General features: G+C 44.0%; 82 protein-coding genes and 1 tRNA gene (2 of these 83 cut by a window edge). 26 read left to right on the top strand and 57 right to left on the bottom strand.

Going from position 1 to position 115,343, the window contains the following annotated elements:
- A protein-coding gene (locus ACESPU_RS16750) for a GSCFA domain-containing protein (protein ID WP_122143870.1) crosses the window boundary here: on the top strand, window positions 1–627 show its 3' portion. Its footprint begins 369 nt before the window's first position; the window shows 627 of its 996 coding nt (coding positions 370–996); its start codon lies beyond the left edge, outside the window; it ends in the stop codon at window positions 625–627.
- A gap of 43 nt (window positions 628–670) precedes the next feature.
- On the opposite strand, the gene ACESPU_RS16745 is transcribed toward ACESPU_RS16750, so the two are convergent.
- From ACESPU_RS16745 to ACESPU_RS16715, 7 genes are read right to left on the bottom strand one after another with little or no spacing between them, the layout of a single operon-like run.
- Window positions 671–3,634: a glycoside hydrolase family 2 TIM barrel-domain containing protein gene (locus tag ACESPU_RS16745; RefSeq protein ID WP_373133538.1), complete on the bottom strand. Its 2,964-nt coding sequence runs from the start codon at window positions 3,632–3,634 to the stop codon at window positions 671–673.
- An 18-nt stretch (window positions 3,635–3,652) separates the two neighbouring features.
- Window positions 3,653–5,215 carry a sodium/sugar symporter gene (locus tag ACESPU_RS16740; RefSeq protein WP_158532713.1) on the bottom strand — a complete coding sequence of 521 codons (1,563 nt, stop codon included), beginning with the start codon at window positions 5,213–5,215 and terminating at the stop codon, window positions 3,653–3,655.
- A 27-nt stretch (window positions 5,216–5,242) separates the two neighbouring features.
- Window positions 5,243–6,115: an SMP-30/gluconolactonase/LRE family protein gene (locus tag ACESPU_RS16735; RefSeq protein ID WP_122143868.1), complete on the bottom strand. Its 873-nt coding sequence runs from the start codon at window positions 6,113–6,115 to the stop codon at window positions 5,243–5,245.
- An 18-nt stretch (window positions 6,116–6,133) separates the two neighbouring features.
- Window positions 6,134–6,928, bottom strand: coding sequence for an SDR family NAD(P)-dependent oxidoreductase (locus tag ACESPU_RS16730; RefSeq protein WP_122143867.1), 795 nt, complete (start codon window positions 6,926–6,928; stop codon window positions 6,134–6,136).
- A gap of 5 nt (window positions 6,929–6,933) precedes the next feature.
- Complete coding sequence (locus tag ACESPU_RS16725; protein WP_122143866.1) at window positions 6,934–8,103, bottom strand: mandelate racemase/muconate lactonizing enzyme family protein; 1,170 nt, start codon at window positions 8,101–8,103, stop codon at window positions 6,934–6,936.
- Window positions 8,104–8,126: 23 nt separating this feature from the next.
- Window positions 8,127–8,819 carry an RraA family protein gene (locus ACESPU_RS16720; RefSeq protein WP_122143930.1) on the bottom strand — a complete coding sequence of 231 codons (693 nt, stop codon included), beginning with the start codon at window positions 8,817–8,819 and terminating at the stop codon, window positions 8,127–8,129.
- A 37-nt stretch (window positions 8,820–8,856) separates the two neighbouring features.
- A complete protein-coding gene (locus ACESPU_RS16715; RefSeq protein ID WP_122143865.1) occupies window positions 8,857–9,714 on the bottom strand; it encodes a helix-turn-helix domain-containing protein in 858 nt (285 codons plus the stop codon).
- Window positions 9,715–10,020: 306 nt separating this feature from the next.
- Between ACESPU_RS16715 and ACESPU_RS16710 the strand changes: the two genes are divergently transcribed.
- Window positions 10,021–11,064, top strand: a complete 1,044-nt coding sequence (locus ACESPU_RS16710; protein WP_122143864.1) for a sugar kinase — start codon at window positions 10,021–10,023, stop codon at window positions 11,062–11,064.
- Window positions 11,065–11,103: 39 nt separating this feature from the next.
- On the top strand, window positions 11,104–11,778 hold the full coding sequence (locus ACESPU_RS16705; protein WP_158532712.1) for a bifunctional 4-hydroxy-2-oxoglutarate aldolase/2-dehydro-3-deoxy-phosphogluconate aldolase: 675 nt from the start codon (window positions 11,104–11,106) through the stop codon (window positions 11,776–11,778).
- A gap of 32 nt (window positions 11,779–11,810) precedes the next feature.
- Here ACESPU_RS16705 and ACESPU_RS16700 read toward each other — a convergent pair whose 3' ends face one another.
- From ACESPU_RS16700 to ACESPU_RS16680, 5 genes are all read right to left on the bottom strand, one after another.
- Complete coding sequence (locus tag ACESPU_RS16700; protein WP_122143862.1) at window positions 11,811–13,412, bottom strand: RagB/SusD family nutrient uptake outer membrane protein; 1,602 nt, start codon at window positions 13,410–13,412, stop codon at window positions 11,811–11,813.
- A 13-nt stretch (window positions 13,413–13,425) separates the two neighbouring features.
- Window positions 13,426–16,503: a TonB-dependent receptor gene (locus ACESPU_RS16695; RefSeq protein ID WP_122143861.1), complete on the bottom strand. Its 3,078-nt coding sequence runs from the start codon at window positions 16,501–16,503 to the stop codon at window positions 13,426–13,428.
- A gap of 162 nt (window positions 16,504–16,665) precedes the next feature.
- Window positions 16,666–18,804 (bottom strand): alpha-L-fucosidase, encoded by a 2,139-nt coding sequence (locus ACESPU_RS16690; protein WP_122143860.1) that lies wholly within the window; start codon window positions 18,802–18,804, stop codon window positions 16,666–16,668.
- Window positions 18,805–18,966: 162 nt separating this feature from the next.
- Window positions 18,967–22,227: a glycoside hydrolase family 2 protein gene (locus ACESPU_RS16685; protein WP_227154464.1), complete on the bottom strand. Its 3,261-nt coding sequence runs from the start codon at window positions 22,225–22,227 to the stop codon at window positions 18,967–18,969.
- A gap of 24 nt (window positions 22,228–22,251) precedes the next feature.
- Window positions 22,252–25,137: a glycoside hydrolase family 2 TIM barrel-domain containing protein gene (locus ACESPU_RS16680; protein ID WP_122143859.1), complete on the bottom strand. Its 2,886-nt coding sequence runs from the start codon at window positions 25,135–25,137 to the stop codon at window positions 22,252–22,254.
- Between the two features lie 259 nt (window positions 25,138–25,396).
- On the opposite strand from ACESPU_RS16680, the gene ACESPU_RS16675 reads away from it, so the two are divergent.
- From ACESPU_RS16675 to ACESPU_RS16665, 3 genes are all read left to right on the top strand, one after another.
- Window positions 25,397–27,862 (top strand): bifunctional UDP-N-acetylmuramoyl-tripeptide:D-alanyl-D-alanine ligase/alanine racemase, encoded by a 2,466-nt coding sequence (locus ACESPU_RS16675; RefSeq protein ID WP_373133533.1) that lies wholly within the window; start codon window positions 25,397–25,399, stop codon window positions 27,860–27,862.
- Window positions 27,863–27,997: 135 nt separating this feature from the next.
- Window positions 27,998–28,855 carry an enoyl-ACP reductase gene (locus ACESPU_RS16670; RefSeq protein WP_005859732.1) on the top strand — a complete coding sequence of 286 codons (858 nt, stop codon included), beginning with the start codon at window positions 27,998–28,000 and terminating at the stop codon, window positions 28,853–28,855.
- Between the two features lies 1 nt (window position 28,856).
- On the top strand, window positions 28,857–29,459 hold the full coding sequence (locus ACESPU_RS16665; RefSeq protein WP_005867379.1) for an L-threonylcarbamoyladenylate synthase: 603 nt from the start codon (window positions 28,857–28,859) through the stop codon (window positions 29,457–29,459).
- On the opposite strand, the gene ACESPU_RS16660 is transcribed toward ACESPU_RS16665, so the two are convergent.
- The 3 genes from ACESPU_RS16660 to ACESPU_RS16650 all read right to left on the bottom strand — a co-directional run bounded on the left by ACESPU_RS16660 (window position 29,438) and on the right by ACESPU_RS16650 (window position 36,891).
- Complete coding sequence (locus tag ACESPU_RS16660) at window positions 29,438–32,071, bottom strand: glycoside hydrolase family 2 TIM barrel-domain containing protein (protein ID WP_259010650.1); 2,634 nt, start codon at window positions 32,069–32,071, stop codon at window positions 29,438–29,440. The genes ACESPU_RS16665 and ACESPU_RS16660 overlap by 22 nt on opposite strands.
- Window positions 32,072–32,184: 113 nt before the next feature.
- Entirely contained in the window at window positions 32,185–33,837 is a 1,653-nt protein-coding gene (locus tag ACESPU_RS16655; RefSeq protein WP_036614774.1) for a SusD/RagB family nutrient-binding outer membrane lipoprotein, read from the bottom strand.
- 18 nt (window positions 33,838–33,855) lie between these two features.
- On the bottom strand, window positions 33,856–36,891 hold the full coding sequence (locus tag ACESPU_RS16650) for a SusC/RagA family TonB-linked outer membrane protein (RefSeq protein ID WP_005867376.1): 3,036 nt from the start codon (window positions 36,889–36,891) through the stop codon (window positions 33,856–33,858).
- Window positions 36,892–37,515: 624 nt separating this feature from the next.
- Here ACESPU_RS16650 and dgt point away from each other — a divergent pair.
- Entirely contained in the window at window positions 37,516–38,841 is a 1,326-nt protein-coding gene (gene dgt, locus ACESPU_RS16645; protein ID WP_211738859.1) for a dGTP triphosphohydrolase, read from the top strand.
- A gap of 15 nt (window positions 38,842–38,856) precedes the next feature.
- Here the strand turns inward: dgt and rsgA are convergent, their stop codons facing one another.
- The 11 genes from rsgA to folP all read right to left on the bottom strand — a co-directional run bounded on the left by rsgA (window position 38,857) and on the right by folP (window position 52,289).
- Window positions 38,857–39,789 carry a ribosome small subunit-dependent GTPase A gene (gene rsgA, locus ACESPU_RS16640; protein ID WP_048927091.1) on the bottom strand — a complete coding sequence of 311 codons (933 nt, stop codon included), beginning with the start codon at window positions 39,787–39,789 and terminating at the stop codon, window positions 38,857–38,859.
- Window positions 39,790–39,884: 95 nt separating this feature from the next.
- Window positions 39,885–40,448 (bottom strand): ribosome recycling factor, encoded by a 564-nt coding sequence (gene frr, locus ACESPU_RS16635; protein WP_005859749.1) that lies wholly within the window; start codon window positions 40,446–40,448, stop codon window positions 39,885–39,887.
- Between the two features lie 127 nt (window positions 40,449–40,575).
- Entirely contained in the window at window positions 40,576–41,742 is a 1,167-nt protein-coding gene (locus ACESPU_RS16630; protein ID WP_036614675.1) for an MFS transporter, read from the bottom strand.
- A 3-nt stretch (window positions 41,743–41,745) separates the two neighbouring features.
- Entirely contained in the window at window positions 41,746–42,618 is an 873-nt protein-coding gene (locus ACESPU_RS16625; RefSeq protein ID WP_005867368.1) for a carbohydrate kinase, read from the bottom strand.
- Between the two features lie 18 nt (window positions 42,619–42,636).
- Complete coding sequence (locus ACESPU_RS16620) at window positions 42,637–44,445, bottom strand: DUF4980 domain-containing protein (RefSeq protein WP_373133530.1); 1,809 nt, start codon at window positions 44,443–44,445, stop codon at window positions 42,637–42,639.
- A gap of 128 nt (window positions 44,446–44,573) precedes the next feature.
- Window positions 44,574–47,237 carry a substrate-binding domain-containing protein gene (locus ACESPU_RS16615; RefSeq protein ID WP_373133529.1) on the bottom strand — a complete coding sequence of 888 codons (2,664 nt, stop codon included), beginning with the start codon at window positions 47,235–47,237 and terminating at the stop codon, window positions 44,574–44,576.
- A 155-nt stretch (window positions 47,238–47,392) separates the two neighbouring features.
- Window positions 47,393–48,103 carry a UMP kinase gene (pyrH, locus tag ACESPU_RS16610; protein ID WP_005867363.1) on the bottom strand — a complete coding sequence of 237 codons (711 nt, stop codon included), beginning with the start codon at window positions 48,101–48,103 and terminating at the stop codon, window positions 47,393–47,395.
- A 157-nt stretch (window positions 48,104–48,260) separates the two neighbouring features.
- Window positions 48,261–49,463 carry an acetate/propionate family kinase gene (locus ACESPU_RS16605; RefSeq protein ID WP_036614670.1) on the bottom strand — a complete coding sequence of 401 codons (1,203 nt, stop codon included), beginning with the start codon at window positions 49,461–49,463 and terminating at the stop codon, window positions 48,261–48,263.
- A gap of 25 nt (window positions 49,464–49,488) precedes the next feature.
- Window positions 49,489–50,502, bottom strand: coding sequence for a phosphate acetyltransferase (gene pta, locus ACESPU_RS16600; protein WP_005867355.1), 1,014 nt, complete (start codon window positions 50,500–50,502; stop codon window positions 49,489–49,491).
- A gap of 127 nt (window positions 50,503–50,629) precedes the next feature.
- A complete protein-coding gene (gene cdaA, locus ACESPU_RS16595) occupies window positions 50,630–51,415 on the bottom strand; it encodes a diadenylate cyclase CdaA (RefSeq protein WP_008779131.1) in 786 nt (261 codons plus the stop codon).
- Between the two features lie 34 nt (window positions 51,416–51,449).
- The gene (gene folP, locus ACESPU_RS16590; RefSeq protein ID WP_195472080.1) at window positions 51,450–52,289 is read right to left on the bottom strand and encodes a dihydropteroate synthase; all 840 of its coding nucleotides are present in this window, start codon (window positions 52,287–52,289) and stop codon (window positions 51,450–51,452) included.
- Between the two features lie 129 nt (window positions 52,290–52,418).
- Between folP and murF the strand changes: the two genes are divergently transcribed.
- On the top strand, window positions 52,419–53,702 hold the full coding sequence (gene murF / locus ACESPU_RS16585; protein ID WP_005867352.1) for a UDP-N-acetylmuramoyl-tripeptide--D-alanyl-D-alanine ligase: 1,284 nt from the start codon (window positions 52,419–52,421) through the stop codon (window positions 53,700–53,702).
- On the opposite strand, the gene ACESPU_RS16580 is transcribed toward murF, so the two are convergent.
- On the bottom strand, window positions 53,697–55,883 hold the full coding sequence (locus ACESPU_RS16580) for a DUF2339 domain-containing protein (RefSeq protein ID WP_122143929.1): 2,187 nt from the start codon (window positions 55,881–55,883) through the stop codon (window positions 53,697–53,699). The two genes, murF and ACESPU_RS16580, sit on opposite strands and share 6 nt — an antisense overlap.
- A gap of 278 nt (window positions 55,884–56,161) precedes the next feature.
- Window positions 56,162–58,996 (bottom strand): DUF6383 domain-containing protein, encoded by a 2,835-nt coding sequence (locus ACESPU_RS16575; protein ID WP_227154253.1) that lies wholly within the window; start codon window positions 58,994–58,996, stop codon window positions 56,162–56,164.
- A 744-nt stretch (window positions 58,997–59,740) separates the two neighbouring features.
- On the opposite strand from ACESPU_RS16575, the gene ACESPU_RS16570 reads away from it, so the two are divergent.
- Window positions 59,741–60,637 carry a PfkB family carbohydrate kinase gene (locus ACESPU_RS16570; protein ID WP_121961588.1) on the top strand — a complete coding sequence of 299 codons (897 nt, stop codon included), beginning with the start codon at window positions 59,741–59,743 and terminating at the stop codon, window positions 60,635–60,637.
- Between the two features lie 63 nt (window positions 60,638–60,700).
- Here the strand turns inward: ACESPU_RS16570 and ACESPU_RS16565 are convergent, their stop codons facing one another.
- On the bottom strand, window positions 60,701–61,939 hold the full coding sequence (locus ACESPU_RS16565; protein ID WP_005867348.1) for an MFS transporter: 1,239 nt from the start codon (window positions 61,937–61,939) through the stop codon (window positions 60,701–60,703).
- A gap of 181 nt (window positions 61,940–62,120) precedes the next feature.
- Here ACESPU_RS16565 and ACESPU_RS16560 point away from each other — a divergent pair, with 181 nt between their 5' ends.
- The gene (locus tag ACESPU_RS16560; RefSeq protein ID WP_121961590.1) at window positions 62,121–64,409 is read left to right on the top strand and encodes an outer membrane beta-barrel protein; all 2,289 of its coding nucleotides are present in this window, start codon (window positions 62,121–62,123) and stop codon (window positions 64,407–64,409) included.
- 16 nt (window positions 64,410–64,425) lie between these two features.
- On the opposite strand, the gene ACESPU_RS16555 is transcribed toward ACESPU_RS16560, so the two are convergent.
- A complete protein-coding gene (locus tag ACESPU_RS16555) occupies window positions 64,426–65,430 on the bottom strand; it encodes an AraC family transcriptional regulator (RefSeq protein WP_057326146.1) in 1,005 nt (334 codons plus the stop codon).
- A gap of 101 nt (window positions 65,431–65,531) precedes the next feature.
- On the opposite strand from ACESPU_RS16555, the gene ACESPU_RS16550 reads away from it, so the two are divergent.
- A complete protein-coding gene (locus tag ACESPU_RS16550) occupies window positions 65,532–66,365 on the top strand; it encodes a class I SAM-dependent methyltransferase (protein WP_141806951.1) in 834 nt (277 codons plus the stop codon).
- A 451-nt stretch (window positions 66,366–66,816) separates the two neighbouring features.
- Here ACESPU_RS16550 and ACESPU_RS16545 read toward each other — a convergent pair whose 3' ends face one another.
- From ACESPU_RS16545 to ACESPU_RS16505, 9 genes are all read right to left on the bottom strand, one after another.
- Window positions 66,817–68,214 (bottom strand): hypothetical protein, encoded by a 1,398-nt coding sequence (locus ACESPU_RS16545; RefSeq protein WP_373133528.1) that lies wholly within the window; start codon window positions 68,212–68,214, stop codon window positions 66,817–66,819.
- A gap of 36 nt (window positions 68,215–68,250) precedes the next feature.
- Window positions 68,251–69,438, bottom strand: coding sequence for a hypothetical protein (locus tag ACESPU_RS16540; RefSeq protein ID WP_373133527.1), 1,188 nt, complete (start codon window positions 69,436–69,438; stop codon window positions 68,251–68,253).
- Window positions 69,439–69,442: 4 nt separating this feature from the next.
- Window positions 69,443–70,684 carry a hypothetical protein gene (locus ACESPU_RS16535; protein ID WP_373133526.1) on the bottom strand — a complete coding sequence of 414 codons (1,242 nt, stop codon included), beginning with the start codon at window positions 70,682–70,684 and terminating at the stop codon, window positions 69,443–69,445.
- Complete coding sequence (locus ACESPU_RS16530; RefSeq protein WP_373133525.1) at window positions 70,665–72,221, bottom strand: hypothetical protein; 1,557 nt, start codon at window positions 72,219–72,221, stop codon at window positions 70,665–70,667. The genes ACESPU_RS16535 and ACESPU_RS16530 overlap by 20 nt, the downstream gene beginning before the upstream one ends.
- 74 nt (window positions 72,222–72,295) lie before the next feature.
- On the bottom strand, window positions 72,296–73,216 hold the full coding sequence (locus ACESPU_RS16525) for a DUF5712 family protein (protein WP_373133524.1): 921 nt from the start codon (window positions 73,214–73,216) through the stop codon (window positions 72,296–72,298).
- Window positions 73,217–73,220: 4 nt separating this feature from the next.
- Window positions 73,221–73,805 carry a BfmA/BtgA family mobilization protein gene (locus tag ACESPU_RS16520; protein WP_373133522.1) on the bottom strand — a complete coding sequence of 195 codons (585 nt, stop codon included), beginning with the start codon at window positions 73,803–73,805 and terminating at the stop codon, window positions 73,221–73,223.
- A 284-nt stretch (window positions 73,806–74,089) separates the two neighbouring features.
- The gene (locus ACESPU_RS16515) at window positions 74,090–74,422 is read right to left on the bottom strand and encodes a helix-turn-helix domain-containing protein (RefSeq protein ID WP_004293690.1); all 333 of its coding nucleotides are present in this window, start codon (window positions 74,420–74,422) and stop codon (window positions 74,090–74,092) included.
- 153 nt (window positions 74,423–74,575) lie between these two features.
- The gene (locus ACESPU_RS16510; RefSeq protein WP_281514281.1) at window positions 74,576–75,217 is read right to left on the bottom strand and encodes an RteC domain-containing protein; all 642 of its coding nucleotides are present in this window, start codon (window positions 75,215–75,217) and stop codon (window positions 74,576–74,578) included.
- A gap of 30 nt (window positions 75,218–75,247) precedes the next feature.
- A complete protein-coding gene (locus ACESPU_RS16505) occupies window positions 75,248–75,739 on the bottom strand; it encodes a hypothetical protein (RefSeq protein WP_009131910.1) in 492 nt (163 codons plus the stop codon).
- 167 nt (window positions 75,740–75,906) lie between these two features.
- Between ACESPU_RS16505 and ACESPU_RS16500 the strand changes: the two genes are divergently transcribed.
- From ACESPU_RS16500 to ACESPU_RS16485, 4 genes are all read left to right on the top strand, one after another.
- Complete coding sequence (locus ACESPU_RS16500; RefSeq protein WP_004293693.1) at window positions 75,907–76,692, top strand: LuxR C-terminal-related transcriptional regulator; 786 nt, start codon at window positions 75,907–75,909, stop codon at window positions 76,690–76,692.
- Window positions 76,693–77,009: 317 nt separating this feature from the next.
- A complete protein-coding gene (locus ACESPU_RS16495; RefSeq protein WP_143259934.1) occupies window positions 77,010–77,324 on the top strand; it encodes a helix-turn-helix domain-containing protein in 315 nt (104 codons plus the stop codon).
- The gene (locus ACESPU_RS16490) at window positions 77,311–77,604 is read left to right on the top strand and encodes a DUF3876 domain-containing protein (RefSeq protein ID WP_004293695.1); all 294 of its coding nucleotides are present in this window, start codon (window positions 77,311–77,313) and stop codon (window positions 77,602–77,604) included. Before ACESPU_RS16495 ends, ACESPU_RS16490 begins: the two co-directional genes overlap by 14 nt.
- 53 nt (window positions 77,605–77,657) lie before the next feature.
- Window positions 77,658–77,951 carry a helix-turn-helix domain-containing protein gene (locus tag ACESPU_RS16485; protein WP_004293696.1) on the top strand — a complete coding sequence of 98 codons (294 nt, stop codon included), beginning with the start codon at window positions 77,658–77,660 and terminating at the stop codon, window positions 77,949–77,951.
- A gap of 281 nt (window positions 77,952–78,232) precedes the next feature.
- On the opposite strand, the gene ACESPU_RS16480 is transcribed toward ACESPU_RS16485, so the two are convergent.
- From ACESPU_RS16480 to ACESPU_RS16470, 3 genes are all read right to left on the bottom strand, one after another.
- The gene (locus ACESPU_RS16480; protein ID WP_281514282.1) at window positions 78,233–79,453 is read right to left on the bottom strand and encodes a site-specific integrase; all 1,221 of its coding nucleotides are present in this window, start codon (window positions 79,451–79,453) and stop codon (window positions 78,233–78,235) included.
- 242 nt (window positions 79,454–79,695) lie between these two features.
- Window positions 79,696–79,768, bottom strand: a tRNA-Lys gene (locus ACESPU_RS16475).
- Window positions 79,769–79,837: 69 nt separating this feature from the next.
- On the bottom strand, window positions 79,838–80,995 hold the full coding sequence (locus tag ACESPU_RS16470) for an AI-2E family transporter (protein ID WP_121772135.1): 1,158 nt from the start codon (window positions 80,993–80,995) through the stop codon (window positions 79,838–79,840).
- Between the two features lie 58 nt (window positions 80,996–81,053).
- Between ACESPU_RS16470 and dacB the strand changes: the two genes are divergently transcribed.
- Window positions 81,054–82,511: a D-alanyl-D-alanine carboxypeptidase/D-alanyl-D-alanine-endopeptidase gene (dacB, locus tag ACESPU_RS16465; RefSeq protein ID WP_158532705.1), complete on the top strand. Its 1,458-nt coding sequence runs from the start codon at window positions 81,054–81,056 to the stop codon at window positions 82,509–82,511.
- Window positions 82,512–82,518: 7 nt separating this feature from the next.
- Here the strand turns inward: dacB and ACESPU_RS16460 are convergent, their stop codons facing one another.
- From ACESPU_RS16460 to ACESPU_RS16405, 12 genes are all read right to left on the bottom strand, one after another.
- Window positions 82,519–83,274, bottom strand: a complete 756-nt coding sequence (locus ACESPU_RS16460) for a LytTR family DNA-binding domain-containing protein (protein ID WP_008772909.1) — start codon at window positions 83,272–83,274, stop codon at window positions 82,519–82,521.
- The gene (locus tag ACESPU_RS16455) at window positions 83,271–84,338 is read right to left on the bottom strand and encodes a sensor histidine kinase (protein WP_122377471.1); all 1,068 of its coding nucleotides are present in this window, start codon (window positions 84,336–84,338) and stop codon (window positions 83,271–83,273) included. The genes ACESPU_RS16460 and ACESPU_RS16455 overlap by 4 nt, the downstream gene beginning before the upstream one ends.
- A gap of 83 nt (window positions 84,339–84,421) precedes the next feature.
- A complete protein-coding gene (locus tag ACESPU_RS16450) occupies window positions 84,422–85,642 on the bottom strand; it encodes an ABC transporter permease (RefSeq protein ID WP_005867338.1) in 1,221 nt (406 codons plus the stop codon).
- 37 nt (window positions 85,643–85,679) lie between these two features.
- Window positions 85,680–86,420 carry an ABC transporter ATP-binding protein gene (locus tag ACESPU_RS16445; RefSeq protein WP_005867337.1) on the bottom strand — a complete coding sequence of 247 codons (741 nt, stop codon included), beginning with the start codon at window positions 86,418–86,420 and terminating at the stop codon, window positions 85,680–85,682.
- An 8-nt stretch (window positions 86,421–86,428) separates the two neighbouring features.
- Complete coding sequence (locus tag ACESPU_RS16440; RefSeq protein ID WP_005867336.1) at window positions 86,429–87,655, bottom strand: efflux RND transporter periplasmic adaptor subunit; 1,227 nt, start codon at window positions 87,653–87,655, stop codon at window positions 86,429–86,431.
- Window positions 87,656–87,772: 117 nt separating this feature from the next.
- Complete coding sequence (locus tag ACESPU_RS16435; protein ID WP_005859798.1) at window positions 87,773–89,089, bottom strand: TolC family protein; 1,317 nt, start codon at window positions 89,087–89,089, stop codon at window positions 87,773–87,775.
- A 695-nt stretch (window positions 89,090–89,784) separates the two neighbouring features.
- Window positions 89,785–90,336 (bottom strand): chromate transporter, encoded by a 552-nt coding sequence (locus ACESPU_RS16430; RefSeq protein WP_005867334.1) that lies wholly within the window; start codon window positions 90,334–90,336, stop codon window positions 89,785–89,787.
- Between the two features lies 1 nt (window position 90,337).
- Entirely contained in the window at window positions 90,338–90,865 is a 528-nt protein-coding gene (locus ACESPU_RS16425; RefSeq protein ID WP_005859800.1) for a chromate transporter, read from the bottom strand.
- 21 nt (window positions 90,866–90,886) lie between these two features.
- Window positions 90,887–92,476 (bottom strand): S41 family peptidase, encoded by a 1,590-nt coding sequence (locus ACESPU_RS16420; RefSeq protein WP_158532717.1) that lies wholly within the window; start codon window positions 92,474–92,476, stop codon window positions 90,887–90,889.
- Between the two features lie 23 nt (window positions 92,477–92,499).
- Window positions 92,500–92,973, bottom strand: coding sequence for a pantetheine-phosphate adenylyltransferase (gene coaD, locus ACESPU_RS16415; protein WP_005859804.1), 474 nt, complete (start codon window positions 92,971–92,973; stop codon window positions 92,500–92,502).
- Window positions 92,960–94,825 carry a DNA topoisomerase IV subunit B gene (locus tag ACESPU_RS16410; RefSeq protein ID WP_005859805.1) on the bottom strand — a complete coding sequence of 622 codons (1,866 nt, stop codon included), beginning with the start codon at window positions 94,823–94,825 and terminating at the stop codon, window positions 92,960–92,962. The genes coaD and ACESPU_RS16410 overlap by 14 nt, the downstream gene beginning before the upstream one ends.
- 5 nt (window positions 94,826–94,830) lie before the next feature.
- Window positions 94,831–95,958 (bottom strand): hypothetical protein, encoded by a 1,128-nt coding sequence (locus tag ACESPU_RS16405; RefSeq protein WP_005859806.1) that lies wholly within the window; start codon window positions 95,956–95,958, stop codon window positions 94,831–94,833.
- 138 nt (window positions 95,959–96,096) lie between these two features.
- On the opposite strand from ACESPU_RS16405, the gene ACESPU_RS16400 reads away from it, so the two are divergent.
- A complete protein-coding gene (locus ACESPU_RS16400) occupies window positions 96,097–97,005 on the top strand; it encodes an SMP-30/gluconolactonase/LRE family protein (RefSeq protein ID WP_373133563.1) in 909 nt (302 codons plus the stop codon).
- Window positions 97,006–97,142: 137 nt separating this feature from the next.
- On the top strand, window positions 97,143–99,326 hold the full coding sequence (rnr, locus tag ACESPU_RS16395) for a ribonuclease R (RefSeq protein WP_373133520.1): 2,184 nt from the start codon (window positions 97,143–97,145) through the stop codon (window positions 99,324–99,326).
- A gap of 103 nt (window positions 99,327–99,429) precedes the next feature.
- On the opposite strand, the gene ACESPU_RS16390 is transcribed toward rnr, so the two are convergent.
- From ACESPU_RS16390 to ACESPU_RS16380, 3 genes are all read right to left on the bottom strand, one after another.
- Complete coding sequence (locus tag ACESPU_RS16390; RefSeq protein WP_005859813.1) at window positions 99,430–99,642, bottom strand: immunity 17 family protein; 213 nt, start codon at window positions 99,640–99,642, stop codon at window positions 99,430–99,432.
- 4 nt (window positions 99,643–99,646) lie between these two features.
- On the bottom strand, window positions 99,647–100,066 hold the full coding sequence (gene tsaE / locus ACESPU_RS16385) for a tRNA (adenosine(37)-N6)-threonylcarbamoyltransferase complex ATPase subunit type 1 TsaE (RefSeq protein ID WP_008772916.1): 420 nt from the start codon (window positions 100,064–100,066) through the stop codon (window positions 99,647–99,649).
- Between the two features lie 75 nt (window positions 100,067–100,141).
- Complete coding sequence (locus tag ACESPU_RS16380) at window positions 100,142–101,692, bottom strand: PglZ domain-containing protein (RefSeq protein WP_373133518.1); 1,551 nt, start codon at window positions 101,690–101,692, stop codon at window positions 100,142–100,144.
- A gap of 863 nt (window positions 101,693–102,555) precedes the next feature.
- Here ACESPU_RS16380 and ACESPU_RS16375 point away from each other — a divergent pair.
- The 8 genes from ACESPU_RS16375 to ACESPU_RS16340 form a co-directional block, all read left to right on the top strand.
- On the top strand, window positions 102,556–103,101 hold the full coding sequence (locus ACESPU_RS16375; RefSeq protein ID WP_009016548.1) for an RNA polymerase sigma-70 factor: 546 nt from the start codon (window positions 102,556–102,558) through the stop codon (window positions 103,099–103,101).
- Window positions 103,102–103,175: 74 nt separating this feature from the next.
- Window positions 103,176–104,105: a FecR family protein gene (locus ACESPU_RS16370; RefSeq protein WP_009275289.1), complete on the top strand. Its 930-nt coding sequence runs from the start codon at window positions 103,176–103,178 to the stop codon at window positions 104,103–104,105.
- 334 nt (window positions 104,106–104,439) lie between these two features.
- The gene (locus tag ACESPU_RS16365) at window positions 104,440–107,655 is read left to right on the top strand and encodes a TonB-dependent receptor (protein ID WP_232299930.1); all 3,216 of its coding nucleotides are present in this window, start codon (window positions 104,440–104,442) and stop codon (window positions 107,653–107,655) included.
- A gap of 19 nt (window positions 107,656–107,674) precedes the next feature.
- On the top strand, window positions 107,675–109,432 hold the full coding sequence (locus ACESPU_RS16360) for a RagB/SusD family nutrient uptake outer membrane protein (RefSeq protein WP_158532704.1): 1,758 nt from the start codon (window positions 107,675–107,677) through the stop codon (window positions 109,430–109,432).
- A gap of 63 nt (window positions 109,433–109,495) precedes the next feature.
- Entirely contained in the window at window positions 109,496–111,841 is a 2,346-nt protein-coding gene (locus ACESPU_RS16355) for an amylo-alpha-1,6-glucosidase (protein WP_122143852.1), read from the top strand.
- A gap of 294 nt (window positions 111,842–112,135) precedes the next feature.
- The gene (locus ACESPU_RS16350) at window positions 112,136–112,681 is read left to right on the top strand and encodes an RNA polymerase sigma-70 factor (protein ID WP_005867296.1); all 546 of its coding nucleotides are present in this window, start codon (window positions 112,136–112,138) and stop codon (window positions 112,679–112,681) included.
- 74 nt (window positions 112,682–112,755) lie between these two features.
- Window positions 112,756–113,685 carry a FecR family protein gene (locus ACESPU_RS16345; RefSeq protein ID WP_008772924.1) on the top strand — a complete coding sequence of 310 codons (930 nt, stop codon included), beginning with the start codon at window positions 112,756–112,758 and terminating at the stop codon, window positions 113,683–113,685.
- A gap of 240 nt (window positions 113,686–113,925) precedes the next feature.
- On the top strand, window positions 113,926–115,343 hold the 5' portion of the coding sequence (locus ACESPU_RS16340) for a SusC/RagA family TonB-linked outer membrane protein (protein WP_373133516.1). 847 nt of this gene lie beyond the right edge of the window; the window shows 1,418 of its 2,265 coding nt (coding positions 1–1,418); the start codon lies at window positions 113,926–113,928; the stop codon falls past the right edge of the window.

Below are 115,343 nucleotides of genomic sequence, written 5' to 3'. Positions count from 1 at the left end.
ACGTTGGGAACCGCTTTCGTCTACCGCCTCAAGAGCGACGGGCGAATCGTGTCGAATTGCCATAAGCTACCGGAAAAGATGTTCGATCGACAACGATTATCCACGCAAGAGATCGTCGAGGACTGGAAACCTCTGTTACTAGCCCTTTGGGAACAAAATCCCGCCTTGAAAATCTTATTTACCGTAAGTCCGATCCGCCACTGGAAAGACGGGGCGCACGAGAACCAACTCAGCAAAGCCACCCTATTGCTAGCCACGGATGCCTTACAGAAAGATTATCCCGACCGAATCGCCTACTTCCCCGCTTATGAGATCCTTATGGACGAGCTCCGGGATTATCGTTTCTATGCGGACGATATGCTCCATCCCTCCCCCTTGGCCATTGATTATATTTGGGGGCGTTTTACCGAAAATTTCTTATCCACAGACACTTCGGCAATCCTTAAAGAATGGGGTGATATCCAAAAAGCTATTAACCATAAGCCCTTTCAACCGGATAGCGAGGCATATAAGCGGTTTATTCTTCAAACTTTGTTAAAAATGGAACGAATTAGCGAGAAAAACCCTTCGTTCGATATAGCGAAAGAGATTGAATACGTGAAGGCAAAAATGAGGATATGCCAGTAGCGGACAATTTATCCGCATTGACATATCCTCACGGGATACAGGTTTACTTCAATCGAAGCTTGATATTTCCATAATTGGGGATTACGTCTAATGCCTTACAATAATCACCCCAAGCAATTTCGGGATAGTCCCAACGAGTATTTACATAGAGTATCAGTTGCTCGCCGGTCGGCTTGTTAAGCCGGCAAGCCAATGATGCTGACGGAGAGACGATATTAAACGCTTCCTGATTCTCTATCAACAATTTGTAACTGTAAATATTCTCTTTCATGCCTTTGGCCATCTGCGTCAGCGGACGGTCACCGATAGCACCCGGATCAGCGAAATAATAATAATTATGGGTATCCAGATTCCACGATTGCTCAGGGTTGGCTCCATAGGCGACTGTTTTCGGGTTATACAAAGCCGCGGCTCCTTTATTCCCGGCGAAACTATTCTCCGGATAATAACTCCAGTATCCTTTACGTGTCCATTCAAGATGCGATACGGCCTCGGGCAGATAGAACTTGATGCCAGATTCCCGGAGCCATCCGTTCGGTTCTCCCTCTGTCTGGTAATAAATATCCAATTCCCCATTCGGCCGCAAGATAAAATTCATCGTCATGCCAATACCCTTATAGGTGCCGGATAAATCCAGGAGGATCGCTCCCTCGGAATCCCGGCGGTATACCAACGATCCTTTTTTCCAATCCGCGTCATCCACTATATAATTCTTCGCTTTCTCGCGCACCTCAGGTCCCGTATTATGGTTCACGTTCAAATCAAGGTTCAAGAACGGTCCTTTCTCGATAACGACCTTACCGCAAGAGGTGGCGTTATGGATCAGGCCGGTCGATTTATCGAAAGGAACCGTAAAGCCATCTCCCTTGATAAGGATCTGATCCGGAGTCTCCTCCAAAGACAGAGCGGACTTCGCCGCAGGGACGACTGCCAGATCCGGGTTCACATTGCCCAACGCAATCTCCTCCGCGTCGATCAACATTCCATCAGACGCATAAAACGACAAAAGGATCGTCTCTCCCGCCGTCCAGTCCTGAGCCGGGATCTTCAACATCCCTTTTCGATGCGGAGAGACAGACGGAGCTTCCAATGTATATTCCTTTCCTTTGTACGTATATCGAATACTCACCTCATCCAGGTTCGTATGGTCAAAGCGGTTATAGACCGGCAGGCTCAAAGGCATGCCGGAGATGGGCTCCTTGACATCCATCTGGAGCAGGCGAATCGGAGAGTACGCTTTCTTCGTCCCCCAATACTCCGGCTTCTCTCTACGCCAAACATCTACGATACCCCATTCACCGTAGCCGACACATTTGCCTTGAAAATCCAACGGCTTGGCGGTACGTGCGAAATCAATCCAGAAAGCCTCGCCTTTTTTAGGCTCGGGAAGCATGAATGTCTCATCAATATACCCCCATATAGCACCTCCAAGTCCTCCTTGCGCATCAAATAAATTACTCCACATCTTATCCAGTGAGGCACCCCAAAACTCACGTATATTAGGATCATCCTGCAAAGTAGTATAGGTATAACAAGGCACATGCGCCCACTCGTCAAAAATCGTAGGCATAGAGGAAACCTGAAAACCAAATGTCTGTACACCCAGTTGATTCATCGTTCCATCCACCCCGGGATAGTGCATGCTCAATATATCATAGCAAGCAGCGTCCTTAGCGACCGAGCCCGGATAACTGAAGATGGCAGGACGTGTAGTATCATTTTTTTTCACCCAATCATATGATTGTTGGAAATTGGTACCGTATACGCTCTCATTGCCGATCGACCAAAACAAGATAGAGGCATGCGTACGCAAGCTGTTCACCATCTCCTTCAACTGTCCCATATAGCGATCCGTGAAAAGGGGATCCTCTTGGCTGGCAGCCGGCCCATAGTTCTTCTGCCGATGCGTATTCACGAAGCAAATAGCCGTCTCACACTCCACATATAACCCCATCTTGTCGCAATAATCCAAGAAACGTTCTGTCGGAGGGTAATGGGATGTACGGACAAAGTTCATATTCGTATGCTTGAATATAGCTGCATCCAAGCTATCCAGCTCAGCCGTAATCGTTCTACCTAATGTCGGATGGATATCATGCCGACATGCCCCGCGAAGCTTTACAGGCTGACCATTCACCAACATCTTATTGCCATCGATCTTGATCTCCCTGAACCCTACATTCCGGCTGATGCGGCAAACCTCTTTACCCGCCTCTTCCAGATGAATATCCAAGGTATACAAATGCGGATGCTCGGCATCCCATTTCAAAGGAGCGGCTACCGCGAAATCATGGTTGACCCGGCCGGCTTTCACCTCCTTTACCGCTACCGGCAGATTCACGTTCTCGCCTTTCGGGTCTCTCAAGGAATAACGAACCCGCGCGTCCCGGGAGATATCGAACGATACCTTCAAAGAAGCATCCGTATACGTATCATCCAGATCCGTTTCTATCATCAAGTCGGATACATTCGTCTGTGGGAGGGCATACACCGTAACATCCCGGAGGATTCCTCCGATCGGGTGATGCGCGTAACCGGACGCATACGAGATATCATCCAGCCGGTCTGTCACCTCCAGCTTTATCTCATTTTTCTTGCCGGGCTTAACCAGTGAAGTAATATCAGCCTCCCAACGACTAAATCCGCCGAAGTGTTCCCGCACATAGGTTCCATTCACCCATAAACGAGCGTAGCTATAAACCCCGTCAAAACGAAGGATGGTACGTTGCCCCTTATAATCGGCGGGAAGCACGAATTGTTTCTTGTACAGCACAGGCTTGTCATGCTCAATGGCATATCCCTGCATGGCCGCCTCGCCCGGTACCTGTATCGGGCTCCATTTAGACTTCGGGCTAAATTGGAACGACCAATCCCCGTTTAATGACATTTGATGCCGCTCTACCCCGGCGACTGTCTTCGGTATAATATACGCCTTTGTCTCGACCGCTTGGGACACGTTCCCCAGCAAGGATAGGCATATACAACCAATCATATAAAGTACTTTCATGATTTATTTAGTATAAAGTTACCACCATAAGAAATAAAAAACAATAAGAATAATCACCACGAACAACGCGGTCCAGTTGAATATACGATCCGTATGGAACAAAGAGCGCGACAGCAATCGATCCGCATCATCCCCTTTCGGGTTCTTTTTCCCCATCAAGACCAGAATGGCACAACAGAGCAAGAATATGATCCCCATGCGATCCAGCCAAGGCAACGATGGGAACAAATACTTAAACACGAACGAGAGGACGAATGAGGCCACCGCCGATACCAACGCGCCGTTGGACGTAGCCCGCTTATAGAAAAAGCCCGCCAAGAAGATACTCAACGCCCCCGGACTGACGAACCCCGTGAACTCCTGGATGTACTGAAACGCCTGATCCAACCCCGATAACAAAGGAGCGATACAAACACCGATCAGCATGGCCACCAAACTCGTCATCTTCCCGACACGCACCAAATGCGAGGCATCCCCCTCCGGGCGGATATAGACCTGGTAGATATCCATCGTGAAAATCGTAGAGATGCTATTCATCATAGAAGCCAAGGAGCTTACAATCGCAGCGGTCAACGCGGCGAAGGCTATGCCTTTCACGCCGACGGGCAGCAAATTGCCCAACAACCACGGATAAGCCTCATCCGGCTTGCTCAAGGGAGCATCCAAGGCAAACGCCGCGATGCCCGGAATAACCACCAGCAAAGGGATAAGCAATTTGATGACGCCCGCGAACGCCATTCCCCATTGCGCCTCCTTTATATTCTTGGCGGCTAACGCTCGTTGAATGATATACTGGTTACATCCCCAATAATACAAGTTGGCCACCCAAAGACCGCCCAGAATCACCGACAAGCCGGGAAGATCCATATAACCGGGATGGGAAGGATCCAAGATCAAGTGAAACTTATCCTCGGTCTTGAGGTAAAGCGTCTCGCAACCTTTCAGCACACCCTCGCCGGCACCTAGCAAATCCAACGCGATATAAGTGGTAATCAATCCGCCACCTACCAAGAAAAATACTTGAATGACATCCGTAAGGGCGACCGCCTTCAATCCCCCGTTTATCGAATAAACCACGGCGAACAAGGCCAGGCCGATCACCCCGTACAATAAAGGAATCCCCATCACGCTCTGTATCGTAAGCGCACCCAGATACAGGATGGAGGTAAGATTCACGAAGACAAACACGATCAACCAAAAGAAGGCCATCACGGTCTTGACCCGCTTGTCGAAACGTTCCTCAAGGAATTGAGGCATCGTGAATATGCCCCGCTTCAAGAATATCGGGAGGAACCACTTCGCCACGATCAAGAGTCCCAACGCCGCGATCCATTCATAAGTAGCCATCGCCAGACCGATCGCATAGCCTGACCCGCTCATTCCCACAAACTGCTCAGCCGATATGTTCGAGGCGATGATCGAAGCACCTATAGCCCACCAAGCCAAACCACGTCCCGCCAAAAAATAGTCGTTCGCATCCTCCACATGCCCCTCTTTCTTCCGGGAGACGTACAAACCTACAAACAAGATCAATACACAATATAAGACAAAAACACTTAGATCTATAGGTGATATATTCATGGTATTACTATTTTTTAGATAACGGAATTAAATACGACGGAAGGGATAATGGTTCTTGCCGGGGCTCATGCCGGTAGAAGCCACGAACAAACTTCCGCTGAGCGGATACGCCTCTCGCTCCCGCATGGACAGCCCATCCATAGCGGTCGTTATATAAAGCAAGCCGTCCCGTCCAAACGTACAAGAGGCGACATTCGGCACAGGTACCTCCACCTTATCCAACAACTCGCCGGAAAGAGGGTTCCATACACAGACACCGAAACCGCCCCAATGCGCGATCCACAGATTTCCATCCGCGTCGATCGTCATGCCATCCGGCACTCCCATATCCTCCGGGATCTCCAACGCAGGTTTCTCATACGATAATTCCCCGCTCCGCATATCGTACCGATATGATTCGACCACGTGGCGACCGGAGTCCACATAATACATACGGGAACCATCCTCGCTCCAAACGATCCCATTCGGGATACATTGCTTATCCAACATCTTATGGATGGACAAATCCGGATCGACCCGGTACAACGCCCCCGTCTCGGAATGATCGGACAAGTGCATCATCCCCAACCACAAGCGTCCTTCCGGAGAAGCCTTCCCGTCGTTCGGCCGCATCATCCCATCCGTGGGGAAAAGCTCCCGTAAAACCTCTTGCTCGCCTGTCCGCAAGTCATAAGCGATCAAACGCCCTTGCAGGGAGAGCAGCAGCCTCCCGTCGGTCATCGGGACAATCGTGGAAACACGAGCCGGCAACCGGACCGCAGCATACGCATCCCCGTCCGGGGAATAAGTATGCAATAAACCGCCGTTAATATCGACCCACAAGAAAAGTCCCAAATCATTCAACCAAGTAGCGGCCTCTCCTATCGAATCCTTACATTCATATAATAATGTAGCTTTCATTCCCTCGTATCTAATAGGTTACACATCGTCTTGCATCAAGGCAGAACGTCCGCCGTCCATCAGAATCGTCGTACCACTGATAAACCGGGCCATGGGAGAGGCCAGATAGACACATAGCGCCCCGACCTCCTCTACCGTCCCGATCCGTTTCACGGGATGCAGATTCTCGGTTCTCTGCCGTTCAGCTGCCGGATCCGGGAAAGAGGCGAACCATGTATCATTCCCTGCCGTATCTATAAACCCAGGTGCGATACCTACGGTACGTATCTCAGGCCCCCACTCAATCGCTAAACTACGAACGAGACCCGTTATAGCCGTTTTTGTCACATTATAAGGGAAACAGCCCGGAATGGAACTAAAGGCATGGTTGGAAGTCATTAACAAAATGGCCCCTTCATCCGCTTTCTCCAGATAGGGCTTGCAATACTTCGCCAACCGCCAATGAGAAGCCAAATTCAAATCTAGGTTATGTCTCCACTGTTCCTCATTACAACCCGCTGCCCCTTCAAACACATTCGCTCCGGCATTAGAAACCACCACGTCCAAACGACCGAAAGTTTGGATAGTAGACTCCACCAAAGCCGCCAATTCATCTGGTTGCGTCACATCCGTCTGCACGTAAAGGGCTTTCACGCCCTCTGATTCTATAGCCGCACAAAACTCCTTAGCACTTGGATCATCCACCGGTTTACGGGCACATCCGGCCACATGGGCACCGGCATGGGCAAACGCACGTGCCGTGCCGTAACCTATACCCGATGACACGCCGGTCACCAATACAACCTTATCCTTAAGATCTATTATAAAACTCATTCGAATCAAATATAAAAATTAACCGGAGCGTTCTCCGTGATACCCGGATGCGCTTCCATTTCCTCCTCAACCAAATCAACGCCCAAACCCGGACGATCGGACAGATGGAGCATACCGTCATATACCATATCCGCTATCGGATGATCGATCACACGGTCACGCCAAGGCACATCATTAAACATGAACTCTTGACGGAAGAAGTTCGGTATAGAAGCACATACGTGCGAAGAAGCCAGCGTAGATAACGGTCCATTCGGATTATGAGGAGCGATCAATACGCTATATGCCTCAGCCATCGTAGCCATACGTTTCATTTCAGACGGACCTCCACAACGGGTTATATCCGGCATGATCACGTCGCAAATATGATTCTCCAAGACAGGACGTATGCCGAAGCGAGTATAATGACGTTCGCCTACGCAAATAGCCACATCCGATGGGATACGTTCCCGCATCGCCCGCAAAGTCTTGGCACTCTCAGGACCTGCCGGTTCCTCATACCATGCGATATCTAGCTTAGACAGGCGTTCGGCCATCTTCACGGCGATACGGTAGTTCAACATAGCATGCGTCTCAATCATGATATCCGTTTCCGGTCCTACCGCCTCGCGTACCGCCTTGGATACATTGAAGGCCAGATCCTGTTGTTCAGCCGTAAGTGTCAAGTTAGAAGCCAAGTCTTCCCCATAGAAATAATTCGTATGGGCGAACGGGTCAAATTTCAAGCCGGTGAATCCAGCCTCACGTACCCTCTTCGCCTGATCGAAATAATCCGCCTCGTTATGTCCGCCTCCCGTAAACCAATAATTCGCATACAATAAGATATCTTTCCGGTAAGCGCCCCCCAACAACTCATAGCAAGGAACACCCAGCACCTTACCTTTCAAGTCGAGCAACGCCATGTCAATACCACTGATGGCGCAAAGGCTGGCACCATACGGGCCAATCCAGTTCAAGTCGCGGTACAACTTCGTCCAGATAAAATCCGTTTTCATGGGATCCAAGCCGATAATACGTTTCCCCACATGCTTAGCCGCCTCATATACGATCGGGCTTCCCGGCCAGTTCGTAGCCTCTCCAACCCCAGTATACCCCTCGTCTGTATAGATTTTCAATAAAGTCCAATTATACTTGATACCTTGTACCAACCATACTTTTACATCCGTAATTTTCATCTCTTCTGTTCTATTTTAAAGTATTACATTATTCCATACTTATCAAACGCCTCACGGGCTTTCATGCCTTCCTTAATTTTCTTCAGCACGACCCGCTCGCCTCTCGCCTTTTCCAGCGCACGTTCGAAGACCTCCTCCTCGATCTCTCTCGGAACGACACAAACACCGTCTATATCGCCGATGATCATATCGCCGTTGTTGATCCTCACGCCCTCCATGTCGATAGGAACACGGTAGTCGATCACCTTGCCGCGAGGCGCCTGATCCTGCGCATAAGGGCCATAAGAGAAACAAGCGAAATCCAGTTCCAAGATCCCCTTCGTATCACGCGAATACCCATTCACCACGGCTCCAGCCGCCTTGCATTGCATGGCCCTTGCACTCATCAGCTCTCCCCATAAGGCATATGCGGGCGATGATCCGGAGCAGATATATACCTCGTCCTCTCTCAAATCGTCCAACGCTTCCAGCATCAATCCGAAGGAGCGTTTCAACAGCGGGTTATTCCCGGCATCCGTCAAGTTATCCAACACATCGGCCTCCAACACGGTCATCGCCCTTCCGGCGATAAACATATCATCCCGCAAGGGCCTTATCCGAGGTGGCAAAAACTGGTGCGTATATCCCATCTTATCCATGATATCGCCGATCACAGCGGTATACAGCTCATTCTTGATTAAAGCCAGTAGCGATTTGTCGTCACTCCATTCTTTCATTTTTTCCTTCATTTATTTAGTTAATAAAATCGTATTCCTATTTCAACAGATCGCTAGGCGACACACCCACCAACTGCTTGAATATACGGGAGAAATATTGAGGTGAGCGGAAGCCACACTCAAAACAGACCTCTTTCACGCTCAACTCCGTAATACGCAACAGCTCTATCGCCTTGTTTATCCGTATCTGATTCAAGTAATCGACAGGCGACAAATTAAGATGCTGGGAGAATATCTTACGCAAGTACCGTTCACCGATACAGGCTTCTTCCGCGACATCCCCTATAGAGATATCATCCTTATAATGTTCCCGGATGTAATTAATCGCCTTTCTCATCGTATTGTTGGAAGACAGCGGAAAATAGGTCTCATCCATGTGTCGATAGATCAAGATGAGCAGCTCTGCGTAATACATCACGACTAAGTGCTCATAGTATTTATTGCGGGTATTCATCTCTGTCACGATACGCTGGATAGCTCTCATGATACGGACATTGTTCACGATCTTGATCAAACGGTTGGCCGATGAGAAGATACTCAAAGGGGTTAGCGAGCGGCCGACATCCAGATAATCCTCGAAATGACCGAATACCTCCGGCAGGAACTCCAGTTGCATCAACGTGCATCCTTCCGAGCCAGCCTGAAAAGAGTGGGGAACATCCGAGCAGATAATCATCAACTCGTTCTCGCGAAAACTTACACTCTCGTTCTCCAACCGAATAATGCAACTTCCCTTTTTCACATAATTAAGCTCCAACCTGTGATGAGCGTGCTGGCCAAAACGTTCCATCGGGAGAAAAGAGACAAAACGGAACACATCCGCCAGTCGCTTTCCCTCCAAGGTACGCATAATTTGACCTATACTACTGAATAAGGTACGATTCTCCTCTTCCATGCTTCTCTATCTTTAAATTACACTTGATTTCCCGCTAGTATCCGGATATTTAATCGATATCACAAAAATAAGATATATCCGCTAAGTATTCTACATATGACACCCATAGGCAAGCATACAAACAGGTACTATTCGTCGAAAAAGTTATCTTATTCGGAACTAGATCTGATAAACTTCCGAAAAAGTCATCATCGGCGATTGTTTATTCCGTATAAGTCAAATCGGAGAAACCTGCGGACAGCCGTCTCGAGAATTCAATACATAACTTTGCCATACATTATTTATCCAATAAAACATTTTCATAAAATGGGAACAAAAATCATAACATTTGGCGAGATCATGCTTCGCCTGTCTACGCCTGGGCACTTACGTTTTTGCCAATCCGACACGTATGCGGCTACCTTTGGTGGTGGAGAAGCCAACGTAGCGGTCTCGTTGGCCAACTTCGGGTTGGAGACGGAATTCATCACACGGCTTCCGAAAAATGACATCGCGAACGCTTGCCTGATGGAGTTGCGTAAACATGGCGTAGGAACCCGGCATATTCTATACGGCGGGGACCGGTTAGGCATTTATTTCCTTGAGACAGGAGCCGTGGCACGTGCCAGCAAAGTGGTTTACGACCGTGCCCACTCAGCTATTTCCGAGATCGAGCCGGGAATGATCGACTGGAAAACCGTATTCAATGGAGCGAGCTGGTTTCACTGGACCGGCATCACGCCAGCCATCTCACAAGGAGCGGCAGAGGTATGCCTAGAGGCGATCAAGGCTGCCAACGAACTGGGTATAACCGTATCATGCGATCTCAATTTCCGCAAGAATCTTTGGAAATACGGTAAATCCGCGGCAGAGGTAATGCCGGAGCTGGTTGCCGGTTGTGACATTATTCTGGGGAACGAGGAGGATTGCGAGAAGGTATTCGGCATCCGACCCGAGAACTTCGATGTCACACATACGAACGGCGAGGTAGACGCTTCCGGCTTCGAGTCGGTTTGCAGGCAAATGAAAAACCGGTTTCCACGGGCCCGGAAGGTTATCATCACATTGCGCGGGGCGATAAACGCCAACCATAACACCTGGGGAGGCGTACTGCTGAGCGACAACCGTCTTTATGAGAGCAAACGCTATGACATAACCCATATCGTAGACCGGGTAGGCGGCGGCGACTCATTCATGGGAGGATTGATCTACGGATTGAATCGGTATCCGGAGGATGACCAAAAAGCACTTGATTTCGCTGTAGCCGCCAGTTGCCTCAAGCACACCATTTATGGGGATTTCAACTTGGTCTCGGTAGAGGAAGTAGAAAAACTCATGGCAGGCGACGCTAGCGGAAGAGTATCCAGATAAACCGATTAAATCATTCAATAATAAGAATCATAAAAACATATGGCTAGATTCAATCTGTTACAAACCATCAATATAGTGGTATCTACCGGAATCGTCCCGGTATTCTATCATAAAGATCCTGAAGTCGCGAAAAACGTGCTGAAATCCTGTTACGAAGGCGGCATACGTGTATTCGAGTTCACGAACCGGGGAGATTTCGCCCATGAGGTATTTTCTGAACTATCCAGATTCGCCGCCACGGAATGCCCGGAATTGGTATTGGGCATCGGATCAGTGGTAGAACCTGCCACAGCTGCCCTTTATATGCAATTAGGAGCAAATTTCGTTGTCGGCCCTTGTTTCAATCCCGACATAGCGAAAACATGTAACCGCCGAGGTGTTCCCTATATACCCGGTTGCGGATCGGTCAGTGAGATCAGCGACGCACAAGAAGCCGGTTGCGTTATATGTAAAATATTCCCCGCCGGAAATGTAGGTGGCCCCTCTTTCGTAAAAAACATCAAGGCCCCATTACCTTGGGCCATGATCATGGCAACCGGAGCGGTAGAGCCTACCGAGGAAAATCTCAAGAAGTGGTTCGAGGCCGGGGTTGTTTGTGTGGGTATGGGAAGCAAGCTCTTTCCGAAGGAAAGCATCCAAGAAAAAAAATGGGATGAGATCAGCCGACTCTGCGCAAACACGCTCTCGATCATCTCTTCCAATTTCACAAAATAAGTAGAGACGGGGCACGCCCCGTCTCTCTCTTATCAGTATCCCTCGTTCTGTACCATATTCTCATTCCGGTCTAGTTCCACTTGAGGGATCGGCAACAGATATTTACGAGCCGGTAAGAATTTACGTTCTTCCAGTATGATATAATTACCATTCCACGTCACCTCGCCAGTAGTAGAGTTCACCGATCCGTCCCGACAACCGATCGCCTGTCCATTCAATAACTCAGGGCCAAGGTCCCAACGTTTCAAGTCGAAATATCTCAATCCCTCGAAGGCAAGCTCCACACGACGTTCGTAACGCACGATTTTCTCTGTCAAACTCGTTACCGCCGGCATTCCGGAACGCTCGCGGATCGCATTGATATAGCGTAATGCTTCCTCTTTTCCCGAACCTGTTTTCAACGCACATTCGGCAAACGTCAAATACATCTCGGCCAAACGGATGACCATCGTGTTCACATCGTAATTGTTGGCATCTTCCACCGACATAGGATAAATATGCTTCTTTACTAACAACCCTCCGCGGGAAGCAGCGGCGTTCACATGATAATCATCATTCGACTGCCCGTTTATCAACTTATCCAATGGGTTATAGATACGTCCGTTGTACTCTTCTCCCGGGCACAAAACAATCTTTTTCAAACGAGGATCACGATCCTTGAAAGGCTTATTGTCATCATAGCCGGAACCTGCCTCATCGATAAACTTACCGTTTCGCATTTGGAAGGCTTCTACGAACGGCCATAAGGCATTCAAGGCAGACCAACCGCCTTCGATCGCAGGAAGATTCAATTGCGGAATCATGTTCTTATACTGATCCTTTATATATTGCACATCCAAAATAGACTCCTTGTTGGATGTTTCCGCCTCAGGATAGAAAAGAGTCTCGTAATCCGGGTACAACTCATAGCAACCCATAGCGATCACCTTAGCCGCATCTGCCTGAGCCTCGGCGTATTTCCCCAGATATAGCTCAAAACGAGCCTTCAACGCCAATACCGCCCCCTTGGTGATATGGCCACCCGACTGAATCTGGTTTTGCTCCGGTAGAGCGTTTTCGATAGCGGCCAGCTCTGTCAACACGAAATCGATCACCTCATTTTGTGGTGTACGAGCCATATTCGCCTCCTCAGCATTCGCGAATACCTTTGTCACCAAGGGTATATCACCATAAAACATAACCTTGTTGTAATAGTCGTAAGCCCTAAGGAAACGTACCTCTGCCTTATAACGTTCTTTCTTTGCCGCATCCATCTCTACGGCATCGATCTTCTCCAAGAAGTTATTGTATTTGCGAATACGGTCGTACGTAAACCATTCTGTAGCGAATTCGTCGATCCAAGGAGACTGATGTCCCGGAGCGGAAGTCGGCAGGATCTGCCCATTTCCTAACGCCTGATAATTATAGTCGAACTGCTCATAACCATTATCGGTAGCGGCATCCAGGAAAACGATATTCGTAGCGCTCTCCCAACCCCGGTAGCAACCGGTCAAGGCTCTATCCGCATCGGTTTCCGATTGCCAGAATGTAGCGTCCGATAACTGATCGGCTGGCGTTACATCCAAAAAACTGTCGCCACAAGAAACCAAGGCAAAAGAGAGCAGCGACATTCCCGTCATATAAAACTTATTCATTTGAGTATTCTATTTAAAATGTAACATCTAAACCTAACGTATAAATAGCGACTTGCGGATAAGAAGATCCCGCAGCACCATTAGGACCTTCCGGATCGAAGTCTTTCGGAAGCCCAGAGATCGTAAATAAATTCTGCCCACTGACATATACACGAGCACGTCCGATTCCCACAGATTTCAATAGAGATTCCGGCAAATTATAACCAACTTGCAAATTCTTCAAGCGCAAATAGCTCGCATTCATCGCCAAAAAAGAACTCATGACACGATTATGCGACTGATTGATCAACAAACGGGGGTAATGGCCTAAGCTAGTCACCTGACCATTCTCCACGATCGTACGGTCAAGATGCTTCTCCTGAGCATTCGCTCCATCGATAAATCCCCACATAGACTCGCGGTCTACCGTACGATATACATCGGCTGCACCTTGGAACGCAGCAGAGAGATCGAATCCCTTGAAACTCATGTTCAAGTTAAGTCCGAAGGTAACATTCGGAATGGTGTTACCTAGTACGACACGGTCTTCCGCATCTATCTTACCGTCTCCATTTTGATCCTTGAACTTCAAGTCGCCTCCCTTGACCAAGGAAGAATGAACCGGACTGCTGGCGGCCTCTTCATCCGACATAAAGATACCTATGCATTCATACCCGTAGAATGAATCCCACGACTCTCCCTCCATCCGGATCTTATCACCCTTGGAAGGATTCAAGTATTTCTCCACCTTATTCTTATTAAACGCCACATATGCGTCTACCCCATATTGGAAATCGCTCACGCTGTTCTGATGTCCGAATGAAAGTTCGACACCCCGGTTCCGCATAGCGCCGGCGTTAGAGACCGGAGCCTCCAATCCATAAATCAAGGTTACGGGAACCTTCGTCAGGATATTATCCGTATATCGATCGTAATAATCGGCGGAGAAAGAGAACAGGCCATTCTTCACGCTCAAGTCAAAACCCAAGTCAAACTCTGTGGTTGTCTCCCAAGAGATATCGGGATTGTTAGCCGCCGTTTGTGCAGCACCGTCAGAGATTGTTCCGTTAAACGGATAATTCTGTCCCAATGCGATCAACGCAATATATTGATAATCATCCATCCGATGATTACCCAACTGACCCCACGATCCTCTGATCTTTAAATTATCCAACCACTCGATCGACTCCATAAAAGCCTCCTCTGAAATACGCCATCCGGCAGAGAATGAAGGGAAATATCCCCAACGATTTCCACTGGCGAACTTAGAAGAACCATCCGCACGGAAATTAGCCTCCAATAAATAACGGCCGGCATAATCATAGTTGATACGTCCGAAATAAGAGCCAATATTCGAGTCGAGCGCTTTTCCCTCGTTGCTCCATCCATCCGTAGAACCGCCGTTCAGTTCATCCAGATCATTACTCGGGAAATTCTTCCGGTACGCCTTCGTTTGATGATAACGATACGACTCGCGAGAGACACCCAGCATACCTTTTATATTATGCGCCCCGATTTGCTTCTCATAATTCAATAAAGCCTGAAGGGTTACCGTCATTTTCCGCTCCCACATATCATTCACGCTATTCGGTCCCTGTACGGTTCCATTTCCATAACGAATCTCTTTGATATGGATTTTCTCTTCTTTCATGTCATAATCCACACCAGCTATCCCTTTCAAGGTAAGGCCCTCGATAATCTTCAATTCCGCAAAAGCACTCCCCAAAGCATGCACGGCTTGGGTAGTACCCTTTCCTCCCGCTTCCAGCCAAGCGATCGGGTTTCCGTCGATATGCCGTCCCCAAGAACCATCCGAGTATTTGTTTACGTACATATTTGGGATACGATTCGCTTGGCGAAAGAACTGTGCCAAATCGTCCGAGTTATTATAAGGAGTGGTAGGTACCGAGATATCCCGATACGACAAACTACTATTCACGCCGAAAGACAGACGATCGTTCACCTTGCTATCCAAATTAATACGGACATTGTAACGGTCATAGTCCGTATTCTTGGTCAGACCCAACTGGTCATAATATCCCAAAGAGACGGCGTAGCGTGTCGCTTCCGTTCCACCGTTCAAACTGATATTATGATTATGCGTGAATCCGCTACCTTGTAATAGCGCATCCATCCAATCCGTATTCGGATAATTGTCCGGATCGGATCCATCCCGGTATTTCTGTATATCTTCCGCAGAATAAGCGGGCGAGGCTCCCTCGTTCCTTAAACCCTCATTGTACAGCTCCGCATATTGTGCTGAGGAAAGATGTTTCTGGCGATTGATGTCTTTCTGGAATCCGACATATCCGTTGTAGGTAATGGAAGGTTTACCCGTCTTACCTCGTTTAGTCGTGATAAGAATCACACCGTTAGCCGCACGGGTTCCGTAAATAGAAGAAGCTGCGGCATCTTTCAATACGCTCACACTCTCAATATCATTCGGGTTGACATCATCCATGGAAGATTCCAATCCATCCACCAAGACCATCGGATCGGAATTATTCATCGTACCGATACCACGTATGCGAATTGAGGTCTTCTCACGTCCCGGCAATCCTGACGATTGAGTAATCGCCACGCCCGGCAACTTACCTTGCAACATACTGGTTACGTTCGTGGCAGGCATCCCCGACAACTTCTCAGAATCCACACTGCTGACAGAACCCGTAAGGTTCACTTTCTTCTGTGCACCAAAACCTACGATAACCACCTCTTCCAAGGCTTGTGAATCCTCTTTCAGTAAGATTGTAACCGAGGTCTTATTTCCCACCTCCACCTCTTGCATCACATAGCCGATATAAGAGATCTGCAAGACCGCATTCTCGGGGACTTGCAAAACAAAACGTCCATCCAAATCTGTTATGCTTCCTTGCGTAGTTCCTTTTATTACGACATTCGCTCCAATAATGGGCTCTCCCTTAGCATCTGTTACAACTCCCGTTAACTCTCTTTCTTGTTGCGAGTGGGTTACGCTCTCAACATCAAAACTCGTCCTTCCCTTTTCTGAGGCTTGCATCGCTCCCGTAGAGAAAGCGAGGGCAATAACAGCCGGCAGAAAATACTTTCCTGCGATCTTACAGGAAATGGCTTTTCCTTTTAATTTGTCCATAAATAAATTATTAGTTGTTCAACCATGCAAAATTCGGTATTTCGAACAACTAATAACTTATATTATAACCCTTTATACTTAAGCATTGCGGAATATATACTTAGGAAACGATGCACTAATCGGAACTCTCCTTTTAGTGGTTTCCCAATAAACCATTCCGGGTTAAAACAGATCGTATTCCATCAACTTCGAGTCGATCTCTCGATTCGCTTCCAAACGTACATACCGGGCCTTTACCGCTTCCGTGAAATGAAAGTTGCGGCGGGTCGGGTCATTCTTCAAATTACCGAACTCAAAAGCTCCGGCTGTTTTCCATGTCTTTCCGTCATCGCTGATCTTCACGGCTCCCTTCACGATCATCTGGACTTCCTTGTCCGATTGTGGCGTATAAGCCAAGCCGGACAATATGCGAGGCGTATCCAACCGGATGGTGACCGAGCGGGAATTATCAGTTTCTACTTTCCAACTCCTCTTGTCATATCCCAAGAGCGACTCACACACCTCACCGGAACGACCATTCAGTATGGCAACCGCTTTCACCTCACCGTTATCCCACACGAAAGGCTCCTTATATTCCGGAGAATTCTCGTCGGGCATCGTACCGTCAGTCGTATAATGGATCTTGAAGCCAGCATTTAAATCGCTAGCCATATCCTGCTCATACGTATTCCATTTGAAATCCTGGCGCAAGGTCTCAACACAAACCGCTCCCACCTCGTTCCTGCGCACGGTCAACCGCGGCGGACGCGACTCGTAATAATAGGCCGCTACCTCACTGATAGCCGGAATCAGACGTGACTCCAATATGCGCACCCTGAATTTGTCGGTTGTCACGTTCGGGAAACGGAGGATCCGTTTATAACCGATGTTAGTCGCCTCCACGATCTCTTTCCACTCGCCATTTACCCAAGCGTCAAGCGCATGTCTCTCCACTCGTTCACCATTGGTAGCGATCGCTTCTTGCAATATAAAGCGGTTCACGGTAACAGGCTTCGCGGTCTCTATGACAACCCCTTCGCCTCCTGCGATCACAGCACGGAAAGTGGTATCATCCTTATCCAACCATTCTTTCGGGCCATCCGCCTGAGCCAGCAGATCCGTACCGTACGTCTGACGGATACGCTTGCCTACCTCTTTCAATACGCTGACATCCTGCGCAGAGAAACGCCCCTCACGGTTGGGGGGGATATTCAACAAGAAAGTAGAGTTTCCACCTACAGCACGCTCATAGATATCGAACACGTCGTCCGCGCTTCTCACACGCTGGCGATCATCATCTCGGTAGAACCAACCCTCACGAATAGACGTATTAGTCTCAGCCTGTTGATAATGCAGATATTTTGCCTTGAGTAATTGTTCGCGGCTACCCAAATCCTCATCCGTCATGTCGGGGAAATAAGAGGTCGTGTCCGGATTTTCCGGGTAAGGGATGATATTCCATTCCGTATCACGAGTCCTTCCAGCCTCATTGCCACACCAACGAATATCCTCGCGGCCAAAGATCACGGCCTCCGGCGCTAACGAATGAATCAAGTCCTTCCAAGCCGAATATTTATATTGCTGGCCTCCCTTGCGCTTCGGGTGTGCCCCATCGAACCAGACCTCATGGATCGGGCCGTATTCGGTCAAGAGTTCGAATAGCTGGTTCATGAAATACTCATTGTAATCATCCAACTCAAACTCGAAAGTAGTCTTGTTTTCAAACGGACGCCCCGGCACCTCATGCGGAATGGTACGCTTGGTATACTTACTCAAATTACCATACAATCCCGTAGGACTTTCAATTTGGAACAAATCCGCCGGAGAAAGGTATACTCCCAGCTTCAAGCCATACTTTTGGCAAGAGGCGGACAAGTCCTTCAATACATCCCCCTTTCCATCCCGGAAACCGGTAGACATGATACCGTGCTTCGTATAACGGCTCTGCCACAAGACAAAACCATCGTGGTGCTTGGCGGTGAATATAACCTTCTTCATTCCCGCCTCTTTCATCGTCTCACACCATTGATCCGTATCCAACTCCTTCAAGTCGAATATACGAGGATCCTCCATACCATTTCCCCACTCCATGCGGGTGAACGTATTAGGCCCGAAATGGATAAAAGCGATAAACTCATCCCGTAAAGCCTCCAACTGATTGTCGGTAGGCACGATATGCGCCGCCTTCTCAATAATCATTTCCGGAGAGTCCGTAGCCTCAACCAGCATCGTTGGACGGCACTCCATGGTCAGTTCCGATTTCGGGTTGTCGGCACAGGCCGAAAGTAATAAGCAACCCAATACTAAATTCAAGTATTTCATTTATCAGTATATTTATTATTCTACTCTTACTAGGATCTCTCCCCCGATCCGTTCTCCTTTCCGAACAGGTTTCCGGTACGGATCGTAATAGGTACTCAGGAATATCTCATTTCCGGCCGTAACAAAGTCGGCAACCAAAAAGCGGATCTTGTCCTTCTCCAATCAAGAACGCCAATGTTGCCGGCCGTTAGAAGGAACGGTTATCTTACTTCCATTCATGCTTCTCAGCCCGGCATACCATATATTCCGACGTGTAGACCGGAAATCATTACTACCCAACTCATTATAATCCATACTCCAAGACCAAGCCGGTTCCGTATGCGGATCGACCTTCTTCGGAAGACCCTCATAAAACAGGCTGGCCTCACCTACCGGACGACTGATATGGTCGGAAGGATAGACACTCCACAACCCGTCACGACGCCAGAATGTTTGATCGAAAGAAACAGGAGCCTCGAAGACCAATCCCCATTGTCTCGGATTCACATCCTCAAGCGCATCAAAGGCATAAACGACCGACAGCTCACCATTCGCATTCACCTTCAAGTCATACGACCCGGCAAACTCCTTATACGCCCCTTTTACCTTTACCACCACATCATTTCCCTCTCGGACAGCATCTACTTTCTCAACTTTCCAATCAGAGCATAAATCATTAAACGCAGGCGTATTCGCATTATGATTCGGATAACACCCCCCACTGGTCAACGGCAACGCCATCAACCACGGCCCGCCATTCAAGACCTCTTTTTTCCCTTTCTTTACCGAAAGTATCTGACCGGAAATACGGCTGATCTCGCAAGTAAAATCCTTTCCGGTAATCATATAACGATCTTTTTTCTCTTTCAAGCGAGTCGGAACAGCCGCTAACACCTGCGACTCATTCTGTATCTGCCTTCCCACCGGAATCAGATACTCATCTGCCGTAAATCCGCGGGGATCCACGAAAGAGAGATAAAGCTCATTGGCCTTTTCCGGATGAACCGGCCGAACACGCAACTGCCCTTTCTCACCAGGTTCAAGATCAACAAAGATACTTCCTTTTTCTTCCCCATAGACCCAATTAACCTGCAATTCATTCAAGTTCGTATACGTGTACCGATTTTCCAGATCAATAACCAGTTCCTTGGCCGGAGATAATGTCTTTGTAGTCACACGAATCGGACTATAAATCTTTTTCATATCCCAATATTCCGGTTTCGGCCGACGCCAGCCATCAATTGGCCCCCAAGCGCCATAACCAACCGCATCACCGTTCGGTAACTGGAAGATGTCATCGATACCAGACCAAATGGAACCACCCAATACACCCGGAGTCTTATACATATTTTCCCATGTAGGAGCCAACGCTAATGCCCAATCGCTCCGGACACCGGGATCCGTCACCAACTCACTCCGATTATATACATTTAAGTGGCAGTATTCACCATAGGTCATCGGACGATCACTCTTCGCCGCTACCTTATACCCATCCGGCCCCGGATAATGAATATTGGAGATAGGAGCCGTGCTCCCCTGATTATTAAAGCCACCATATCCTTGATCGTGAAAGGTGAGCGGACGTGTCGGGTCCGCCTTTTCCATATACACCTGTACCTGCGCAAATTCCTTATTCCAATAAGACTCGTTCGCCATAGACCAGAAGATAATGGAGGGATGATTCCGGTAGAATTGGATCATCTCCATATTGACTTGCAATACATAGGGATAATATTTCTGTTCGCGGTAATCCAATACCTTCCAGTTCTCATTCGCATGATGGCCAAGCCAGCAAACCGGAGCCTCTACCTCGACAAACATCCCCAGCTCGTCGCACACCTCCAACATCTCCTCACAAGGTGGATAATGAGATGTACGGATGAAGTTACAGTTAGCGTCCCGATACAACTCAATATCTTTTCGTGCCAACGCCGGATTCATCACACGGCCTGTCAGCGGATGCATCTCATGACGGCACACACCTTTCAGCTTAACCGCCTTTCCATTTACTAGCATACGATTTCCTTGAATCTGGATCTCTCGGAAACCAAAGCGTTTCTTCACTTGCTCGACAATCTTTTCCGAAGTTCCCAACTCGACTTTCAACGTGTACAAATTAGGATGCTCGCTATCCCACTTTTTCGGAGAGGCAATCTTTCCGGTCAGCCAACCGCTCCAAGTAGATCCAGCCGCTATCTCCGGAATAGCCTGACTCAAAACGACCGGTTCACCCGATACCGAAAGACGAACCGAGAGATTCTTTTGCACATTCGCAGAAGCATTCGTTACCGATACATACACTTTCAATTCCGCATCCTTATATGCATCATCCAAATCCGTTACGATACGCAGATCGGACAAGTGAACCTCCGGAACGGCGAAAAGCGTCACTTTACGCGTAATCCCCCCCAATTGATGCGCCGCATATTGCGTCAAGCTACCCAACATATCAGCCAACGACTCACTACGAACCCGCAAAGCCAATACGTTCTCGCCGCTCCTCAACCCATTCGTCACATCCAGCTCGAAAGCTGTCATACCTCCCATATGGGAACCTATCTCCTTTCCATTCAAATAAACGACCGACTCGCTGGAAACACCATCGAAGCGCAACTTCACCCGTTTCCCGCTCCAATCCGCAGGCAAGGTAAACGTAGTCTGGTACCCCCCAAAAGCCGCGGAATCAACCTGAAAGCCCTGCATAGACCACTGTCCCGGTATCACGATTGGCTTCCACTCCTGCCCCATCTGTTTCCGCTCATAAAAATAAGTAGCGGGCTTCTCATTAAACGACCAAATCCCATTCAATGATAAGACCGGATTATATACGCCGGCTACCAGATGCGGCTTAATCGCATATATAGGCAACACCTTTTCGGCACAAACGGTCGTATCTACCGTATACGCTTGGATATGTACCAGATCCTTTTTCCGATCCCCCTCGAAAGGTTTCAGCGGAGCTGGGTTAGACGAATACAAATTCAGTTCCGAGACAACCGCATTATCGCCATTCAATGCCTCAAATACCAAGACTAACTGTCCATAAGCATAGGCTTTCTTAGGCAGGTCTATCACATATCGTCGCTCCACTCCTTTCTCAAGGACAACGGGGGCTTGTACCTCATTCCCATCGGCAACGACACGTTGCTCGCCGCGCTTATCAGCCAGATAGACAACTTCCATCTGGTAATCGGCCTGTATATCCATCTGGTCGAAAGCATAGATAAGCGTATTGCCAACGTTGATCGTTTTAGCCTCCTTACTCCCCGGAAAAGATTCCGGCAAGATACCATTCTCTCCCTTTATCAGAAAGGGCTGCGCATTATCCACACCGCAATCATTGGTCGCCACTCGTCGCAACCCCTTGTCTTCAGCCTGCAAGACAAAACAAAAGGAAAGTAGAAACCCGGCACAGAATAAAACTCTCTTATATCGATCGTACATACTTTTTATTACTTCATTATTTTATTATTTCAAGACAGAGCGTATAAACAAGAACTCTCCATTCACCCGCTCCCCATACTTCAACGTACGGTAAGCATATTCTATGTGCGGAGAAAGGAAGCCCTCCTTCCCTGCATTATTATAATCCGCAACCAGCATCCTCACCTTTTGCTTATCCTTCCAGCAACGGACCGATTGTGTACCGTCAGAAAGCACCTTCACCGAGATTCCCGATTTACGATCGGCTAACGTAGCCTCGTAAATATGCTCCTTGGTAGAGCGAAACATATTCGATCCCGATGCGGTCTGATCCAAACACCAATCCACGGACGGTTGCTTATCCGGACCGGCCATTCCGCTAATTGCCAACGACTCGTTGAATAACTCGGCCTTGCCCTCCAAGGCCCCTATATGGTTCTCCGGATAAACCGACCAATATCCTTTTCGTTTCCACTCGAGCTGCGTATAAGTAGCGGGAAGCGATAATACGACACCGATCTGGCGAGGCGAAACCTCTTTCAGTACCTTAAAGTCGTAAGCGATGGAAACCTCGCCCGTAGACAAGATCCGATAGCGCCACTCACCTTCCGCCTCCTGATATTGGCCTCTCACGACGATCTCGATCTGGTCCTCTTCCTCTCTCTTCTCAATGGAAGTAGCCACCCAGTTCGTACATACGGGATTATAAGGCTCGAAATCCTGCCCATCGCCCACCATCTGGATACCCCGTCCGGTCGAGTTAAGAGGCAACAACATCAATACCTGCCGGTAATCCTCCAGCAAGCCGTCCCGTTTGGAGACTTTATAAGTACCAGACAAGGAGGTCACCACGATCGCCTCAGCGGTTTCCTCGCATCGTATCGCTTGTCCCGCTTTCGGAGACAACGGACGCAAGCGATCCGGCTGGATCTTGAATTTATACTCATCCACCACAAAGCCCTGCGCCCCGGTAACAACCACCGACAAAAAAGACTCCTTCCGGGCCTTTTCCGGCAGATTGATTTCCAATACACCACTTTCCCGAGCCGCTATATCCGCAGTTACCGTACCAGACAGATTTCCGGCTTTCCATTGAATCTCGCAAGCGGATAAGTTCGTGAAATTATAGCGGTTCTCGACATCAAACATAACCTTTCCGTCCTTGTCCATATTCCCTCGAAGTTCCAGACGTACCGGGCTGTAGGCTTTCTTCATCCCCCAATACTCCGGTTTCTCGCGTCTCCATCCATCCAAGGGTCCCCAAGTGCCATACCCTACGGCTCGGCCTCCCGGAAGGAAAAACGTATCATCGATACCAGCCCATATCGCACCTCCCAGCACGCCCTCACTATGGTACATATCATTCCACATCCGATCCAGCAATTCGCCCCACATGCTCCGGACACCCGGATCTGCGGAAAGCTCGAAACGGTTATAGGCATTCAGATGACAAAATTCATCAAACACGACCGGACGCTTATAATTACGATACTTCTCCGGACCTTTCGGACCCGGGTAATGGTGGTTTGTCACCTCCAATTCTCCCTTATCCGCATCCGGGCCCCATTGGCTGAAAATACGCGGACGCGTAGGATCTATTCGCTTGACCACTTCGGCCGCACGTTTGAAGTATTCCGTATATAAATTAGACTCATTCCCCATCGACCACATAAGCACGGAAGGATGACTGCGGTTCAAGTTCACCATCTCGACATGCTGGTTGACCAATACGGCCTCCATTTTATCCTCCGGCACTTTCGTCTCGTGCGCCCAGCAAAAAGGAGCCTCTACCTCGACAAACATTCCCAGCTCGTCGCATGCCTCCAGCAAGGCCTCGTCGGGCGGATAATGGGAGGTACGAATGTAATTTACGTTGCCAAGACGGAAAAGCTCGACATCCTTTCTCCATAGACCCTCACTGACCGAACGTCCCCGCAGGGGCATCACCTCATGACGGCATACACCTCTCAATTTGATCGGCATGCCATTCACGAACATCCGATTCCCACGCACCTCGATCTGGCGGAAACCCACCTTCCGCGAAGTCTCGTGCAAAAGCTTGCCTCCATCGGTCAGACGGCAGGTAAGCGTGTATAAATAAGGATGCTCCGGATTCCATTTCTCCGGATTCTCAATATCAAAGGACACTTCCTTGCCCACGACCTTCCCCGCTTCGATAACCCCTACCGGATAGTGGTCTTGCGCCAAGCGAACCGTTTTTCCTTGGGCATCCCGCAGATGGAAAGATAAGCTTAACTCATTCCCAGAGGATACCGAAGCCTCATTCGCCAATTCGGTCTCTACCTTCAATACCGCTTTCGTATAAGTAGAGTCGAAAGCCGTAGAAACATGGAACATGGATATATTTCGCTCTGGCAAAGCGAACAAATACAGGTCACGGGTTATTCCTCCCAATGGATGAACCGCATAACGGGAGCCACTGGCCAAAGAATCCGCAACTGTCTCACAGACCACCGCCACATCAATCCGGTTCTCTTGCCCGAATCGAATCAACCCGGTCACGTCCGTCTCAAAAGCAGTAAAACCGCCTATATGATAAGCAGCTTCCTTTCCATTAATATATAAACGGCTCTCACTATAGATAGCATTACATCTAAGCTTGATTCTCTTGCCCTTCCATGCGGCCGGCACGGAAAAAGTCCGGCTATATCCCGCCGTCGCTCCCTTTTCTACCTCAAAGCCTTGCATGACCCATTCTCCGGGTACCTCTATCGGCTTCCAGTCATTGCCTAATGCGCCTCGCAGCCAAAAACGCTCGTCCGGCGACGTGTTAAATAACCACGTACCAGCCAGCCCGACCCGTTCTTTCTCAATACTCGAGGACAACGGGGATAAGCGAGGTACGACTGTCTCTGCCAAGGATAAAAAACGGATGGCAATAAAAAAGACTAAAATACTTAATGATCTCATGGTTTGTTTATTGTTAATTCTTTATGCAAAGATCTTAAAATTAGCATGAAGAACAGAGGATCCGCTTGCGAGAATATTAGCATATACGGAAAAGCCAGGAAAAGTTGTTGCACAAAACGGAACCTAATCATTCTCCGTAATCGATTTAACGTCTGTTCAATATAAGTATTCCTCTTGTTTCATACTTTGTCTGAAAAAATTTATACCTTTGATATTCTAAATGAAATAGGATCAGTAAAGTCTAAACTAAAATAAAAGAATGGAATACGCAATTAAAGAAATAGCAAGAGTTATCGGTGCTAAAACAAACCAATTGCTTGACGATACGGTCAGTTTGTTGTTGACAGATAGCCGTCGTCTCTCCTTCCCGGAACAAAGCCTCTTCTTCGCCTTGAAAACCAAGACGAACGACGGACATAGATATATACAGGAACTCTATAAACTTCGTGTTCGCAACTTCGTGGTAAGCAATATGCTACCGGAGTTCGAGAGCATGAAGGATGCGAACTTCCTGATCGTAAAAGATACGTTACGAGCTTTACAAAAGCTGGCCACCCACCACAGGAAGCAATTCAACATCCCCGTGATCGGTATCACCGGTAGCAACGGAAAGACGATCGTAAAGGAATTCCTCTATCAACTGCTGCATAACGAGTTCAACATCGTACGTTCGCCCCGGAGCTACAACTCCCAGTTGGGGGTTCCTCTCTCGGTATGGCAGATGAGCGAGAAAAATACACTGGGCATCTTCGAGGCCGGTATCTCACAACCGGACGAGATGGAACGCCTGCAACCCATTATCGCCCCCACGATCGGTATCATCACGAATATCGGGGAGGCTCATCAAGAGAATTTCCTCTCCTCCAATCAGAAATGTATGGAGAAGCTGACGCTTTTCAATGATTGCGAAGCCATTATTTATGATGGGGATGATTTATTTATCGCCAATTGTATCGAATCGGCTTGCCTTTCCCATAAAGCGATCGCATGGAGCCGTACGGACTCCGAGGCTCCTTTGTTTATCGAGTCTATCGATAAGAAAGAGTTTGAGACGATCATTCACTGTACTTTACTGGGCTTCAACCGGGTCGTTACCATTCCGTTCACGGACGACGCTTCTATCGAGAACGTGATCCATTGTATGGCGGTTATGCTTTACCTAAAACCCACCAGCGTAAACGACGTAACGAAATTCTTACATCTTGAGCCGGTGGCTATGCGATTGGACGTAAAGCAAGGTATCAACAATTGCCTATTGATAAATGATACCTATAACTCGGATATCAACTCCTTGGATATCGCACTCGATTTCCAACAAAGCCGCCGGGTAGGCAAGCAATTAAAGAGCACTTTAATCCTCTCCGATATCCTTCAATCGGGCACCTTGCCGAAATCTCTATATAAGAAGGTCGCCGATTTGGTTCGCCGTAAGAAGATAGATCGTATCATCGGTATCGGCCGCGACTTAAAGGAATATGCTTCCGTCTTCGAGATCGAGAAGGAGTTTTACACGACCACCGAGGAATTTATCAAGTCTCCTTCCTTCAAGAAATTCAAGGATGAGTTGATCTTGATTAAAGGTTCCCGCCATTTCCATTTCGAGCAGATCTCCGAGTTGTTGGAGAAAAAGGTGCATGAGACGATCCTAGAGGTAAATCTGGACGCGATCGTACATAACTTCAATCAGTATCGTTCCAAGCTAAAGCCGGAGACTAAGATGGTTTGTATGGTAAAAGCTTTCGGCTATGGAGCCGGCTCTTACGAGCTGGCGAAGACCCTTCAAGAACATCGTTGCGACTATCTGGCCGTGGCGGTAGCCGACGAGGGAGCCGAATTGCGTAAAGAAGGTATCTCGATCCCTATTATCGTCATGAATCCGGAATTCAGTAGTTTCAATGTCTTGTTCGAGAACCATCTGGAACCGGAAGTCTATAGCTTCCGCCTATTGGATGCCATGATCCGGGAGACCGAGCGCAGAGGCATTACCTCTTACCCTATCCATATCAAGATCGATACCGGCATGCATCGCCTAGGGTTTCAACCGGAGGATGTCCCGGCGATCTGTGAACGCTTGAGAGCGCAATCCGGGGTTATCGCCCGTTCGGTTTTCTCTCATTTAGCCGGAAGCGACTCGTACGTCTTCGATGATTTTACCCATCAACAATTGGATAAATTCACCAAAGCCGCAGGGGAATTAGAAAATGGGTTAGAGTATAAGGTAATCAAACATATCCTAAACTCCGCGGGAATCGAGCGTTTCGCCGCTTATCAAATGGATATGGTACGTTTAGGTATCGGTTTATATGGAGTAAGCGCATCCGGACAAAAAGGCTTACGGAACGTCAGCACCTTGAAGACGACGATCCTGCAAATACAAAACGTACCCGCGGGGGATTCGATCGGTTATAGCCGTATGAGTTATGTGAAACGTGATTCCCGGATCGCTATCATCCCGATCGGATACGCCGATGGATTGGATCGCCACTTCAGCAACGGAGGCGGGGAAGTCTTGATCAATGGACAACGCTGCCCGATTATCGGCAACATCTGCATGGACGCTTGCATGATCGACGTCACCGACATCCATGCGCAAGAAGGCGACGCCGTAATTATTTTCGGCGACGAACTACCGGTGAGCGAACTTTCGGATAAACTGAAAACAATCCCTTATGAGATATTAACCTCTATCTCGCCTCGGGTAAAGAGGGTTTATTTCCGGGAATAAGAAGTAACCGCCAACAAAGAATGACTCTACCTTGTTTTAATATCAAGGCACATATTCAAATGTCGGGCTATGATATTCATTTGCGTATGTTGCACATTTTGTGTATGTTTGTGCCGTAATTAATAAACAAGAGGTATGAGTCATAATTTATTGAAAGGCAAGAGAGGCATTATCTTCGGTGCGCTGAACGATATGTCTATCGCCTGGAAAGTGGCAGAAAGAGCCGTAGAGGAAGGTGCGACTATCACGTTAAGCAATACGCCTATCGCTGTTCGTATGGGTCAGGTAGATGCTTTGGCGGAGAAGTTGAACGCGCAGGTAATCCCGGCGGACGCAACCAGCGTAGAGGATCTGGAGACCGTATTCGCGAAGTCAGTGGAAATATTAGGTGGTAAAATAGATTTCGTTTTACATTCTATCGGTATGAGCCCGAACGTACGCAAGAAACGTACGTACGATGATCTGGACTATGGAATGCTGGAAAAGACGTTGGATATCTCCGCTATCTCTTTCCACAAGATGCTACAGGTAGCCAAGAAACAAGACGCTATCGCCGAGAATGGTTCCGTAGTGGCATTAAGTTATGTGGCCGCCCAGCGCACGTTCTTCGGATACAACGATATGGCGGACGCTAAGAGCCTGCTGGAATCTATCGCCCGTAGTTTCGGTTACATCTATGGCCGTGAGAAAGGCGTACGTGTGAACACGATCTCCCAATCCCCGACAATGACAACCGCAGGTAGTGGCGTGAAGGGAATGGAACACTTGATGGACTTTTCTAACAAAATGAGTCCACTGGGTAACGCCAACGCCGACGAGTGCGCGGACTATTGCGTAATGATGTTCTCCGACTTTACCCGCAAGGTAACGATGCAGAACCTATACCACGATGGTGGTTTCTCAAGCATGGGTATGAGCCTCCGGGCCATGAACCAATATAGTAAAGGATTAGAGGAATATACAGACGAGAACGGACACATTATCTACGGCTAATATGTTAGTGAGAATCTATCCGGAGAATCCGAATCAAAAAGAAATAGACAAGGTCGTCAAAGTCCTGCAGGACGGCGGCCTTGTCGTTTATCCTACCGACACGGTTTACGCGATCGGTTGCGATGCGTTAAACGTGCGTGCGGTAGAGAAAATATGTCAGATGAAAGGGGTTAATCCACAGAAAAGCAACCTGTCTATCATCTGCTACGACCTGTCTAATCTTAGTGAATACGCCAAGGTAAGCAATGCCGCTTTCAAGCTGATGAAGAAACATCTACCCGGTCCTTTCACCTTTATCTTACCCACCAGCAGCGAGCTTCCAAAGATTTACAAGAACCGGAAAGAAGTCGGAATCCGTGTACCGGATAATAACATTACCCGTACATTGGTACAATCCTTGGGAAATCCAATCCTAACCATGTCCATCCGTGACGAGGATGAGGTGATCGAATATACGACAGATCCGGAATTGATACACGAGAAATACGAGCATCAAGTGGATATCGTAATCGACGGCGGTTTCGGAGGATTGGAAGCCTCTACGGTTATAGATTGCACGACGGATAATTTCGAGATCGTACGTCAAGGCAAAGGAGAATTGTAGCTATCCACCACGATTTGTATTCGCTCCTCCGGCAGATTAGCAGGGAACTCCAAGCTTATTTCTTGTTGGTCACCCGGCATTAGCGTAATATAGTTATCCGAATAATGTACCGGTAAGATTCGTTTGCCTGTCTCCTTATCAAAGACCTTGATACGGTTGAAGAACGAGATCTGCGAATCAGCGCTCAGACGGACTGTACCTACGAAATTCGATCCTTCCTTCTTGATCTCGGTCTTGATTCCCGGTCTTGACTTCGGAAGTTGAGATAAGCTGGTGTAGTCTTTCGGCTCGGTTGTCAGCCAATAAATATTGGGGACATCCGCATTCAAAGCCAGCCGTAAGAAATAAGCGCCTTTGATCCCTTCCGGAACGGGGATATCCAATAATTCCTGTACCGTATTCGCCTTGGCGCTCGCTCTCGTCTCTTTCTCCCAAAGCAGTTTACCTTCCAGATTATAGATACGGGCTACAATCGATAAATCCGTATAATCTTTCAGGGTCGTATTCAACAATCCCGCCTTACGGGTTACCGGGTTATAATAGGCATGTAAGGGCTCACAGCCTTTCCGGGTTCCGTACAAGGAAGCATTTACATCGAGAGACCAATCATACATTTGCCCCCGCAAGGATGTCCATGGATTCTGGGTTTTCCAGATCAAGATACCCGTATACCAATCCCACATATGAGAGGCCCAGCCTTCCATAAAACTACGATATTGGTCATAGTTCACGACTTGGGCATACTTACAATAGGTCTCGATATCCTTCACCTCCCCATATCGCTCCAGATGATCGCCATAGCCCAGATCCTTATGATACCGCCACGTATAATTACGAGTAAAACCTTTCCTTGGGAAACCGGCCAAATCCTGTTCCGTCATCATCTCCCGCATACTCTCGACCTCCGGGGAACCAACCGATCCGGCTTCCGGATTAAACGGATGCGAACGGAAGCTAAAGAACCATTCCGGCTCTTGTATACCGTAAGGACCATCCCCATTATCCCCCAAATAATTCCGGGTAAACAACGTATCTGTAGAGAAACTCACGAAAAGACGCTCCGGATCTAACCGGGGGAAAACCTCCTTTCTCAAACATTGATCGATATCTTTAGCTAAAGGCCATTCATTCGCCCCACACCAGAAACAAAGACTCGGATGGTTACGGATCATTTTCACTTGATCTTCCACGGAGGCGATAAATAAATCATGATTATCGGGATATTCCCAACGACGCTCTCGGGAATCCATCTTGGTCGGGTCCTCCCAAGCGCCATTGCAATCACCACTGCCCCACAGATCTTGAAAGACTAAGATACCGAACTCATCACAGGCGTTATAGAATTCCGGCCGTTCCACCAACGCACCTCCCCATACACGGATCATACGCAGATTCATTTCCGCATGGAAACGTACCTCATCTCGATAACGTTCCGGAGAAAGACGAAGCAGCCAATCGGAATTAATATAGTTACCACCCGTGACGTATATTTTCTGTCCGTTCACGAAGAAACGGCGTCCCCCGTTATCCGGGCATTTATCGGAAGTAATCTCCCGAATACCGTAACGCAACCGTTCACGGTCACTCACTTGATTCCCGATCTCAAAAGAGAAGTTCATATCATATAAAGGCTGCTCACCGATACCGTTAGGCCACCATAAACGAGGATTCTTTACCGCTAAAGGATTCAAGGATACCGTTTTCTTCTCGAATGGCGATAAAGTAACCGGCTGGGTTAAGCGGGTTCCGTTCGTCTCACAAACCAATAGTCCTTTTAAGGAAGTGCTCCCGGTATTCTCTAGCTCGACAGAAGTATTCACAAAAGCCTCCCTTTGAGTTTTCGTTTCCGGATCACGTACGCCGGGTACCTTGGTCACGACATAAGGAGAAGAGAGGCATACCGGCCCGGTTGTCGTAATAGAGACCTCATCCCAAATACCCGTATTCCGGTCACGTACCGGTTGTATCCAGTCCCAGCCCGGCGTATATTGCATCGTATTATTCCGGGCGATCTGCCCATCGCCACCTTGTCCGCCATTCGGATTTCCGGCATGTGTAGGTGGATAAACCAATACCGCTAATACATTGGGGGCATCCGTACGAAGATAAGGGGTTATATTAAAAGTCTTCCTCAAGAACATGCCCTCATGGGTATTTCGATTGATCCGCTTACCATTTAAAAAGATTTCCGCCTTATAATTAATGCCCCGGAAATTTAACCAGACATTACGTCCCTCTGGTAAATTATTGATAGTAAACTGACGAGTAAACCAATAAGTATAGAAATCATTGCCGACCTCATGTATATCGGGTATCAGATTGTTATTCAAGCCGAACTCGGGAGCCGGATACATATGGTTCTCCAAAAGTGTAGTCAATACCGTGCCTGGCACACGGGCTGGTAACCATCCTGTTTTATCCAAAGGCGCTGCGCTCAACCGGTTCCCATCCATTTTCACTTCATTCGCTTTCCGGGCATACCAATCTGAGTGAATCAAGGTTTTCTCTCCCGGCTCAGGAATCGCCAACAAGGCTTGCTCCTCTGCAGATACGGGCTTTAACCAGCAAGCCAGACAAAGCCAACAAAATAAATAAATACATCTGTTCATCATATAATCTTAGATTTATCCTTCTAAAGTACTACAAAATTCAGAAGGGCCTCTTCGCAAACTCGAAGAAGCCCTTTCATTACATATTATTTAACAATAAAACCTATTAATGCCAATTAGAAATTACCTGCACCAGCTTTATCCCACCATACATGAGTACCACCTTTATCACCGGAGATCGAACCCGTATTCTCTTGGTTCAGCAGTTCGATACCTTTTTGATATTCCACGGTATTCGTATTATCCTCATTATCGGAATACAATAAACGACGAACCTGTTCATTCGTATCAATATCCCCATTACTCTTATTCACGCGGTTCGGGAATAATTTCGGATAACCTGTACGACGAAATTCCGCCCAAGCCTCGCAAGACAACGGGAAGTTCGCAATCCATTTCTGTGTAATGATACGTTGTAATTTCTTCTCATTAGTCGCGCTCTCATCCCACTTAACCGTAATATCATTCTGAGCCTTGATGCTGTTTTGACCATTAACCGGGTCGACGAAGTCCTTTTGTGTTGTCGTGCCACTGATATAGGCATCGATCTCTGTTTCTGAAATTGAACTTACTCCGGCCAGACTTCCCTTATAAGCCAACTGATTCTTAATAGAAACACGGATACCTTGCTCATACAGTTCCTTCGCCGTACCTCCCATGTTACTCCAACCACGCAACGCACCTTCCGCACGCAAGAAATAACCTTCGGCTGCCATCATTACCGGTAAAGCTGTTGTATAAGAACAAACGATCTTCGAGAAGTTACCCCATTGATTCGGTTTAGCAGGCAAGTCACAGCCGCCACGAATACCTAAATATTGAGTACCGGATGCAATCGTCTTCCCATCCTCACATTCAACATCAGCTTGGTTCTTCGTCATATACAGCGGTAAGCGAGGATCTTGGAATCCTTCCAGTATCGTGGTTAAGTTAGCGTTCATGCCACTATCTCCCCATTCGAACATACGAGTTTGCTCATTACTCAAACTCTTATTGATCAATACATCCTGCTTTAAGATAGCGCCCTTGGCAGCCTCTTCAGCTTTTTGTTTAGCTAAAGTCGGGTCGGCCTTCACGATACGCAAGGCTGCACGTAGCTTTAATTGATTGGCTACTTGAATCCACATATCCAAATCGCCATTACACCAATAGTCGAATGACTGTCTCTCCTCCAATGTGGATTTCGGACTCTGGAAATCTTGAAGCGCTTTATCTAACAATTCGAAAATGGAGTTATAAATGCTCTGCTGTGTATCATAAGAGAACGAAGCACCATTTGTCGGATCTTCGATGCAAGACGTATAAGCTACCGGGCCGTAAACATCCGTCAACATCTGGACCGCATAAGCCTGAACAACACGCATCATTCCCGCATAGTCTGTCAATCCTTGTTCGTCACAAGAGGCGATCAAACGACGTGTATTATTGAATATGTGCAAATAAACATTCTCGTACATACCTCCACAAAAACTACGATTCAACGCATAATCCACGTTACCGGAACCATTGAAATTATGTGGTGTCATGAAATAACCGCTAAACAAGTCTACGTTCAAACTAAAGCAGTACTGGAACAAGTTCTGTTGCGGAGCATATACATAAGACAGCGGTTCTTTAAACTGCGCAGAGAAAGGAAGAGTGTTCGGGTCTACCTCATACTGATCGGTATTCAATGTCTCAAAATCGTCTGTACAGCTCACGGTTGTTAATCCTGTGCTAAAAGCTAAAGCTGATACAGCCGCATATTTTAGAATTCTATTTAGTTTCATAAGTAATACCTGTAAGATTTAGAAATTAAGTTTTAAGTTCAAACCAAAGCTACGGGTTGTCGGCAACGCAAACATATCGATACCCTGCCAGCCATTACCCGTTCCAGCAGCTACATCCGGATCCATCGGAGCATCCTTATAGAAGAAGAACAAGTTACGTCCAATGATAGAAGCGGTCAAGTTTTTACCTGCGCCAAACAAGTTGCGGAAGGTATAACCAAATGATAACTCACGCAAACGAACATTAGTTGCGTCATATACGTACTGGGAAGTCAAGATATTAGAGTTGTAGCTTGTACCACCGGTAGTTGAATAATACAATTGCGGGTCAAATTGTACTCCATCGACCTCTACAAAACCTGCGTCACGAGCCAAACCAGAACGTTCGGAAACGCCCCAACCATCCATGGTAGCCTCAGTCATCGACAAGACCTTACCGCCAACCTTCGCATCGATTAAGAATGACAACGTGAAATCTTTATAGTGGAAGGTATTTGTCCAACCCATGTTCACTTTCGCATTCATATCGCCCGCATAAACAAGATCTTTATTATCGGATCCAGCTAATACAGGGGCACCGGTATCAGAGACAATAGGCTTTCCGTTATCATCACGTTGTAAGTCGCGAACATAAAGGTCTCCGAAATGCCCACCTTCTTTCAAGAGCACTTTGGCACCTGTACAATAACTTGTCAGGTTCCACTCGGAAAGCTCGTCGGCCAACTCTATAATCTTGTTATTATTGTAAGAGAAGTTAAAGTTCGTGCTCCAGCTGAAATTATCCGTAAATTGATTATACCAACCTAGACTAACCTCGAAACCTTGATTCTGTACGTTACCAGCATTAATATAACGGCTCTTCAAACCAGTTTCCCATGGAGCGGAGATGTCAAAATATTGATTCTTGGTATTTGTCTTATAATAGGTCAAATTTACGTTGAAACGATTCTGGAAGAATGTACCATCAAAGCCGACTTCCAACGAATTTGTCTTTTCTGGTTTCAACGTACGGAAAGATGATTTTTCCGGCGGATTCAACGCTCCTTGATCTCCTAATGTATAACGCTCGTTGGTCACACCGATAGGCACATCGTTACCTACAATAGAATAAGAAGCACGTAACTTGAATAAATCCACGTTCTTGCCGAAATCAATAAATCTATCCAACAAAACACTTGCTCCAACAGACGGATAGAAGAATGAAACACCATCTGTAAACGCCAATGTTGAGGACCAGTCGTTACGGGCACTAACATCGATAAACAGACCTTCCTTATAACCAAATTGGGCAGTAGCAAACACTGAATTCAAACGTTTCTCGGCCAAAGTCTTTGTAGTCTGTAATTTATAATAGTTAGCCGGAGAGAAGATATTAGGATAGTAAGCACCACTTGTAATCACGCCCGCATCGTTAACAGAGAACTGAGAATCACCCCAACCGATCAATTCTAAAGAAGAACTTTTTGTCTTTTGGTAGCTTCCACCTGCAGTTACAGACAAAGAATAAGTATCCTCCCAAGTCTTATTATATTGGGCCAACAAGTCACCATAAGTCTGCTCGCTATTCACGCGTGTGTCTTTCATCGTACCCAGCAAGTTACGGCCTGCCGTACTAGACGCATATTCATTCAAGTTCCATGTCTCATCACCACGTTCATAACGCAGGCGACCTGTAACGGAAAGACCTTCCATTATGTCATACTTGACACTACCGCCAAACTCATAGCGATTACGATAAGAAACCGGTTTTTGGCGATTCAACATCCAGTATGGATTGGAGAACTGCTCTTGAGCGGTATTTGTCCAATTGTGTACATTTATATTTCTTGTACCATCGTATACCTCATAGTTACTCTTATAATAATCCCAGTCCTCTCCTCTTGGAAACAAGTAAGCGCCCAAAGTAGGATTACCTACATAACCGGCAGTCGGCTGGTTCTCAATATGCTGATTATTATAACGAGCAGACACGTCTACATGAAGTTTTGTCCATAGGTTAAAGCCAACCTTCGCTAGCAAGTTATGGCTCATATATGTATTCTCCGGAACGATACCATTAGAAGATACATTCGCATAAGAAAAATAAGATGAGATATTATCATTACCACCAGCCAACGAGATAGAGTTGTTGGTCGTATAGCCAAGATTATAATAATCCTTCGCATAGTTTGGAGAAGAAGAAGCAAGCTTATCGCCCCAGCTAAACGTTCCTTGGTTACTTACGCCATAAGAATTCTGGAACTTCGGTAACACCATCGGAGTCTCAACTGTCGTATTGCTAGATACATTTATAGCGACTTTTCCAGACTGCGATGACTTAGTCGTAACCATGATGGCACCGTTGGCAGCGACCGCACCATACAAAGCAGCGGCGGAAGCACCTTTCAACAAGGTAATCTGAGCGATATCGTCCGGGTTGATAGTAGACATGGCATCACCACCGTCACGACCACCACCATAAGATCCATCAATCTGTGAATCCGAGACATTCATCATCATAGGAACACCATCCACAACGATCAACGGCTGATTATTACCACTAATAGATTTATTACCACGGAACAAGATCTTGGAAGAACCACCCGCACCCGTAGAGTTCGGGGTAATCTGCAAACCAGCGCTCTTTCCTTGTAAAGAGTTGATCATATTCACATTCTTAATCTCGTTCAAGTCCTTACCGCCTACCGTTTGTGCGGAATAGGTCAAAGTCTTTGATTCACGTTTGATACCCATCGCCGTTACGACAACCTCATCCAAAGCCTCTGCGTCTGAAACCATCGTAACATCGATTTTCGTACGGCCATTTACAGGCTCCTCAATCGTTTTCATACTTAAATAAGAGAATACCAAAATAGAGTTTGCGTCAGCCTCCAAGGTATATTTTCCATCAAAGTCAGTAATGGTACCGGTTGTCGTACCTTTTACTAACACGTTCACTCCTGTTAGTGGCTCATTTAGATCCTTGTCAATGACGACACCACTAATCGTTAGTTTCTGTGCATATCCTGTAACACACAGAAAAAACGCCAATAATAAGATAAATGACTTTCTCATGAAAAATCGTTTTTGATTTAAGTGATTCTACATTTGTGCTTTTTTAATTTTCATACTCTTTTTAGAGAGATCGAGCTCTCTTTTCTTTCTTTTTTAGTGCATAGGCATTTACTCTTTTTTGTTTAAAGTTATTATTATGTTCATACAGAAATCTCTTTCTATTTAAAATCAAACGGTTCTATTTTAAATAATAATAACAACATAGTATCATTAGAACTAAGTCGTTTTTCATGTTTTGACAGACAAATATATATATAATAACTATACATACAAGTTAAAACGTAACAAAAATCAGTATACTCCTCACTTTTTCAGGTGTTTGCGATAACACATAGTCAAATTTTCATCATGCCTCAATAAATTAAATATGTTAATTTGATTTAGTTCTAATGAAACTAACAACAAATTTCAATTAACATAATTTTCCTTCATTATCTTCTTCCTCCTATAACATCCAATCACTATCTGACTATCATCTTGGAATAAAATTACAGCTTTATTTACAAGCTTCGAAAACAACTCAGTCAGGAAATTAACCATTAACTCTAATTTCTTCCACAAATATTCAATGATTTGCACAGATTATCTCTACATTTGCGATATATATATATTAATGTATTGACTATGAACTGGACCCAGCTATTATCCGGCAAGCGTTTCGGGATGGAAGAGTATCACGAGCGGAAACATGAGAGAACTGATTTCCAACGTGACTATGACCGTTTGATTTTCTCATCCCCTTTTCGAAGACTACAAAACAAGACACAGGTGTTCCCCCTTCCGGGAAGTATCTTTGTACATAACCGACTTACACATAGTCTGGAAGTATCATGCGTAGGACGTTCATTGGGTAATAACGTAGCGAAAGGACTTATGCAAAAATATCCGGACGGCAGTATCAACTTCCCAGAGATAGGTTCCATCGTATCAGCCGCTTGCCTTGCCCATGATATGGGAAACCCTCCATTCGGGCATTCCGGAGAGAGAGCGATCTCCGCTTACTTCTCCGAAGGGAATGGGCGAAAACTAGAAGAGAAAGTACGGAAGGAACGGGGACGCTGGGAAGACTTCGTCCATTTTGAAGGTAACGCAAACGCCATGCGGTTGCTGACCCATCAGTTCATTGGACGCAGAAAAGGGGGATTTGCCTTAACATATAGCACATTAGCCTCTATCATCAAATATCCTTACGCATCCATCTATTCAGGAAAGAAAGGGAAATTCGGCTTTTTCCAATCGGAGGAGGGAAGTTATCTGCAAATCGCCCAAGAGCTGGGGATCGGGCATAACCCGGAAGCCCCGGACAAATTTCTTCGTTACCCGTTAGTTTACTTAGTAGAGGCGGCAGACGATATCTGCTATCAAATTATGGATATAGAAGATGCTTGCAAACTACATATCCTGACCACCGAAGAGGCCATACAACTATTATTGGGATTTTTCGAAGGAGAGCGGTTGGAGCATATCCGCAAGGTCATGCATATGGTAGACGATACCAATGAGCAAATCGCCTATCTGCGTTCTTGTATTATCGGGCTATTAGTGGATGAATGTTCCCGTGTCTTTTTAGAGAACGAGGAAAGCATCCTCAATGGTACCTACAGCACTCCGTTAATCAGTAACATATGCGATCAAGCCAAACAGGCTTACGCTAATTGCTCGGCTACAGCATACAAGAAAATATATAAGGCAAAAGAAGTGCTCGACATTGAATTAGCCGGTTATCATATTTTCAGCCATCTGATCGACAGCTTGACCGAGGCCGTGATGAACCAAGAGCATGCTTACAGCAAGCTGCTCTTACAACGGATACCGGAGCAATACGACACAAACGCTCCTACTACATATGGCAAGATACAATGCGTACTCGATTATATCTCCGGCATGACCGATGTATATGCGCTCGATCTATACCGGAAAATCACAGGTATGAGCCTGCCGGCCGTTTGATGTTGTAATAAAGTGTTAGAATTCTTCCCGGTACTTGCTTTCCATGCGATCATCCAAGATACTTAGATAGCTTTTATAGCGGGACTCGCTGATTAGCCCATCGTTAACGGCTTGAATGACGGCGCAGCCCGGTTCATGACGGTGCGTGCAGTTATTGAAACGGCATTCTTCCGAGTATTTAAACAACTCCCGGAAATAATGGGAGATCTCAGCGTCCGCCATCTCGATCGTTCCAAATCCTTTGATACCCGGAGTATCGATCAAATAGCCTCCCCCGGGAAGAGAAATCATCTCGGAAAAGGTGGTCGTATGCATTCCTTTGTTATGATATTCGGAGATATCACCGGTACGGAGATTCACCCCCGGCACCAGTTTATTGATAATCGTGGATTTTCCGACACCCGAATGGCCGGACAAAAGCGTAATCTTATCTTTTAGATCCGCTTTCAAGGCATCCAAACCTTCCTCGGTCCGGGCACATAGCGTCGAACAGGGATAGCCAATCGAGGTATACAACTCGATTAAACACTCCAACGCCCTTTGATCCTCATTATTATAACGATCAATCTTATTGAAAACTAATTTAACGGGGACACGATAAGCCTCGGCTGTCGCCAAGAAGCGATCGATAAATATCGTTGTTGTTATAGGATAATTCACTGTAACGATCAGCATCGCCTGATCCAAATTCGCGGCGATAATATGCGATTGCTTCGATAAGTTAGAGGCACGACGGATGATATAATTCTTACGCTCCTCGATCTCTGTAATAAAAGCGGTTCCTTCTTTATTAATATCGATTACGACACGGTCTCCTACCGCAACCGGATTGGTACTCTTTATGTCTTTCAGACGAAAGTTACCCTTGATCTTACTCTCTATATCTCGCCCGTCTTCCGTACGGACCGTATACCAACTACCTGTGTTTTTTATTACCAGTCCCCTCATGAGAATTGAAAATTGAGAATTGAAAATTGAGAATTGGAATAAGGACTCAATGGGGTTCCTTAATTCTCAATTCTCAAGTTTCAACTTTCAATTATTTAAACGGTCATTACTTCTTTTTCTTTAGCGGCGTAAAGCTCATCGATCTTTTTGATAAACTTATCATGGATTTTCTGAACCTCTGCCTCGGCGTCTTTCTCTACGTCCTCGGGAACCCCATCAGACTTGATGCTTTTCTTCAAAGCCTCAATAGCGTCACGACGAGCGTTACGAACGCTGATCTTCGCATTCTCCGCCTCCTGCTTACATTGTTTCACCAATTGACGGCGACGCTCCTCAGTCAACGGAGGAATACCTAAGCGGATCACCTCACCGTTATTCTCCGGCGTGATACCTAACTCAGAATCCAGAATACCTTTCTCAATATCGCGGATGATCTTCTTCTCCCACGGAGTGATCATGATAGTCCGTGCGTCCGGAACCGTCACCGTAGCCACGTTAGTAAGAGGAACAGGCGCCCCATAATACATTACCTTCACACAATCGAGGATTTTCGGATTAGCCTTACCAGCCCGAATGTGAGACAATTGCTCGTCCAGATACTCAATGGCGAACGTCATCTTCTCTTCCCCTGCTTTGATCAATTGTTTCGTATCTATCATAAATATACGTTTTTTGTTTGCGAATCTTTTAATTAACAAAAGTAATAAAGATTTCCAACTTCGCAAACATATAATTAAAATACTCCCTAACAAAAGATTTATAGTACCGTATAAAAGCTTATCACCTTCACTGTTTACTTAACTTAGACGTAAAGAATAGTAAGTAGGCTACACCCACGCACAACACCAGCACCGCCCCTACTTGAGAAGCCAACATATCGGATGCCACGCCCATAAAGATCGGGAAGATCGTGCCGCCAAACAGTCCCATAATCATCAAACCGGACACCTCATTCTGCTTATTCGGCATAGAAAGCAGGGCTTGGGCGAAAATAATGGAGAAGACGTTCGAGTTTCCAAAGCCGATCAAGGCGATACAAGCATAGATGATCTCTTTCGAATGGAAGAACAGCAGACCGATCATCGCCAATAACATCAAGAAAACACTAAAGGCAAAGAATCCTTTCGGAGAGACTTTTCGCAAGATAAAAGCCCCGGAGAAGCATCCCGCCGTACGGAAGATGAAATAGAGGCTCGTGGCGAAGCCTGCGTCGGCCAACGTCATGCCTAGACGTTCCATCAAGATCTTCGGGGCGGTCGTATTCGTCCCTACATCGATCCCCACATGGCACATGATACCGATAAAGCAAAGCAGGATAAAAGGCTTGCCCAGCAAAGCCAGACATTCGCCAAAGGTGGAGGGCCGCCCCTCCTCTTTGGTCTCATGGATAGTGGTAGCTCCCAATAGCAGGATAGCGATCACGGCGATCACCATATAGACCGGAAACAAGACACGCCAACCGAGTCCCATCGACGGTATCGCTTGGGTAGCGCCCCACATAGCAATATAAGGCGCCAAGAAGGAGGCGATCGCCTTCACGAACTGACCGAATGTCAAAGAACTAGCTAGTTTATCCCCGCTTACGATATTCGATAATAACGGGTTCAAGGAAGTCTGCATCAAAGCGTTGCCGATACCCAACAGGGAGAAGGATATCAACATGACCATATACGCGTCGTCGAAGATCGGGATCACCAGTGAAAGAAACGTTACGATCAAGCTCAATAACACGGTCTTTTTCCGCCCGATACGGTTCATCAACATCCCCGTCGGGACGGAGAAGATCAAGAACCAGAAGAACACAAGCGACGGGAAGATATTCGCCTCCGAATCACTCAAGCCTAAATCCGCTTTCAGGTAATTAGAGGCGATTCCCACTAAGTCCACGAATCCCATGGCGAAGAACGCCAACATCACGGGAATCAATTTCAAGGATGAAGTCTTCTCGCTCATGGCTTATAAATCTTTAGGGTAAGCAGGCCATGCGCCACTCTGCGTACAAACATAAGCGGCTACTTTTACCGCTTTCTCATGTGCCTCACGTAAAGGTTTTCCGGTTAAGATCGATGAAATAAACGCCCCGGAGAAAGAATCGCCGGCGCCTACCGTATCTACCACCTGTACCTTCGGGGTAGGAATCGTAGAGACCTCCTCCTCGGAAAAGATCGTACTATACTCCGCCCCGGCCGTAAGTACCAAATAGCGCAAACCATATTTCTTCATGAACCAGCGACACATATCCTCTATCGTGCCTTCCAGACCAAACATCGGGCGAAGCATTTCCAATTCCTCATCATTGATCTTGAATACGTTCGCCAATTCGAGCAACGATTCGATCAGCTCCTTCGAATAGAAATGCTGACGGATATTGATATCGAAAAAGCGCAAGGCATGACTAGGCATATAAGAAAGTAAGGTACGAAGCGTCTCACGAGATTCCGCGGCACGTTGTGCCAATGTTCCGAAGCATACGGCGTCCGCACGTTTCATCAAATCGATAGACGCTTGGGTAAGAGGGATATGATCCCATGCCACACCTTCGATGATCGTATAGGAAGGGATGCCGTTCTTTAGCTCTACCATCACGCTTCCGGTCGGATATTCCACCGTACTGATATAATTACTATCGATACCGTTCTTATCCAATTCCTGAATAATCTCGGTTCCGAACACGTCGTTGCCCACGGCACTGATCGCATAACCTTCCGCTCCTAATTGGGTAGCGTGATACACAAAATTAATCGGCGCTCCACCGGCTTTCTTCACTTCCGGGAAAACATCCCACAATAATTCACCAATGCCTACTACTACAGGTTTACTCTTTTCCATGATATATTTTGTTTTTAATTATTTGAAGGGATAAATGGTTAATGACGTAACCGTAAACGCTCCTCCCTTCGCATTGAAACTAATGCGATTATACGGCTCTTCCGGGAAGACTAGGTTGGTCATGACAAACTCTCCATTCCCGTCGAAGGCCTCTATGCTACAATTGTCTACCAACAAGCGTAAGGTATATTCCTTAGCGGCGGAGATCGGGGCCGAGGTAGCCGTGGCGAATGTCTTGCTAAAATCCGTAGCCCCGCTGTTACGGCGATCCATCGTGAACGTATTATCCAGAAGATTATAATACATCTCCACTTCCTCGCCTTTCGAGTTAAACAACTGGAAGCTCATGATATCGGCTCCGTTATTCTTAAACTTGATCTCGATCTCATAGGTTCCCGTATGATCGGAAAGTATCGGATTGACCTCATGGGAACGGTCTACCTTGAAGGAACCTTTCTTCTGGGCTTTCCCTCTCAACTTCAACACCTCGGGAGACGGGGTGCTGCTCAAGTACGTCTGCCCGTTTTTCGTATAAAGAGCCAAGTCGCGAGGAACCGAGTTCGCACTCCGGTATTGCGAGGTCGGCACGTTATTCGCATACTCCCAATTGCTCATCCAAGCCAAGGCGATCTTCCGGTCCTCCGGAGCGTTACTCCAAGTTACCGTAGCGTAATGATCCTTGCCGTAATCCATCCATTTGGTCAAGGCCGGAGATTCATTCACGAACTGTTTCCCATCGAACGTACCTACGAAATATTGGGTAGCGGAGCCGCCAAACGGACCGCCGGGATTGATATTACAGATCAAGACCCACTTCTTCAATTCCGTACCCTTTACCGGAAGCTCGATCAAGTCCGGGCATTCCCAAACGCCCGCATGCGCTCCTTGTCCTTCCCCGAAACTGCTCTCATACGTCCAGTCCTTCAAATTGGGAGAAGAATAGAGTTGCATCTCCTGCCCTACGGCGAGCACCATGATCCATTTATTGGATTCCTTATGCCAGAAAACTTTCGGGTCACGGAAATCACGTTGCGTAGAAGTAAGGATCGGATTCCGGTCATATTTCTTGAACGTCCGGCCGTTGTCCAAGCTATAGGCCATACTCTGCACTTGCCGGTCGCTGGCCGAGGTATAGAAAGCCACGATAGCGCCAGCGCCAAAACCGGCGGTATTATCCTTATCCACCACACAGCTACCGCTGAAGATCGTACCCAAGGCATCCGGAGCGATCGCCACCGGTTGATGCTCCCAATGAATCAAGTCCTTGCTGATCGCATGCCCCCAGTGCATATTCCCCCACATCGAGCCATACGGATTGTATTGATAGAACAAATGATACTCACCATCCTTGTATACCATGCCGTTCGGATCATTCATCCATCCCCAAACCGGCGAGAAATGATAGGCCGGACGGAATTTCTCCCGGTTAGACGAATCAAACTGATCGGATAGCTTCATCTCTTTCCAGCAAAGAGCCGATTCCGGGGCAAGCTGGAAGTTGAAGGAGATATGCTTATCCGCATACCCTGATAGATCTACCGGAACGAAATAATCCACCTTATTCACCGCCAAACGAACATTGAAAGTCCGTACCACGTCATTATCGACAATCATATATAACTTGGATTCCGGCGAGGACTCCTCGACCGGAAGCAACAAATACTTGGCTTGCGCATCCACACGGACAATGCTTTGTCCTTCGCCCAGATGCTTTATATCTATAGTATGTTCTGTCGCATATCCGGCCAACGGATCGACAGCACTTAATAAAACGACACCGACAGCCATACATAAACTCTTAAGAAGTCTCTTTGTTTGTTGTTTCATAAACGAACGGATTAAAGGATAATACTGTTTGATTCTCCGCCAAAATTAATAGGATTCTTCCGGATAGAAAAACACTTATCCCCTAAAGATGAGGAGATATGACATTTGTGATAAAGATCGTACAAATGTTATTGATACTCGGTAGGCGTAACCCCGTAGACCGCCTTGAAACATTTAGAGAAGTAAGCGGGCGAGGAGAAACCGGTTCGGTAAGCGACCTCACTCACCGTATACGCGTTCTGCCTCAACAACTGGGTCGCCTTATTCAAGCGATAGGTACGCAAGAACTCGACGGGTGCGGTTCCGGTAAGCTCCTTGATCTTCCGGTGAAGGTGCCCCCGGGATAATCCCAAGGTCTCGCTTAGTTTCTCCACATTATATTCGGGGTCCGCGTAAACCGCCTCGATCTGTTCCGCGAACTTACGCAGGAAGGCATCATCGATACTCTCCACCTTTTCCGGCTCGGACAGAAGGAGCTTATTATCCCGCAGCTTCTCCAACAAACGTTCCCGTAACTTCCGGCGTTCTTGCAATAGGTGGATAATCTTGATCTTCACGTAATCCGTATGGAAAGGCTTCTGTATATAATCGTCCGCCCCGCCGGTTATTCCGAAAATCCGTTGACGCTCATCGGTCAAGGCGGTCAATAAGATCACCGGGATATGGCTAAAGGGAAGTTGCGACTTGATCGTCCGGCAAAGTTCGAAACCATTCATCTCCGGCATCATCACATCGCTTACTACCAATGATATCTCCTCCTCTTCCAATACCCGCAAGGCTTCTTTCCCGTTCGCGGCCGTCCGGATCTTGAAATGAAGGCTAAGCTCACGTTCCAAAAAGCCGCGGACCTCATCGTCATCCTCGGTGATCAGTATCGTATAAGGATAGGTCTTGGAAAGCATCTCCTTGGTTTCCGAGTCGTCCAACCGGGAGGCTTCGTAGGCTTGATGGGATACGGACGTTTCCATCAGGTCGCTATCCTCGAAATGCGCCTTTCCTTTCCGTAGGCAAACCGTAAAGGTAGTTCTTTGCCCCGGCTCGCTCTCCACACGGATCTCCCCTCCGTGCATATGTATATACTCCTTTACCAAATGTAATCCGATCCCGGTTCCCATCGACCGATCCTCCGTATAGAAACGGTCAAACAGATGCGGAAGGTTAGCGGGTTGGATACCACTTCCCGTATCGATAACCCGTATAAAGACCCGATCTCCCTCTTCCGTCAGCTCTATCCGCACGCTACCTCCCTCTGGCGTAAACTTAAAAGCGTTCGAGAGAAGATTGAAAAATACCTTCTCCAATAAGTCCGGATCGATCCATAGCGTACATTGTTTTATCGAAGAAGTGAACGTATAGGAGATCGCACGTACCGAGGCCATACTGTCAAAATAAGATTTGATCTCGCCAACGAAAGGAACCAAATCGATTTCCCGTACCGCTAGTTTCTCTTGCTTGCCTTCCACCTTCCGGAAATCCAATATCTGATTGATCACACGCAACAAACGGTTGGCGTTCTTCTGGATCAACCGCAGATCCGAGGCGTAAGGAGATTCCCGCAACGAGACAATCAAGCGATCCAAAGGGGCGAGAATCAAGGTCAAAGGCGTACGTACCTCGTGGGAGACATTCGTAAAGAATTGGAGTTTCTGCGCTGTCACCTCTTTCATCTCCGCGTTCAAGGAGATTAGCTTACGATTCGCCTGCCTCATCTTCCGGTTTATGTAAAAGGCATAAATGGAAAGGGCGATAAAACCGATCATCAATAAGGAGATCACCCCTAAAGAGTTTCGCAGGAAATAAAACCGGTCGGACAAACCGTCGATGCGGGAACGCTGCGCCTCGATACGTTGCTTATATTTCTGGAGTTGGTCCGCTTGCAACAATAAGGTGCGGGCAGACTGATGATCTACCGGGGCCGTACGAAGAGGGATAAACTTATCCACCGGCTCCCCCTGAATGATACGCATAGCCGTGCGAATCACTTGCTCCCCTCCTGTCGGATAGAGGAAAGAGGCGTTGATCCGTCCATCTTCCACGGCTTCCAGACCGGCACCCGCCACAGCATCCACGCCGATAATCCGCAAATCCCGTCCTCGGATGGAATCCCATGCCATAAAGTATTCCCGGGCGGCTATGGCCATCATGTCGTTATGGGCGTAAACGAAATCTATCTGCTCGGGATGCTCTAACTTCCGAAGCTCCATCCGAGCCGTATCGACCAACCATTGTCCTTCTATCTTACGGAAAGAAAGATCCTCCCTTTCTCGCAAGGCATCGACAAAACCTTTATGTCGCTCTTGCGCCGGGGAGGTTTGCGTGAGTCCCCATATCTCTAAGATAATAGCGTTCGAGGGAAGATAATGGGCGGCGTAATTGCCTGCCGCTAGTCCGATCTCATAATTGTTCGCCCCGACAAAAGAGGTGTATTGATCGGTATTTACCTTGCGATCTGTAATGATCGTCGGGATTCCGGCACGGTACGCTTCCTCGGCAACTGCCGTGATCGGCTCGGATTGATAGGGGGAGATGATCAAGACATCCACCTTTTGGCGGATCAAGTCTCGTATTTGTTGTATTTGTGTCTCGTTATTGTTTTGCGCGTCCTTTATAATAATTTCCACATCATCATAGTTAGAGGCTTCGATACGCATATCGTTAATCATAGCTTCCCGCCAAGCATCGTCCAGCATACATTGGGAGAGGCCGATAACGTGCCTCTTCTGTTTCCCCGAGCTCGTGCAACCACACAATACGATCAAGGTTAACCATACTAGTAAAAAGGGATGCTTCATATACAAGAATAAAGGTCTAACGTATTTGCCACAGGCATGGCAAGGTTGTGCCAGCCCTGTGGCACGACAGTGCCATACGGATGGCATAGCTGTGCCATAACCAGTGGCACAACTATGCCATCAGCATGGCACTGCCGTGTCATCGGTTAATGGCACTAATTATGCACCAGTGTCCCGATATTCTCTCCGCTCATCACTTTCTTCAAGTTGCCGTTGGTGTCCATATCGAATACGATGATCGGGAGGTTGTTCTCTTTACACATCGTGGTAGCGGTCAAGTCCATCACCTTCAGGCCCCGGGTATAGATCTCATCATACGTAATATCGGAGAACTTGGTAGCCGTAGGATCTTTCTCCGGATCAGCGGTGTAAATACCGTCCACACGGGTACCTTTCAGCATGACATCCGCCTCGATCTCGATGCCTCTCAAGGAAGATCCGGTATCCGTAGTAAAGAACGGATTACCCGTACCGCCGGACATGATTACCACGTTGCCTTGTTCCAGCAACTCGATCGCACGCCATTTATTATAGAACTCGCCGATCGGTTCCATACGGATAGCCGTCAGTACCTTCGCCTTCACGCCTTGAGCGACCAAAGCGGAGCTAAGCGCCAAGCTATTGATCACCGTTGCCAGCATACCCATCTGGTCTCCTTTTACCCGATCGAAACCTTTGGAAGCGCCGCTCAACCCGCGGAAAATATTACCGCCACCGATCACGATACCGATCTGTACACCCATCTCGGCGATCTCCTTGATCTGTGCCGCATATTCATTCAAGCGAACCTCATCGATCCCATATTGTTTACCACCCATCAGCGACTCCCCGCTTAATTTTAATAAGATACGTTTGTATTGAGCCATGTTTTGTATATATTTAATATGTAATTCCGCAAAAGTAACGAATAATCCGATATTCGCATAAAAAAGATCGCCCCAACCGATGTCGGGGCGATCTAAACACTAATCCCGTGTTTTGTAAGCTGCGAGGATTAGCTAAAATTATATGAAACGTTACTGGTTACTTTTTATCTAAGATCTCCAAGGTATCGGCAGCGATCATGAATTCCTCATCCGTAGGAACGACGATGATAGTCACCTTACTGTCCGGAGTGCTGATTACCATTTCCTCGCCACGCATGCCCTCGTTCTTCTCTACATCGATCTTCATGCCCATGTATTCCATGTTCTCACAAACCGCACGACGGGTCGCCCATTGGTTCTCGCCGACACCACCGGTCCAAACCAAGATATCACAACCACCCATAGCGGCGGCATAAGCGCCGATATATTTCTTGATGCGGTAGTTATATACGTTCAAGGTCATGATCGCACGCGGATTTCCGGCAGCTACGGCAGCCTCGATCTCACGCATATCGGAAGAGATACCGGAAAGACCGGCAACACCACTTCTCTTATTGATCAAGTCAGAAAGGCCGGCACCATCCATGCCTTCCTTATCCATGATGAAAGACAAAGCACCCGCATCCACGTCGCCGCAACGAGTACCCATCAACAGACCCTCAACCGGAGTCAAGCCCATGGAAGTATCCACGCTCTTACCATTCTTAATGGCGGTGATAGAACCACCGTTACCTACGTGAGCCGTGATAATCTTCTGATCCTCATAAGGAACACCTAAAATCTCGCAAGCACGACGGGATACATATCGATGACTGGTTCCGTGGAAGCCATAACGACGTACGCCATATTTCTTGTACATCTCGTAAGGCAAACCATACATATACGCATAATCCGGCATGGTCTGGTGGAAAGCCGTATCAAACACCGCTACTTGAGGAATACCCGGGATCAAAGCCTCCATCGCCCGAACACCCTTCAAGTTAGCCGGGTTATGAAGCGGAGCCAAATCAGAGCACTCGATTACCTTATTGATTACATCCTGATTGATCAATACGCTAGAAGCGAACTCCTCGCCACCATGTACCAAACGATGACCAACAGCGTCGATCTCCTTATAGTCCTTGATACAACCATAAGTAGCGTCGGTCAATACGCTCAAGATAAACTCGATACCTTGTTGATGGCCGGGAATCTCTCTCTCGATAACCACCTTCTTGCCCTCCTTATCCGTCAATTTCAGGAACGCGCCCGGCAAACCGATTTTCTCGATACCACCTTGAGCCATAACCTCACCGGAGGTCATATCGAATAACTTATATTTGATAGAACTACTACCGCAGTTCAATACTAGAATCTTCATATTATTAAGTCGTTAGGATTATCTATTATTTTGCGGATTTCAAACCGATGGATTGATTACAAGCGATCGCTACCATCTTATAAATATCGTCTACGGAACAACCGCGAGACAAGTCGTTCACCGGAGCGGCCATACCTTGAAGGATAGGACCGACAGCCTCAGCGCCACCCAAACGTTGAACCAGCTTATAAGCGATATTACCCACCTCCAAAGTCGGGAATACCAAAACATTCGCTTTACCGGCGATCTCGCTACCCGGAGCTTTCTTGCTACCTACAGCCTCAACCAAAGCGGCGTCGGCCTGCAACTCTCCGTCGATCTTCAAATCCGGAGCCATTTCCTTAGCCAAGCGAGTAGCCTCCACTACCTTGTCCACCATCTCGTGAGAAGCGCTACCCTTCGTAGAGAAGCTCAACATAGCCACACGAGGCTCAACGCCTACGATATTACGAGCCGTAGCGGCGGTAGCGACAGCGATGCTAGCTAACTCTTCCGCGTTCGGGTTTGGCATAACCGCGCAATCAGCGAATACCAAAATACCATTATCCCCATATTGAGGAGTCTGCGTGAACATAAGGAACGCACCGGAAACACACTTCATGCCCGGAGCCGTCTTGATAATTTGCAAAGCAGGACGCAATACATTACCCGTCGTATTCTCAGCGCCAGCGATCTCACCGTCAGCGTCACCCGCCTTGATCATCAAACAAGCCAAGAACAAAGGATCTTCAACTAGAACCGCAGCCTTCTCGGGAGTCATACCCTTCTTTTGGCGAAGTTGGAAAAGCAAGTCTGCGTATGCGGCTTTCTTCTCGTGATTTTTCGGATCGACAAGGGTTGCCTCACCGATGTGGTTCAACCCAAAACCAGCCGCCAACTCCTTGATCTCAGCGGGGTTTCCAATTAAGATAATGTCTGCTACACCGTCGGCCAGTAATCGGTCGGCAGCTTTAAGAGTTCTTTCCTCGGTACCTTCGGGAAGAACAATACGCTGCTTGTCAGCTTTAGCGCGCGCAATAATGTCTTGCATTAAATCCATAGCGGAAGATATTTTATATTATTTAATAATTGTACTCGTAATCCGGCTACAAAATTAGGCATAATGCAATATAGAGTTTACAAAATAGGCAAAAGAATTACAGGTAGAGATACCAGTTTCAGATCTTTTAACAGTAATTCGTCACTTCCCGCTCCCCGGAGAGTATTTGTTGCAGTTCTTCCGCTGTCACATTCACACTTAGCTTGCCTTTATGGGCCACGGAGATCTTTCCTCTCTCCTCCGAGACAATAATAACCAGCGCATCTGTCTCCAATGACATCCCTAAACCGGAACGATGGCGCAATCCCATATCCTTGGGAAGGGTGGCGTTCTGGGCGACCGGCAAGATACAACCGGCCGCCTTGATCCGGTTATCGGCTATGATCATGGCACCATCATGCAACGGGCTGTTCTTAAAGAATATATTCTCGATCAAGCGGGCATTTACATCGGCGTTGAACATCTCGCCCGTATGCTCATAGATCGTCAAATCCATATCCTGCTGGATCACGATCAAGGCACCCGTCTTTTTCCGGGCCATATTCATACAGGCCAAGACAACAGGAGCGACAAACTTCCCTTCTTTCTCCGGGTCGTCTCCTCGTTTGGAAAAAAGTTTTCCTAGGAATTTCCAGCCCCGGTGCGAACCTAACGCCAACAGGAAACGGCGGATCTCGTCTTGGAAGAGGATTACCAAAACCACGAAACCTACGCTAATAAACTTATCCAAGATGGCCCCCATCAACCGCATCTCCAATACCTGCGAGATCAAGATCCATACGACGATGAATGATACGACCCCACTGAATATAGCCAATGTGCCCGAGCTTTTCATCAACTTATAGGTCTGGTACAGGAAGAAAGCCACCAGCAATACGTCAATCAAGTCTTTTATACCGAAATGCATCCACATAGTTAATCGAGAATTGAAAGTTGAAAATTGAAAATTAGTTGTTAGTCATTTGACCTATGACGCGAATGGCTTCCACTGCTTCCCGCACATCATGTACACGAAGGATATTAGCGCCGTTCAAGAGAGCGTACGTATTCAATACGGTCGTTCCGTTCAGGCTATCCGCAGGGGTTCCACCCAGTAATTTATAAATCATGCTTTTACGGGAGACTCCAACTAATAAAGGCAACTCAAAAATAGAGAACTCCTTTAAATGGCTCATCAATTGGTAATTCTGCTCCAACGTCTTACTAAAACCAAAGCCGGGATCGAGGATGATATCATTCACCCCTAAAAGCCGAAGCCGGCGTACCTTCCGGGAAAAGTACAGCATGATCTCCTCCATCATATCCGGGTAATCAGTATGCCTCTGCATAGTTTGAGGGGTTCCACGCATATGCATCATGATATAAGGCACCTTCAAATCCGCTACCGTTTGGAACATATCCGCATCCAACTCACCGCCGGAGATATCGTTAATGATAGCCACTCCATATTCCTCTACGCAACGACGGGCAATCCCCGCACGAAACGTATCTACGGACACCGGAATATCCGGGTAATGCTTATTTAATATATGTAAGGCAAACTCCAAACGGCGCATCTCTTCCTCCGGCGTAACCTCAGCGGCATCCGGACGGGATGAATAACCACCGATATCTATCCAATCTCCTCCCTCCGATAAGATTTCCCGGATACGGTCCTCGATAGCGGTCTCGGTCTGTTTGCGGCTGCCCGCATAAAAAGAATCAGGGGTAATATTCAAGATTCCCATCACCAACGGCGTCGCTAAAGAAGTAAGTGTCCCTCTAATATTGAGCGTTTTATCTAACATGATCTTTCCTTATTTCCAGCAAAGATACAGGTTTCTCTCTTAAAATCTCCTTCTAGATTCTTCATTCTTTATTTAATTGCTACATTTGCGCCGAATTAGACAGGAATAAATATTTAACGCGATACAGTCATGAGTATTATCGACCTCTATGATTTATTTATACATAACCCTCAAATAACGACAGATAGCCGGAACTGTCCGAAGGGTTCTATCTTCTTCGCCTTAAAAGGTGATAAATTCGACGGAAATCAATATGCCGGGAAAGCCTTGGCATCCGGCTGTGTCTATGCCGTCATAGACAATCCCGATTATTATATAGGCGAACGCACGATCCTTGTTGATAACGTGCTGAAGACCTTGCAACAATTAGCGCACCATCACCGCAAGGTACTGGGGTTGCCGATCATCGGGATTACCGGAACGAATGGCAAGACCACGACCAAAGAGTTATTGGCTGCCGTACTCTCAACGAAATTCAATTTGCTATATACCGAAGGTAATTTCAATAATCATATTGGCGTTCCCTTGACCTTGCTCCGATTGACTCATGACCATGAGATGGCGGTTATCGAGATGGGCGCCAGCCATCCGGGAGACATCAAGGAATTAGTGGATATCGTCCATCCTAACTATGGCATCATCACGAACGTAGGCCGTGCCCATCTGGAAGGCTTCGGTTCTTTCGAGGGTGTGATCCGGACAAAAGGGGAGTTATATGATTATATCCGTCGCTCCAAAGGCAAGATATTTATCAAGAAAGAGAACGAGTACCTTCAGTCTATCGCCAAAGGCATCGAACAAATCACATATGGAAACGGGGATGATGCTTTTGCGTCCGGACAGGTAGTCAGTTGCGATCCTTTCTTAGTGTTCAATTGGAAGCAACAAGGAAAGTTGCATACCGTCGAAACACATATGATCGGTAGTTATAACCTAGATAATGTATTGGCCGCCGTCGCCGTAGGCCGCTTCTTCAAGATCCCGGCAGAGCGTATCAGTCGTGCTATCGCCGCTTACGAGCCAACCAATAACCGTTCCCAATTCAAGAAAACCGAGAATAACGAATTGATTATCGATGCTTACAATGCGAATCCGAGTAGCATGAAAGTAGCTCTGGACAATTTCATCACCATGCCCGTACAGCCTAAAGCCATCATCCTTGGAGATATGCGCGAGCTTGGACCAACTAGCGACGAATTACACGCGGAGGTTGTCGAACAGATCAAGAAAGGCCAGTTCGACAAGGTGTTCCTCTGCGGCGAGCATTTCTCTAAAGTAGGCAAAGAGTTCTCCCCCTTCGCTACCACGGAGGCAATGGTGGAAGAGCTTCGGAAACAGCCGTTAAAGGGCTATCATATCTTGATCAAAGGCTCTCATAGCATGGGGCTGGAGAAACTAGCGGATATCCTATAAGCTATCATCGAACAAGACGGTTTTCAACTTCTGATACAAGAAGGAGAGAACCAATAAGATAACTCCCAAGATTATAAAGACGACCACTTTCCCGATCGTAGGCAAGAGCCACAGATCTACCAACACCAACTTTAGCAATACGATCGAGAAGGTGGCCAAACTAATCATCCGGACAACTTTCAGGTGCAATCGCATTCCCACCGCCATTTGCATAAAACCGGCAAGACTCAACGAGATAGAGAAGCCTGCGCTTAATTCATCCGGCAAGCCCAACTGATTCAACAAATTATTCGTTCCCACGGCCAGTAATATCGTAGACAGCAAACAAATATATAAGGTCATCCCATACGTACGCTTTTCTCTTGCGTCAAATGACTTATAATAGTACCGCCCCAAGACAAAAATATGCCCCCCGATTAAAAGCAAGGAAACCCATAGCAGGAACCGGGGAATAAAGAGATCATCATACCCGACCCACAAAGACATTCCTCCGAACAGGGATAAAGATAGCCCCAAGAGTAGTCCGTATCCCCCCGCATTTCTTGACACAGGCAAATAGCTTTTCCCTAATAAAACATTCGCAGCAAATAAAACCGCCACCGTAAATGTCTCGATATAGCTAAAGGACACGATCGAAGGATCTACATATGAATAGAAATCGAAAACAAAGGCTATATATAATACGACACATCCCGTCAAGAGAGGCCCTTTCGTAGATATCCTTGTCGGACGTACCAACCAAGCGTCTACCCAATACGATAGCCCCGTAAAAATACCGGTAGCGAACAAGCCATTTATAAATAGGGAAGAATCTCCGTACCGAGCCTCCATACATCCGTGGAAGACATCCATTCCGTAAGAGCCCAGCGTCAAGACCGGAAGTACCCAAGCGAATATCTCGTAAACCCGCAGACGGAAACGACTATAGAACCAGAGAATAATCATTACCTCTGAAGCCCAAAACAAGGTAATAAAGGTCCCTTCCAGTTGGATCGGGATCGTCACCGATACGAACGTAAGAGCGATACCCAATAACGTATGCATCAAGAAAGTGAAAGGTTCCCCTTTCCGTTTGATCCAAAAGAAAAGAGCGAAGTTAATAGCCGCAACAAAAAGGGTTACCAGACCTTTGTAATTCCGCTCAAGCTCCATATTCTGCAGGAGACAAAGGGCAAAGAACAGGAATACGAAATTGTTCAATCCGATCACTCCTAATAAATATTGATTGATCCCCCGGATATTGATTCGCACGATGGAAGCGACCGATAATAAGAAGATCAAATAGAAGGCGATAGAGAAAATAAGTAAATGCGTTAATTGGACACTTCCCATCAAATCCAGATCCGCAGCATACGTATAACCCGCAAAGACGATCCAAGTCAAGGCAAAACAAATTACAGGCAATTCCCCCCACTTCTTATAGATAGATAGCCCGAACATTCCTAGGTCCAAGATCATGACATAGGTAAACAGCACCCAATAACTTCCATCTCCGCTACCCACTAAGAATGGAGCGATAAATCCACCCACCAAAGCGATAATTGCCAGTTCCCTACGATTATAGAGTATAGATAAAGACGACATAAATCCGGTAAACAGCACAAGCAGAATAAAAGCGACCGTTTGGCTAAACAGCCCGTAATAATGATAGGCGATCGCCACCGTTACATAGAAGATTGCGAAAGCGCCTCCCGCCAGCAAAGAGCTAAAAGTACGATAGGAATCCTTCAAACGCCAAGCCACGAATAGAAGTAATCCGCCCATCCCAAAGCCAAGGATCGTACGCAAGGTCTCGTTTATCCATTCCTTATCTATCGCATACTTCACGAAAAGCCCCATACCCAAGACGAGTATCAGGATACCAATTTTACCGAATAAGTTCTCACCGATATATTTCTCATAATTGACAGGCTTCCGCACCTTCTGGGGTTGAGGATTTTTAGCAGGTTCGACAATCGCCCTTACCGGTTCAGGTTGTACGAAAACTTCCGGCTCTTTCAATATCTCAGGCTCCGGTTCCTTTATCTCGTCCGCAACTTCCGGACTATTCTCCAAACGTTTACGCAAGGCAGCGATCTCTTTCAACAATTCCTCCGTTTTCTCTTGTGATTTGGATATCTTATTACGCAAGTTTATCCAAATCATGATCAGTAATAGAAGTATCAGTAAGGTATATTCCATAAACTCTAAAATTATAAGCTTGCCGCAATATACGCATTTATTTATGTAAAAGCTTTCCGAACCATAAAAAAGTCCCGACGATACGAATATCGCCGGGAGCAATTTTTTATCCGGTTTCCTTCCTCACGGAAATACTATCGGAAGAACTTTTTTACTTTAGTATTAACCACACGTTCCCCCATCACGGGATACTTTGTTGCGTGGAAATTATTTAATTAAATATATTTAGATAGAGACGGGACGTGCCCGCCTCTACTGTATCATTTCGAATAAAATAATTATTTAACAACCACCTTAACAGCAGCCTCACCCTCTACAGCTACAGCTACGATACCTGCCGGTACAGCGATTGTAGCGTTATCAGATGAAAGAACTGTCTCAGCAACCACCTTACCTAAGATGTTAGAGATAACAACAGACTTGCCAGCGGCACCTTGGATTGTTACAGTACCATCGTTAGCGATAACAGAGATAGCAGAAGCTCCTTCTTCAACGCTATCGTTAGATGTCGGGTGTAATTCAGTAGCCTCTACAATAAACTCATGAGCTTCGTCGCGGTTAGCGCTCCATACCAATACGTTATTGATAACCTTCAAATAAGAAACCACATTTTCACGAGCTTTCTTTGTAGCATCTGTAGGATCAACAACTTCCTTGTTCGTCTTATTCTCTATCTTCAATGTATTGTTAGCAGTTGTAACAAATGCCATAGCAGCCGGATTTACAGCCATATTCTTCAACGTATCAGCAGCAGTTGCTTTCGTACGAACGATAGCCAAAGAATCCTCGCCATAAACAATTGCTTTCACGAATGCAGCTTTAACCATTTGTTCTGTCGCATTCCAATAAGCGCTAGCTTCATTCGTCTTAGACTCATAATTACCAGCCGTATTCTTAACCGCTGAATAAACAGAATCCTGCGGATTTACCAAGAAGAATCTATAACCATCAGCGATAGCTGTAGAATCTAATCCGTTACCAGTAGTGATATAATAAGTAGGTCTAGTTACATCCTTTACACAGGCGGTATCGATCCACAAGCCAAACAAGCTGTCGATATATTCTTCTTGACCGGCCAACTTAACCTCTGCGAACAACGATTTAGGGTTCATAGAGAGAGCTTTACCATCAGATTCAGCTGATTTAACCAACTTATGACCCGGAGCAGTCAAAGTAGCGTAGTCCGGAGACGGTTCAACCGCTAAATCGAAATAGTTGTTGTTAATTTGCGCCTCTGCCACAGCGATCAACTTACCTGTATTAACATCCAGAACAACAAGGCTATCTGTATTGCTAGTACTCTCTCCATGTACATTCAGCAAATATCCATTACCTGCAGCCGTCTTGAATGTAAAGATCGTCGGATGAGCACCCGGGTTACCAACCTTAAACTCTCTTACATTGCTCTTATCGCTAGTAACCATATAAACCGTGTCATTCGTATATTGCTTATATAGTTTATAAGTAGCAGTGGCCAACGTATCACCTAAAGAGATAGCACCTACACCTTCCGCATGTGCATTTGAGGTATATACCTTACCGGCAGAAACTTCTTTCACCTTGAATTTAGCAGCATCTTCAGCTGTAGCCTTCTTAACTTTCAATACGCCGTCAACGATCGTATACAAATCATCAACACCCTCCGTACCGGAGATCAAGTTCAATGTATAAGCGAAGTTATCGATAGCGACTTTATCCAAATACTTCGTAGCCATATAATTGTATTCCTTGCCACCAGCTTTGATATCTTTCTGATATTCGAAGTAGAATTCCTCACCAGCCGCTAAGCTTGCAGAGGCAGCGCTATTTACAGCATCCACTCTGTAAGCGTCTTTACCTGTTACCTTATAGATCTGAGCGGCAGCAGTTGTAAGACCTTGGTTGAAGTTACGTTCAACGAATTGGTATTTACCACCCTTAGCAACTACATAGAACTGACCAGCAGGGTTATATGCATTAGGAGCATCCTTCTTCAATTCCAATCCACTAGCCGTAGCATAAACATACTTAAACTCATCACCAGATTTAACCTTGATGAAGTAAACACCATCACCAGTAGGCAATGTAGCCGGAGTGCCCTTACCTAATTTTACGGAAGGAGCGACACCTTGCTCGATTGTAGAAGGAGTACCAGAAAGTTTAGAGACTGTCAATACCTTTGAATTGGTTACCTGAGCATATACTACTTGAACATCAGCAGCAGTACCTGTAAGCGCAACTTCAAATTTCTTAGTAGTTGTATTATAAACAGGTGCATTCTTTACATAAACAGCGACTTTATCGTTTGATAAGTCTTGAATAAATTTGAACTTTTGAAAATCACCATTCAATACTGTATGATAACCATTATCCAACCAAGTTGAGTCTTTTGCGAATTTATAGCCAAACACATCCTTTTGCCCAGCGATCGTGTACTTAGTTGTATCCAAACCGAAGTAAGCATCCTTTTCACCGATCTTATCAGCGCCAACTTCCTGCAACTGTACATAATCAGCATCAGCGCCAGTCAACTGAGTAGCTACTAATTCTTTGCCCTCAAAGATGTTCTCTTGATAAGCCTCTCCAAAGTTCAAAGAGAATACAGTGAAACCATCGCCTAAGTCAGAGGCAGCCAAAGTACGAGCCTTCAAAGCCGAATTTACCTCCGAAGTGAATGCTGTAGCGGCACTAGCAATGCCCAAGGATAACTTACCTCCAGACACAACCAATCCTAAAGATCCGTCCGCAGAATAATAAGCAGAAATCTTGCCGTCAGCAGTTACAGACCACTTGTCAACACCTGCCGCTAAATTAGGTTTAGCATCTTTTTTTGCAGCGAAAGACAATACAGCACCTGTCTTTTTGTTAGTGAAGCTGTAAAGCTTGTTTCCAGTAGCATCAACTCCAGCTTCAGTAACCTTCCACATAGCAGAGTCAATAGAAGCTTTAGGAGCAGTTGCCAAATTGCTAAATGTTTTTACCACTACAGAGTCCGATTTAGCTCCATAAACAGCTAAATAATCAGAAGAACTGGACTTCAACATGGTGTAACCGTCTGTTTTGGTGATTTGGGCTGAAGCAACAGCCGAAATCATTGCAAGTCCAGCTACAAGAGTAGAAAACTTTTTGTTCATAATTCTAAAATTAATATTAATACTAGTGTTAATTAAAAGCTCTTCAATATTTTACCCCTTCAAATTGGGCATAAAACGACTAGTCTAAACGATCGATTTTTCTAGTCATTTGCAAAGGTACGCGTTTCTTCGACACTTACAACCCTTCCGCATTATTTTTTTATCGCTTATCCTCTTTCTTATCAATAGGATAGGTTATCCTTTACGAAACAACGGATTCTTTCAACAAATCTCCTGTTTTGGCACTAAAAAAACGCAAGATTTAGACGATCGTTTAGACTAGTCGTTTCTCACATTCTATTCCATCGCACATAAAATATACATCACCTATATAGTAGTATAACCTCTATGCGTATTGCATATATTATAATGTACGAGCGTACATTATATATTATCTATGTCGTTGACTGATTATCAATTCTTCTTTCTAAATCCAAATAAGCATGTTTATCGGATAAGGTGAATTTGAATATTTCCAGCAGATACACCGAGCATTATCCGCCAACAGTATTATATACGGATTATCAGCATATTACATTTACAACTAGATGTAACGCTGTTTACTTCCATATGTAAATGACTTTACTTCTAGAGGTAAACACTTTCGTTTCTACTATATGTAAATACTTTCGCTCTTGAATGGAAACGCCTCGTTTATGCTTTTATTGGTCAAAATAACGACTATCCTATGTACTTGAACTCTTTTTTCATAAATTTGTCGCTTTATAATAAACTGAGTAAAAAATGAATACACACGAACTTTGCTGCGTAGGACACATCACCTTGGATAAGGTAGTAACACCTAAGAACACCGTCCATATGCCGGGAGGAACCTCCTTTTATTTCTCGCATGCGATAAAACATTTCGATGATATTGACTATACTCTAGTGACAGCCTTGGCTGAATCTGAGATGAAAACGGTGGAGGAACTACGAGCCGAAGGTATCAACGTTGCCGTGATGCCAAGTAAGCACACCGTTTATTTCGAGAATATTTATGGAGAGAACCAAGATAACCGTACGCAACGTGTATTGGCGAAAGCAGATCCTTTCACCGTAGAGTATCTGGAGAACATCGACTCCAAGATCTTCCACCTTGGTAGTTTGCTTGCCGATGATTTCTCTTTGGAAGTGGTAAAGTATTTAGCGGGGAAAGGCTTAGTATCGATTGACTCGCAAGGGTATCTACGGGAAGTAAGAGACAAGGATGTATTTGCCGTGGATTGGCCAGAGAAAAAAGAAGTACTTAAATACGTGCACTTCCTCAAGGCTAACGAACATGAGATGGAGGTGTTAACCGGATATACCGATGCCGTGAACGCAGGAAAAGTTATCTACGATTGGGGCGTGAAAGAGGTATTGCTGACTTTCGGAAGCATGGGATCTATCATTTACGACGGTTCCACTTTCCATAAAATCCCCGCTTACATACCGAAAGAAGTAGTAAACGCTACCGGAGCGGGTGATACTTATATGACAGGATATCTCTATAAACGTGCCAAAGGCGCAAGCATAGAAGAAGCCGGATGTTTCGCGGCAGCTATGACAACATTGAAAATCGAAGGAATAGGCCCATTCAACGGCACTAAGGAAGATGTGTTGCGATGCTTAGAGACAGCGGAACAACGAATGCCTGAGTAGTTGAAAATTGAGAATTGAAAATTATTCGCTCTCTCCTAATTTTCAATTCTCAATTCTCTATCTTTAATTATTCTTGAATGCTTTGCAGAATGTAGTCATTAGCAAGATACAAAGCCCTAACAAGCCGACCACGATATAAGCGTATTTCATATTGAAAGCCTGCGAGATCGCCCCGATCAACAAAGGTGCGATCAATGAGCCGATAAAACTGATGCTAGAAAGGATTGTCAAGGCAATTCCCACCGGAGTTTTCGATTTAGCACCCACCAAGCTATAAATAGTAGGCACCATACACGAGATACCCAAGCCTACCAACATAAAGCCTAAGGAATTCACGATCACCTTTACCGTCATCGATTCGAACATACCGCCCAACATGGCTGAGATAAAGAAACCGGCAAAAATAAAGAAACCCGCCAATTGCAACACCTTCTGCTTTCCTAAAACACTATAGGCGGAGTTCGTAAGAAAACGGCCTACCGTCATCATCACCATGAACACTAAGAAACCGATCTGCAAGGATTTAGGAACTTGTAGTACCGATTCGAAGTAAAGTCCACTCCAATCAAACATCGCACTTTCCACCACCAAGGCAAACAGTCCGACGATACCTAACTGGATCAACAGCATTTCCGGCTTACGGATAAAGCTCAACAATGCCGGAGCTTCTTTCTTCTCCGCTTCCTTCTCTTCCTCCGGTGACTCAACCGCCACGTCTTCCTGCAAATACTTCCGGCTTACCAAAACAGTCACTCCAATCAATAATGCAATCAACGTAAAATGCCAGAACGGAGTGACGCCGGATACGATCATGATAAACCCGATCAAAGCTCCTAAACAGGCCGCCAGACTCCAACCTCCATGAAATGAGGCCATAATCGTACGTCCATAGAGCCGCTCGATACCAATCCCTTGCGTATTCAAGGATATATCGCAAAGATTCCAGAACACCCCAAAACAGAATAAATAGACACCCAGCAGATAAATATTATGTGCCGTACCGATCGCGAATAAGGCCAAGGCATATCCCAACACACTGGCCTGCGCCATAATACGGCTTCCCAACTTCGACACCAAATAACCCGCTAACGGTATCGCCACAAACTTACCTACCGGGATCAGGAACAAGACCAACCCCCAATAGAAAGCGTAATTCACCTCAAAGAAATCCTTCACGTCCGGAATACGGCTAGCCCAACTAGAGAAACAAAGACCTTGCGCTAAAAAGAAAGAAAGCATCGCATAACGAACCCGTTCCTTGGGAAAAGCGCTACCCAATGGAGTATTCATTTTTTCATTCATTATCATTTACTTTTATTGTTATCATCTATTCGAGAAAGAGGCACGAACCCCATTCCTCCGCAAAGCTATCAAATATATCCTAATCCCCTAAGTCCTAAAAGTAGAATTTATTAGGTAGATTCCCTAATGAAAAGTATATTTGCGAAATATGCACAGGAATGTTGACTAAATCGAGGATGATATGAGAAGCTGGATTATCTTTTTAGGATTATTATTTACCACATTCACACAGGCACAAGTTATTACGGGAAGGGTTACGGACTTAAATAACCATCCTATCGAACTAGCGGTCGTGATTATACAAACGAACGATTCAGTATATGTAAACTCCACCTATACGGACTCTTTGGGCTCTTTTAGTGTCAAAGCGGAGATATCCCCTTTCCTCTTAACCGTCCAGCATCTGCTGTATGAAACGTATCAAAGCACTTATGACTCACTTACGATAGGCAATATACAACTGAACGAGAAAAGCCAGACGCTTTCGGAAGTATCTGTTACCGGAGAGCGTCCCTTAGCCAAGGTTGTCGATGGTAAAATAACCTACAGCATGCCGCATTTGTTAAAAGACAAGATGGCCGTTAGCGCTTACGAGGCGATCCTAGAACTACCGGGAGTGCGGGAACAAAGCGGGAAAATACAACTTGCCGGAACAAATGGAGTCACGGTTATCATCAATGGCAAGACCACCAATATGGGTGAGAGCCAATTGGAGAATCTGCTTAAGAATATGCCCAAAGAACGTATTCAAGAAGCAGAGATCATGTATAGCGCTCCACCCCAATATCATGTACGCGGGGCCGTGATTAATCTGGTCCTTAATAACGGTATTTCCGAGACTCCCAAACTGCAAGGACAAGTCAATGCTCTATACAACCAAGGGCATTACGCTAATTACCAAAGTGGCGCTACTCTCGTTTACAACACGCCTAAATATTCTACCGATCTCATGTACTCCTTCGGCTACCACAGGGAACGGACAGGTGAGGATATCTTATCACACCATTTATTCGATGGTAAGACCTACGAGATCGAGCAATTCGACAGAGGACATACCCGGCTCCCAGTCCATACCATACGCCTAGGCAATGATTGGTTCTTGAACGATAAGAACAAACTAAGCTTCGCCTATACCTCAGAGATCCAGCAATGGACTCATCCTTTCACCTCTTCTGTAGGAACCTATTCGGATTCCGAAAACAGAAAGAAATCCGACAAACCGATCCAGATGCATAATCTGGCGCTCGACTATGCCTCCGGGTTCGGCCTTAATGTAGGGATTGATTTTACCGCTTACATCAATCATACGACACAATATTACCAAGAGAAGAAAGCCGGGAAAGAAGATGCCTTCAACGCTAAATCACAACAAGACATCCGTAGGCTCTCCGTCTACGCGGACCAGAACCATAAATTAGGAAAAGGCTGGATGCTCAACTATGGGACAAAATTCAGCTTCGCCTCAGACAAAAGTTCTCAGGTATATCATTCACTGCGCGAACACGATTGGTCCATCTCTAATAGTTACAGTAAACTGGATGAATATGTATATGATTTATATACCGGCTTTTCCAAAAGCTTCTCTGATAACCTATCCGTAAACGCCTCTTTGACCGGAGAGTATTACAAACATAAGGAGATTGATTATTGGAGCTTATTCCCAATGATGGAAATCACGTACCGAGCCCACCCCAGCCACATCCTGCAATTATCCGTTTCTTCAGACAAGACCTATCCCAGCTATTGGGAGATGCAGAATACGGTGTCTTATCTGAATGGATATACCGAGATACAAGGTAACCCGGATTTAAGGCCGTCCAGACTCTACTCTGCCCAATTGAACTACATCCTAAAAAACAAATACATTTTCACGCTATACGCAAATTATATAGACAATAATTTCAACCAGCTCCCCTATCAATCCTCCGAGAGACTAGTTCTTATCTATAAGACACTGAATTTCGACTATTCCAGTAAGCTAGGCCTAAATGTAATGATACCATTCAAAGCCGGCTCCGTGCTTGATTCCAGATTAACGTTAAACGGTTATTATGACAAGATGAAATGTGATAATTACCATGATATAAGCTTCAATAAAGATAATCTGGCATTCTATGCCGAATTAAATAATACGTTCAACATCTCATCGAAGCCTACTATCAAAGCGGAAGTATCCGGTTCTTATATTACCCGCAACATTCAAGGCCCAATGACGATCAGCAGTATGTATAACGTAGACGCCGGCTTGAAATGGATCTCCCCCAACGGCAAAGCGGAGATCTCTTTAAAAGTGGATGACATGTTTAATTCATGGGTCCCAAAAGATCTTAATCTCCAATACAAAACACAAGACTTACATATGCGTATGATCCCGGATTCCAGACGAGTCTCCTTATCCTTTATCTATAAATTCGGAGATTTTAAAGCAAAAGAGCATAAAGAGGTGGATAGTTCCCGATTCGGGAAATAAAAGTCGATGGTCTATACTACGCTTTCAACCTATATTCAGACGGGGTGACATTAAACTTCCGCTTAAAGGCAGTACAAAAATGCGCTTGATGTTCATAACCGACCAAGCCGGCAACTTCCCCTATTGATTTATTGGTATCCAAAAGATAGTGAATCGCTATATTCATACGATAATCAAAGAGATAGTTAAACACGGTCGTCCGGAACGCTTCTTTAAACCCCGCTTTCAAAGTACATTCATTAGTTCCGACACGTAAAGCCAAATCATGTAATGAAGGCGGGTTCAAATATTCGGAACATATAATATCCCGGGCCTGATAAATTTTATCCCGATCGGAAAAGCCTACTATCTTTGCGTTAACCGGTTCTTTACCTTCCGTCTCCCGCATAAATAAAGACAAGCACTCGGTTACTTTTGCTTCGAGATACATTGGCGAGGCATTTCCCATCATCTGAGAGACCTCAAGATCATTCAACGCCACAGATAAAGCGATTGGAATCGAGAGATTCTTGGGAGCGATAAAGAAAGTCTCCCCCCTGCCGAATCGCAAATAAGCACTCCCGAAGTACTCCGTATAACGTTCCGACAAATGTTGGAAGAAATCCGGCGACACCAGAATACTTGTCATACCAAAAGTATCTCCTTTACGGAACAGATTCCGCTCTTCCTTGATACCAGAACTTACGATCATATTCGTATACCCTTTCCGCCAAATCCGCTTATCCCGTGTCTCCGACAAAAAGCATTCGACGATCCCCTGACGAACAACAGAAAGTCCCATAAACGAGTTACCGACATTTAGGGAACGCATCCAACAATCCTCCTTGCAATAGATCTGGTATCTTGTCACATTAAAATCCCTGCATCTGAAATCACTGATACGATAGGTCAATAATTTGTTCTCCGCCTCCCAACAGTTCTCTTCTAGCCCTCCTGAACGATTGGTAGAAAAATAACTTATATCCGGCATTTCTAAAGCGATCGTATCTCTTCCACGAGATGAGAGTTCTATGTGTACCATTTTTCCGTTTGATTAAAATACACTTCCTTCTTGCGTAAATAAACCAAGAGCAAAGATCCCATCTTTGTACCGGATAATCAATCCCTATAAATAGGTATATTATGAATAAAATAAAACCAGAGATAAAGGATAACATCGCGGAGACCTTGTTTATTCCCTTACTATCACGCGCTCACGAAAGTCACCGGAAAGACGCGATATTAAAAGACCCGATGGCATGTGAGCTTGTTGAGAAAATAGATTATGATTTCGCCAAGTTTGGTAAAATCACGATGAGTACTACCGGAACCGCTATCCGCCTACGCCATTTCGATCGTTTGGTCCAGCGATTCATCGACCGTAAGGTAACTGAAGATCCGGTAGTGGTATCGATCGGTTGCGGATTAGACAGCCGTTTCCAACGTGTCTCCAACCATAACCAAGCGACCTTCTACGAACTAGACTTACCTGAAGTAATCAATTTGCGTGAAAAGCTATTCCCTGCCTCCGCTAAAGATCTCACGATCAAAGGCTCTATGCTCGAGACGGACTGGATGGATATGTTGAGACAAAAACATCCTCACGGCCGCTTCCTTTTCCTCGCGGAAGGTGTAATGATGTATTTCAATGAGGAACAGGTAAAATCTGTTATCCAAAACCTCGCCCAACGCTTTCCCGGATGCGAGATATATTTTGATTTCGTCAGTAAATGGGCCGCCCGCAACTCCGACAAGCATGAATCGGTAAAACGGACAAAAGCCCGTTTCCATTTCGGACTAAACGATCCGCACACAATCGAGCAATGGTTCCCCAAGCTCAAACTGATCGAACGATTCTATTTCATCAGCGAAGAGAAAAAACGCTGGGGACTACCCGGCTTGATCATGTGGTTAATCCCGGCGCTACACAAGTCTTTTGGAATCGTAGGTTATAAAGTTAGAGAAATAAGTAAATAGGTTATCTACCAAATAAAAAAGCTAGTTCTGTATTCGATCATGAGTTTTGGTATTAAATAGAAGACCTCCACGTAGTTTATCAGAAGGACTTTCCGACAATTGTACCCCCTTTTTGTTTTTCGGGGAAGGGGGTACGATTTGGATACTCAACCGTATCTTTTCGTGCGCCTTTTTGGGCTTTCAAGCAAGACTAAAACATAAAAAAGTCCCACAATACGTTAATATTGCAGGACTTATCTCTTTTAGCTTTGTTCTTATGTGATCCGCCTGGGATTCTCCTAACGGAGTTACCACGTTGATATTTAAAACTTTATATTTTTAGCTTCAAGCATATCCCATGATTTAGCCCACTGATCTGCTACGTGCTTTTGCGATAGTTTTCCTCATGGAGAATACTAGGGGCAAAGGTAAATGTTTTAAATGAGTTAGCATACAAGAAACTTCTTTATTATTATTTTTTCTTTTCAATTATCCCATAAGCGGCAGCAACACCACTAATTGCTGCTTGCAATATGCCTTGAGCTAAGCCCGAAGAGTCTCCAGCAATAAATAAATAAGGAATATTAGTTTCCATATTTTGATTTAATTCTATTTCATCCCAAATACTTTCAAGCTCCAGACCTAATACTGATATTTGAGATAAAACATAATGAAGATCCTCTTTAACTTCTGAGATGCGACAAAATTCTTGTATCAAAGTTTCAAGAGTGTGACAAAATCCATTGTGTTGCTCTAAACTTGGTATTAGAGATGATAGGTTTCCTGTAGCATATGTTTTTGATTTAAGTTTTGATAAATGCTCATGGCTTGAGTTAGTTATTCTTCTAGCTTTAAAATCATTATAGCTTTGCAAAACAGGCTTCCCTTTATGAATAGAATTTAACTCTCTATATACTGGTAGAATGTTATTCTTAATCCAATCATAATTATAAAAATTTCCAGAGGAGTCAATAAGTTGTGATAATATTGCGAAATTAGATATTGCCGAAGGTGTATTTGTATCAGTGATTGAGTGACCATCAATAAGCATAAAATCTCCATGATTTGCATGTTTAATTCTTCCTCCCAATTTACCAGCACTAAAACAAAAAGTTTTGTACTTATAATTAGAATATGCTAGCGATGTCTTAAAGTCCGGGTGTATATCTGAAACTTTATCAAGAATATAGTTGGGCATTAAAAAACGAAATCCCATAGATATGTGAGGTGGTTTTAATTCTACTTCTAAGTTGCTTGTGAAATCTTTTATCATGCGAAATCCTGCTCTGCCTGTACATAACACTATTATATCTGCATTGATGTTCTTTTCGCCTTGTTTAACATATGAAATAGAAAATGAATTTCCAGTTTGCCTCAAATTTTTGACTTTGCTATCATATAGAATGAGTAAATTTTGATGGTTTAAAAGCTCATTAGTCCATTTATCCAAAATCATTTTTGCTTCATTGGAATGCAATATACTAATAGGATATGTTTTTTTTATTAGTGAACTAGAATCTTGCGATGGGCTAATGAAGTCTTGTTTATTTTTAGAGAAATATGAGAGGGCTATATCTTGATATTTCTCACTTCTATTGCCTATGATATTAAGTAGTCTTTTACCCGAAGGAAAGCAAGATAATTTAACGGTATCACCATAGTGTAAAGAGCCACCAAAGCCAGATATTGTATTGCAAGGAGAACAGTCTGAACAAACTCCTATCTCATCTAAATTACAAATTCTATTTCGAGAATTATGCCCTTGCTCTATAATTGTAATATTTCCAGTATAATTTTCATTCAATAAAGTCAAAGCACAAGATATTCCCGATATTCCAGCTCCTACTATGACTATCTCTTTATTTTTCATACTAATTAAGATATTGCAGATTTTGTGAATTCATATTTATTTCGAACTAAAACCTTTAAATAGAGCCATAGCCAACGAAGCCAAAGATACAATTAAAGGTAGATATTTTAACCAAAAGCTTTCTTTTTTCAAACTAGAAATGTCATTCCTCATTTGACCAATTACACTAAATTTTGCAATTTCAGGTAAATATTCCATGATTTTTTCTTTCTCCTGATATTTCCCAATATATGGATTCTGACTTGGCTCAATTAACTTATGAAACTCTATTGTCGCATAATGAGCACCCTTTTTGAGTTCTATTTTTTCGTTTGAAGTGTTAAAAAGTAGACAAAATAAAATGCCTTTAAAACCAGGATCAACCTGAGGACCATTTGATAAAATAAGTCCTTTGCAAAACATACTTACAGTTAAATCAAACCGTCCAGCTATGGATGGTGGCATATTTACTCTTTCTTGGCTACCTGCTACAATAAAATCTCCTGGCTGTATAACAATATTGGGTTCATTATCTTTTAGTTCTTTAATTTGTCCATTTTGAAAATAACTACTTCCAAGCGTTAAGTCAAATGATGCAGCAGATACATTATCTATATTTATAGTTTCGGACTCTACCAAAGAACAATATTTTATAAGCAATTTTAGCACTTGAGAAGGTAAAATCCCACCACTATTTTTAGTCTTCCACAGCCAAGAAATTAAGTTTGTTACTTCTTCTATATCCTCCTGACGATTAGTTATTATTTTATAGAGAGCATAAGCTTGGCTTTCTCTATCAGAATTATTTCTATGAACTATATCTTCATAGTTAAAAGTATCGCCTCTATTGGATAATCTTTGCCCTAATATAGCATCTGATGCATCTAAAAAAAATGAGAGAAAATTGGCAATAACTCCATTTATCCGTAAAGGATTCATTATGGATTGTGGTGTAATAATCAAAATTGGTACTTTTCCAGCATCAATTATCTTTTGAATATGAATATTGGAAATTGCGTAGAATTCATTTCTATATGTAGATTCTACCATATATTCATTTTGACTTCGCCTTTGTCCAAACTCTTCTTTAGAAATATACTCGTAATTAAAATCATCAACTCTTTTTTGGCGAGTTGTTATAGCTTGTACAATCTGAAATTGTCCATTAAATGCGCATAGCTTCTTTGCGATAGTTGATTTTCCAGATGCACTAGTCCCTGTTAAAATGATACCTGTATATTCCATAATATTATATTTTTCGATATATATAAATCATTTCTTTTTCCAAAGTTGTCCATTTGCTATTATGAGTTCTTCTCAAAGATGGAACAACACGCTCAATTTCCATTTCCTTTGTCATTCCAAGCTCGTCTTCTAACTTAGCCATGACTTTTTGTATTATTTGTTTTCTGTCAATATTCTTTTCATTGTCAGAGTTGAATGATGGCATAACATAACAAAGTATGCCACCTGGCTTTAACGTCTTGATTATATTAATGTTAGCGATATTCATTTTATTATAATAATCTTGGAGTGTATCTTTTACATTCCTTCTGTATCTTGCTCCAATTTCTTTTTTTCGTTCCTCATTCAGATCTATACCATAAAAATAATAAGCTAATCTTTGAGATGTAGTATAATCAATCATATTTGGATATGGTGGTGAAGAAATCACTATATCTATAGATGATTCTTCAATTGATAACTCTTCTGATATGTTTGTATTCGTTATTAGTTGTTTATTGCTTATTTTACTGTAAAAAGAAGGATATTCTTCAGATAAGAGAGGTATTGCTTTATTTATATCCGTCAATAATTGATTAACACTATGTAGAAATGATTTACAAACATTGGCTTCGCGAATTTGGTATGGTTTTGGCAGCATATTATCTGCTATACAGCTCATACCTCTATCTTGGTTTGATAAAGAATTTAGCAATGATGATATTACAATGTTGTATATTGAACTTATCAATTCATTGTCTTGATTGCTTTTTTGATTAATAAGAAAACTTATTGCATTGAAGTTTTCTGGTGAGTACCATTTTTCTAACTCCTTTTTATATGGATTTTCGTCATTTATTATATATTTTCTCCGATTATCATATTCTCTAATATTATCCTTGATCCTATTCTGTATTTCAGAGAGATCTATTGCAGGATCAAAAAGTTTGAAAAGTGTTTTGACAAATTCATAAGAAATTTTAGAAATATCATTTGCATATGGTATCCTACCTTGGATTAATCCTTGGAAAAATGTTGTACCTATCCCCATAAATGGGTCAAAAACTTTAGCGCCAGGCTTTGTTAGTACTTCAATTAATGAATATGGTATTTCTGGGATATATGTAGCAGGATACCAATGATACTTTCTTGAATTAAATGGCTGTGCAATATTCTTTAGTATAGGGGGTTTAGGATAAAATGACCAATTGATATTGTTCAAAATAGGCTTAACCTCTCTTATGTCTTTAATTAATAACTTGTTCATCTTCAATTTCTGAATATAGTTTATGTTCAATAAGCATTTTATCAGATAGATAGTCTGATAAAAAAACTTTTATATCTTGTTTTATATTTTCAATGTTTTCTGGTTTTAATGAGCTATTCCCCTTAAAAGAATCTAAGTTTATATACTCTTTATTTTTTAATAGAATAGCTAAATGTAAATCTCTAGAAGAAAAACCTAGCTCCTCTACCTTATTACTAGATGTTTTAATATTAATTTTTCTATTAGTTTTGTTTATATCCAGAATGGGGTGTATACCGATTATAGGAGATTTAATTTTGTATTTATTATATTTCTCTATAGCTCGATTTTTCATCAATATTAACATTTCCTTATGTCTGGAAAGTTCTTTACTCGTAATTAAATCAAATATTTTTTCCTTAACATCAAAGCTGATTTTTATCTTTCTTTCTTCGGCAAAATATGCTATTCCTTTTATGCCTCTAATGACAGTTTGTTCTTCATCTGATAACTCAATGTCTTCAATTACTTCTGGTTTTATAAGTGAAGAAATTTTTTTTTCAACTATTTCTCTTTCTGTAATGTTTAAAAAGTCATGATACTTATCAACTTTACTTGTAGTGTATATGGATATACATCCATATAATTGTCCGCACATTAAATTCGAAACAATATTCGAAATTTCTGAAGATGTCCTAGATAATTTATCTAATAATTGAAAATCAACATCATACCATGCAAATCCAATCTGCTTTTCTTCTTGTCTTCTGAATAGTTCAAAAGCTTCTGTCAGCATATATTTTGCAGCAAATTCTTCTGGATTTAATAATAGGAATTTGTAAAGTCGCTCTCTTGTTTTTATCCATTCATTTACCAAAGAAATATCTTTGTTTTCAATATGTAAATCATCATCTTCTATCCAAATTGATTTAGCTAATTCTATAGGGAGAGTTTTATTGTTAAAAATTCCCATATGATAGGCTAATCGACAAACATTATCAATATTATCCAAATCCATAGTACCACTTAATAATTTCCCAAGTGTACCTTTACCTGTAATAGTATCTCCGATAATAGATATATCATTATCTGTCAATTTTAGCTCTTTTATTTTGTAATAAGCCTCTTCTAATCTTCCAAAATATATTGGTTGATAAGAAGATGCTTTATATTCATATGATTCATATTTTTGTCCAGTAATGGCGTAGTAAAATATATTCTCAGGTTTAGCTCCACTTCCTTCAACATACTCTAAAGTGTGTCCAAATGCAGCATTATAAACATCATGAAAAATCGTAGCTAGTACAAATAGCTTTTTCTCATGAGGAGAAAGATCATATTTACCATTCTCTAGATTCGTTAAAGCTAAATGGCATGTTCCAATAGTATGTTCAAATCGATTTATGTTAGCTCCGCCTGTTAAACATAAAGAGTTTATGTTACAAAGCCTTAATTCTCTAAGTCGTTGTACCTCAGGAGTAAATATCACTTTCCATGCGTATTCTGGAAGATATATAGCTCCATATAATGAATCATATATATATTTATTTTCGTACATCCTATATTCATTTAAATAACTATTATACAAAGATATATTATAATTTCCAGATTCAATGTGAAAGATTGAATAAATTAGAGTCTACGTACTTTCTTCTTTTTCTTTTTGAGTTTCTTTGCATGTGATTCATCTGTCGGTGCTACATTATGATTATTGCTACTTCTCAACGAAAAGATCGACAGTAGAGAATCTCCGCTTAAATTATTTTCGTGATTAAAGGATTGTTCACTATTTTGTTTGCTATCGTGATTCCGATAAATAGCGTTTTCTTTTTCATCAAATTCTTGAACTTTGTTTTTCTTTTCATTAGCAAATAGTTGTTCTTGTATGGCAAGTTGTTTGGATATAGAACCATTCTTCATTGTATTGTGGCACTGAAATGATTCAGATAATTGGCGGTTGTAGCCGAATAATTTATCAAATCCCTGCTCTGCCTGCCGAAATAGGTTTACACGGTCAAAGCCTCCTGTTACCGTTCCTTTCTTGGTGTTCTTGTGGTTGGTGAGCGGTGACAACATCTTTTTGTTAGCTTGGTCTTTCCTGCTCACTATTAAATGACAGTGTATATTCAGTTCGTTATCAGAACGGTTGCGGTCAAAATGAATCTTCCCGTAAAACTTAATATCGGTTTTAGATAGTCCTTTATTGAAGTTCTTAGCATATTCAGGTATAAACACTTCACGAATATAACGTTTCATGGCTTCGGCTTTCTCTTGCTCGGTATTACCCATTGTCCGAAGTTCGTTTTCCGATGGGCTGATATGGATAGCGAAAAACTTAGCATCAGTTTTCAGTAGTTGTCCGATATTGGTATCTATATCTTTTATGACCTTTGATTTATAGATGTTACCATCTGCTAGGTTGAAAAAGCCTTCGGTATAGATTCCTTTTTCCATACGTTCTAAATCTTCATGCTCTAAATAATTAGCTAGCTGTCGGCAGCTTCCGGAATTATTATATATTCCGTTTGATGGCAGGGCAAAGTCTATGTACATAATCCTATGTATTTATTAAATTACCGATTTCGTTTTTCAGGTTCTCTTTCCTTTTGCTATCCATCACACCACAAGCGGATAGTTTCGAATAGAGTTGTATCAGTTGAAGCAACTTTTTATAATCACGTTGGTGTATCTGGTAGAGTGCGTTAATCTGTTTGGACTGGTTGTTTACCACATCGGCATGATTACAGAATTGTTCACTTAACTTTTTAAGTACGGCTATGTGTCTCTCCTGACTGGCTTCCAGTTGAGAGTGAATAAGAGTTTCCAAAGTTTTGCCGATAACATCGAAACGCAAAGCGATAGAATTTGTAGCTCGTATCATAGGATTCAGTTGTTCTTCCTCATAGTGACGGATGAAGCGGATAATATCATCCTGCCTCTTATTTATTTTCGCCAGTTCCGATTTTACCGATTCAGGTGCTTCGGATGGATTGATATGTGCCTTATCCATATACCCGAACGCCAACTTTACAACTTCACTCTTTTTCAGTGAATAGCGTTTGCATATCTTCTCTACCAAAGCTGCCGTTTCCTTATCTATGGAAATGGTGGTAAATATAGTTTTTCGACTGCTGTTTGGCATGGTAATTACTTTTTTATAGAAATATGAATAGATAAATACCTGATAATAAGCATTGCAAAGAAAATGCTTATTACAGGTGTCATTACAGCGTGTTCTTGTAACACGCTAAAGCCGAAGGCTTTGCCCCTCAGGGCAAGAGGGAAGAACAGGACTTGTCCAGTTCCCTCTTGCTCGATTTAGCGAAATGGGCTGAACCGATAGGTGAAGCAGTTTCTGCTAAATCGGGGTGGCAGCACAAAGGAATATCCTGAACACAGGCTTCTTTCCTCTGCTACTTTTTGCTATCAAGGTTGATTATCCAACTGATTGGCTTTTTCAAACTGCTTGTAGGTTTGAGAATCGGCACGTTCACGAACAAAAGCTCGAATATCTACAGCCCGATAATAGGTTTTCCTTCCGATAGTGAAATAGGGAAGTTGTTTATTTACTCTGTAGCGTTGAAGAGTTCGGAAAGATACTTTCAGGAGAAAAGCTAAATCTTGATTATCGAGAATCTTCTCATTATCATCTAGTACCGTATCAGTATTGATGAGTGATTTCAAGTCTTGTCCGATTTCAGTGAGTTTCTTGGATAGTTTTTCCATCCACCTCTCGAAGTTTTCGTTATCTATATACATTTTGCTTAATTTTTAAGTTCAACATTCTTGTTTTCAATCGATTGATGAAGCAAAGTTCGGCAAATGAGTGCAAATAAGTTAGGGGAATACCAGTGGTACTCCCCCATAAATTGCATGTATATAATTGATTTTCAGATCAAATTACTTTATACTTTATGAATGATAGTAACCTTCTTCTTTACTCTTCTGGATAATGGCGGCTTTCAACCTATCGAGAAATTCAGTTATTTTCATTGGCTTTCGTTTGATTACTGCACTTTCTTTCTTATAAATATCACCAAAATTTATATTAAACATCTTTTCAAAGATACGAGCCACATCACTAAGAAAGATTTCCTTATGATCTATGCGAATAACACCATCCGATATATAGAAAATGCCACAAACTAGCTCCATCATATCTACGAGTTTTATTACTTCATTATTTAGATAAAATGATGATTTCCATTCAGATTCAATATTAATAAAGAATTTGGGGTATTCCATCTGTCGATAAATTAATTCCTGTTCCATATTTATCAACGATAACAACTTATCTAGAAAAACCAATTTCAACTTACTGTTTTCTGTAGGACATGATTCTTCCAACGCTTTAAGTGTTCCAAAGTCAATATAGCTCATATTAAGCTGTCTAATACGTATTTTATTGTCACCTATTCTATTCAGGTAATCAAAGAGTTCCTCCACAAATTCCAAATAAGCAGAAGCCATATCTTCAACAACAGACTTATCTAATTGGTATGGATGTCTTAGCAATTTATATATACGTTTTTCAGTTAAATCCCAATCTGACATGGCTTTCTGTTTTTATCGCTCTATATGAATTTATAAACTCTTAGCTATCTTTTGCCATTTACGTTGTCTATGCTTATAGAATTTTAAAGTCCACCATGCAGCAATAGACGTTAAACAACCAGCATATAAATCCACAGTGTCAGTATATCGGGTTACTTGTTGGCTTATTTCTTCCATCTTAATATAGTGATTCCAAATGACTACAGTATTATCATATTCTTTTGTATCTATTTCTCGTGACGTTTTATCCATCTTGACAACATTAATTGTATGCCTACCTACTGGTAAAAATCCATGCAAGTACATTTTGAAAACAAAAGTTTTGCCCTCTTTCCACTGTATAGGAGAATCATCACAAGCAATAAAACTAGCTTTAGGTTTACAAATCTCTCTCAGAGTATTGACATCTTGAATTTTATCCCATATATTCTCTATATTAGAATGAAAATCCGAAGTTACAGTAACTCGGTAGCCCATAACTTTTTTACCTTCACGTGTTGTTAGCTTAACTTTCTGAATCATAATTGATAGTTTTTAATTGTTTATTATTGGCATGAATAACTATATGTAACCCTACACATGTTATTCATTATTAATTTATTAACTTTGTGCAAAGTTATAGGCAAGCCTTAACTGTTACAATAGTCATTTATAATGAGGAAAGACTTAATGAACTGAAAATGTGAGATATGAAAAATGAATCAATAGATAAAATAGAAAAAGTAGTCGAAAATATTCTGCCAACATCAAGCACTTTTATCAACGAGTTGGATTACTCTGTTATAGAACAAAAAAAAGCAGATTGGCTCAAATTGTCGGAACTAGCGCATAGTATTGTGCTGGTCTTTGATTGCTGTACTAAAAAATTCGTTTTTGCATCAGACAATATTCCTCAGTCATACGGAATTGACCCTGAAAGGTTATTTATCAACGGACATGAACCTGTCTTAGAAATTATTCATCCGGGTGATATACATTACGGCTTGCTTGTTAGAAAGAAAATCTACTCTTTATTAAGTAGTCTTTCCGCAGAAGAAAAAATGAAGCACAAGATGGTACATGAGATGCGAGTAAAAAATGTACGTGGTGAATATATCCGTATTATTGAACAGGAGCAAGCAATAGAATTGGATAAATCAGGTAATATTTGGCTTATGCTTTCGGTTATTGATGTTGATGCAAGTCATGAATCAGAAATAACCAAAAGCCACCTATATAATTTTGAAACAGGAGAACAGATATTTATTGATTTGTCAGATACCTTAGAAGAACCATTGACTAATAGGGAGTTGTGCGTTTTACAATTAATGAAACAAGGCTTATTAAGCAAAGAAATTGCAAACTCTTTAAATGTCAGTATCAATACAATAAATACTCATAGGCAAAACATACTATTAAAATTAAAGGCAAACAATTCTATTGAAGCTGTTAATATTGCTCAAAGGTTGGGCTTATTAAACAGCTCGATTCAATAAAACATTTTTTCTGAGACGGATTAATAACATTAACTCTATCAGTGTATTATCCAGTTTGTGCAAGTCTTAAACTAGAATATAACCCGAAGCATAGCGCAGGTGTGGAGACTTAAAATTCTACTTTTGATATTAATATAGTATTTTCTAATAACAAAGCATATTTCAATTATATATCTGGCTTTTGAATTTTTGGAAGAAGCCAGATATAGTCATATTCTACCACTTTCAGACAGTTTTGAAAACGGCTCTTAATTCTTCTTTCATTTGCCGATGAAAATAGAATCAACACGTTTTATAAACCATTTTAAATTAGAAGCATGGAAGTAGTAACCATTGAAAAGAGAACCTTTTCGCATGTCTGCGAACGGTTCACCAAGTTTGCCAAACGAATAGAATGTTTATGCAGCACTCATACTCAGAAAGACGAAAACTGGCTGGATAGTCAGGAAGTATGCCTATTGTTAGGCTTTAGTAAACGCACGCTGCAATATTACCGAAGTAGTGGGCGGTTGGCTTATTCTCAAATCGGGAGCAAGATTTATTATAAGTCATCCGATATTGAAAGAATTATTGCAGACAGTGAAACACAGAATCAATCACTCAAACAAACCACGTCTTATGAAAAGAACTAAAAAAGATTATCCGTCCTTCAACCTATTTTCCATTGTCGGCACATGGGAAAGCGTTAATCTGAATCCTACGGTTATCATCTATCGGAATGATAAAGAGTACCTTCTTTCTATTATATATGTATCGGAAACTACCAAACAGGCTTCACCCGCTACTTATGAGATACAGCAAGATGATAGCCAGTACTTTATTTCCATTGCATCCAAACGACTCTATGTAGATTATGATTCGGTAAAAGATGTACTTAGTATTTCATCGCTTGGTGACTATCTGCGCAACTAGTCTGCTATCTAGCCATCTTGAAATCAATATTTCAATAAAACAATCTTTCAATCATGGAACTAATAAATAAAGATACCCCACAAGTCAAAGAATTTATTTCTTCGCTTGATTCAATGCTGAACGGCATTGAATCTATTGTCAAGCACTACAAGCCCCACCTAAACGGGGAACGCTTTCTTTCCAACAATGAAGTTTCCAAGAAACTGAATGTCAGTTTGCGAACCCTGCAAGAGTGGCGAGATACGGGACTAATCCCCTTTATTCAGATAAAAGGTAAAATCATCTACCGTCAAAGTGATATTGATAAGCTACTCCAAAAGCACTACTTTGAAAGCTGGAAAGAATAGCCCACCAGCCCCGAAAACATTGTTTTTCGGAATTTAATTTGAATCATTGACTTTTCCAGTGAAGTATTTAGTCTGTGCAAGTCTTTAGATGAAAATACGCTCGAATGTAATGAGAGGAAGATTTTCATCTAAACCGAAGGCTTGGACTTGACAGGCTAAATACGGAACTTACCTTTGTCAATGCTTCATATTGAGTTATGGAAAACTTGCCTTAAAAGAAAAGGATTGAGAAAATGAAATTCATTCTTCCCAATCCTTTTTATATATTGGCTACTACCTTTTTATAGAGTCAATTCCGACAAACAGCTATTTACTTTCTGCATGTCCTTTAGAATATTCTGATCCAGTACCCGTGCGTAGTGTTTCGTCACGCTGGTATCTGCATGACCTAACATCTTGGCTACATTTTCCATACTCACGCCGTTTGCAAGGCATATAGAGGTGGCATACGAGTGTCTAGCGGTATGTGTGGAGAGGTTTTTATGTATTCCACACACATCTGCAATTTCTTTCAAATAACTGTTCATGCGTTGATTGCACAATACAGGCAATAGTTTTCCAGTACATTCTGCCACATTCTTATACTTTTCAAGCATGGAAGCTGCCACAGGTAGCACAGGAATGTTACACATGACTTTTGTCTTTTGGCGGTTCTTTCTTATCCAAAGTTCTCCTTTATTATCTCTAACCAAATGTTCAGGCGATAAATCTTTCACATCGCTGAATGCCAAACCTGTAAAAACGCAAAAAATAAAAACATCCCGTACCTGTTCTACTCGTTTAATCGTGAATTCTTTGGCAAGAATTATTTTAATCTCGTCCATCGTCAGAAATTCAGGATCGGTTTCTTCCAGTTTGAAGCGATAGTAAGCAAACGGATCTTTCTTTATCCAGTCGTTTTCCAAAGCAATGCGGATTATCTTCTTCAAGTTCTTCAATCGGGTGATAGCTGAATTCTGCGCACAACCTTTTTCAATCTTCAAGAAAGCATCGAACTTAGAAATGAAGTTGGCTTCCAAGTTGTTCAGAGCAATATCCGATAACTGATATTCTCTCTTAATGAATTCCTCCAAATATCGGGTAGTGGTTTCATACCGTTGAACGGTTTTACTAACAAAGTCTTTACCGATTAGCTTGCGGCTTTGTTCGTTATGCTCCCTGAATACCTGTAATAGCGTTTTGTTATTTTCATCCACACCATAATACAGTTTTCTCACAAGATCAACGGTGATAACCTTGTCGGAAGTTTCCAGTTCCCTATAAATTTGGTGTATGCGTGAGCGTGTGATTTCTAAGTAGTGGTTCAGTTCCACCGACATACGGTCTTTTCCTTTTGAATTCTCTTTTGCTTGATTCCATAGGTTTACGGGACAACTTCTTTTGATAGAAATATCTACCATACATCCGTTTACAGTGATTCTCATGCACACAGGTGCTTCTCCGTTCTTTAATAACTTGGCTTTTTTGATAAAGAACAAAACAGAAAATGATTTTCGAGCCATTTTTACATCGTTTTTTAAGTTACAAAACTATGTATTCTCTTCCAAAGTAAGTCTATGCAAAATACTATGAATCAGTGAGAAAGATGCAAATTCGTGGGACTTTTTCAGACTAAATTTTAGTTCCACGATTTATCCACCAATAATATGCTTGAAACGGCTATTTTCTGCTACCTGCCAGAAAAAAGAAATCCCTGATAATGTCTGATTATCAGGGATTTGCTTGATTTCTCTTTTGTTTTCAGTGATCCGCCTGGGGCTCGAACCCAGGACCCCAACATTAAAAGTGTTGTGCTCTACCAGCTGAGCTAGCGAATCATCCTGTGCGTTACTTCTGTAATGCGGGTGCAAAGGTAGGAGTATTTTTTTAATATGCAATAGGCATGGCTATTTTTTTGCGATTAAATCTGAATTTATTTTCTCTCGCTTAGGTTGATGAGCAAGGTTTCCGGGATCTAACTCATTATCTTCGTGCAAGATAAAGCGTTTATAGTAGGATAAGCACAATGTTGTCAATGGGAGGGCTATTATTAAGCCTATAAAGCCTAGGATCGTTCCCCAGATGGATAATGAGAGTAAGATGATGGCGGGATTCAGTCCCATAGCCTTACCCATTATGCGAGGGGTAAGATATAAATCCTGTATACATTGTACGATACCCAAGACTAAAATAGCCATACCAAAGATCAACCAGAAGTTCTCGCCAGTCTCGGCCGAACGCAATAAGCTCAATAGAATCATCGGGATAATACCGATCGCCTGCATATAGGGAATTAAGTTCAGCACGCCGATAAACAGGCCCAGCGTGACCGCCAACGGGAAATTAATGATCTTAAAGCCGATCGCGAGGAGAACCCCTACAGAAAGAGCGATCAACGATTGTCCGCGGAAATAACGATTCATGCTGTATTCCACATCCTCAGCCAAACCTTGCAGGAACGGACGGTAACGCTCCGGTATCAAATCGATCCAACCATTCGCGATCTTCTCATAATCCAAAAGGATGAAAATAAAGTAAAGCAAGATCACGAACACGATCGTGATACTGAAAAGGATTGAGAAAGTGTTCGATAAGATAGACCATAACTGGGGCGCAATCTGCTTCACCGCTTTCAACAAATTCTCCTTACTCAATAACTCCATGATCTGGGCGAAGTTCACATTACTTTCCAGATATTCCATCCATGAATGCGGGATCAAAGGGACATGACCTTCACCGGGATCATGTGTGCGGATCAGTTCTAGCGTTTTATCCGCCTCAGCCGCAATGGAAGGAATGACCATGACTACCAGCAACGTTATCAATAGCCCTAAAGTCACCAATACCGCCATAATCGATAAGATGCGGCTCTTAAAACATAATTTATATTGGAAGAACTTTACGAACGGTTGCATCATATAAGCCAGTAACCAAGCGATCAGGAAAGGTAACAAAGCGTTTCGTAATAAGGCTATCAAATAAATAATTCCTGAGATGACCAGTATACCGAACACTATGCGTATTACACGGTCAAACGTAAAAGGCTTGTCAAACAGTGGATTCATATTATTTTCATATCTTTGCTTGCGACAAAGATAGAATAAAGTAGAATATATAAACATCATGATACGTAAAATATCCTTTTTCCTCCTCATTTCTTGCTTATACCTTTCAGTGGGGGCACAGACTCCACAACCTATCAAGCAATTCCTGCGCAAGCCTTATATGGAAGGAGCTTCATTTTCCTTGATCGTGAAAGAGGTTAACAGTGGCGAGACGGTATTCGCTTACGATACAATCCGGCAGCTGACCCCAGCTTCGGTCATGAAAACGGTTACGACCGCTACCGCATTGGAGATATTGGGCGAGGATTATCGCTTTCCCACGACATTAGAATACGACGGCTCCATCGAGAACGGCTTGTTAAAAGGCAATTTATATATCAAGGGAAGCGGAGATCCTAGCCTTGGCTCAGCGCATTTCGCCCCGGATCATAAGCGGTTTCTACAGGAATGGATCTCCGCCTTGAAAAAGGTGGGTATCCATAAAATACAAGGAGCCGTAATCGCTGATGAAAGTATATTCGACACGGAAGGCACTTCCCTTAAATGGGTTGGCGAAGATATGGGTAGTTATTATGGTGCCGGAAGCTATGGGATTTGCGTATTCGACAATCTTTATAAATTAGGGTTGCAAACCGGAGCTCCCGGAACCCGCCCGAAGTTGAAAGGAACCGAACCGGAATTATCCGGCATCCATTTCCATAATTACTTAACGACCCAGCAAGTATCTTCGGATAGTTCTTTTATCGTAGGGGCGCCATTCGCCACGGATCGTTATTTATATGGCATTGTCCCCGCTAACCGGGAATGGTATCCGCTCAAAGGGGATATTCCCGACCCGGCTCTTTTCCTAGCGGATTATCTCACTAGGCAATTGGAACATGAAGGGATCACGGTCGGCGAATCACCGTCTTGTTTCCGTATCTTGCGGGAAGCCGGTAGGTGGCAACCCGGGAAACGGACCGAGATTGTTACCACTTACTCCCCTACGCTTCGGGAAATCGTGGAAGTGACCAATCATGTCAGCCATAATTTATTCGCCGATGCCTTGATCAAGACGATCGGCCTACGCTATACGCCCCGTAAGGGAGAGGTCATATCTTCTTTTAACCGGGGTATCCAGGTGCTTCGGGACTATTGGCAAGGGAAAGGACTCGACCTCTCGTGCGTCTGGATGTACGACGGTAGCGGTCTTGCGGTTACCAACAAGTTATCAACAGCTTTTGTGGCTGATTTATTGATTTATATGAAAACCTGTTCACAACAACACACAGCCTTCTACGAATCATTGCCCGTAGCGGGGGTAGAAGGCTCGGTGAGGAACTTCTTAAAAGGCTCATTCCTCCAAGGAAAAGCCCATCTTAAAAGCGGAAGCATGAGCCGGGTAAAAGGATATGCGGGATATATAAACAAAGGCGATAAGCAATACGCCATCGCCCTATTCGTAAACAACTATTCCTGCGACGGACGTCCTATGACCGTAGCGATAGAGAAATTATTGCTCCAGTTGTTCAAGTAACCAGCGGTTATTTCGGCAGGATCGATCTACGCTCTATCATCTCTAGGAAATGCTGTTTATAATTGTCGGAGATCGGGATATACTCCTTTCCAAAGACAATCCGATTCCGCTCGATCACCTTGATCTTCTCCGGCTGGACGATAAAAGAGCGATGAACACGCACAAAGCGATCCGAAGGTAACATATCCTCCAAACTCTTCATGCTCATCAACGAAAGGACCGGACGGGGCTCATCCTCCACGAATATCTTCACGTAATCCTTTAATCCTTCAATATATAATATCTTGCGCAGCTCTATTTGCAACAGCTTATACTCACTCTTGACGAAAATACTCTCCATCCCGCCCTTCTCCGCGATTGGCGCGGATCCTTCTTTCTCTTCCGAAGACACCGGCTTACGGAGCAACTCATACCATCGCAACGCCTTATTCGCCGAGGCAAGGAAGTCCGGATAACTAATTGGCTTCAACAAATAATCCAGCGCGTTTACTCGGTAACTATCCACGGCATATTGATCGAAAGCCGTCGTAAAAATGACACGGGTATCGGCGTTCAAGATACGGGAGAACTCCAATCCGCTCAACTCCGGCATCTGGATATCCAGAAAAAGCAGATCCACCGGCCGATCCCGTAAGTCGGAAAGAGCGTCCAAGGCACTATTATAAGTCCCTTGTAAATCCAGGAACGGAGTTTTCAAGACGTAGCTTTCCAGCAAGCTAACCGCTAAAGGTTCATCGTCAATAATCGCGCAAGTCAATCTCATATCTCAGTCTCGTTTATAGTAATTGATAGATAAGAAGAATAGTTATCCCCCTCCCGACCGCATTGGAACGAGAAATGCCCCGAATAGAGCAGCCCCAAGCGTTTCTCCAGATTCACCAGCCCGATACCGGAACCACTTTTATCTTGATCCGGGCTTTTCGGGAAATAGCTATTCACAATAGTACAAACTACCTCCGCCCCCTCCTGATGGATATCCAAATGGATGAAAGACGGCTTATTATTGCTCACCCCATGCTTAAACGCATTCTCGACCAAGGAGATAAACAACAGGGGGGCGATCAAGGTTCCCGGGGAGGAAGCGACGATATTCGTTTTCAGCTCCACATGTTTGGGCAGGCGTATACGCATCAGCTCCACATAATTACGAAGGAAGTCGAAATCCTTCTCCAATGGGACAAAAGGCTGGCTACTCTCATACAAGACATAGCGAAGCAAGCGGCTCAAATCGTGCACCGCCTCCTGCGCCTTCTCCGGGCTGAACGCTATCAAGCTATAGATATTATTCAACGTATTAAACAGGAAATGCGGGTTAAGCTGGCTCTTCAGGTTCTGCAATTCCGCCTCGGCACGCTCCTTCTCCAGTTCCCGCTGGATAGCCGCCACCCGGTACCATCCGTCCGTCATCTTGATCGCCACGCTAAGGCCGGCTACCAAGGAGTAGATAACGGCGTTGACGAGAAAGAACCCCACCGTCTCGTTCAACGGGCGGGGCGGACGAGCCGGATGATGCATCTCCGGCGGATAGAAATAGCGCATGCAGAGATGCACGAACAGCATCATACCCCCGATAAGCAATAGGTTGATCAGCAGGAAACGCCCTGTCCGGCGGTTAAACAAATACCGCCTCACCAGCCACCCGTAATTCAAGTAGAAGACGAGCATGAAGGAAAGCGGCACGATGATGCTCCGGAAATAGCCCTCGAACGTGACTTGCGACTCCCTCCCCGTGAAGAAAAAGGGGGAGCAGAACAGGATACCCCATCCCGCGATGTGTATCAACTTTCCCAAACCTTTGATAGGGGGAGATTGTGGTGTGTCATTCATCTTATTATCCTCTTTAGTGCTACGCAAATATAGTCATTCCTACCGTTATATGAGCCATGTAGCCTTATCTAGTGAGCATTCGTCTACTCATAGCGTATGGCCTCGATCGGGTCGAGCTGCGCCGCCTTCTTGGCCGGGTACCATCCGAAGAACACGCCCGTCACCGTACATACCACGAAAGAGAGCAGTACGCTCCACGGCTGGATATAGATCGGGAAATGCGCCACGACATTCACGATCAAGGCAGCTCCCACGCCGAAAAGCACGCCGATCAATCCTCCGGTCACGCTGATAAGGATAGACTCGATCAAGAACTGAGCCAAGATATCCATGCCTTTCGCACCGATACTCATACGGAGGCCGATCTCCCGCGTACGCTCCGTCACGCTCACGTACATGATATTCATGATACCGATACCACCAACGAGAAGAGAGATACCAGCCACCGCAGCCAGCAACGTCGTCATTATATCCGTCGTACTTGTCAACATCGTGCTCAACTCCTGCATACTCCGGATCGTGAAATCATCATCATCGGTTTCCCGCAACCTATGGTTACGCCTCAGTATCTCCGATATCTCGTCTATGGCTTGATCGGTGTACTCCTCCTTGAGCGCCGAGCAGGTTATGCCTTGCAAATGGGTAATGGCCAAGATCTTTTTTTGAATAGTTGTGTATGGAGCTAAGATCAGGTCGTCTTGGTCCATTCCCATGCTGTTGTATCCTTTGCTTTTCAGTACGCCCACGACCCGGAACGGTAGCTTCTGGAAACGGATCACCTTACCGACGGGATTCTCTCCGCCGGGGAAAAGGTTATCCACCACCGTCTTCCCGATCACGCATACCTTGGCGGCGGTCTGTACGTCCTGATCGCTGAACATATCGCCATCCTCCACCTCGTATCGGCGTATCTCCATATAATCCGGGCTAATACCGTAGACGGTAGTCGGGGCGTTATTGGCGCCATAGATGGCCTGCCCACTACTGTTCACGGAGGGCGAGGTGGCGGAGACGTAGCGAGTCTCGTTCACGATATCCTCGTAGTCCTGTAGCTTCAGCGTCTCCATGGCAGAGGCGTCTTGGCGTACGCCGCCACGCATGTCGGCTCCCGGCTGGATCATGATCATGTTCGAGCCCATCTCGCTGATCTGCGCCTGTATACTCCGCTTCGAGCCTTGACCGATGGCCAGCATCGTGATCACGGAAGCCACGCCGATGATGATACCCAGCATCGTGAGGAATCCCCGCAGCTTGTTGTTGGCCAAGGCCCGGAGGGCTATCTTTAGTAAATTCGTCGTATTCATTCTAAATAATATGCTATTACCACATTAATTCATTATTCTAATCATCATTCTTGGGCAGGCGGGCCAAAGCCTCAGCGGCGCTCAAGATATTCGTATTCACCGTATCGGCGGTTACATGACCGTCGCGCAACGTGATATTCCGGCTGCTGTATTGGGCAATCTCCGGGTTGTGGGTGACGAAGATAATCGTGCGTCCCTCGGCGTGCAGGCGCTGGAAGAGCACCAAGATCTCGAAAGAGGTACGGGTATCCAAGTTGCCGGTAGCCTCATCCGCAAGGATCACCGCCGGATCGTTCACCAAGGCACGGGCGATCGCCACACGCTGCATCTGGCCACCGGACATCTGGTTACTTTTATGCATCAGTCGGTCTCCCAAGCCCACGGCGATCAAAGCGTTGACCGCCTTCTCCCTACGTTGGGCCGCTTTATAAGTAGGATTGTACATGAGAGGAAGCTCTACGTTCTCTACCGCTGTCGTCTTCGGTAACAGATTGTAATTTTGAAAAACGAATCCGATCTTGCGATTCCGGAGGGTCGCTCGCTGCCGCTTGTTCATGGTGCGCACGGATACTCCGTCTAAGTAATACTCCCCGCTCGTAGGAGTATCAAGGCAACCCAGCGTGTTCAGCAACGTACTCTTTCCGGAGCCGGAGGTTCCCATGATCGTAACGAACTCCCCCTCGCGAATCGTGAACGACACGCCTCGCAGGGCATGGACGGTCTCGTCGCCTACGTGGAAGTCTCGTTTTATATTGTCTAATGTGATAATTTCTTTCATGACGCAAACTATCTCTTATTTTTGTTGCTTCCCGGAGGGCCCGGCATGAAGGGGCTACGCTCCGCTCCTGCACCTACTTCCGGCATGTTGGCGGCGCTCGCTAAATCTACGGCTACCTCATCGCCCTCGCTCAAGCCCTCGGTTACTTCGGTCACGCTGTTGTTGCTGGTTCCGACCGTAATCTGCCTTGGGCTCAAGGTATTTCCTTGGCGGGACCAAACCAAGCGTTTTCCGGGTTGTACCTCCGCATTCGGATCCGTCACGGTCATACCCAACGATTCCATGATGGCGGGCTCGGGGATAAAACGAAGCGCCTTGTTCGGCAAGGTCAAGATATTCGCACGTTCCAACGTATAAATTGTGACATTTGCCGTCAAGCGAGGTTTCAGTTTCAAGTCCGGATTATCCGCCGTAATTACTACCTCATACGTAACAACCGTGGAAGAAGAAGTACTGGAAGAAGCGCTGGAAGTGCTTTCGCTGTCCCCTAAACGAATCTGACGAACCACGCCCTCGAATTGATCGTTCGGGTAGGCATCCACCGTAAAACTAACTCGTTGACCTTCTTCCACGTTCCCTATATCCGCCTCATCCACATCCGCTATTACCTGCATCTTCGTCAAGTCGGCGGCAATGGTAAACAGCGTCGGGGTCTCGAAGCCGGCGGCAACGGTCTGTCCTTCCTCAACAGCCCGGTTGATAACCACTCCGTCTATAGGGCTCGTGATCGTGGCATATTCGAGATTACGGTTTACCTTTACCATGGAGGCCTGACTCTGGTCGTAAGCGGCCTTCGCCTTCTCGTAATTATAGGTAGCCGTCTCATAATCCGTATCGCTAATCAATTGTTTCTCGTGAAGCACCTTGCTACGTGCGTAGTTCTTCTGTTGATACTCGAACTCCGTCTTGCTGCTCGCCAATTGCGCCTCGGCGGAACGAAGCTCGGCTTGGAGGTTGATCTTATCCATCTCGGCGATCAGTTGGCCGGCTTTCACCACGTCGTTATAATCAGCGTACAACTTATCGATGATACCGGAGACCTGCGTACCTACCTCAACCTCGGTAACGGGCTCTACCGTACCGGTGGCCGTAACCGTATTCGTGATCGTGCTGCGCCCTACTTTAGCGGTCTCCAGCTTGATCCCGCCTTTCGAGGATTTGCCCGTGAAAAGGAACACGCCCCCCGCAATGAGGATAACGGCAACACCGCCCATGATTAGTTTCTTCTTGTCCATATTCTGATTCTTTTTATTTCTGTTTTACGTTGTATTCTTGTTCAAAAGGCCCCCCACGACCTCCGTCGCAGGGTAACCTTGAAAAAAGAGAGTGGAGTAAATATATCCATTAGTGGGTTAATAATTCTCCGCAACCGGCTTCTTCTGATAAACATTCAGCAATTGAACGCTCATCAAGGCCATGTATTTCGCTTGTAGCTGCTCTTGCTGGGCGGTCAGATAATTGTTCTTCTCCGTCAATAGCTCAAGCGTATTTTTCATACCGAGGCTGAATTGCTCATCGATCAAGTTATAGCTTTCTTTCACGTAACTCAAGCGTTCGGTAGCCGAGGTATATTGGGTCTGCGACGAGGTAGCGTCCAGATAGATCCCCTCCACGGTTTGCAGCAATTGTTTTTGGGTATTCAGCAACTCCAACTGGCTGGTGGTAATCGCGTATTTCGCCTTGTTATAGGCCGTCTTATACTGGCGGTTACTGAAGATAGGGATGCTGATCGTCAATCCGACACTCTCGTTGAAGCTATTCCAGACCTGGCTACCGAAAGCGTAATCCGTTCCGGAAAGATGGCCGGTACCCAGCCCGGCGTTCATGGAGAGCGAAGGAAGGAAAGCACCTTTCGCCTTTTTCTTCTCCAGCTCGGCGATGTCCACGGCCAGCTCACTGCTCTTTATTTGCGGCATCACGGCCAGAGAGGTATTGTAAATCGTTTGCTTGCTCGGAAGCGGGGTTAAGATATCTTTCTCCGTAAGCTCCGGCATCACCAATTCGATCTCTTCGGTTATATCCAGTTCTAGTAATTGCTTCAATTGCAACTTATAATTGTCTAGATTCGTCTGGGCTACGACCAATTGATATTTATCGGTGCTTAACTGGCTTTCCAACTGAGCCAAATCCACTTTCGAGATCGAACCGGCACGTAGCAACTCCACCGCACGATCCCGTTGCGCCGTAGATACCTCGACCGTATTTTGGTTGATACGAACGGACTCCATCGCATATAGTACCTGCATATAGGTCTGTATCAAGGAGATTTGGATATCATCCTCGTTTTGCTCGATACCCAGCTCATCGACGGTATTTTGTATTTCCTGTTGCTTGATCGCCTGTACACGTTGCCCTCCATCAAAAAGCGTCCATTTAGCGTTCAGCGCATAATTACCGCTATAGCTATTATTCGTAGCGGCGTCGCTCGAAGGATAATTCACGAATCCTTGGGTAACCGAAGCCGAAAGGGAAGGGAAAAGCTGTGCTTTCGCCTGCTTCGTATCCTCTATACCGGAAAGATGCGACACCTTGCTTTTCTTTACTTGGATATTATGCTCCAAAGCGTAATCCAAGCAAGCACGCAACGTCCATCGGGTAGGTTGCTCTTGTGCCTTACTCCCCACACAGAGGAAGAACAGACATGCGAATAATAAAGCGTATTGTTTCATATTGCCTTCGTTTTCTATCTTTTTACGAAAGCAAAACTATATTACCTTAAAAACATGGGCAACCAGACTAGAAAAAGGGGCTGTTTTCACCGATTAAACGGGCAATTGCATCGACAGGAAAGCGTGCGGATATATATTTATAAGGCCATCGATTTGACAATTTGACAAAATGATAACCGAAGTCCCGGAGAATCGATTATTCCGGGCAAAGGTACGGCTCACTCCCAAATACGAAAGAAAAAAACGGCAATCAGCTCGCTAATAGACGAATACCCAAAAACAGTCTTTTATTCCAGTGAAATGAATTCATCCTAATTCATCTATTTAGACAAGAAAAAGGGTGAAACAGTGTTACGATAAGGTTGTAACAGGCTACGAATGCCCATTCACGGGTACTCACAACCCAATGCACAGCCACTCACAACGTCTAACGCAAGTATACGCATCAAGGAATGCGTCCTCTCGCAAGCTGTCTCGTCACCTATTATGTCCCAAATCGGCCTCTTTTTAACGAAAAAGCACGCTTATCACCACTTCCTTCCCACGATATCGCTACCTCCGCACAAAAGGTGTGTCAGCGGATTTGCGTTATATCGAGCAAGAAGTAAGGATAAACGCCATTCCACCTATCTTTTATCGGCTCAAAAGTAGTCATTCTTCTTAAAGAATCAGCTCAAATTGAGCCGATTTGATCCTCAATAATACAAAATAACCCCGGCGATACCTGCCAAAATAATCATCAAGATAGGATGTATCTTGAATTTCCAAGTCAAGATAAAGGCGGCACCAAAGATCAAGAAGCTCTTGTAGTCGATGAAGTTCTCTTTATTCATTAATAGCAAGGCAGCGGCGGCGATCAAACCGACCGTAGCCGGGCGCAATCCAAGGAAAGCCGCCTCTACATATTTATTATTCCGGAACTTAGCGAAGAAATAAGAGATCAAGAGAACCAATATGAAAGAGGGCAGACATACCGCGAATGTCGTCAGGCAAGACCCTAGGATACTCATCGTCTCCGAATACCCCGCATTATGCACCGCCGTATACCCTATATAGGTGGCGCTATTGATACCGATCGGCCCGGGTGTCATTTGAGAGATAGCGACAATATCGGTAAACTCCTGCAAGGAAATCCAACCATAGCGGTCCACCACGTCGGCTTGTATCAAGGATAACATCGCATACCCGCCACCAAAGCCCAATATACCGATCTTCAGATATACATATAATAATTGCAACCAAATCATATCAGCCCTTCTTATTTAAACCATACACCAAACCTCCGGCTATAGCCGCCAAGATAATCCAAGCGGGAGACACCCCACCCATCCAGATCAGCAATGCCGCCCCGACAGGTATGATCATTTGCACGTAACTCAACTTGATAGAGCGTGCGGTTGTCAGACAAGGCACGGCGATCAAGGCGACCACCGCCGGACGCAATCCCATAAACGCCTTCTCCACCCATACATTATCCTTTACCTGCGTAAAGAATAACGCGATCAAGAGCATGATTACAAAAGAAGGGAGAATCGTACCCAAGGCACAAACAAAACCGCCCCATGTCTTCTTCAGTTTATAACCCACGAAGATCGCTATATTCACGGCGAAAATACCCGGCAACGATTGGGCCACGGAGAAAACGTCGATAAAGTCCTCTTTCGTCATCCATCCCCGGTCCACCACATCCCGCTGGATAAGCGGCAACATGGCGTATCCACCTCCGATGGTAAACATACCGATTTTCACGAATGTCAGAAAAAGCGTCCAATACATACCCTTATCTGTTTACGTTGGCTAACGTCCTAAAAGCCTATTGTAAGTTTCTTTATTATTAATAATCTGAAGCGCTTTCTGGTAACTCGGATTATCATCATTGATAATCTGGAAGTACTGCGCCATATCATAGAGATCCCGTGCGATAAGCGCCTTGATCTGAAGCATGATCAACGGCTTCGAACGATTATATTGCTCTTCCTCAAACTCAATCTTCTCATCGCCGGCCATCTTAAGAAGCTCCTCCATGATATCCTCTCCGACCACGAAACCTTGCTTATACTGCTGGAATTTCGGATATTTAGCCATCATCTGGTTCCGATTACGATCCAGATAATTCATGGACACCCGATTGACTAAACCGGAAGCTACCAGTTTCCGGTGATAATCCGTATAACGGGCCGTATCTACCGGGATGAACACGTCCGGCATAATACCTCCACCTCCATATACGGTACGCTCGGTAACCAAGGTGTTATACTTCATTGAATCCGGGAAATGAATGCTATCGGCACTCATCAACTCCCCCCGGTTATAACGGTCGATCAGATCATGGTGGTACTCCTCCATCTTCCCGTTTTCGTAAGGCTTTTGTATACAACGTCCGGTGGGTGTATAGTAACGGGAAACCGTCAAACGAATCATGGAACCATCCGGCAGGGGAATCGGTTTCTGTACCAAACCTTTACCAAAGGTACGGCGACCTACGATCACTCCACGGTCCCAATCTTGAATAGCGCCGGAGACGATCTCGCTGGCCGAAGCCGAGGACTCGTCCACCAGAACGACCAAACGTCCCTCTTGGAATTGTCCACGAGCGGTAGAGTTCGCCTCCTCACGAGGTTGCTTACTCCCTTTCGTATAAACGATCAACCGGTTTTTATCCAAGAACTCATCCGCTAACTCTATGGCGATATTCAAATATCCCCCGCCATTTCCCTGCAAATCCAGAATCAAGTTCTTCATGCCCTGTTTCCGGAGCTTCTCCAACGCCTCCCTGAATTCATCGGCGGAAGAAGCGGCGAAACGGTTCAACTTAATATAACCGGTATTCTTATCCGCCATATAAGCGGCATCCAGACTATACACGGGAATCTTACCGCGAACGATCTTGAAATCCATCAATTCCGGCGACTTGCCTCGCTTTACTTTCACACGCACCTCGGTACCTTTCGGTCCGCGTAGCTTCTTCATGATATCGGTAGTCTTCATCTTCACGCCGGCGATCAAAGTATCGTCTACTTGGATAATACGGTCGCCCGCCATCAACCCCACCTTCTCAGAGGGACCTCCGGGGATTACCTGAATCACGTAAAGCGTATCCGTCAACATATTGAACTGTATGCCGATACCATCGAAATTGCCTTGTAAAGGCTCGGTCATCTCTTTCGTCTCCTCCGGGTCCATATAATTGGAATGAGGGTCTAGCTTATCCAACATGCCGACTATAGCGTCTTCCACCAACTTCGTCTCGCTAGTAGAGTCGACATATAGATTAGAGATGGCGAATAAAGCCAATTGGAGCTTCCGGGCATCCATATTCGCTTTTTGCGCTGTCGCTCCGGTAAACACACCTAAGACGATCAGCAGGGATAAGACGATTCTTTTCATCAGATATATTCGTTTCATAATTTTCAATACAATCTCGTCTCTTTAGGGACGAATTGGGAAATGTCTTTGCCGTAGCGTAACAACTCACGGACTATGCTTGAGCTAATATGCGTATGCTCCGGTTCCGTAAACAAGATAAAAGTCTCGATACCCGTCAACTTCCGGTTCACGTCCGCGATCGTCTTCTCGTATTCGAAATCATTGACCGTACGGATTCCTCTTAAGATAAAGCCGGCTCCGACCTCTTTAGCGAAATCCACCGTCAATTGATTATATGACATGACTTTCACCCTTGGATTATCCTTGTATAGATTCCAGATCGCTTCCATCCGCTTCTCCAAGGAGAAATAGGTAAGCTTCTTATCGTTGATACCGATCGAGATCACGATCTCGTCCACCAGTTCCAACCCACGCCTTACCAAGGATTGATGCCCGATCGTAAAAGGATCGAAGGTACCGGGAAAAAGCGCAATACGTTTATTTTCAATTGATGACATCTTCTTCAACCACTAAGTTATCGATAATAAAGTTCTGTCGCTCCATGGTATTCTTCCCCATATAGAACTCGAGCATATCTTTCACGAGGTCCTCTTTCTTCATTGTCACCGGATCAAGGCGTATATCCTTGCCGATAAAATGCTTGAACTCATCGGGAGAGATCTCTCCCAGACCTTTGAATCGGGTGATCTCCGGATTCTTCCCGGCAGCGGCTATGGCAGCCAAGCGTTCCTCCTCCGAATAACAATACCACGTCTTCTGCCGGTTACGTACCCGGAATAACGGGGTTTGCAAGATATAAACATGATTACGCTTAATCAAATCGGGGAAGAATTGCAAGAAGAAGGTAATCAACAATAAACGGATATGCATCCCGTCCACATCGGCATCTGTCGCGATAATCACCTTATTATACCGCAAACCTTCCAAGCCATCCTCAATATTCAAGGCCGCTTGAAGCAAGTTAAACTCCTCGTTCTCGTAAACGATCTTCTTTGTCAAGCCATAACTATTCAAAGGCTTACCCCTCAAACTAAATACAGCTTGGTAATTCGGGTTACGGCTCTTCGTGATAGAACCGCTAGCCGAGTCACCCTCCGTGATAAAGATACTGCTTTCCTCTAGCAAATCCCCTTTCGAGTCGGTCAGGTGAATCCGGCAATCCCTTAGTTTCTTATTATGTAAATTCGCTTTCTTCGCACGCTCGCGGGCCAGCTTCGTAACACCGGCGATCGCCTTGCGCTCTTTCTCGGACTCCAAGATCTTCTTCAGCAAAAGCTCCGAAGTCTCCATATTCTTATGCAAATAGTTATCCAGGTCATTCTTGATGAAATCACCGATAAACTTCGCTACCGTAGGGCCGTCCGGTCCTATATCTTTCGAGCCGAGCTTGGTCTTTGTCTGGCTCTCGAATACAGGCTCCTCCACTTTTATGCTGATAGCGGCCACGATACCCGCACGAATATCCGAATACTCGAAATTCTTATTGTAATATTCCTTAATGACACGGCCTATAGACTCCTTGAAAGCGGAAAGGTGCGTACCGCCTTGGGTGGTATGCTGGCCGTTCACGAACGAATAATATTCCTCTCCATATTGGTTGCTATGCGTGATAACCACCTCTATATCCTCCCCTTTCAGGTGGATGATCGGGTAAAGAGGCTCGGTGGTCATATTCTCGTTCAACAAATCCACCAGACCGTTGCGGGAATAGAAACGCTTGCCGTTGTAAATAATGGAAAGTCCCGAGTTCAAGAAGACATAGTTCTTTAATAGCCCCTCGATAAACTCGTCCTTATAATGATAATCCTTAAAGATCTCCCGATCCGGGACAAAAAACACCTGCGTACCGTTCGCCTCCCCGGTCGGTTGGATATCCGATTCCTCCGTGACGATCGCCTTACTATATTCCACCCGCTTACACTCTCCGTCACGGTAGCTGGTTATCAAGAAATAACTACTCAAGGCATTCACCGCCTTGATACCCACACCATTCAAACCCACGGATTTCTTAAACGCCTTGCTATCGTATTTAGCGCCGGTATTCATCTTGCTAGACACATCCACGACTTTACCCAGAGGGACACCACGGCCATAATCCCGTACGGCTACCGTACCTTCCTCGATAGTCACCTCGATACTTTTGCCATACCCCATCATGTACTCGTCGATAGAGTTATCCAGCACCTCCTTCAACAACACATAGATACCATCATCGGCATAGCTACCGTCCCCCAGTTTTCCGATATACATACCGGGACGCCGTCGGATATGCTCCATCCAGTCCAGTGTCTTGATGTCATCATCGTTATATTCCGTAGGTTGTTGTATCGTTGAATTCAGCTCATCCATATCTCTTATAACTTTTTAATATACGCTCTTCTTGATTTATGATGCTCTCGCTTGAAATAATCCCATTGCGCTTGTACGGCGCTATTCGTCTCCAGCTCCGGGTTACTCTCGGCGTAAACGGCACCGATACGCTTATAGACCGGAATCAAGTCATTAAATAATAAAGCGTTCACGCCTTTACTTTGATATTCCGGCAAAACTCCTGTCAAATACAGGTCGATTACTTTCGGTTTGCTCTTCAACGCTTTCAGCAAATGAATCCACCCGAAGGGTAACATATGCCCACGAGCCTTTTGCAAGGCTCTCGAAAGGTTGGGCAGGGAGATGCCAAAGCCAACCACCGCATTATCCTCTTCCCTTACGATCAGCGTTACCAAATCATAACGCAGCATAGGGATATACATATTGATATAATAATCGATCTGCTTCTCGGTCAATTGCGCGAAACCATACAAGGGAGCGAAAGCCGCGTTCAATGTATGGAATACCGGACGTGCGTAAGGCATAATCTCCTTAGCGTTCTTGAACTTCAGCACCTTCAATCCGTATTTCTTCTTCACGATCTCGCCGATACGCAAATGCTTCTCGGGAACGCCATCCGGTATATAGATCTTAAATTCATGCCAATCTTGATCCTTTCCGTATCCGATACGCTCCACTTGCTTGGGGTAATAGGGATAATTATAAATTGTAGCCATCGTACCGATCTGATCGAAACCCTCGATCAACATACCCTCGTGATCCATATCGGTAAAGCCCATCGGACCGTGGATCTCCTCCATGCCTTGTTCGCGGGCCCATTTCTCGACAGCGCCAAAAAGGGCATCAACCACCTCGTCATCATCAATAAAATCAACGAAACCAAAGCGGGCACGTTTCTGTCCCCAAGCCTCGTTACTCGGGCGATTCACCATACCGGCGATACGGCCTACCACCTTCCCGTCCTTATAGGCAAGGAAGTAAATAGCGTCGCACACCTCGAACGCCGGATTTTTCTTCTTATCCAGCGTCATCATCTCTTCCTCTATTAAACCCGGTACGTGATAGGGATTACCCTTGTATAATTCGATATTGAACTTGACAAACTTCTTAAGCTCCTTCTTACTGGTAACTTCTCTTATCTCTACGCTCATCGGTAATTTTATTTAAGCGGCAAAGTTACATAAATAATCTTTTATCATGGCATTATAAAACAAATTTATACCTTTGTAAACTCAGATTCATAGCATACCATGAAAAAAATAGTTATTAAATTAATATTGGCATTTATCATGTTTGAAGGAACCTCTTGTATAAACGATCCTATTATAATCAGCCCCGATCTGGCGTTTCGGGCGGAAGCTACTACAGGGGAGGGATCGATTTGGCATCCCGATCGCAATACACTTTTCTGGGTAGATATTGAAGGAAAGACGTTATATGAGTATATACCGGACTTGCAAAATTGCCGTTCATGGCAGTTCGACCGCATGGTCTCTACCGTCGTACCGGAAACGGACAGTACGGTAGTCGTCGCTTTACAAAACGAGATCATACGTGTAAACCTAACGGATGGGAACACGGCATCTATCGTCCCAATCCCGGACAATAACGGGAAGATTCGTTGCAACGATGGGAAATGCGACCCGTCCGGACGCTTATGGATCGGCACCATGGGATTTGGCGCGCCTAAAGGGGCTGCCAGCCTTTATTGTGTATGGGCAGACGGAACCGTCGAAACAAAGTTGACAAAAGTCACGATCTCCAATGGGATCGTATGGTCCGCCAACAAGAAATACATGTATTACAACGACACACCTACCCGTAAGATCATACGTTTCCGGTATGACGATAGCTCCGGTGACATATTGTACGATGGCGTAGCCGTAAATATACCCGAGGGCACCGGCTCCCCGGATGGAATGACGATAGATTGCAACGACAACCTTTGGGTGGCTCAATGGGGAGGTGGCGGTGTTTATTGTTACAATCCCTATACCGGCGACCTGTTGACAAAAATTGTCGTACCGGCCCCCCACGTAGCGTCATGCGCTTTTGGAGGGGATAAGCTCGACACGCTTTATATAACGACCGCCCGTGCTGGATTGAGTGAGGAACAGCTTGAGGAATATCCACTAAGCGGTAGCGTATTCTGTTGCAAGCCCGGAGCGAAAGGGGTGCCGGCGAATTGTTTTCATTAATAATCCGTATTTTTGGTTATAAAGTAGCATAATCGTAAACCAAATATCAATTTAAATTGTTTACTTTGTAGACATAGCATGCAAAATAGAGGCATACTCCTGTCTCCACATCTAACAAATGCTAATAATTATACAGAATGGCAAAGAATAAACCTGCAAAAAAAGATAACAAAGAGAAAAAAGGCAAAAAGGACAAAGGATCTGGTAAACGTATGAAAAAAGAAGCGATGATCCAAGCTATCATTTCCGTATTCCAATCCTCTCCCAAGGAACCTTTCAACTATAAACAAATCAGCAAGATCATCGGAGTCGAGAACCAAGTGCAGAAATTGCAGGTGGTAGACATCCTGTATGACTTGTCCGCCGAGGATATCATCACCGAGATCGACCGTGGCCGTTACCGTCTCAACGGATTGGGAACCATGGCCGTAGGAACTTTCGCACGCCGCAGCAATGGAAAGAATTCTTTCATCCCTGAAGACGGAGGTACGCCGGTATTTATCGCTGAACGTAATTCCGGGCATGCCATGGATGGAGACAAAGTGAAAGTACAGCTTTTCGCCAAACGTAAAGGTGCCGAGCCGGAAGGTGAGGTCGTGGAAATCCTTGAGAGCAAGGAGCGTACTTTCGTAGGTAAACTTCAAGTAGCTAAAGGCTTTGCCTTTTTGATTACGGAAAACAAGACGTTGGCTAACGATATTTTCATCCCTAAGGATAAACTGAAAGGGGGCAAGAACGGCGACAAAGCGATCGTACGTATCGTGGAATGGCCGGATGAAGCCAAGAATCCACTGGGTGAGGTCATCGATATATTAGGTATCGCCGGACAGAATACCGCCGAGATGCACGCGATCCTTGCCGAATTCGGATTGCCTTACAAATATCCTTCCTCGGTAGAAAAAGCGGCGGATAAGATCCCGGAAGCGATCTCTCCGGAGGAAATTGAGAACCGGGAGGATTTCCGGGGGATAACAACCTTCACGATCGACCCGAAGGACGCAAAAGACTTCGACGATGCCCTTTCCGCACGCCGTTTGGATAACGGGAACTGGGAGGTTGGCGTACATATCGCCGACGTAACACATTATGTGAAAACGGACGGTGTCATCGATAAAGAGGCGCAAAGCCGTGCGACTTCCGTTTATCTGGTAGACCGTACAATACCGATGCTTCCCGAGCGACTTTGCAACCAAATATGCTCTTTACGTCCCGACGAGGAAAAATTATGTTTCTCCGCTGTCTTCGAACTAAATAGCGATGCCGTGGTACAAAACTCCCGGATCTGCCGCACGATCATCAAGAGCGACCGCCGCTTTACCTACGAGGAGGCACAAGAGGTGATCGAAACCGGCGAGGGAGATTATAAAGAGGAGATTCTAGCCTTGAACGACCTTGCCAAGAAATTGCGGGAACGCCGTTTCAAGAGTGGCGCTATCAACTTCGACCGTTATGAGGTTAAATTCGAGATCGACGAACAAGGGAAACCGGTCCGTGTTTATTTCAAGATCTCAAAAGACGCTAACAAGTTAATCGAGGAGTTCATGCTATTGGCAAACCGTACCGTAGCCGAGTTCGTGGGCCGTCCTCCTAAAGGAAAGACTAAGAAGACATTTGTTTATCGTATCCATGAGCTTCCGGACCCAGATAAAATGGAGAATTTCGCCTCTTTTATCCGTCGCTTCGGCTATAAGTTGAAAACAGACGGCACGAAGACGGATGTCTCCAAAGGAATCAACTCCTTATTAGACAATGTACAAGGAAAACCGGAAGAGAACTTGATCGAGACAGTTGCGATCCGTGCCATGCAAAAGGCCCGTTACTCCACGGAGAATATCGGTCACTATGGCTTGGCTTTCGAATACTATACACATTTCACCTCTCCTATCCGCCGTTATCCGGATATGATGGTACACCGATTGCTGGAACGTTATCTAGCCGGTGGCCGTAGCGTTATACAAAAGAAGTATGAGGATTTATGCGATCATTGTTCCAGCATGGAGCAAGTCGCCGCCAACGCAGAGCGTGCATCCATCAAATATAAGCAAGTAGAATTCATGCAGGATAAGCTCGGCATGGTATTCGACGGCGTTATCTCCGGTGTCACCGAATGGGGGCTTTACGTAGAACTGAACGAGAATAAATGCGAGGGGCTTGTACCAATCCGTGATCTGGATGATGATTACTATGAGTTTGATGAGAAGAATTATTGTTTATTGGGCCGTCGCAAGAAACGTCAATATCGTTTGGGAGACCCTATCACTATCAAAGTAGCGCAAGCGAATCTGGAACGTAAGCAACTCGATTTCCAATTAGCGGAATAAGGCCTTTTTCAAAGTAAGTATAACTTCATCAGACAACGAAGTTATACTTACTTAGGCATTTTGATTATACTTACTAGGACAAGTAAGTATAATTTACTTTTTATCACCAATACATAAGTCCCAGCGCCCCACAAGCGATCAGCCCGATTCCCAACAACGCATAGAAGATACGTGCGCCGCCACGACCGAACCAGTTCACGAAAGTCATCGCCCCGCTGGTTTTAAAGTACCAATCAAAATTACAGATCGCCGCTACGATTGAGAACAATCCCAAAGCGATAAACAAGGATAAGATAAAGTATTCGGAAGGATCCATAGACTTACTTAACCTCTACAGTACGTGAACCGTCCGGATTCTCCGAGATCGTTACATCTACCACATCTCCGGGCAACAACTCATCTATTTTCTCCGGCCATTCGATAAAACATAAAGCCCCGCTATAGAAATAATCCTCTGTTCCGATATCCTCCGCCTCACTCAATTTATTGATCCGGTAAAAGTCAAAATGATAAATCAATTCTCCCGTCGTATCGCTACGGTACTCATTGATAATAGCGAATGTGGGACTGTTGATCACGTCCTCCACACCCAATTCCTCACAGATCGCCTTGATAAAGGTAGTCTTACCGGCCCCCATCGGACCATAGAAGGCAAAGACCGTACGATCATCCATCCCGGCGATAAACTCCTTAGCCGCCTCATGGATCTTATCCAAACTTTCTATTTTCAGTGTGCTCATAGCATTCGTGTTTACAGTTTATATGGACTGCAAAGTTCGTGATATTTATGATATACGCAACTTTTCGGCATATTATCATTTCGGTTCCATCGTAATAAACGGCACCAACATCTCCTCCATCGAGATTCCTCCGTGCTGGAATGTATTTTTATAATAGGATACGTAATAGTTATAATTATTCGGATAAGCGAAGAAATTCTCTCCGTAAGCGAAAATATACTTACTACTTAGATTCGGGGAGGGAAGTCCTACTTTTTCCGGATCCCGGATCTCGAATACCTCTTTCGGATTGTAGTTCAAGTTCTTGCCTACTTTATAGCGTAGATTGGTATTCGTATTCTTATCACCTATCACCTTGATCGGATTCGTTACCCGGATCGTCCCATGATCGGTCGTAACGATTACCTTAGCTCCCCGCTCAGCGATTCGTTTGAACAACTCAAGCGTAGAAGAGTGCTGGAACCATGATTTAGTCAAGCTGCGATAGGCCGCCTCGCTTTGCGCCAACTCACGGATCATCTTACTCTCCGTACGAGCATGCGAAAGCATATCCACGAAGTTCAGCACAATCACATTCAGTTGATTACGAGTAAGAGAAGGGATCGTACCCAACAATTTCTCTCCATATTGGGAATCGTGTACTTTATTATATGAGAAGGTATATTTCTTACGGAACCGATCGATCTGGGTTTGAATCAATGGAGCCTCATTCAAATTCTTACCTTCCTCGCTCTCCTCATCTACCCACAAATCCGGAAACATCTGCTCTATTTGCGAAGGCATCAAGCCCGAGAATATAGAGTTGCGGGCATATTGCGTGGCGGTTGGCAGTATGCTATAATACAAGCTCTCGTCAAACGTAAAATACTCAGTAAGCAATTCTTTTACCACCCGCCATTGATCCAGCCGGAAATTATCGATCAATATAAAGAAAACCTTCTCGTCATTATCCAACATTGGGAAAACCTTCTTCTTAAACAGGTCGGGGCTCATCAACGGGCGATCGGCCGGATTCTGTATCCAGTCCACATAATTCTTCTTCACGAATTTGGCAAAAGCGTTATTGGCCTCTTCCTTCTGCATACGGAGCATATCTGTCATTGCCACTTGGCTGCTTTCCAGTTCCAGTTCCCAGTACACCAGTTTCTTATAGACCTCCATCCAGTCGTCTGTGGTCAAGGAATCATTGATTTGCATACCGATACGACCGAATTCCTGCTGATAACCCACCGTGGTCGTCTCGGAGATAATCACGTTCTTATGGACATTCTTCTTGATAGAGAGAAGCAATTGGTTGGGATTTACCGGTTTGATCAAATAATCCGCGATCTTATTTCCGATCGCCTGATTCATGATACTTTCCTCCTCACTTTTAGTCACCATCACGACCGGCACATTCGGAGCGATCTCCTTGATATGCGACAGCGTCTCCAACCCTGTCAAGCCGGGCATATTCTCATCGAGAAAAATAATATCAAACGATTGTTCCTTACAGCAGTCAATAGCGTCTTGCCCGCTCACCACCGGAACGACCTCATACCCTTTGTCCTGCAAGAACAAGATATGCGGTTTCAACAAATCAATCTCGTCATCAGCCCAAAGTACTCTATCTTTCTTCGCTGCCATAAGCTTACCTAGTTTATTTACAAATATATGGATAATCCTCCATATAACAACGAAAGAAACGGGATGTTTCGTATTTGATCTCGTAATTTTCCCAAATCCAGATAAGCGAATAGCCAATGAGGAGATCTCCTTCATCAACTCACGAACAGTACTCTCTCTTACTGACTAAGGTTCAAAAATATCCAATTTATCTACAACATCTACAACTATCCTTGTAATCATCTATCTTTAGACGGTTTAGCCTATGGTGGTAGATAAAAAACATCTACAATTATCAGGCCCTATCTACCATCATTTACTACTTTTCTATCTCTAAACAGAACGATCTCTCCACACTTGCCGCAATCATCATACGGTCTCTTCCTTATACAGACAAAACATTAACATATAAGCTTATACAGTTTTTATCCATGAAAAACTAAAGTTTTATACCGCTAAAACCTTTGTTTTCCGCTTAGGAAACTTTTGTTTCTATATAGGGAAACTAAGGTTTCTTCGGCACGAAACTTTTGTCTTCTGTAGGAATGAAGAAAATAGTTCCCTAGGAACTATGTTCATGACTATTTAGTGCCAAATGCCTTTTATGTTAAAACTCCAAAAGATAAGGCAAATATATTGATTTCTTTTAGCAAAACACAATCTTTTCTATTCTAAATCAATATTGTCTTATATTTTATTGACATAACTATATGATTTCAGGGCATAAAAGTCCCACCGGTTAGTCTATTTACGCTCTGTAGATACAATATGTGAATTAGGAAGAAGCGTAGTTTGTAAATACCGAATATAGTTCCTAGGGAACTTTGAAGAACTTAGTTTTACTCCAGAAGTCATGTAATCTTATTTTTATTACTCAGCTTATAATGGCAAAAGACAATTTTAACATTATTTACGAACGAAACTATCAACGATCGTTCATGTTCGCTAAATCATACGTACATGATGATATGATAGCAGAAGATATCGTATCCGATTCTCTTGTGAAGTATTGGAGACTAATCTCCACCCAAAAAGGAGAAGCAACAGAAGCTCTTTTACTTTCGATCTTGAGAAATAAAGCTCTCGACTACTTACGCCATAAAGCTGTACATGATGCTGCGATCGAAAATCTAGAAGAAATAAAAAAGCGAGAACTAAGCATCCGCATATCTACTTTAGAGGCTTGCGATCCAGAAGAAATTTTCCGGGAAGAGATACGCACAATCCTTCAGCGCACCCTACAATCATTGCCCGAACAAACTCGCAGGATATTCGAGATGAGTCGTTTCGAAAACAAAACAGTGAAAGAAATCGCTATAGAAACCAACCTCACCGTAAAAGGAGTAGAATACCACATTACCAAGACTTTAAAAGTATTACGTATCAATCTAAAAGATTATCTTCCCTTATTCTATTTTCTTTTTTCTTGACTTTTCTCGTTTTTCCACTAGGGATCTATCTTGCAGCATCGTTTATTATTTATAAAGCGAAATTAATAGATACCATGAAGGAATTACTACAACGATACATAAAAGGAGAGGTTTCAGAGAAAGAAAGACTGAAAATAGCATCATGGTTAGACGAAAGCCCTGAAAACATGCGTGAATTTCTGGTTTTACGCAAATTATATGACATTTCACTTTGGCAAGCCAATACAGATAAGACAAATTCCGTAAAGAAAGTACATTATTCCATACGGAAGATAATGGCCGAGATCTTAAAAATCGCAGCCATCTTTCTAATCGGCTTTTGGGGAAGCAAACAACTGCAGATACAACAATCGAACAAGAAACAAATGCAAACCATTCATGTCCCTGCCGGACAACGGGCAGAGGTCACCTTAGCCGATGGTACGCATGTATGGCTAAACTCTCGCTCAACCCTAAAATTTCCTGAACAATTCAGCGCAAACACCCGAAACGTGGAATTAGACGGCGAAGGTTACTTCTCTGTCCAGCACAATGAAAATAGTCCATTTACCGTACATACCCAAAATCATGATGTTCAAGTATTAGGTACAGAGTTCAATGTAAAAGCTTACCATAACACATCCTTGTTCGAAACCGCCCTTTTAAAGGGTAGTGTAAAAATCAGTTCCCCTAATTTAAGAAATGGATTACAACTCAAGCCTAATGAAATCGTTAGTATAGAGAATAGGATGCTCAAGAAATCTACAATTAATAATAGCGACTATTTTAAATGGAAAGAAGGCCTGTTCTGTTTTGAGAATGAATCAATCCAAGATCTAATAAAGAAACTAGAACTTTATTATGATACTACGATTGAGATCCAACGTCCCTCATTGTTGAAACATCACTATTCCGGCAAATTTCGTATTCAAGATGGAATAGAGCATGTATTAAAAGTACTTCAGTTAAAACATAAATTCACATACATCAAAGATGACGATAAGAATCTAATAATCATAAAGTAAGAACAGAATGTTAACCTTATAAATCATGTATGCCTATGAGATAAAAAATATCAAAAAAGAAACGGTATATAAAAACCGGGAAATGCGGCAACACTCCCCGGAAAGAATCAATACCACATGCACTTAAATCATCAGTATCAAATTCAAGAGTTACAAATGTATGAAAAATCAAACAAAAAGAGTTATGAAGTTAACTTTTATAACACTATTTCTATCAACCACAGGAATGTTTGCATCTGTTAATTCGCAAAATACACGGGTCAATATCCATGTGAACAATGCAAACACTCAAATTGTCTTAAACGAAATCGAAAAACAAACAGACTATCTCTTTGTGTACGACACCAAAGAAATAGATCTAAATCGTAAGGTTTCCGTAGAGGCGCAAAATAAAACCGTAGCAGATGTGTTATCATCTGTCTTTACCCAAACAGACATCTCATATGCGATGGAGGGTAATAACATCATGTTAATGCGAAAAAACACTTCTGTTACACAACAGAGTAACCGGAGAATTACCGGTGTTGTGAAAGACGCAATTGGTGAACCTATCATTGGAGCAAATATCGTGGAGAAGGGAACCACAAACGGTATAATCACCGACATTAACGGAAATTTCAGCCTTATGGTCTCCGAGAACGCCATCTTGCAAATTTCCTATATCGGATATCAGACACAAGAAATCCCGACCAAAGGGCAGACGAACATCCAAATTACCATGAAGGATGACGCACAAGCATTGGATGATGTCGTTGTTATCGGTTATGGTACGCAACGCAAGAAAGACGTAGCCGGATCTATCTCTTCCATATCTACGAAGGATTTATCTATTCAATCATCCGGGAATATACAGAACCTTCTTCAAGGTAGGTTATCCGGTGTGTCCGTAACAACTTCCGGCGTAGCTGGCGATGCTCCTGCTATCCGTATTCGAGGTGTCGGAACACTGAATAATAACAGCCCGTTGTATGTCATTGATGGTTTTCCTACAAAAAGCGAGATCGCATCCCAAATAAATCCTTCAAGTATAGAGTCTGTACAAGTATTGAAGGATGCTTCCTCCGCCTCTATCTATGGTTCCCAAGCAGCTAACGGGGTTATCTTAATCACGACAAAGCAAGGTAAAGAAGGAAAACCTACCGTTGACGTAAAAGTAAACGTAGGCGTGCAACTTCCCACCAACTTGCCGGAAATGCTAAACTCCCAACAATATGGAGAAGTCTTGTGGAACGCAATGAGAAACGCCGGGTTAACACCACAGCATGACCAATATGGCAACGGAGCTACACCCGTCATTCCTGATTATATTCTACCGGCAGGAGCCATGGAAGGCCAGGTAGATCTCAGCACTTATAATACTGCGGAAAATCAATTTATGCGCGCTAATAAGATCGGAACTAATTGGGCTGATGAAGTTTATCGCCCCGCACCGACTACAAACATTGATATCAGCGCACAAGGAGGTGGCAATGGGTCTAAATATTTCTTGAGCGCAAACTATTATAAACAAGAAGCTCTTGTAAAATGGGCGGGCTATGATCGCTTCTCTTTACGAGCCAATTCTCAATTTAAGATTTTGAGCTTCGCCACATTAGGATCAAACCTAAGCGCAACTTACTCTAAATACAAAGGAAGCAAATCAGACCATGAGGCCGTACGTATGGCTCCGCTTATTCCGGTTTACGACGTAGAAGGTAATTGGGCCGGAACAAAAGCTAATGGTTTAGGTGATTCCAAGAATCCGGTAGCCCAACTTTATAATCAAAGAGAGAATTACAATGACAACCTCAACTTGTTAGGTAATTTGTATTTGGATATCAATTTCTTGAAATACTTCCAATTCAAGACAAATGTCGGCGTAAACGTTGAGGATAGCGGCTCCAAAGAGTTCAATCCAAAAACTTATTGGAACAAAGGAGACGCAAATACGCTAGTGAATTCTTTAAAGGAAGCAAGAGGCCGTAAATCAGAATTGGTTTGGAACAATACTTTGACCTTCACGAAAAAATTTCGTGAAACACATAATCTGAATGTTTTGCTAGGTACAGAAGCCATTAGTTCTAAAATAGAGAATCTCTCTGCTTATAGAAGTAATTTTATTATCGAGGATCCCGATTATAGATACCTTGACGCTGGCGAATCCAACAAGGACAATACAGGCAACGCAAATGAATACGCTTTGTTCTCTCTGTTCGCACGTGTCAATTATCAATATAAAGACAAATATTATTTAGGGGCTATTATTCGTCGAGATGGGTCCTCACGTTTTGGTGCGAATCATAGATATGGCTACTTCCCAGGGGTAAACGCCGCATGGAGACTTACGGAAGAAAACTTCATGAAAGGGCAAGATATTCTTAGTGATTTGAAAATCAGAGCCAGTTACGGTTTGACAGGAAATCAGGATATCGATAACTACGCATTTGCGTCCATGTATTATACGAATATCTCAACTAGCAGCTATCCTATAGCGGGAGATCCAAACTCTGTCACTCAAGGTATCAGTAAGGAGAGCATTGGTAATCCGGATCTTAAATGGGAGACGACTACACAAACAAACATTGGTATCGACGCAGGTCTTTTTAATAATAAACTGAATTTGTCATTCGATTTCTACCATAAATATACTACCGACATCTTGCAAAGAATTACTTATCCTTCTACCGGAGGAGTGGCAAGTGCCCCATTTATGAATATCGGTGAAATGCAAAATAACGGATATGAATTGAATATCAATTTCCAGAATACGACAGACTATGGTTTCCGGTACGAATTAGGGCTCATTTTGTCCGGATATCGTAATGAGGTAAAGAAATTAGCTTCAAATCAATTCATATCGAACACATATACAAGAACAGAAGTAGGTCATCCGATTTCCTCTTTCTATGGCTATGTGATCGATGGTATTTTCCAAACACAAGGCGAGGTCGACTCGCATGTAGAACAGTCAGACAAAGCAATCGGCCGTTGGAAATATAGAGATGTGAATAATGACGGAAAAATAGACAGCCAAGATAGGGCCTATATCGGTAATCCTCACCCTGATTTCGAGTACTCTTTGAGTTCACGCTTCTATTACAAGAACTTCGATTTGTCTCTTTATATCCAAGGCAGTCAAGGAAATGATATTTGTTTCGCATCGAAAGGCGGTAGGGATGGCCTTGATTTCTGGGGAGATTATTTCAATAAAAGTACCCGTATATTGAATACTTGGACTCCTGAAAACAGAAATGCGGAACTGCCGGAGATCAATATCTTGAATCCAAATGATGAGGCAGGTAAGGTTTCTTCATACTTAATTGAAGATGGTTCTTATATTCGTTTGAAACAATTAGAATTAGGATATACCCTTCCAAAACAAACGCTTTCGAAAATTGGACTCCAGCAATGTCGTGTTTATTTGAATGCGGAAAACTTATTGACATTGACAAAGTATAACAACATTGATCCCGAGGTTAAGAACGGCGATGACAAGAATATGGGTGTCGATTATATGAATAATATGCCACTAGCACGCGTATTCTCCATTGGTTTCAATTTATCATTCTAATACTTAAAATTAAACAAACATGAAAAATCTATTTCATATAGCGAAAAAAACGTTCACATGGGTAACCGTCACGATGGCTGTTAGCCTGTTTAATGGTTGTTCTGATTTTTTGGATAAACAACCATTAGGCAAATTGAATGAGTCTGTATTAACAGATGAAAGTACCGTGAATAAACTCCTTATTGCCTGCTATAGTCCATTAAACGGATTTATCAACGGAGTTTGGGGAATAACAAGTGGGCCGGATAATGTCTTCTATGGAGATATGTGCGCTGGAAATATCCATAAAGGAAGTACTACCGGCGATCAAGGCGAACTGCTACAGATGGAGCGTTATGTCGCTACTGCTGAAAATGGTCGTATCCGGGATAAATGGATACTGGTATATGGAGCTATTGAGCGTTGCAACGACGTACTTCGTATGCTGAATGATAATAAAATTGATGGCTTATCAGAAGAAAGTGAAATGGAAATTAGAGCAGAAGCCCGTTTCCTAAGAGGATATTATCATTTTGAAGCGAAAAAAATCTGGAACATGGTCCCTTATATTGATGAATACGTAGAAGATCCGCAAAGAAGGGTTCCCAATGACAAAGATATTTGGCCTAATATTGAAGAAGACTTCTCTTTTGCTACCGGAATTTTACCGGATAATCAGAGTGAGCCTGGAAGACCTACGAAAAACGCCGCTAAAGCGTTCTTGGCCAAGGCTTATTTATTCCAGCAAAAATATAGCGAAGCAAAAGTTTTATTAGACGAAGTCATCACTAGCGGAAAATATAAGTTACTTGACAATTATTTTGATAACTTCAATGCGGAGCAAAACAATAACGCAGAAGTGGTATGGTCTAACCAGGTAGCGGTAAATGTAGCGGGAGCTGGTTACGATCGTAGCCAACGTGGTTTCGACTTATCTTATCCCAATGCTCCAGATCAACCAAACTTAAGTGGAGCCGGATTCCAACAACCTACTTTCGACTTAGTAAATGCCTATCAAGTAGACGAAAATGGCCTACCCATGATTGACACTTACGCTGACCATGAATTCAAAAACGACCAAGATATCGAATCTAGCGAGGCATGGGAACCGGATATGGAAACCCCTGTAGATCCGAGATTAGACTGGGTCGTTGGTCGTAGAGGCGTTCCATATCATGATTGGGGATTGCACCCGGGAAAAGCTTGGATCAGGGATCAAGTCAGCGCAGGTCCTTATAACCAAAAAAAATGGATTATATTAGAAAACCAACTTGCTACATACGCTTATGACAATACAGCAAAATTTAACGCAATGAATTTCAATATTATTCGATACGCCCAAGTATTATTGTGGGCTGCGGAATGTGAGGTAGAGGTTGGTAACCCTGAGAAAGCAAAAGAATATGTCAATATGATTCGTCAAAGGGCAAAAGACGGATCTTACGTGAGATTAGGAGATGAAGCACCTTTTGGCAATGGTCCAGCTGCCGCCAATTATAAAGTGGATATCTATAAGGATTCATGGGCAGGACTAAGTAAAGATGTATTACGAAAACGTGTACGATTTGAAGAACGCTTGGAACTTGCGTTAGAAGGTCATTTCTTCTTCGATTTGGTACGTTGGGATATCGCTGAGGATTTTTTAAATAAATATATCGAAAGAGAAAAAAGACATATCCAATATTTAAATGGAGCCGTTTTTGATAAGAACCATCGCTATTACGCTATTCCTCTAACTGAAATAGATAGAAGCTATGTCGATGGTAAACCGACGTTGACACAGAATCCGGGATATTAATTATAGTAAGTGTGAGGGGGTATCATAATATCCCCTCCACTTTTATCCACAAAAGATTTGAATATGACACAATATCTAAAGTCACTTTATCTATGCATTTGTTTACTGGGGGGATTTATATCTTGTCAAACAAATGAAAGTATCACTCAAGATGAGGAGATACAAACAATCATGGAAGGAATCTCGAATCAAGCGGGTCAAGAAAAAAATCCTTATCTGACAGCAGGAGATAAAACCTACATAATAGGTACGCAAGATGGAAACTTCCCTGATCTTGGTGGACATACTCCCGGAGAGATGGGAGGAGTTTGGAATCATTTGATCAAGCTATTAGATGGCTTTTGGGTAAAAATGACAGATAATAAAGGTAATTCTTGTTGGTTGGAAAACGCAATACAATATACGAATTATCCTTTTGGAAGTAAATTTGAGTACGCTCCTTTATTTAATAATAGTATCCGTGTCAATCGTTTCCAATTTTGCCCACAAGGAGAAAATGGTGTTGTTATTACCTATACCATCGAAAATGTATCGGATTCAGAGCAAACAGTCCTTTTTGATTTTGTCGCAAAAACAGATTTGTTGCCTGTATGGTCATCCGGGACAATCGGGTTAAAAGACGCAAATGATGTCGTGAACTGGGATGCCCAAGATGCCATTTTTAAAGCGAAAGATTTAGGTAATAACTGGAACGTGATTTGGGGAGCGGATCAACATACGAGTATTTATCAACTAGATACTCCTACTTATATAAATACGCAAGGAACGGGTAAAAGTGCCTCTTCTACTTATACGATTACACTTCCTAAGAATCAGGAGAAAAAACTTTCTTTCGTCATCGCAGGATCAAAAGACAGTGAGGAGGATGCCCTAAAAAGTTACAAAGACATCTTAGCGAACCATTCCGAAATGTTGGAAGATAAAAAAATGTATTACACCCAACTATTAGAGAGAGGACGGATTAACATTCCAGATAAAAAGTTACAAGAGGTTTATAACTGGTGCAAAATCAATACGGAATGGCTTGCGGCAGATATGGAAAGTGCAGGACGCTTTCTGGGAGCGGGCGCAATTGAATATCCATGGTTATTCGGTTGTGATAATTCTTATTCATTACAAGGCCTTGTCGCTACAGGTGACCAAAAATTAGCAAAAGAGACATTGAGAGTTATCAAAGAGATGTCAGAGAAAGCCAATAGGAATGGCCGTATTTTGCATGAAATGGCATTCAACGCATTCGTCAGCCACAAAGGAAATACTCAAGAGACTGCTCATTTTGTCATCGCTGTATGGAATGTTTATAAATGGACTGGTGATAACAAATTCCTTGCAGATATGTATCCTTATATGCAAAAAGGTCTGAACTTCCTTTTGAAAGATATGGATACAAATAAGAATATGTTCCCCGAAGGGTATGGAATCATGGAAGTTAGAGGATTAAATGCGGAATTGATTGATGTCTCTGTTTATACCCAGCAAGCACTGGAAGTTATGTCGCAGATTGCCTTAATAATGGGAGAAGAAGCATTTGCCAGTGAGTGCGCCTCGCAAGCAATCGATTTGAAAGAAAGGATAAACGACCTATTTTGGGATAAGGATTTAGAAATTTATTGTGATTTTTATGGAACGAGAGAGCAAGCCTTAGAAACGACTAAAGGTGCTATCGAACAGGTTCGTAATACAGAATACAGGTGGGATGTTGCCGAGGTTTCCTTACAGGAATATGAGGATAGCAAGAAAAAGCATATCGCAATGTATGAGGATATGTATAAACAATTTGAAGCGTATCCAACTGGTATTATGAAAGGATGGTTAACTAACAAGAATTGGGTAATAAGCACTCCAATAGAAACTCATATTGCCTCAGAAGACAGAGCTATTCGGCAATTGGATAAAGTACGAAAAGAGCATTGCGGCGAATATGGTCCTTATTTATCCGCAGTCGAAAGAGATCGCATGATGACTATCGCAACAGGCGTACAAGCGATGGCCGAATGCGCTTACGGACGTGTAGATGAGGCTTTATGGTATATCAATCGCATCGTCGATACATTTGGCCGTACACTTCCGGGATCAATTAATGAGATGATGCCTGATTATGGCTGCCCTGTTCAAGCATGGACCATCTATGGTATAGCAACACCTTTGATTCGTTATATATATGGCATACAACCAGAAGCCTATAAAAAGACCTTGACCCTAAGTCCTAATTTACCATCAGATTGGGACTTTATTGAAATGAAAGATCTTCCTGTTGGAAATAATAAGATTAATTATAAAGTAAAACAACTGGAAGATGGATTGGAAATCACGTTAGATACAACTGAAAAGGATTGGAGTTACCTATTAAGACCGGTAAAACAACCTATCAAGCGATTTATCGTGAATGGTAAGGAACAACGGATTTAGAGAGAGAGACGGGGCATGCCCCGTCTCCACATATAGACACCGCCTCATAATGATCTAAAATTAAAACAGATAACCCCAACTATTTTGAGTAAATAGAACTTAGTCTGAATTCCGTATTCAAGACCTCTTTCCACTCTAACCTTTTACTATCAATGCGATAAATGGATAACAATCAATTTCTTTCATCCCATATTATACTTGAGATAACCGGAAAGCGGGGAAAATGAAAGTATGATTACTTTAACTATTTTTCTATCAAAAATTCCTACTTTTACCGCTAAATCTGTATTGAAGATGAAAGGAGACGATTTTAATATCATTTATGAACGGAATTACCGACGGTCATTCCTGTTCACCAAATCATATGTACATGATGACATGGTGGCTGAGGATATCGTAGCTGAATCGCTTGTAAAATATTGGCGACTGGTCTCTGCTGGAGAAAACGAGATAACAGAAGCCTTATTGCTCACGATTTTGAAAAATAAAGCCCTTAACTATTTACGCCATAAAGCCATACATGATGCCGCTATTGAAAATTTAGAGGAAATAAAAAATAGAGAACTAAGCATTAGAATTTCCACACTCGAGGCTTGCGATCCGAAAGAGATCTTCTCTGATGAGGTCAATAGGATCATCCACAAAACTTTAAAAAACTTACCAGAACAAACTCATCGAATATTCGAGATGAGCCGCTTCGAGAATAAAACCGTAAAAGAAATAGCGGATGAGACAAACCTCACCATAAAAGGTGTAGAATACCACATAACCAAGGCTTTAAAAGCTTTGCGTATCAACTTGAAAGACTATCTACCCTTATTTTATTTTCTTTTTTCTTAATTTTTTTCATTTTTCCACTAGGGATTTAGCGCACAGCGTTGTTTTTATAATAGAAAATAAATTAACAGACATTCATGGAGCAATTACTACAACGGTACATAAGAGGTAAGGTTTCCGAAGAAGAGAGACTGAAAGTAGTGTCATGGCTGGACGAAAGTCCTGATAACATGCGTGAATTTCTGGCTTTACGTAAATTATATGATATTTCACTTTGGCATACGGATACAGAGCAAAAAACACTTCATAAAAAATTCATTCCAACAATTCGACGTATCGCAATCGAAACACTAAAAATAGCAGCGATCTTTTTAATTGGAATCTTTGTTACTAAACAATTCGTAGAACAAAAGGTAGAGGATATACAAATACAAACCATCCATGTACCCACAGGTCAGCGAGCTGAGTTAACTTTAGCGGACGGGACACATGTTTGGCTCAACTCTCGCTCGACATTGAAATTTCCTAATAAATTCGGCACAAATAAACGGAACGTAGAACTTAACGGAGAAGGGTATTTTTCTGTACATCATGACAAAAAACGTCCTTTTACCGTACAAACCGAAAAATACGCAATTCATGTATTGGGTACCGAATTTAATGTTAAGGCATATCACAACAGTCCTTTATTTGAGACAGCATTATTAAATGGCAGCGTAGAAATATCTTCCTTAACTATGCCGAAAAGATTACGCCTAAAGCCGAACGAGATGGCGATCGCAAGTCAGGAAGGATTAAATACATCCCATATTCCTGACTACAACTACTTTAAATGGAAAGAGGGATTATTCTGTTTCGAAGACGAGTCGATCCAAAGTTTAATAGAAAAGTTACAGCTTTATTATGATATTAAAATTGATGTTCAACGACCATCCTTACTTCAATACCGTTATTCCGGCAAATTCCGTATCAAAGACGGAATTGACCATGTATTGAAAGTATTACAATTAAAACATAAATTCACTTATACAAAAAATGAAGAGACGAATCTAATCGTGATAAAATAAATATTTAGTCGTTAACCTTTTAAATACAGAATATAGAGAATGAAAACATAACAAACAATTAACAGCACAAATTACACAAAAAGGGAGATGCTGCAACATCCCCCTTCCGTAAGTCAGTACCAGACTTGCGAAAATAAATTCATTTAGTACTAACAAATAAGACATTACAAATGTATGAAAAAAATTTGTAACGGGCATTTTATGTCCCCTTTTAACACAGAAGACAAAACATTTCGAATAATGAGATTAACATTCATTGCATTATTTGTATTCAGTTTCAGCTTACTCGCATCCGTACATTCACAAACGATGCGCATCAATATCAATGCTAATAATGAATCTACGCATTCAATTTTAGAACAGATAGAACAGCAAACTGATTATTTATTCATTTATAATACAAATGAAATCGACTTAAACCGTAAAGCATCCGTACACGCTCAAGACCAAACGGTAATGGATGTTTTGTCACAAATTTTCAGAAACACGAATATTGGATATGCGATTGAAGGCAGTAATATCATGTTGATGAAGAAAGATGAAAAAGCAGAACAACAACAGGATAACAATAAGGTCTCAGGAACAATTACAGATAAATCCGGAGAACCTATTATCGGTGCTAACGTCGTTATAAAAGGAACAACTAACGGAACTATTACAGATATAGATGGTAATTATACGTTAGATGTTCCTGTTTCTGCCATCTTGCAGATTTCCTATATCGGATATTTGACACAAGATGTTCCTGTAAATGGGAAACAACAAATCAATATTCGTTTAGTAGAAGATACGCAACAATTAGACGAGGTGGTAGTGGTTGGCTACGGTACACAGAAAAAAGGGGAATTAACTTCATCTATTTCCAGCATAAAAAGTGAAACATTCATTCAAGGTTCAGTGCAAGACGCAGCCCAGTTGCTTCAAGGAAAGGTTGCGGGACTTGGCATTGTCATGCCAAATGGTGATCCGACGTCTTCATCCCAAATTGTATTGCGTGGTATCGGCTCACTAAAAGGAGACCGGGTGCCATTAGTTATTGTCGATGGAGTTCCGGGTGATATGAGCACTGTTGCACCAGAAGATATCGAAAGCATAGATGTTATAAAAGACGGCTCAGCCGCCGCCATTTATGGAACCAGAGGAAATAATGGTGTTATTTTCATCACCACAAAAAAAGTGAAAGGAGAGATACCTGTAACTATTGATATTCAAGCTTATGTCACTACCCAGCAAATCAAAAAAAGATTAGATATGATGGATGCCAATCAATACCGTCAATTAGTAAAACAAGGGAAACCCGGCGCTATTGATTATGGTTACGACACAGATTGGCTAGACCAGATATTAAGGACTCCTATTTCTTACGTAACTAATGCCAGTCTACGCGGAGGTAATCGCAACTCTAATTATATCGCAAACATAAACTATAAGTCTGGCCAAGGCATTATCAAACGCTCAGACAATAGAGTATTAACCACACGATTGGAAATCAACCACTCTATGTGGGATAACTTATTAAAGTTTAATTTAAACATCATGGGTAAAGAACAAAGATATACAGCCTTAGGAGATGGCAAAAGCTTCAATGGGGAAATTTACCGAAATGCGTTAATCAATATTCCAACTGAACGTCCGAAAGACGATAACGGAAACTGGAT

It is taken from the genome of Parabacteroides sp. 20_3 (assembly GCF_964238835.1).
Lineage (GTDB): Bacteria > Bacteroidota > Bacteroidia > Bacteroidales > Tannerellaceae > Parabacteroides > Parabacteroides distasonis.
The sequence above is the reverse complement of the archived record's forward strand: the minus strand, read 5'-3'. Positions and strand labels throughout refer to the sequence as shown.

Coding starts and splice junctions, on each gene's coding strand:
- coaD (WP_005859804.1), bottom strand. CDS start 92,973: ATGTCATCAATTGAAAATAAACGTATTGCGCTTTTTCCCGGTACCTTC.
- ACESPU_RS16390 (WP_005859813.1), bottom strand. CDS start 99,642: ATGGATCCTTCCGAATACTTTATCTTATCCTTGTTTATCGCTTTGGGA.
- ACESPU_RS16480 (WP_281514282.1), bottom strand. CDS start 79,453: ATGGCTCGAAAATCATTTTCTGTTTTGTTCTTTATCAAAAAAGCCAAG.
- ACESPU_RS16695 (WP_122143861.1), bottom strand. CDS start 16,503: ATGGACAAATTAAAAGGAAAAGCCATTTCCTGTAAGATCGCAGGAAAG.
- folP (WP_195472080.1), bottom strand. CDS start 52,289: ATGTTAGATAAAACGCTCAATATTAGAGGGACACTTACTTCTTTAGCG.
- frr (WP_005859749.1), bottom strand. CDS start 40,448: ATGATAGATACGAAACAATTGATCAAAGCAGGGGAAGAGAAGATGACG.
- ACESPU_RS16660 (WP_259010650.1), bottom strand. CDS start 32,071: ATGATGAACAGATGTATTTATTTATTTTGTTGGCTTTGTCTGGCTTGC.
- ACESPU_RS16705 (WP_158532712.1), top strand. CDS start 11,104: ATGGCTAGATTCAATCTGTTACAAACCATCAATATAGTGGTATCTACC.
- ACESPU_RS16485 (WP_004293696.1), top strand. CDS start 77,658: ATGGAACTAATAAATAAAGATACCCCACAAGTCAAAGAATTTATTTCT.
- ACESPU_RS16360 (WP_158532704.1), top strand. CDS start 107,675: ATGAAAAATCTATTTCATATAGCGAAAAAAACGTTCACATGGGTAACC.
- ACESPU_RS16535 (WP_373133526.1), bottom strand. CDS start 70,684: ATGAACAAGTTATTAATTAAAGACATAAGAGAGGTTAAGCCTATTTTG.
- ACESPU_RS16680 (WP_122143859.1), bottom strand. CDS start 25,137: ATGAGATCATTAAGTATTTTAGTCTTTTTTATTGCCATCCGTTTTTTA.
- ACESPU_RS16715 (WP_122143865.1), bottom strand. CDS start 9,714: ATGGAAGAGGAGAATCGTACCTTATTCAGTAGTATAGGTCAAATTATG.
- ACESPU_RS16650 (WP_005867376.1), bottom strand. CDS start 36,891: ATGAGAAAGTCATTTATCTTATTATTGGCGTTTTTTCTGTGTGTTACA.
- ACESPU_RS16580 (WP_122143929.1), bottom strand. CDS start 55,883: ATGGAATATACCTTACTGATACTTCTATTACTGATCATGATTTGGATA.
- ACESPU_RS16530 (WP_373133525.1), bottom strand. CDS start 72,221: ATGTACGAAAATAAATATATATATGATTCATTATATGGAGCTATATAT.
- ACESPU_RS16735 (WP_122143868.1), bottom strand. CDS start 6,115: ATGAAAGCTACATTATTATATGAATGTAAGGATTCGATAGGAGAGGCC.
- ACESPU_RS16370 (WP_009275289.1), top strand. CDS start 103,176: ATGAAGGAATTACTACAACGATACATAAAAGGAGAGGTTTCAGAGAAA.
- ACESPU_RS16550 (WP_141806951.1), top strand. CDS start 65,532: ATGAATAAAATAAAACCAGAGATAAAGGATAACATCGCGGAGACCTTG.
- ACESPU_RS16605 (WP_036614670.1), bottom strand. CDS start 49,463: ATGAAGATTCTAGTATTGAACTGCGGTAGTAGTTCTATCAAATATAAG.
- ACESPU_RS16710 (WP_122143864.1), top strand. CDS start 10,021: ATGGGAACAAAAATCATAACATTTGGCGAGATCATGCTTCGCCTGTCT.
- ACESPU_RS16450 (WP_005867338.1), bottom strand. CDS start 85,642: ATGAATACGACGAATTTACTAAAGATAGCCCTCCGGGCCTTGGCCAAC.
- ACESPU_RS16620 (WP_373133530.1), bottom strand. CDS start 44,445: ATGAAACAACAAACAAAGAGACTTCTTAAGAGTTTATGTATGGCTGTC.
- ACESPU_RS16670 (WP_005859732.1), top strand. CDS start 27,998: ATGAGTCATAATTTATTGAAAGGCAAGAGAGGCATTATCTTCGGTGCG.
- ACESPU_RS16445 (WP_005867337.1), bottom strand. CDS start 86,420: ATGAAAGAAATTATCACATTAGACAATATAAAACGAGACTTCCACGTA.
- ACESPU_RS16435 (WP_005859798.1), bottom strand. CDS start 89,089: ATGAAACAATACGCTTTATTATTCGCATGTCTGTTCTTCCTCTGTGTG.
- ACESPU_RS16505 (WP_009131910.1), bottom strand. CDS start 75,739: ATGATTCAGAAAGTTAAGCTAACAACACGTGAAGGTAAAAAAGTTATG.
- ACESPU_RS16350 (WP_005867296.1), top strand. CDS start 112,136: ATGAAAGGAGACGATTTTAATATCATTTATGAACGGAATTACCGACGG.
- ACESPU_RS16575 (WP_227154253.1), bottom strand. CDS start 58,996: ATGAACAAAAAGTTTTCTACTCTTGTAGCTGGACTTGCAATGATTTCG.
- ACESPU_RS16420 (WP_158532717.1), bottom strand. CDS start 92,476: ATGAAAAGAATCGTCTTATCCCTGCTGATCGTCTTAGGTGTGTTTACC.
- ACESPU_RS16745 (WP_373133538.1), bottom strand. CDS start 3,634: ATGAAAGTACTTTATATGATTGGTTGTATATGCCTATCCTTGCTGGGG.
- ACESPU_RS16500 (WP_004293693.1), top strand. CDS start 75,907: ATGAAAAATGAATCAATAGATAAAATAGAAAAAGTAGTCGAAAATATT.
- ACESPU_RS16425 (WP_005859800.1), bottom strand. CDS start 90,865: ATGTATTGGACGCTTTTTCTGACATTCGTGAAAATCGGTATGTTTACC.
- ACESPU_RS16430 (WP_005867334.1), bottom strand. CDS start 90,336: ATGATTTGGTTGCAATTATTATATGTATATCTGAAGATCGGTATATTG.
- ACESPU_RS16440 (WP_005867336.1), bottom strand. CDS start 87,655: ATGGACAAGAAGAAACTAATCATGGGCGGTGTTGCCGTTATCCTCATT.
- murF (WP_005867352.1), top strand. CDS start 52,419: ATGAGTATTATCGACCTCTATGATTTATTTATACATAACCCTCAAATA.
- ACESPU_RS16730 (WP_122143867.1), bottom strand. CDS start 6,928: ATGAGTTTTATAATAGATCTTAAGGATAAGGTTGTATTGGTGACCGGC.
- cdaA (WP_008779131.1), bottom strand. CDS start 51,415: ATGTGGATGCATTTCGGTATAAAAGACTTGATTGACGTATTGCTGGTG.
- ACESPU_RS16665 (WP_005867379.1), top strand. CDS start 28,857: ATGTTAGTGAGAATCTATCCGGAGAATCCGAATCAAAAAGAAATAGAC.
- ACESPU_RS16460 (WP_008772909.1), bottom strand. CDS start 83,274: ATGAGATTGACTTGCGCGATTATTGACGATGAACCTTTAGCGGTTAGC.
- ACESPU_RS16615 (WP_373133529.1), bottom strand. CDS start 47,237: ATGAAGCATCCCTTTTTACTAGTATGGTTAACCTTGATCGTATTGTGT.
- pta (WP_005867355.1), bottom strand. CDS start 50,502: ATGGATTTAATGCAAGACATTATTGCGCGCGCTAAAGCTGACAAGCAG.
- ACESPU_RS16675 (WP_373133533.1), top strand. CDS start 25,397: ATGGAATACGCAATTAAAGAAATAGCAAGAGTTATCGGTGCTAAAACA.
- dgt (WP_211738859.1), top strand. CDS start 37,516: ATGAACTGGACCCAGCTATTATCCGGCAAGCGTTTCGGGATGGAAGAG.
- rnr (WP_373133520.1), top strand. CDS start 97,143: ATGGCAAAGAATAAACCTGCAAAAAAAGATAACAAAGAGAAAAAAGGC.
- ACESPU_RS16700 (WP_122143862.1), bottom strand. CDS start 13,412: ATGAATAAGTTTTATATGACGGGAATGTCGCTGCTCTCTTTTGCCTTG.
- ACESPU_RS16495 (WP_143259934.1), top strand. CDS start 77,010: ATGGAAGTAGTAACCATTGAAAAGAGAACCTTTTCGCATGTCTGCGAA.
- ACESPU_RS16570 (WP_121961588.1), top strand. CDS start 59,741: ATGAATACACACGAACTTTGCTGCGTAGGACACATCACCTTGGATAAG.
- ACESPU_RS16655 (WP_036614774.1), bottom strand. CDS start 33,837: ATGAAACTAAATAGAATTCTAAAATATGCGGCTGTATCAGCTTTAGCT.
- rsgA (WP_048927091.1), bottom strand. CDS start 39,789: ATGAGGGGACTGGTAATAAAAAACACAGGTAGTTGGTATACGGTCCGT.
- ACESPU_RS16540 (WP_373133527.1), bottom strand. CDS start 69,438: ATGGAATATACAGGTATCATTTTAACAGGGACTAGTGCATCTGGAAAA.
- tsaE (WP_008772916.1), bottom strand. CDS start 100,066: ATGAGCACACTGAAAATAGAAAGTTTGGATAAGATCCATGAGGCGGCT.
- ACESPU_RS16565 (WP_005867348.1), bottom strand. CDS start 61,939: ATGAATGAAAAAATGAATACTCCATTGGGTAGCGCTTTTCCCAAGGAA.
- ACESPU_RS16455 (WP_122377471.1), bottom strand. CDS start 84,338: ATGAATGACACACCACAATCTCCCCCTATCAAAGGTTTGGGAAAGTTG.
- ACESPU_RS16740 (WP_158532713.1), bottom strand. CDS start 5,215: ATGAATATATCACCTATAGATCTAAGTGTTTTTGTCTTATATTGTGTA.
- ACESPU_RS16375 (WP_009016548.1), top strand. CDS start 102,556: ATGGCAAAAGACAATTTTAACATTATTTACGAACGAAACTATCAACGA.
- ACESPU_RS16630 (WP_036614675.1), bottom strand. CDS start 41,742: ATGAGCGAGAAGACTTCATCCTTGAAATTGATTCCCGTGATGTTGGCG.
- ACESPU_RS16625 (WP_005867368.1), bottom strand. CDS start 42,618: ATGGAAAAGAGTAAACCTGTAGTAGTAGGCATTGGTGAATTATTGTGG.
- ACESPU_RS16490 (WP_004293695.1), top strand. CDS start 77,311: ATGAAAAGAACTAAAAAAGATTATCCGTCCTTCAACCTATTTTCCATT.
- ACESPU_RS16690 (WP_122143860.1), bottom strand. CDS start 18,804: ATGAAATACTTGAATTTAGTATTGGGTTGCTTATTACTTTCGGCCTGT.
- ACESPU_RS16515 (WP_004293690.1), bottom strand. CDS start 74,422: ATGTATATAGATAACGAAAACTTCGAGAGGTGGATGGAAAAACTATCC.
- ACESPU_RS16470 (WP_121772135.1), bottom strand. CDS start 80,995: ATGAATCCACTGTTTGACAAGCCTTTTACGTTTGACCGTGTAATACGC.
- ACESPU_RS16520 (WP_373133522.1), bottom strand. CDS start 73,805: ATGCCAAACAGCAGTCGAAAAACTATATTTACCACCATTTCCATAGAT.
- ACESPU_RS16725 (WP_122143866.1), bottom strand. CDS start 8,103: ATGAAAATTACGGATGTAAAAGTATGGTTGGTACAAGGTATCAAGTAT.
- dacB (WP_158532705.1), top strand. CDS start 81,054: ATGATACGTAAAATATCCTTTTTCCTCCTCATTTCTTGCTTATACCTT.
- ACESPU_RS16355 (WP_122143852.1), top strand. CDS start 109,496: ATGACACAATATCTAAAGTCACTTTATCTATGCATTTGTTTACTGGGG.
- ACESPU_RS16405 (WP_005859806.1), bottom strand. CDS start 95,958: ATGAGCGTAGAGATAAGAGAAGTTACCAGTAAGAAGGAGCTTAAGAAG.
- ACESPU_RS16400 (WP_373133563.1), top strand. CDS start 96,097: ATGTTTGAAGGAACCTCTTGTATAAACGATCCTATTATAATCAGCCCC.
- pyrH (WP_005867363.1), bottom strand. CDS start 48,103: ATGGCTCAATACAAACGTATCTTATTAAAATTAAGCGGGGAGTCGCTG.
- ACESPU_RS16380 (WP_373133518.1), bottom strand. CDS start 101,692: ATGGCAGCGAAGAAAGATAGAGTACTTTGGGCTGATGACGAGATTGAT.
- ACESPU_RS16685 (WP_227154464.1), bottom strand. CDS start 22,227: ATGTACGATCGATATAAGAGAGTTTTATTCTGTGCCGGGTTTCTACTT.
- ACESPU_RS16410 (WP_005859805.1), bottom strand. CDS start 94,825: ATGGATGAGCTGAATTCAACGATACAACAACCTACGGAATATAACGAT.
- ACESPU_RS16525 (WP_373133524.1), bottom strand. CDS start 73,216: ATGTACATAGACTTTGCCCTGCCATCAAACGGAATATATAATAATTCC.
- ACESPU_RS16720 (WP_122143930.1), bottom strand. CDS start 8,819: ATGAAAGAATGGAGTGACGACAAATCGCTACTGGCTTTAATCAAGAAT.
- ACESPU_RS16555 (WP_057326146.1), bottom strand. CDS start 65,430: ATGGTACACATAGAACTCTCATCTCGTGGAAGAGATACGATCGCTTTA.
- ACESPU_RS16345 (WP_008772924.1), top strand. CDS start 112,756: ATGGAGCAATTACTACAACGGTACATAAGAGGTAAGGTTTCCGAAGAA.
- ACESPU_RS16510 (WP_281514281.1), bottom strand. CDS start 75,217: ATGTCAGATTGGGATTTAACTGAAAAACGTATATATAAATTGCTAAGA.
- ACESPU_RS16560 (WP_121961590.1), top strand. CDS start 62,121: ATGAGAAGCTGGATTATCTTTTTAGGATTATTATTTACCACATTCACA.
- ACESPU_RS16545 (WP_373133528.1), bottom strand. CDS start 68,214: ATGAAAAATAAAGAGATAGTCATAGTAGGAGCTGGAATATCGGGAATA.